The organism is Novacetimonas sp. GS1 (assembly GCF_036686925.1).
GTDB lineage: Bacteria > Pseudomonadota > Alphaproteobacteria > Acetobacterales > Acetobacteraceae > Novacetimonas > Novacetimonas hansenii.
The window spans coordinates 2,370,001-2,485,343 of sequence record NZ_VSZP01000001.1 but is presented as its reverse complement, the minus strand read 5'-3'; the positions used below and the strand labels follow the sequence as shown (position 1 = coordinate 2,485,343).

The following is a 115,343-nucleotide window of genomic DNA, read 5'->3' as shown; positions in this document are numbered from 1 at the left end:
CTTATTCCCGGCGCAGGCATGAAATATTCTGTGTCTGGAATAATAAAAACCGTGCATTTGAAAGCGCCTTGATTTATGTAAGGCCCACGGCTGAACTTTTCTGCCACGGTAAAGCTACTATGTGTCCAATCGGCACTGTTCGGTTTCTCCGCAAATGAAGGGTTTTAATCCATGCAAGGTCGCATGGCTGCCGGGTTATATAGGAGTCCTGTCATGGCTACAGGCACAGTTAAATGGTTCAACGCCCAAAAGGGTTTTGGCTTTCTTGAGGCGGATGACGGTACAGCAGACGTTTTCGTCCATATTAGCGCCGTGGAGCGCGCAGGCCTGCATGGTCTGAACGAAGGTCAGAAAGTGTCCTACGAACTGGAAACAGGTCGTAATGGCAAGACGTCGGCAGCAAACCTGCAGGTTGTCTGATTGCCATGGGAAAAAGGGGTGCTCTGGCGCCCCTTTTTTGTGCCTGTTGTAATAATATATAAGTAGTGTTTAATAAGCACAGATTTGATGCAGATGTGCTTGCTGTCAAGTTTTCTATTGGTACTATCCTCCTGATACATACTGGCTGTGATGTTGGTGTCTTACGTTTTTTTTGGGGCAAGACATCCGATCTGGAAGCCCTGAATTGGCGTGTATGCGATATCTTTGTGTATCGTGTCGTTCCTATCGTAATCGACAGATTATTTCAGGGTATTGTAAAATTTATTCGAAAATATCTGTTGCTTGCCAAGGGGTAAGTAGATCGTTTGCCGAAATCCGCATAAGCGTGATTTCCCTTATGGTGATATATTTTATGTGGGGCAGGAATACCTTGGATAAAATAGTATATCCGGTCGGTTCCTGCTGGTATTGGGAGGATCAGGCAACAGGCTGCCTGAATGAAGAAAATCAGTAAGCTATTAGGATTATAAATTACCTTCAATTATATGAAATTATTGCAAAAACAAGGTAATATATAAAATATTTTCTTATGAATTCCATTGTTTTCAAATCATCTTCATAGAGGTGCAGATACCGGCGAAGATGGCAGGGAAAAGTCCTGAATAAATAGAAAATGGTCTAAAACCCTCCTATTTCATATATTTATGCAGTATAAAAAATCAGGCATTCCATTTTGTAAAAAGCGATGCCCTGGAATGGTCCTTTCCCATTTAAAGGCGGGAGAAATGATCTCCCGCCTTGGCTGGGTCATTTTCCCTGCGGTTCGGCAGGGAGTGCCATTGGTGATGCAGGGACACGCAGTGCGCGCATGGCCATAGAACAGCCCAGCGTCACGACAATATTTATTACAAGTGCCAGCAGGCCAGTGGAGACGGCAACCGTCATCGTGCCCGTGCCAATCGTGTGTAGAGGTTTCAACCCGTCAAGCCAGCATAACCACAACCCAACAACCGACCCGATGACCCACCCCGCGATCAATGCGGGCGCAGGCATACGCAGTGGCAGCAATCCCAGTACCAGCGCCGGGAAAGTTTGCAGGATTATCACTCCGCCCAGAAGCTGCAGGTCGATTGCAAATTTGGCGTTCAGGAACAGGACACACAGCAATGCGCCTACCTTGATGCCAAAGCCTGCCATCCGTGCCCCTGCAACCGAATTCTTATGACCGGTCAGGATATTGTGCATAATCAGGTTGGCTGCGCCGATCGCCATGACTGATGCGGGTACCAGTGCCCCGATGGCGATGGCGGCAAAGCAGAACCCTGCAAACCATGACGGGAAGATCGCAAGGAAAAGCTGCGGCACAACCTGAGAGGATGAGGAGGTCACGATACCCGCCGCATGTGCCATCAGGCCAAGCATGGCGATCAGGCCCAGCACAATTGTATAGATCGGCAGGAAGACAGCGTTCTGCCGGATGGTATCGGCGGATTTTGCTGCAAGGATACCGGTCAGTGTGTGGGGATATAAGAATGCGGCAAAGGCGGAAGAAAGGGCCAGCGATGCGTAAGGAATGACCTGAGATGATGATAGCGGTTGCCCGTTTGTTGTTGCAGGCAGGTGCTGCGCCGCAACAGAAAACATGTGTCCATATCCGCCCAGATACATCGGCACGATCGTAACTGCGGCAAGGACCGCGATATAGATCATGACATCTTTGATGAATGCCGTCAGGGCGGGCGCATGCAGACCCCCAAGCCATGTATAGGCTGCAAGAGAGACAAAGGCGAAGACCAATGGCAGGGTGCCGGAAAAACCCAGCGCCTCGATTACGGTGCGGATGCCGATCAATTGCAGCGCGATGTAAGGCAGGACTGCGACCAGGCCGCTCAGGGCGATGGCAAGTTCCAGAGTGCGGCTGTTGAAACGTGCACGCACCACATCTGCCGCCGTGGAATGGCCGCCATTACGCGCGATCGTCCACAGTCGTGGCATGACGGCGAAAATGAACGGATAGACGATGATGGTATAAGGCAGGGCGAAAAAGCCATAGGCCCCGGTTGAATAGACAAGGGCAGGAACGGCGATGACCGTATAGGCGGTATAGAAATCCCCCCCGACCAGGAACCATGTGATCCATGGGCCAAATGCGCGACCACCAAGGCCCCATTCATCGTTTCCCCCCGTGGTGGGACGTGTCCGCCCCCGTTGCAGCAGTGGGCGCCACAGGCGCACGGTCGTGCCGAGCACGATGGTGGCGACGAAAAAGAAGATGAAAACGCCAATTCCGGCCGCGCCGGGTAAGGGTGTCGTATTCATGAGCGTTTCCCCGTTTTCCATGCGCACCAGATCAGCACCGAGGTGACGGGCACCCATGCCAGTTGATACCAGTAAAAAAATGGGAAACCGAACAGAACCGGGTCCGTTCGGTTATATAGTGGAACCCATAACAGGCCCACGAAAGGGAGGAGAAGCAAACAGGCTTGTTTCATGCTGACCGTCTTTTTTGTTTTTAGTGGCCGTGCAAAAACATCTGAAAAATGCTTATGGATGTCAAGTATTAATGTTTATATTTAAGTAATTATAATAAAATTACGATATAAATTGTGCGTCGCACAATGTCTGCATTACATTGGGATATGAAAAAATACAGGCTCAGATACGGCTTTCCCATCCACTGCCTAGCGCGACATGCAGGTCAACCGTCCGGTGGAGCCAGTCAATATGGGCACATAATTCAGTATCCTCAGCCCGCAGGGCGGACTGCTCTGTTTCCAGAACGTTCAGAAGATCTGAAATCCCGGCCTCGTAAAGTCTGCGGCTGCGCAGGTTGGCAAGACGGCTTTGCAATGCCGCCTGATGCAGCAGGTGTACATGGGTTTTCTTGCCATTCCATGCGACGATGGCGTCCTCTACCTCCCGCAGGGCGGTCAGGATCTGCTGATGGTAATGCAGTCGCCCTGCTTCGGCGATGGCCTGTGCCGACCTTACCCGTGCCTGCTGCTGTCCCCCATGCCCAAGAGGCAGTGATGTCATGGCAAGCGCCTGCCACGCCTGCGCCCCGGCCGCAAACAGTTGTGAAACGGTGGAGGCGTTGGGTGTATATGTCAGCGGGATCACGATATTCGGATACATACCAGCCACCTCGGTCCCGATATCATCTGTTGCCTGGGCATAGATCCGTTCCGCCCGGCGTATGTCGGGCCGATGTCGCAGCAGGCGGACCGGCAATGTCCGTGGGGCAGGCGGCACGCGTGGCAATGGCACGGTGGTGGTCAGTTCCGCGCGCAATGTGCCCGGAATACGCCCGACCAGGATTTCCAGTGTATGTATGCTCTGGCTGATCGTCTTGCACAGCGCCGCGCGTTGTGACTGTTGTGTGTGGAGCAGCGATGCCGTCTGTGCGACATGCAGCGTATTGCCCACCCCGGCTTGTTGAAGGCGTATGGCGCGGTCATATAGATGTCCGGCCGTGACGATATGCTGATTGATGATGTCCAGGCGGTGTTGCGTGCCCCGTAATGTCATATAGTTGCGTGCCACCTCCGCAAGCACAGTCAGCATGATGGCGTGCCGGTTTTCCTGTGCCTGTTCAACGGCCCGGTCGCGGGCATCAACCTGGTGGCGTATGCGTCCAAACAGGTCGATCTGCCAGCTTGCTCCAAATCCGTAAGACAGCAAAGAGGCGTGTGGATCACGCGGCAGGTCATCCACATGCGGCATGGAATTCGACAGGCTTGTCGATTTCATCAGGTCGCCATTAAGGCTGCTGAAATCAATCTGGGGATACCATTGTGATGCCTCAATATCACGCAGCGCATGGGCAATCAGGACACGTTGCGCCGTGGCGCGGATATCGTGATTGTAATCAAAGGCAAGCGAGACCAGGCGATCAAGGATGGGATCATGGAACTGTTGCCACCACTGGACCAGTTCCTGTGGACGGAAATCCGGGTCGCGGGCGTCATCTTCGTGATAATGCGCGGGTAGGAAAGCGTGTTCCGGGTGATAGTGGGGACCAACGGAACATGCACCAAGCAGGGTTGTCATGACAAAGGCAAGAAGCAGGGGCGCAAAGAAGGCGCGATTCCAGAATTTTATTTTCCCTGCACTGAAACTTTCCATAAAAAAGTTATATACGGGAATATATTTCCTGTCTTTTTCTGGTTTATGTCAAATATTTGTCTGATTTTATCCTGTTGTGTTTGATTTATGACAAAATGTGCCCATGAATGAAAAAAGTTAAAGATGGTCATGAAATCTCTGGTGACGGAGTCATGCGTAAAATATCAAGGAGTGTCGCCTTTTTGGATTGGGGCGACACATCAGGAAATTTATTGTAAATCAAATTATTGTTTTCAATAGACACTTACAGGTTTGCGATTACTTTCAGGCCGACGAGTGCTGCGTTAGGGATGTGGCGGGTTTCACCTGGATGGATCATGTATTCAAACTCAGGTTGGATCAGGACGCCGGGTGCGGCGTCGATTGCGTAATAGGCCTCGATGATATGCGAACTGGTCTGTGGTCCCCGCACGGCGGTGCCGAGGGAATAGCCAGCATTCTGGATCATGGTCTGGCCTTCTTCCTTGCGATGGCTGACATGATACCATGAATACATGATGCCCAGCCGGTCCGTCATGCGTGACGGGATGACCGCCGCGAATGACAGGCCGCCATATGCTTCATCCGCAATGGATGTCACATGCGGGGTATTATGGATATATCCCGCCATCAGGTATCCACCTGCCATCTGGTTGCGCCCACCCCGGCGATAGATCATCTGGTCGCCTTCAAACCAGAACATATCCATCGGGGCAGAACGTTGCCGCCCGGCCTGGGCACGCAGGGCGGCAGGCAGGCTGACACCGATCTGATCGGGATAACGTGTGGTGTCGTGGGCATAACCCAGGACATAATGTCCCGGCAGGCGGTTGCGTGTCAGGAATGGCTGCCACGTGAATTCGACCGGCAGCATCAGGCCGGTCGCGGGTTCGCTGCCCCATGCCCAGCCGCTGGGATTGCTGGCGAGGGGACTGACCTCATATGCGCCAAACTGGATTGCTGTATCGCGTGTGGGGCGCAGGCGCAGGCGTGACCCCCAGGTGGCCTTGGGATAGACGCTGAAGCCTGGATCGAGTTTCAGGGCGACAGGGGCGGAACATGTCACCATGAATGAACACAGTAATGGCGAAGTTGCGAACACATGTGTCAGCGCCATACGTCCGAACGTGATGTCGAGGTGATTGTTCAGCAGCTTTTTTTCCGCATAGAAATCAACCAGATGTGCGACCATATGTCCCGACAGGCCGTAAACCTCCTGCAGGTTGACGTAATATTCCCCCACCCGGTCATGGCTGACGGCACGGCCGGCGCGTTCCATGACCAATGTGTGGACTGACCATCCCGTCAGGTTCGCCATCTTTTCAAGGTCGAAGTTGACCTGCCCGGTCAATTCATGGACATAACTCATTCCACGCTGCACACCGCCATCAATGACGCCCATAGCCTCCCCCTTGTAGGTAAAAGCAAAGCTGACACCGTGGTTAAGCAGTGTGGACCTCACTCCCTTGAGTTGCGGGACAAGGTGGCCGGTGCCTGCCGTTGGGACATAATAAGGATCTTCGAGGTCGGTATCACGCAACGCATCAAGCGAGGCCGGAAGCATGCCGGAAGGCCCTTCATGATGGCTGAGCGCATCAAGTTCGATCTTATGGAACGATGTCTTGTCCCCTGGACTGCTGATGGGGGCCACGCTGAGGGGGGCAAGCCCTGCCGTGGGGATCAGTGGCACCCCGCTTGGGGGAATCGGGGTGTTGGGCGGGCGCTGGATGCTGCGTGGGGTGGGGCCGTACTCCTCGGCATTTTCATGCTTTGGTGGTATGGTCGTTGTGATTGGCGCGCGTGATACCGTGGTGTCTGTAATTGGCTGTGACTGTGCGGGATGCGGCAGGGCAATTCCCGCAACTGTTGCCAGGATGGAACATATGAACGCAGGCAGCGCACAGGGCGACCGCGCGCCCGTGCGAAAGATGTACGGTGTCTTTTGCATGACCATGACAGTTCTTTTTTTTATTATTGTCAGGTTTTATAAGGGATTATGTATGTCCCATATCGCCCCCATTATGCGGGGGCGTGTCATGGTGCGAATACTGCGTTCTCCTTGTTTATTCCAGACGGGGTCTGCCCGGATTGGGTGGGGCAGGACGCAGGGGGGCTGCCCGCGTGGGGCGTGGGAAGGTCCGGGAACTGCAATGAGATGTCAGGCATAGTATTGTTTTTCTTTTTTTATGATTGGATGGGATCGTATCAAAAAAAACACCCCAGTCAAATAAATTAAATATCCTATAAGTTTTTTGCAATGCACAAAAAATATCCCCATGACTTGGGGTATGCTCTGAAAAGACTCTTTTTTGGAAGTAAATGGATAAAGCATCAGGTTTTACTTCAGATGCTTGCAGATGGCATGACGATCACCTGAACAGGTCGTGTCGCAACTGTTGCGCGCATGATGGGTTAGCCCGGATAAGGCATGACTTGCAAGGCAGGGAATTGTGATGGCCAATCCGCTTAATCCACGTTTGCGCGAAGGTTCTCCTTATCCCCGTGGGGCGACATGGGATGGGAAAGGCGTCAATTTTGCCCTCTTTTCCGCCCATGCCCATAAGGTGGAACTCTGTCTGTTTGATGAACATGGGGAAAAGGAAGTCGAACGGATTACCCTGCCGGAATATACCGACCAGATCTTTCATGGCTGGGTCGCTGATGTGCGCCCGGGACAGTTTTATGGGTATCGCGTGTATGGGCCGTACGAGCCGGACGTGGGGCATCGCTTCAACCCGAACAAGTTGCTGCTCGATCCATATGCACGTGCGCATCTGGGGGATCTGAAATGGGATGAGGCGCTTTTTGGTTATACAATCGGGCATCGTGATGCGGACCTTAGTTTCGATACCCGCGACAGTGCCCCCTTTGTTCCGAAATGTGTGGTCATAGATCCGAATTTCGACTGGCGTGGACAATCGGGACGCAATCCGCTTCCATGGGACCAGACGGTTATTTATGAAGCCCATGTCAAGGGATATACGAAAAAGCATCCACTTGTTCCCGAGGGGCTGCGCGGGACCTATGCCGCGATGGCGGTGCGTGAGGTGCTGGAATATATAAAATCCCTTGGCGTAACGTCAGTCGAGCTTTTGCCCGTACACAGTTTCATCAGTGACGATCATCTCCTGAAGAAAGGGTTGTGCAATTACTGGGGGTACAACACCATAGGTTTTTTTGCACCTGATCCCCGATATGCATCTGACCGTGCGCAATCCTTGCGGGAGTTCAAGGAAATGGTCTCGCAGATTCATGATGCCGGGTTGGAGGTCATACTTGATGTCGTCTACAACCACACTGCCGAAGGTAACGAACTTGGCCCGACATTATCGTTCCGGGGGATCGACAATGTTTCGTATTACCGCCTCGTTACAGATCGGCCACGATATTATGTGAATGATACGGGCACGGGAAATACCGTCAACCTGTCGCACCGGCGTGTCATACAGATGGTGACAGACAGCCTGCGTTATTGGGCTGATGAAATGCATGTCGATGGTTTTCGCTTTGACCTTGGGACCATATTGGCGCGTGAACCCAATGGTTTTGACAATCAGTCCGGTTTTCTCAAATCCTGTTCACAGGACCCGACGCTGGAGACGGTCAAGATGATTGCCGAACCATGGGATTGTGGCCCCGGCGGATACCAGGTGGGGGCGTTCCCGCCCGGCTGGGCCGAATGGAACGACCGGTTTCGCGATGATGTCCGCGAATACTGGAAAGGTACGCAATTGGCAAGCCGTCTGTCCCCGCGCCTTCTTGGCAGCCCGGACCTGTTTGACCATCAGGGGCGCAAGCCATGGTCGTGCGTCAATTTCATTACGGCCCATGACGGGTTCACGCTTAATGACTGCGTTTCGTACAATGACAAGCATAACGATGCAAACGCAGAGGAGAACCGCGACGGTTCATCGGACAATAATTCCAGCAATTATGGCGTGGAAGGCCCCACGTCCGATCCGCAGATCCTTGGCATTAGGGAACGCCAGATGCGCAACATGCTGGCGACCCTGCTGTTGTCACAGGGAACGCCGATGCTTCTGGCGGGCGATGAATTCGGACGCACACAGCAGGGGAACAATAATGCCTATTGTCAGGATAACGATATTTCGTGGGTGGACTGGTCGCTTCTGGACCGTAACGGGGCGCTTGTACGGTTTGTTTCGTATCTTGCCGCATTGCGCAGGCGGTTTCCCATCCTGCGGCGTGGGCGGTTTCTGACAGAAGCCTATAACAGCGAACTGGATATAAAGGAGCTGACATGGGTTAATGCATCGGGCAATGAAATGGTCGTTGCTGACTGGGATGTGACACGCTGCCTTGGCCTGATGCTGGATGGACGGGCACGCAGGACCGGGCTCATGAAGCGCGGGGAAGATGCGACCCTGCTGCTGGTGTTCAATTCATGGCATGAAGATGTGCAGTTCGTTCTGCCATCCGTATCGGAACAGCACTGGCGCGTGTTGCTGGATACGCATGTGACGCAGCCGGAGGAAGACAAGGAACCGGTCTTTACAGCTGGTGCTTCCTATTGCGTGGTGGCGCGTTCGGTTCTGCTGTTTGAACTTGTGTAAATTCATTTCAGAAAACGGAATGTATGTCGTGGTTATTCTTCTGAAAATGTAAATATTCAGATGGTTCTGTCACCTTCATGCTGGAAAAACAGCGTGCCCAGTGGGGGCAGCGACACCGTAACGGAACAGGCATGCCCATGCGCGGCATCGGGACATGCCTGTATGGCGCCGTAATTCCCCATATTCGAACCGCCATACAGGCTGGCATCGGTATTGAGGATTTCCCGCCATGTTCCCGCATGTGGTACGCCAATACGGTATCCATGACGGGGCACGGGGGTCATGTTGCACACGATCATGACCATGGGGCCATGTGCTGCCTGGCGCGCCCATGCAAAGACCGAGTTTTCGCGGTCATCGCCGATCAGCCACACGAACCCTTCGGGGCGGCTGTCCCATAAATGAAGCGCAGGACAGGTGCGGTACAGGTGGTTGAGGTCCTGGACAAGGCGGCGGACACCATTTCCTTCGGGCGTTTCCATTTGCTGCCATGCAAGCTGTGCTGCGTGGTTCCATTCCTCCTGCTGCGCCAGTTCGCCCCCCATGAACAGCAGTTTCTTACCCGGATGGCCCCACATGAATGCAAGATATGCGCGCAGGTTGGCATGTTTTTGCCATGTATTACCGGGCATACGCCGCAGGAGGGAGCCTTTGCCATGTACGACTTCGTCATGGGAAAGGGGAAGGATGAAATGTTCCGAAAACCCATAAAGCAGCCCGAACGTCATTTCATTATGATGATAACGCCGGTACATCGGGTCATGTCCCATATAATCCAGTGTATCGTGCATCCACCCCATGTTCCATTTGAAGGTAAAGCCAAGGCCGCCCTCGCTTACCGCGCGTGTGACGCCCGGCCATTGGGTTGATTCCTCTGCAATCGTGATCGCCCCGGGGCAACGCACGGCGATTGTTGCGTTCAGGTGACGTAGAAAAGCAATGGTTTCAAGGTTTTCACGCCCGCCGTAAATATTGGGTACCCATGCGCCGGGGCTACGGCTGTAATCGCGATACAGCATGGAGGCCACGGCATCCACACGCAGGGCGTCGATATGATACTGGCGCAGCCAGAACAGGGCGCTGGCGATCAGGAAGCCACTGACTTCGCGCCGCCCGTTGTTATAGATCAGCGTATTCCAGTCAGGATGATATCCTTCGCGTGGGTCCGCATGTTCATAAAGGGCGCTGCCATCAAAGCGTGCCAGTCCATGCGGGTCTGTGGGAAAATGTGCAGGCACCCAGTCCAGGATGATGCCAACCCCCGCCATGTGGCAGGCATTGACGAACCGGGCGAAGTGATCAGGGGGACCAAACCGGGCGGATGGCGCGAACAGGCCAAGCGGCTGGTATCCCCATGATCCGCCAAAGGGATATTCCGCGATTGGCAACAGTTCGATATGGGTGAACCCCATTTCCAGCACATAGGGCAGTAATGTCAGGCGCAGTTCATCCCAGTTCACATGTCCTGCCTGTGTATGACGCCATGAACCTGCATGAACCTCGTAAATGCTGACAGGGGCTGCGATGTCCTGTCGTGCGCCGCGGGTGCGCATCCATGCGTCGTCCGACCAGTCGAAATCTATGGACGGCACAACGATGGAGGCCGTAGCAGGCGCGACTTCTGCGGCGAAAGCCAGCGGATCGGCCTTCAACGGCAGTAAGCGTCCCTGTGCGTCGCATATCTCGAACTTATAGGCTTCGCCCGCGCCGATCCGCGGGATGAACAGTTCCCATATCCCATGGTCATGGCGCAGCCGCATGGGATGGCGGCGACCGTCCCACATATTGAAATTTCCCACGACCGAGACATGGCGCGCATTGGGTGCCCAAACGGCAAAGCGCACGCCTGCGACGCCATCAATATCCATGACATGCGCGCCCAGAACGCGATACAGGTCCTGATGTTCGCCATGGGAAATCAGGTGAAGGTCGAAATCCCCCAAAAGCGGGCCAAAGGCATAGGCGTCCTCGGTCTCCTGCATGCCACTGTCCCATGCCACACGCAGGCGATAGGGGGTGCCGGTGGGAATATGGCCGATGAAGACGCCGCCGGGGTGGGCCTGTTCCATCGGCCATTGTGTCAGATGTGCGTGACGGCCCGTTGCGCGCGCGGGGGCGGCATTGATAAGTGTGACCGTCCGGGCGCCGGGCATGAAAACGCGGATGATGTCATCTCCATCGCCGCAATGTCGGCCGAGGAATGCAAAAGGATCATCCAGTCGCCCCGCCACCAGGGCCGCAAGCCTGCCGTCGGCATCATGCCCGGTGCAAAGGGTGGGAAGATGCTGCGTCATGGCCGTTTTTCCTGTGCCGCGGCAGGGGCGGGCGGTGTTGAGAGGAAACGGTGTACCGCCGCTATGGGCATGCCGATCCATGCCGGGCGGTTGCGGGCGCCTTATCGGCATGCCGGGTTCCCATAGGAAGCGGGGCAATCGGTCGATAGGCTCAGAACGGCGAAACCCGGCAAAAGAACCGGATGGGGCAGGGGAAATGCGATAACAAATCTGTGTGCATGCGCATGGGGTGTGCAGCAGGGAATGGCGCGATCCTATGTACGCACGTCCTTTTATGGTCCCGATACATCAGAAAAATTTCAGGTATCTTTCAAAAATCATGAGACCCGAAATCATGTGATTGTCCCTGTCAGGGGATCATGCGCAAAGAGACATCATCAGTCGATGGTGCCGTCCACCATGATAAAGGGTTCGCCGCGCGAACAGGTTTCGACACGTGCATGAATGCCATAGGTCTGTTGCAAAAGTTCGGGCGAAATGACCGTGCGGGTGGGGCCGGCGGCAATCAGGCGCCCATCGCGCATAACAATGGCGTCATCGGTCATGCGTGCGGCGATATTAAGGTCATGCAGCACGACCATCGTTACAAGACCCCGTGTGATGGTTGCCTGATGTATGATCTTCATGACCGAAAACTGGTGATGCAGGTCCAGCGCACTGAGCGGTTCATCAAGCAGCAGGGCATCGGGATGTCGTCCCATCGCCTGCGCCAGCCCTACAAGTTGCCTCTGCCCGCCGGACAGTTCGTCCATGTAGCGCATGGCGAGGTCTTCGATCCCGAAGGTGGCGAGTATTTCAAGGGCTTCGTCAATGATGTTTGTATCGGCCATCCCAGGCATGCCGTTGACGTGATGCGCGGCGATCAGGGATTCCAGAACCTGAAGGTGAACCGGAGCGGGCAGCGCCTGCGGCAGATAGATGCAATGGCGGGTGCGCTGCGCCAGCGGTATGCGCGACAGTTCCATACCGTTTAACGTAATGATCGCGGGTGATGGCACGATCCCCGCAACCGCGCGCAGGAATGTTGATTTCCCGCTGCCGTTCGGCCCAAGCAGGGCGCATACCCGGCCGCGTGGAAACAGGGCGGGATTGAGGTCATGCAGCACGGTACGGCGGGCGTAATTCACGCTGACGTGCCGCGCACGCAATCCGGTTTCGGTCATGACAAGCCCTGCCGGCGTAATACGATCGTCAGGAAAAAGGGAATCCCCACCAAGGCCGTGACAATGCCGGTGGGAATGATGACACCAGGGATGATGTTGCGCGCCGCGACGGAGGAAAGCGACATGATAAGGCACCCCACAAGCATGCTGCCCGGCAGGTAGAAACGATGATCCTCACCCAGCAGCCGGCGTGCGATATGCGGCGCGACCAGCCCGATGAAACCGATCGTCCCGACAAAGGAGACCGCCAGCGCGGACAGGATGCTGATACGCAGCAGGGCCGCGCGCCGTACGCGCGGGATATCAACCCCAAGGCTTGCCGCACGTTCTTCGCCCATGCGCAGTACAGTCAGCCGCCATGCCGCACGAAATGACAGCGGCGCGATCAGGATACATGCCGTGGCAAGGATGCCGATCTTGGGCCATGTTGCACGCGTCAGGCTGCCCATCGTCCAGAACACGAGATCCTGCAGTGCGTCTTCGCTGGCGATGAACTGCAGGAGGGAGACAAGGGCGTGAAACATGAACACCAGCGCGATGCCGAAAAGGACAACCGTTCCCGTGCCTGACCCACGCAGGCGCGACACAAGGTCGAGCAGGAATACCGACCCGATGGAGAAAAGGAACGCATCGGTGGAAATGATCCATGTTTCCGGCACGCCGGGGATATGCCATTGCAGGATGATCGCAAGTGACGCCCCGAACGCCGCTGCCGCGGATACGCCCAGCGTGAAGGGGCTGGCCAGCGGGTTGGCAAGGATAGTCTGCATTTCCGCCCCTGACAGGCCCAGGGCCGCGCCCACGCATATCGCCATCAGGGCATAAGGCAGGCGGATCTGCCAGACGATGACGTTTTCGCCCGCAGGGGCATCACCGGGATGCAGCAGGATATGCAGCAGCCGCGTGGGCGACAGTCCTGACGGGCCAAGTGCGAAATCCAGTGTCACGGAACATATGATCAGCCCCATGATCACCGCCATGACCATCATGCGCCGCCGTAGCAGCGCGCGATAAAGGATATGAATATCCCCCACGTCCATGCCGCGTTTCATGATGGGGGTGGGGGGGATGCTGTTCATGCGGTGGTGGCCTCAGGGCGTGATCCAGAATGTGCCTGTCTGGGGAACCGGCAGGAAATGTTCATAAAGCTCTTTTTGTGTCCGTTCAGGGTCGACATCCGCAAAAAGGTCAGGATGGAACCACTTCGCCATCACTTCCACCGCCAGAATATTGTAAGGGGAGTCATAGAAAGCGTGCCACAGGCCATAGGCATGACCATCGGTCACGGCCCGCAGGGTGGAGATGCCAGGACGGTCTTCCACCATCTTGAGCGAAGAGCGCGCAAGTTCGGGCGAAACATCGGCCCCCATACGCAGGCCGGGTCCCGCTGCCTTTGGCCCTTTGGTGCCATCGGCGATATAGATGTCGGGATCAGATGCAATCACTTTTTCCAGCGCGATATCCCCAATATAGCCGGGCAGGAGGGGGGCTGCGATATTGCGGCCGCCCGCGGCCTCGATAAAGGCGCCCATATTGCCTTTGCCCGCAGTGTGGCAGCAGCTTTCACGCATTGCCGCCAACATTTCGATAAAGACCTTCGGGCGTTGCTGCGCCGGGATGGTGGCGACTGTTCTGGTGATGCGTGTGAGGTGGGATTGATAAAAATCGGTATATTCCCGCGCTTCGGCTTCACGGTTCAGGACAGTGCCGAGGATGCGCATGGACGGTATGGTATCACGTAGGGGATCGGCCCGGAAATCTACGAACACCACAGGCACGTGCGCGGCCGTCAACTGGTTGACAAGTTCGCTGGAGGCGCCGGGACCGTGGCCGGAAACCGTCAGGATGGCAAGGTCGGGATGCAGGTCAAGCACCTTCTCAGGGCTGACGGTATCGGCCGTGGTCTTGCCGATCAGCGCGATCCTGGCGGCAGCAGGGAAACGCGCGACGTACTGGTCATAACTCTGCGTGTCCGCGCCACGGAATTCCCCTTGCCAGCCGACGATGCGATCGAACAGGTGTTCGCGTTCCAGTGGGGCAAGCGCATAGACCAGCCGCCCTTCGCCAAGGATGATCCGGTGTACGTCATGTGGAATTTCAACGGTCCGGCCCGCCATATCGGTGATGGTGGTGGCGTGCGCCTGCACGCCACACAGGCCGCCCAGCAAAGGCATGGCCGCGAGGAGAGCCGTCATCAGGCGCCTGCATCGATGGGAATTTCGTTTCATGCCGGTTTTCCTGCCTTGTGCTGTCCCGCAATCATCATATGCACGGGGATTTCATAGCCGGACGTGGTGATAATGATAATTGTTATCATTGTCAATTTGTGCAGGGTGATGACAGGGGGGAATGTCAGTGCCCCGATGGGGGAAGGTCGTTGTGGACATCATGCGATCATGAAAAATTTCTGGGAACAGTTGTCTGAAATATTCATGAAGTAGTTTTTTGGAGATGAATTTTTATAATGAATATTTTGTTCCATTTTTGTTTTTAAACCGGAAATTTTTTCTTTATCCGTGAATATTTTGAGATTTTATATCTCCAGAGTCCGTGCCTCTTGCGGTCGCGGGTTTCCCAGCATGTCCCTGTCATGCAGGTGCTGTCATACTATCCTGATCGGTATTTATTCCGGTTTTTACGTCGATGCTGCACATTGTAGATAGGGGCGGAATGCGCAACATGTGCGATCGGTGCGGAAGGTGAACGGCGATGGAAAGAATGATGGCATGAGGCAGGTTATACGTAATGCGGCCAGGGGGCTGGATCGGTATTTTGCCATCACGCGACGTGGTTCGACGCTGGGAACGGAAATCGTGGCCGGTGTGACAACCTTTGGTGCCGTGGCCTATATCATGGCGGTTAACCCGGCGATCCTGTCGATGGCGGGGCTGGACCATCATGACATGATCATGACGACCATCGTGGCTTCCATATGCGGGACGCTGTTGATGGCGCTGATGGCAAACCTGCCGATCGCGCTTGCCCCGGCGATGAGCAGCAATATCATCTTTGCGCAGGTCGTCGTAATGCATATGGGGATCAGCCCGGCGGTTGCCTTTGCGATGGTATTCCTCGGTGGGATCGTTTTCGTGCTGTTGGCGCTGACCTCCTGGCGTCAGAAAATCATCGATGGTTTTCCCGAACCGGTCGTATGTGGCATCCGTTGCGCCATTGGCGCGTTCATCGTGCGGATTGGCATGACAACCGGCGGTCTGGCTGTGCCCGCGCATGATGGTTTCGCCTTTGGCCTTCTGCGGGAACCATCTGTGGACCTTGCGCTGGGTGGGTTGGCGCTGGCGCTGGTGCTGTCATACCTGCGGGTGCCTGCGGCGATGTTGGTGTCGATTGTCGTGATAAGCTGTGCGGGCCTGTTTGTGCATGGACCTGACGGCAGGTTGCTGACGCGGCTTCCCGCGCATATGTCTGATTGGCCGCATTATCCCTATCACCTGCTGTTCGCGTTTGATTTCCATGGCTTTGTCGCGAATATCCTCGTCCTGTTTCCTGTTACCGTATATTTTTTCCTCAGTGATTTTTTCGATGCGACGGGAACGATGATGGCGGTGACCCAGCGCGCCACACAGGGGGCGGATGGTGCGCCCCTTCCGCTGGGGCGCAAGGCGTTTTGCGCCGACGGGGCCGCCAGTGTGATTGGTGCCAGTCTCGGGACCAGTACGGTTTCGGCCTATCTGGAATCCCTTGTGGGGGTAGAGGCAGGGGGCCGAACCGGACTGTGCGCCGTGGTCGTCGCGGTGCTGTTCGCGCTGTCGTCATTCTTCTGGCCGCTGATTACCGCCATTCCCGCTGTCGCTACCGCGCCGGTTCTGATTGTTGTCGGGGTGGGTATGTTATCCACGCTGGTGTCACCCCAGACACAGGCCCTTGATGACCTGACATCCCCGCTGCTGATGGTGGTGATTACCCTTATGACCGGGAATTTCATGCTCGCGCTGGCTTGTGGCCTGCTGCTTCACACCATCCTGATTGTGGGGCGGCGGCAATGGCGGCGGCTGACGCCCATGCTTGTGGGGCTGGATATCGTGTTTGTCATTTTCCTGTGTCTTGAAAGTGGTCTTCAGCGTTAGGAATCTGTTTGAAGTTCAATATGTTATTATGGATTTGTATCTAATAAGGATCCCTATATCAAAATCTGGCCCCGTCGATATTCAGGATTTCCCTTAATTCATAGATGCGGATGTTTCACTGAACGTCATGTCACAAGACGGGGGATGGGAATCAAACAGTAGGAGCTGGGAGCACAGCGCAATGGCGACGGATTGCACCTCTGCGTCCAGATGAAGTTGAGGATGAAGGCGGCCATAAGGCGGATAGACGCCTGTTTGTGAATGGCTGCCTCTGTATTTTACGCTCTGGTGTGCATTGGACGGAAGTGCCGGAGCAGTATGGCAAATGGGAGACCGTACATCGTCGCTTCAGCCGATAGTGTCATGACGGGGCTGGGGCAAGATTTTTGAGACGCTGATGTCTGATACGGTCATCATACAGACCCATCAGCAGGCAGCGAACGAAAAAGGCATCAGGCGCTGGAGCATTCCCGAGGAAGCCTGAAGGCCAAGGTGCATATGCGGGCCGATATGTGATCGGCCGGTCCCCATATCTTCCGGTTGTGTCCGCTCCTTTCCAACCATGGCCTGTGGCACGGATGACATGGATAGAGATCAGGGATGTATCATGGGATCAGAAGTCGTCTTCTGTCATGAAACCATGTGACAGCAGCAGGCGTGATGTCGCATGCCATGCTTCACGTGCGGCATCGTGATTGTTGCACATTTCCGCCTGTACCATCGCCCCGTCAAGCAGCATGCACAGCGTACGCCCCAGAGTGGTGGCGGTTTCGATCTCCATCCCGCCAGATTGCAGGAGCTGGCTGAACGCACTGCACATGCTGTCCTTCTGCGCCTGTAGCAACTGCGTGATTTCATCATGCCTGCGGCGGTATTCAGCGGCGGCATGCATGAACATGCATCCGTGGAAATCGTCGCTGTTGAACAGCGCGTCATACCAGTCAAAAATGGCCCGGATTTTCGCCAGTGGTGTTTTCTGCGCGTTGATCGCCTGTGCCAGTTCATCCTCAATATGGTGAATATGCGTGGCGATCGCTTCTGACACCAGCGTGTCCTTGGTGGGGAAATGGCGGAAAACCGTGGCCTTGGTTACGCCTGCATGGACCCGTATCGCATCCACGCTGACGGTCTGATAACCGATACGGTTGAACAGCCATTGCGCGGCGTGAAGTACCTTGGTGCGCTTTCCCTGGCGGGACCCATCGGAGTAAGCGGTGGTTGGCATGAACGGTTATGCCTCATGTCGATTTGGTGCATTACAAAGTCACCTTTATAAAGCATATTTCACAGGTTGGTAGTTCATTTTATGGTGTAGCGCCGAATTGTGATGGAGCTTTATGCCATCTGGTCCATCGTCCCGCGCAAAGAGGGGCGAATTCATATGGATGGGGGTAATTTATTTTACTTTCCGAACAAAATGGAGCGTGCCAGTAATGAAGCGCCGCCCATACCGCTGAGCCGGTTTTTTGTGGAGCCTGATCCCAGATCCCCAGAACGGAAAGATTTTTACCTGATGCTTCCCATCCTGCACCGCTCCCGTCGTTTCCTCCACAATGCCTGTAGTTCCATGGCGCTGCTTGCGGCGCTCTGCGCCCCGGCGCTTGCCGATACGCCGTCCGTTCCGCTGATGCCGCGTCCCCAGTCCGTATCCCTGTCGGGACAGGATGTCGCGATCGCGGGGGGCGTTCGCATCGAATGGGCTGGTACCCCTTCACCGATGCTGCGCCGCGCGGCAGCGCGTTTTTCCAGCCGCCTTGCCCAGGTCGCGGGGGCTCCCGCATCTGGTGGTGCGCCGGTTGTGCTGCATATTTCCAGCCGATCCGACCCCGCTTATCTAAGTGTGCAGGAACGTGAACATTATACCCTGAACGTTACAGCGCAGAACGGGATCCGCCTTGAGGCTGATGGCCCTGCTGGTGTGCTGCACGGGCTTGCGACGCTGTTGCAGCTTGTGGTGCGCACACCCCAGGGTCCGGTCATGCGCGAGGCCACGATCGACGATGCCCCGCGTTTCGCATGGCGTGGCATCATGATCGACGTGTCGCGTCACTTCATGTCGGTGGAGACGATCCAGCGGCAGCTTGATGCCATGGAACTGACAAAGCTCAATGTCCTGCACTGGCACCTGAGTGACGGGACCGGATTCCGGGTCGAAAGCCTGCGTTTCCCCCGCCTGCACCAGGTGGGAGGGCATAATCAGTATTATACGCAGGCACAGGTGCGCGCGATTGTGGCCTATGCTGCGGATCGTGGCATCCGCATCGTGCCGGAATTCGACGTGCCGGGGCATACGCTGTCGATCCTTGAGGCCTATCCCGAACTCGCGGCCCAGCATGTTCCGTCCGCCGAGGAACGTCAGTCCCCCTGTTCGATCACCATCAATACGGTCAAGACCAAGGCGATCTGTAACAAGGTCTATAATCTGAACAATGCGGCATTCGATCCGACCAAGCCGCAGACGCTGAAATTCGCCACCGAACTTTATGCGGAAATGGGCCGTCTGTTTCCCGACCGTTATTTCCATTCGGGTGGGGACGAAGTATCGCCCAAGCAGTGGAACGACAATCCTGCCATCCTCGCTTATATGAAACAGCATGGCTATGCCGATGCCCCTGCGCTACAGGCTGCGTTCACAGCGCAGGTGGAACGTGCCCTTGCACGGCAGGGCAAGATCATGATGGGCTGGGATGAAGTCAGCGAGGCCCCGATCCCCCGTGACGTGGTGGTCGAGACGTGGCGCGGTTCAAAATGGATCGGGTCGGCAACGCAGGCGGGGCATCCGGTTGTTGTGTCTTCTGGTTATTATCTTGACCTGCTCAATCCTTCGTCAGAGCATTACAAGGTCGATCCGTATGACCCCAGGGCTGTCGGGCTTTCGCCAGAGGAAGTTGCGCGCGCCCGGCCCAAGCAGGGACCGATGATCGACGCCTTTGCGCTGGACCCGGATGCAAAACCATTGGATGCCGCGCAACAGAAGCTGGTTCTGGGCGGGGAGGCCCCGTTGTGGAGCGAGATCGTTTCCGATGAAATGGTCGATGCACGTCTGTGGCCGCGCTCGGCCGCGATTGCCGAACGGTTCTGGTCTGATGCTTCGGTGCGTGATGTGGCGGATATGGAACGCCGCCTGCCTGTGATCCAGAACGAGCTTGAAGCAACGGGCCTGCAGGCCAGCGCGCATGAAAACGCGATGATCGCACGCCTGACACCGGGCAATGTCGGCCCGCTGACGGTGCTGACATCGGTGACAAATCCCGTGCGTAATTACGCCATGAACCGGCTGGCATCCCATAGTGGCGATGCCATGCTCAACGCCCCGGGGGCCATTGCCGCGCCGGACAGCTTTGCTGCGATGAAGTTCAACGATATGGCGGCGCGCTATGTCGCGGGTGAAAAGGAGCTTGCCGCTCCACTGAAGCAGATGCTGGATCTGTATCTGGCCAATGATGCCGGATATGCTGCCGTTGCCACAACGCCATTGTTGCAAGATGCCCGCCCCGTGTCGCAGCAGCTTGCGGCGGTGGCACGTGTCGGGCTGGAGGCGATCAGGAAGCATCGCAGCCATGGCCGCCACTGGCACACGCGCGTCAACAAGCTGCTTGCAACGCAGGATGCCACCTTTGCCGCCTGTGCAACGGCCGTTGCCTCCTACACGCATGAACTTCCGCCTTCGGGCCTTCTGATCGCCATCCTGCCTGGTGTGCATGCGTTGGTGAATCACGCCCATTGATCCAATAGTTCCAGGCCAGAAAAGGAAGGTTCCATGAAGCTGTCACGCAGGGACGTCATGGGGGGCGGGATCGCCCTGTGTGGGGGCGTATTTATGGGAATTCATGGCGCGATTGCGAAAAGCGACGTTTGTAGCAGTATGGTTTCCCATAACGTCGTGACCGGTTTCGAAGGGCTGCGCGCCGGTCATTATGAGGTCCTGCGCGGGCGCAAGGTGGGGTTGGTTGCCAATCCCACCAGCGTGGGCCGCAACCTGCACCATATTGCCGACATCATGCATGCCGATGGTGGGGTTGACCTTCAGGCCATATTCGGACCAGAGCACGGTTTCCGTGGTTCCGCCCCTGCCGGATCGTCAGAAGAAAAGGCCCGTGACCCGAATACCGGTGTCATGGTCTATGATATTTATGACGTCTCCGGCCCCCGGCTTGATGCGATCATCCGCAGTTCTGGTATTGATACGATGGTATTTGATATCCAGGATGTGGGGGCGCGCTTTTATACCTACATCTCCACCCTTTACGATACGATGGCGGCCTGTGCGCGGCTGGGTATCGATTATGTGGTGCTGGATCGGCCCAATCCCATTTCGGGTGTTCGTGTTGGTGGCCCGGTGCTTGACCCGCGCTTTGCTTCTTTTATCGGGCGGCAGGCCATCCCGATCCAGCATGGCATGACAGTCTGCGAACTTGCCAGCCTGTTTAACGCCTGTTTCATTCCCACCATATCCGGTCGGTCCGTAAGGCTGCGAAATATCACCATGACGGGTTGGACGCGAGACATGTTTTTTGACCAGACCGGCCTGCCATGGATTCCACCAAGCCCGAACATGCCAACGTTGCAGACAGCCATTGCATATCCCGGGACGTGCATGTTCGAGGGAACCAACCTGTCGGTTGGTCGGGGCACGGCAATGCCGTTTCTTTATCTTGGCGGGCCAAAGCTGGATGCGACGGCATGGCGTGACCGTATGGGGCAAAGCGGTCTGGCTGGTGTTGCTTTTCGTGAAGTCGCCTTTTCCCCCGCGGCTTTTGTGGATCAGGGGGGAATGGATCATGGGGTGCAGGTAATCATTACCGGGCGTGAACGGTTTGATGCCGTGCGGACGGGGCTGACGCTGCTTTCAACGCTGCGTAATCTGACGGGTGGGGTGCCATGGCGGGGGAAAGATGCACGGACATTCGACCTCATCATGGGTACAGATGCGGTGCGTCATCAACTGGATCAGGGTATGATGCCTGATGCGATTATTCAGTCATGGCAGCCAGGGTTGGTCCAGTTTATGGAAATACGGAAAAAATATATCCTGTATTCCTGAATATGGATCAAGGGATGCGCAGCATGATCGTCGGTATGCCGACAGACAAAAAAACGAAAACTTTTTGTGCGGATATTTGTCGGTTTTTTTGAACATGACCCATTGATGGGGCATGGGAAATGCGAGGCGTTGCTATAATTTTTTAAATTTTTATTCCAAAGACTTTCATGGAATATTTTCTAAGAGATTGTTTTCAAACGACTCATTGATAAAAAACAAGAAAAGTTTCTGGGTGCCGCCTTTTTTCAAAAAGGCGGCGTCTTCTGAAGCTTTTTGGAAAAAGATTCACCAAAAACCTTTGTGATTTCAGTATGTTATTGAGACTGTCTTTTCAAGAAACCTGTAAAGACTTTCATCATCTTGGTGGGGGGATGATACAGAATATTTGCCAAAAATTTGTTATTTTAATGGGGTGCTGACCCCAGCCGTTCAGGCTGTAAGCTGTTTTTCATTCACTGAAAAGAAACTGTCGGGTGGCGATCCCGGCTGCTCCCGTGGCCCAGTCGGTATGCTGGGTTTCCCGAAGGGTCAGGGTTGTTTCCCAATCGGGGCGGGGCATGACATTGGTTTCCATCGTCTGGCGCAGGACAGCACCGAACACGCCGTCGCGAAAGGGCTGGTCCAGCATGACGACCACCTGGCTGGGATCGAAAAGCTGTACAAGTTGTGCCACCGCCAGCCCCATCGCCCCGCCAGCGGTATGGAGGATACGCAGGGCGTCAGCATGTCCGTCACGCGCCAGCATCTCCAGCTCGGCTGGCGAACCAGGCAGGCCGCGTTGCTGTGCCATGGATCGTATGGCCTGAAGTGAGGAGACAGTGTCGAGGCATCCCCGCTTGCCACAACTGCATGGGCGTTCAGTTTCCCGCCCATCAGGCCAGAAAACGGTCGTGTGGGAAATTTCGCCCGCACCACCATGAAAACCGCGATGTAATTTCCCATCGACAATATGGGCACATCCGATGCCGCCATCACCCACGATGATCATGCTGAAATCCGGACAGTCACGCAGAATGCCAAACAGATGTTCGCCCTGCACCAGGGCGTTGGCGTCATTTTCTGCGAATACCGGCACTTTCAGCCGATCCTTGAGTGGTGTGACAATATCAACATTGCGCCATCCCAGCGCGGTGGAGCGCAGGCACATGCGCCGGTCACGTGCAACAAAACCCGGGATGGCGATACCAACACCACCCAGCGGTCCGGCCCTGTCGCCCGCCTGCACCAGCAATGCCTGTATGCCGCTGGCGATATGATCCACGCACAGGTCAGGATCGGACATGCGTGGCAAATCCATCTGGACCAGGATTTCACCATGCAGATCCGTCAACAGGATCTGGCCGGGGTCTGATTGCAGGGAAATGCCGGCAAAACAGGCCGAAACGGCATTCAGGCCCAAAAGGATGGCGGGGCGTCCCTGCCCGAAAACCAGTTCACGTTCAGACAGGATATTGCGATCCAGCAGTTCGCGCGTCAGGGTCGAAACCGTGGCCTTGCTCAGACCCGTAATATCCACCAACTGCGTCCGGCTTATATTGCCCATCATACTGATGGCGCGCAGTATCCGATATTGTCCTGACGTAAACATCTGCATCCTGCGCTGACTGTGCCCTATGGATTGTTTTTAATTGATACGAAGCCGGAAGACAATTAGTATAAAGGCCGAACTTAGTGAGTTAGCTGAATGATTCCGGACGTTTTTCTGCGGGCATGTCCTGCCATTGATGCCCTTTCCCCCCGTCAAAACCAGCCTGTCATACATAACCGCCAGGAGGAGGTCCGGTGATACTTTGCGCCGATATCGGTGGGTCCTATATTGATTTTGCCGAAGCCGACCACAGCCACGAACTGGCGCACCGGCAACGGCAGCCAACACCTACGTCCGATCTGGACGCATTTGTTTCCGTGCTGAACAGTATGGCGGCCTCATATCCGGCCGCCGTTCCGCTGCATATGGCGATTGCCGGTGTATGTGCGCCCGATACAGGGCGGACATTCACTGCCAATATCCCCTGTGTCAATGACGTTCCTCTGCGCGAACTCCTGACGCAGCGTCTGGGACGACGTGTGCTGGTGGTGAATGACGCGCACTGTTTCGCCCTTAGTGAGGCCATGCAGGGCGCGGGGAAGGGGCATGACATCGTTTTCGGGATCATCCTGGGGACAGGGGTCGGCGGTGGCCTGATCATACATGGCCGTCCCGTCATCGGCCGGGATGGCCTTGGTGGGGAATGGGGGCATGGTCCCTTTATCGCGCAGGATGCGGGGGGGGATGGTATTCCCTGTCTGCCGTGCCAGTGCGGGCAGAGCGGTTGTCTGGATACGATCGGTGGCGCGCGCGGTATCGAACGCCTGCATTATCACCTCAGCGGGAAAGAAATTCATGCCCGCGCCTTGCTTGCCGACTGGCTGTCGGGGGATGCATCCGCGCGCCGCACGGTGGATGTCTGGCTGGATCGTATGTCCGCCGGGCTGGCTATGGTCGCCAATGTAACTGGCGCTTCCATCATGCCGGTGGGGGGCGGATTGGCGCATCAGGTGGAACTGATCGGGGCGCTGGATCTCAAGGTAAGGTCGCGCATTCTGCGACAGCAGGACGCGGCGCTGGTTGTGCCGGGCTGCCTGCCTGCGGATTCCGGCCTGATCGGGGCGTCATGGCTGAAGGACTGAAGGAAAGGCTTTCCCGGATTGTCCGGAAACAGAATTAAAGGGGAAAGCTGCTTTTAATGTCGCCGTGACCAGGCAGTCGGATGAATTGTGACAAAAATGCTACGATCATATCGGCGTTGCAGATACGCTTGGGATCATAAATAAACTATATAAAACAGTATATTATAGGTGGTTTTGGTTATTACCGGGTAGTTTTTGCGCTCAGAACAACTCGAAAAATACCGCATCCACTTTGTTTTCATTCTAAAACTATCATTGGACGGTTGTCGAACTATTGCCTTGCTTTCGGAAGGTCTGCCATTATCCATTAACGGAACAAAACGTTTGTTTCGCCGAATTTTCCACCTGAATGCAGGGATTCACGTTCATGAACGTTTCGTATCGTAATCTATCCCTCTGTTGTACTGTTTTGGCGAGTTTGGTTGTCGTTCCTGCTTTTGGGCAGGGTGTGGCCACAACGCGCGAAGGGGGAGCGAACGCTTCGTTACGTTCTAAGGCAGGACATGCATCGACATCCGCGACGGCCAGGTCTGGCAAGACGGCTGCCATTGCAAGGGGCGCCGGCGCGCAGCCCCATTCCGATGTGGAACAGATCCATGTCACCAGCCACGGCATTACGACGTCCAACGGTGTGAACAACCTGACGCCCGGTGGCGGCCTGATGCCGCACCAGACCGCCGCGCGTTCACAAAGTGGCATCACCCGCGACTTTATTGCAAAACAGGCGCCAACAGCCAATATTTCGTCACTTGTTGCTGAACTTCCCGGTGTCAATTACTCCAGCCAGGACCCATTTGGCCTGACGGGTAACAACATGACCATGCGCGGCATGACGCAGGCGCAGATTGGTTATCTGTTCGAGGGCGCGCCAATGGCCGACCCGATCAATTACCAGCCCTATACCAGCATGATGGTGGATTCTGAAAACCTTGGTTCGGTGACTGTCTCTCAGGGGTCACCTGACATGGACGCGCCGTTGTACAACGCGGTGGGCGGGCAGATTTCTGCGCAGGAAATCAACCCTTCGCACCGACAGGGGGGATTTGTCGACCTTGCTGGCGGCACGCATAGCGCAAACAAGGAATTTATCCGTTATGAAACAGGGGATATCGGAAATACCGGTATCCGTGGTTTCGTTTCCTTCTCCCACACCAGCTATAATAACTGGCGTGGTCCGGGCGGCCTGTTCCGTTATCATATCGATTCGAAGTTTGTGAAGGAATGGGGGGATGGCAACAGCGTCTCTGCCATCTTCTCCTATAACCGCCAGCAGCAGACCTCGTGGCGTTCGCCCACCATGGCGCAGTGGAAGCAGTATGGCGACAGCTTCAACTATCATGGTGACTTTACGCAGAATGACCCGCTTTTCTATGGCCTGAACATTACGAACCTGAATGCGCAGACCATCATTTTGCCGTCGCACTTCACGTTGACGAAAAACCTCAAGCTGCATGTCACGCCGTATTATGAACATCAGTTCGGTCCGTCGAACGGCGGTGAAAGTATCCCGACCACGGGTGGGTATATGGGCACGCAGCAATATAGCGGCCTGGTCGGTGTCCCAACCGGTACCGGTTCGATCCTGACGGAAGGTATCGACCCATGGGACCAGAAGAGCGCGTCAATCAATACGTCCCTGGACTGGACAATGGGTCATAACAAGCTGTCGATCGGGTACTGGTATAACTATACCACCCATCAGGAGCTTTCGACCTTCAATGAAGTTTATGCCAACGGTTCCTATTCCAACAGTCCGCTTCGTGTTGCGGATACGGGGCGGATCCTGACCGGCTATGACCTGAATTTCAAGCAGCAGGTCAACACGCTGTTCATTGCCGATACGCTGAAGCTGCTGCATGACCGTCTGACGCTGAGTGCGGGTTTCCGTGCGGCGATGGTCAGCCGGACGGGCACCAACAATGTTCCGGGTGCTGATCCGTATTACAAGGCGGGCAATTATTTCGAGCCACTGCCGCAGTTCTCCGCCAGTTTCAAGATCACACCGCACGACCAGATCTATATCAATGGCACCACCGCCTTCCGTGCGCCTGCATCGGTGGAAGCATATAGCCAGATCTTCGACCCCAATTCGTCGCATGCGGTGGAACAGCCCGGATCGCTCAAGCCTGAATATTCCATTGGTGAGGAAATCGGCTTCCGCCATTCTGGTTTCTATAACGTTGCATTCTCGCTGTTTAACCTGAACATGACCAACCATCAGGTGACATCGATGAACTATATCCCCGGCACCAACCAGTTGATTTCCGAACCGATCAATATCGGTGGTCAGACGTCGCGCGGTGCGCAGATCGAATTCGGCCTGCGTCGCTGGCATCACATCAGCCCGTACCTGTCGGGGCAGTATCTGCACGCGACGATGGATAACAACTTCAATGCCGGTGGCGGAAACTACCTGCCCACGGCTGGCAAGGTCGCGGTTGAATCGCCCCGCTTCACGGGGGCCATCGGCCTGAACTATGACGATGGTCGCTTCTTCGGCAACTTCGCGCTGCGTTACGTCGATTCCCAGTACACGACCTTCATGGATGACCAGAAAATCCCCTCCTACATTACGTCGGATATCGCCCTAGGCTATCGTCTGAAGAAGCTTGGCCCGGCCAAGGCACCGCAGATCCAGCTTAACATCATGAATATAGGCGATAATCATTACTTGTCCGGTGGGTCGAGCTTCACCACCAATGCCCATGCGACCCATACGGTTGCCGGGAATCTTTATGGAAGTAATGGTGTGGCGAAAACATCTTCACCCGTCTATCTTGTGGGTGGCGCATTCGCCGCGATGGTTTCTATATCGGCTGGTTTCTGATAACTGCCTGGCGTGGTGGCGGTGGTCCTTTTCGGGCCACCGTTGTTGCGTTCGGGCCAAGGAGGCTTCTTTGTCCGCACCACATCCCGAAAGTCCGGCTGGCGCATATGGTTGGCGACCGATCATCATCATTGCATGCCTGTTTTTCATTATCGGGTTCGTGACGTGGCTTAATGGCCCCCTCATCACCTTTGTTCAGGTGGCATTCAATCTGAGTACCGTCAGTGCATTCCTTGTGCCGATGTGTTTTTACCTGTCCTATCTCATCTTCCCCCTGCCTGCGACGTTGCTGGCGCAGAGGACGGGCTTGCGCAGTGGGCTTGTGGTGGCTCTGGTCATCATGGCCGTGGGTATCGCGATTTTTGGCGAATGTGTCAGCATGCGATGGTATCCCGGCGCATTGTCCGGGCTGTTTGTCATTGGGGCCGGGTTGTCGTTGTTACAGATCACGATCAATCCCTATGTGACATTGCTGGGCCCCACGCAGAAGGCGGCACAGCGCATCGCGATCATGGGGGTCGCGAACAAACTGGCGGGGATTGTGGCCCCGATCGTGCTGGCCATGCTTGTCATGCGCAATATCAATGACATCGCCTCGCGGGTGAAGGCGGCCCCGGATGCCACAACGCGCGATCATATCCTGGATCAGTTCGCCCATGCCGTGCAGGTGCCCTATCTTGCGATGGCGGTCATATTGCTGGTGACGGCGGTGGGGCTTGCACGTTCTTCTTTGCCCGAAATCGACATTTCAGGGGCAGGGCAGGGCACGGGTTCCGATGATGATGGGCAGGACACCCGCCGGGGGCCGACCTATCTGTGGCTCGGTGTCCTGTGCATGTTCGTGTATGTCGGGACCGAAGTCATGGCGGGCGACGCCATCGGGGCCTATGGCGCAAGTCTGGGCCTGCCGCTGGACCAGACGAAGTTTCTTACGTCGCTGACGCTCGCGGCGATGATGGGTGGATACATACTGGGCATGTTCCTTGTCCCGCGCGTATTTTCCCAGGAACGCTACCTGGGGTTGTCGGCACTTTGCGGGTTGGTGCTGTGTGTGTTGACATGGCTGACGCAGGGATATGTCTCGGTCATGTGTGTCGCGTTATTCGGTTTTGCAAATTCCATGATCCTGCCGTCATTGTTTCCAATCGTCATCCGTGATGTGGAAGAGCGTGGAGCACAGGCGACGGCGCTTCTGGTCATGGCGTTTTCAGGGGGGGCGGTGCTGCCCCAGCTTTTTGTACAGTTCATGCCGGTAATGGGGGTGCAAAGTGCGTTTGTCGCGCTTATGGCGCCTGCATATGGCCTGATCGTGCTGTATAATGTGTTGATACACAGGCGGAACCGGGCGCGCCCGGTGCCGGTGATGATGGTTGAATCATGATCCCATATCACGGGTTGTATATTTATCCGTGGGATATCGAGGATCAGGACGACCTGCCTGGTTTCGCCGCCGGGTTGCGTGCGCTTGGCATCAATAGGTTATGCATGGCCACGGCATACCATACGGGGAAATTCCTGCGTCCCCACGGCAAGCATGGGCGTGTGGTTTTCCCGCAGGACGGGGCGGTGTACCTGCCCACCGATGCACGCAGGTATGGGAATATCCAGCCTGTCGTGGCAGCGCACATGCCGGGCATGGATGCGGTGCGGACGCTGCGTGAACATGGTCTGGCGCTTTCGGCGTGGACTGTCCTGTTCCATAATACCGCCCTTGGCACGCGCCACCCGCAGGCGGCGTGCCAGAATGCATTTGGCGACCGTTATCCCTACAGCCTATGTCCATCGAACGCGGATGTGCGTGCCTATGGCATCGCCCTGTGCCGTGATATTGCCGACCATCCCCATATCGACGATATTATTTTGGAAACACCGGGATGGCAGCCATCCCATCATGGTTTCCATCACGAAATGAGCCTGCTGGCTTCGAACCCATGGGCTGACACCTTGCTTGGGCTGTGCTTTTGCGACGCCTGCATGGATGGTGCAGCCCGTAAGGGTGTGGATATAGCAGGAGTGCGTACGCGTGTGCGCGGGCATATCTCCGCCTATCTGGCGCGCCGGTGCGATGGCACCGCAGCCGAAGGCGAGGACAGGTTGATGCATGCCATCGTCCATGATGATGGATTGCGTGACGTCCTGCGCTGGCGTTGTCAGCAGGTGACATCGTTGGTGGCGGATATCCGCGACGCCGTCCGGTCGGACGTGACGGTGCATGTCATCCCCTCGGTCCAGGCCAATCCGGTCCGGGCGTGGGTCGAAGGCAGTGACCTGGCTGCCCTGTCGGGTGTTTGCGACGGGTTGGAAGTCTGCCTGTACGGGCGCGACACACAGGCCCTGTTGGCGCGTTTCGAGGATATCCGGGACATTGTTCCCGCTGATCGGTCCCTTCGCGCTGTCCTGCGTCCGGCCCCGTGCGATTTCACCGATGCCGGGCCCTTCGTTGCGCAGGTGGATGAGCTGTCACGCCGTGGTGTGCGCGATTTTGCATTTTACAATTTCGGTCATTTGCGCCGGGAAAACCTCAACTGGATACATCAGGCGCTGTCTGTCTCTCCTGTCCCCCGATGAGGCGGGACAGATGATGTCAGTGCGCTGGGAATGGAGAATATCATGAAGGTTGTCATCTGTCCGACTGCTGAACGCGCGACCGCGCTGACGGCGCGTGTCATTGAACAGGCGTTGCGTCAGAAGCCGGATATCGCGCTCGGTCTGGCGACGGGACGTACGATGGAGGCTGTTTATGCCCATCTTGTACAGGCCCATCAGAACAGCGGACTGGATTTCGCGGCCTGCCGGACTTTCAACCTTGACGAATATGTTGGCATCGCGCCGGATTCAGCGCATTCATACCGCACTTATATGAATGCGCACCTGTTTTCCCGCGTCAATATCGCGCTGGAGGCAACGCATGTGCCCGATGGGGCGGCGACAGACCTTGATGCGCGGTGCGTGGCATATGAACAGGCCATCCGTGCAAGCGGCGGTGTGGGGCTGCAACTTCTCGGGCTTGGGGAAAATGGCCATATCGGGTTTAACGAGCCATTTTCCGCCTTTACGTCGCGCACGCGTGTCGTCACGCTGGACCCCGCGACGCGGCGGCAGAACGTGGGCATGTTTGACGGAGACCTCGAACAGGTTCCCTATCATGCCGTGACGATGGGGGTCGGTACGATCCTTGATGCCCATCGCAACGTCATGGTCGTAACCGGCGCGGCCAAGGCATCAATGCTGGCGCGTGTGATCGAAGGGGCCATGAGTGCATGTATCAGTGCGACGGCCCTGCAGATGCATGCGGATTGCCTGGTGATCGTGGACGAGGCGGCGGCAGGTGCGCTGTCATGTCGTCCATATCTTGAACACCTGATGCAGCATGACCCCGAACTCAAGGCGCTGCTGTCCTGATGGGGCAGGGCCTTATGGTATGGTATTCTGACAGGACGGCATGACGTGATGGATGATGCAATTCTTGCGGTTGATGGCGGGGGTACCAGGACACGCGCCGTTGTCGTCGCGCGTGACGGGCATGTCCTGGTGCAGCGGCATACCGGGGGCAGCAATCCGTATGACAAGGTTGACTGGGCGGAGACACTGACGCACCTGCTGTGTGACATCAGTCCCGTCCCCCTGCGCACGGCGATGATCGGCCTTGCTGGATACAGCGCGCAGCGTCCGTCTTCGCGTATGCAGGAAGAGGTCATCCGCACCGCCCTTGGGCCGGCTGTGGCGATCACCATGTGTTCGGATGTGGAAATCGCCTGTATCGGCGCCTTTGCCGACGGCCCGGGCATCCTTGCACTGGCGGGAACAGGGTCGGTCATCTGGGCGGATGACCGCCGCAACACGCCGTTGCGGATCGGGGGGTGGGGCTACATGCTCGGTGATGAAGGCAGTGGATACTGGATTGGCTCTGTCGCGCTGGGGCGCGTGGTGCATTTCCTTGACACCCGCCATCGGGAAGAGGCCGCGTTCGCCACCCGCATCCTTGAGGCGCTCGGCCTGCCGATAGATCCTGATGCGGCTGGAGAGGCCCTTTTGGAATGGCAGCGTGTGCAGGACCATCCCCGTTCCGCGATTGCGGCGCTGGCGCATGAGGTGAACCGCCTTGCCGACGGAGGCAGTGCCGAGGCGGTGCAGATCCTCAGGCAGGCGGCGGGTTTCCTGTCATCGCAGGTGATGACGGCGCGCGAACGCCTGGGGCAGCCTCTGCCATGGAGCCATAGTGGCAGCGTGTTCCTGAGCCGGACCGTCATCGACACCGTCAGTCACCATGTGGGGGAGGCCCCGCAGGCCCCGCAGTTTTCCGCCCTCGGCGGTGGGGCGATGCGCGCTGCACGCCTTGCAGGGTGGGATGTCGATGGGCCATGGCTTGCGCGGCTGCGTGCAGGGCTGTTGCGTGATTGACCGGTGCGGGGTCAAAATGAATGATGGATGTGATTTATGATCGGACCTAACCCATGAACATCAGTGGCCAGCTTGTCCTTGAGGATCGTATTGTCAGCGCGTCGATGTCCTTTGACGACCTGATCGGCGATATTACCCCGCAGGCCAGTGCGCCTGACCGTTATATCCTGCCCGGTTTTGTCGATGGTCACGTGCATGGTGGCGATGGCGCGGATACGATGGATGGGGTGGATGCCATCCACCATATGTCGCGCTTTCACCTGTCGCACGGCACCACGACCATCCTGCCCACCACGATTACGCGTCCGTGGGCGGATGTCATGGAGGCCCTGCGGGCGGTGGCAGAGGTCTGGCGCAGCGGGATTCCCGATGGTCCGCAGGTCCATGGCGCGCACCTTGAAGGGCCATTCGTCAGCCCCCATCGCCTTGGCGCACAGCCGCCGTTCACAATCGCCCCGGACCCGGTGCATGTGGACGAAGCCCTGGCCACAGGTGTGGTGCGGGTTGTAACCCTTGCCCCGGAACTCGACCATGCGCAGACCGCTATGGAAACATTCGCACGTGCGGGTGTGCGCGTAAGCCTTGGGCATACGGTGACGGATTACGAAGGGGCTGACCGCGCAATCTGCCGTATCTGCGCCGCGGGTGGCGTGGCTGGGGCGACGCACCTGTTCAATGCCATGGCCCCGATTGAAAGTCGGCGTCCCGGCCCGGTGACAGCCCTGATGTGTAGTGACGTTGCCTATGCCGAGATGATTTTTGACACCCATCATGTTCATCCTGCGACCTTTCGTCTGGCGCACCGTGTCATGGGGTCACGCCTGCTGTTCGTGACCGACGCCATGCGCGGTACCGGGGGGGGCGATGGGATAAGCCAGCTTGGCGGACAGACCGTGCATATCAAGGATGGTGTGGCGCGGCTGGATAACGGGTCCCTGGCGGGCAGTGTCCTGACGCTGGACGCGGCGCTGCGCAATGCGGTCGATGCGGGGAAATCCCTGCCCGAAGCAGCGGCACTCGTCAGTACCAATGCCGCGCGATACCTTGGTCTGGATGATCGTGGTCGCCTGTCGGCGGGATGCCGTGCGGATTTCGTTGTCATGAACAGCGCATTGCAGGTTGAGGAAGTCTGGGTCGGCGGACGACGCCTGCGCTGATCATGGGCTGGCGGGGTATTCCAGGGGGCGGGGCATTGGGTTTTTCACGTATGCTGGGCGCCGGGTTTGTCTTAGCACTTCTGGTCGCGCCGCAGGTGGCGTCCTGCAGCCCGGCACTGATGCCCATGCCGGCGTCCTATGTGGCGGGTTCCGGTGCCATTGCGCTGACCGGGCGGATGGAGGTTACATGGCTGGGCCTGCGTTCCGCATTGCTGGATCGGGTGGTGGGACGGTTTGAAAAACGCCTTGATACGTTGTCGGGGCGCACATATGCGCCGGAATATGGTCCCGTCACGGCATTGCGGCTTTCTATCGACTGCATGGCGGACGATACGCGCATGCTGTCGGTGGATATGCATGAGCATTATCGCCTGCAGGTGGATACGGATGGTGTCCGGCTGACGGCAGATGGGCCGGCAGGTGTGATGCGTGGCCTTGCGACGCTTCTGCAACTGGTGGACCATACGGCAGATGGCCCCGTGCTTGATGCCGCCGTGATTGAGGACCGACCGCGTTTTGCATGGCGCGGTATCCTGATTGATGTCAGCCGCCATTTCATGACGCCTGCGACGCTGGAGCGTCAGATGGACGCCATGGAGCTTGCAAAGCTCAATGTCCTGCACCTGCATCTGTCTGATGGGCAGTCGTTTCGCGTTGAGAGCCGCCGCTATCCACGGTTGCAAAAGGTCGCGGCGCGGGGGGAATATTATACCCAAAAACAGATCCGCGCCCTTGTGGCCTATGCGGCGGAGCGCGCGATCCGCATTGTGCCCGAATTCGACACGCCGGGTCATTCCTTTGCCCTGCTGACGGCATATCCCCGTTATGCAGCGCAGCCCCCCGATGCGATGGACCCGCGTCAGGTCTATGTCGATGCGTTTGATCCGACACTGCCGGGAACCTATGATTTTATACGACATCTGTATCATGAGATGTCGCGCCTGTTTCCCGATGTCTATTTCCATGCGGGTGGGGATGAGGTGCGGGGATGGCAATGGACGCAAAACCCCCGTATCGCCGCCTCTATGAAGGCGCATGGTTATGCCGATCCCAAGGCGTTGCAGGCCGCGTTCACCACGCGTATCGCGCGGTTTTTGGAACATGATGGCAAGGTCATGATGGGCTGGGACGAGGTGAGCGAGGCACCCGTACCGCAAGGCGTTATGGTGGAGGCATGGCGTGGCCAGAAATATGCCGCCGCCGCTGCATCGGCGGGGCATCCTGTTGTGGTGTCTGCTGGCTATTACCTCGACCTGTTGCAGCCTGCGGCGCAACATTACCGCGTGGACCCGACGGATACCCTTTCCGACATGCAGAAGGCGCATGTGGTCGGGGCAGAGGCCGCATTATGGACGGAAACCGTGACGGATGAGATGCTTGATGCGCGGTTATGGCCACGCCTTGCCGCAATTTCCGAACGTTTCTGGTCCCCGCAGGACATATGTGATCCTGACAGCATGTCTGCCCGCCTGCCCGCGATCCAGGCCGAATTGCAGGTGCTGGGTAATCAGGCCCAGTCGAATACATACCGCATGGCCGCGCGACTGGCACCCGCCGATCCGCAATCGCTGCTGACGTTATTGTCGGTGACAAGCCCGGTGCGCAATTATGCCCGCAATCATCAGGCATGGCAGTATCTGCATAAGGTTCCGATCATGGAACAGCATTTCGATACCCCTGCCGATATTGCCGCACCGGACAGCTTTGCCGCGCAGGCATTCAATCGTGACGTGCAGATATATCTTTCGGGCCAGTCGGCGTTGAAGCCCGACCTTCGCGCGCGGCTTATCGCATGGCGTGACAATGATGTGGCGATCATCCGGCTGGCGGCGCAATATCCGGTATTACAGCCCCTGTTGCCGGTATCGGCCGAACTGGCCGCGCTGGCACGTGCTGGCCTTGGGGGGCTGGATGGCGGTGGCCATAGCTGGCGGGATGCCGCGCGTCATGCGCTTGCAACGGCGCATCAGCAGATCGAAGCATCCGCCACGACAAAGGCGGCGCATACCATGGCACAACCACCTGCTGATCTGGTGCAGGATATCGTTCCTGGTATCGAGGCCCTTATGATGTCGGGTCGGAAGATCTGAGTTCGACCACGAAATCATACATGTCCGCGCGATAGGCGGAATATGTAACCTCCAGCACGCGACCATCGGCAAGAAACGCGCGCCGTTCGATCTGCAGGATGGCTGCTGGCTGTTTCAGGTGCAGCCACAATGCCTCCTGCGGTGTCGCCAGTCCGGCCCGCAGGCGTTGCAGAGCGCGTACCGCCATAAGCCCCCGTGCCCGCAGGACGGCATAAAATGAATCCTGTACCAGATAGGGATCAGGCAGGTCGCGTGCCGTTACAATGGCGGTTTCAACGGCCATGGGTTCATTATTGGCGGTGCGGATGCGTTTGAGGCGGATGATACGCGTGCCGGGCGCCACGCCAAGCGCCATGGCCTCGTCCGGTCCAGCCATGGCATGCTGCCGGTCCAGCCAGTGTGACCCTGGGGTAAAACCACGGGCCCGCATGTCCTGTGAAAAGCCGCTTAGTTCCGAAAGCGGTTGGCTGAAACGTCCCGACACGAACGTACCGGCCCCCGTTTTCTGAACCACGAGTCCTTCATGCACCAGCTTTGCCATGGCCTTGCGCACGGTGACGCGTGACACCCCGGTCATGCTGGCCAACTCACGTTCCGCCGGGATGGCATCGCCACGGCGCAACTGGCTGCTTTCGATCATATGGCGCAACCGCGCCTCCAACTGGAGGTAGAGCGGCATGTGGCTGGAGGGATCAAGCCGTAGTGATTCCTCAAACCGTGCGTGATGCTCCACCCGGTTCAACCTTTCTGATTGCCTGTGGCGTCCAGCTCTGCCTGGATCGTACGCAGGTTGCCGTCATGTGTTGCAAGCAGGGGATCAATCCGGTCCGCCGCGATTCCCCAGCGCAGCATGACCGCACGTTTGACGTTAAAGCCCGTGGCCTCCAGCGCGGCGATGGCCTGTTCATGTGTGCTGGTGGTTAAATTGCGCACCATGCGACAGGCACGCTGGCGCAGTTTTTCATTCACGACACGCATGTCGACCATCTGCCCGCGATAGGCATGGCCCATGCGGATCATCAGCGTGGTGGAAATCAGGTTAAGGGTGGTTTTCTGCGCGGTCCCGGCCTTGAGACGTGTGGAGCCGGAGATGACTTCCGGTCCCGTCACGATCGCAATGCCGATGTCCGCAGCGTTCAGCAACAGGCATGATGGATTGCATGCAATGCCGATTGTCAGGCTGCCGGCGGCGCGTGCGGTGGCGATTGCGGCGCAGGTGTAAGGGGTGGAACCACTTGCCGCGATGCCCACAACCACGTCATTCGGGCCGGGGTCATGTGCCAGGATTTCCGCACGGGCGACATCCTCGCGGTCTTCGGCCCCTTCCGCCGCCTGGTAAATCGCATCATTCCCACCCGCCAGCAGCAGGACCAGACGCTCTGGCTCCCATCCGAAGGTCGGCAGCAGTTCAACCCCGTCCTGCATGCCGATCCGGCCCGATGTGCCCGCGCCAACATAAAACAGGCGTCCCCCCGCCAACAGGCGGGGCAGGGCCGCGTTGACCGCACGTTCCAGTTCCGGGACAGCGGCACGAACGGCAGCAACCGCACTCATCTGCGCCTCCACCAGCGCATCAAGGACCGATGACACAGGCCACAGGTCAACATCCGCATAGCGGGGGTCCTGTCCTTCGGTCAGTATGGGAAGGGCGGGGGCGGGGGATGGGGTCATGGATGCACTGTCTCCGGCGGCAGGGGGATGAAGGTCAGGCCCGGGGAATGGAAAGGGCGATGGCGGCGGCGGTTGCGACATCGTGGCGCAGCCTGATGACATTGCCGCGTCCATCAGGGTGGACGCGGTTGGTCAGGATCAGGACATAGGTATCGCTGTCGGGATCAAGCCAAAGGGACGTGCCGGTAAAGCCGGTATGTCCGAAGGAATTCATGGGAAAGCGGTCCCCGCGTGGGGAGGAATAATGTGTCGAGATGTCCCAGCCCAGCCCGCGCAGGTCCGTCTGGCCCTGTGGTTGCTGTGGCGTGGTCATCATCACCAGTGTGCGCGTCTGTAACGGGAATGCCGATGGCCTGCCCGCGCGCCTGTCCAGTAGCGCCTGCGCATATACACACATGTCATCCGCCGTGGAAAACAGGCCCGCATGCCCGGCGACCCCACCCATGCGCCGGGCAGAGGGATCATGTACCTGCCCGCGCAGCATGTGTCCGTCATCATCGAACTGTGTTGGTGCAATCTGCGCACGCCATGTTTCCGGCGGCAAGAAGCGTGACATGCGCATGCCAAGCGGTGCCAGGATATAACGCGTGGCATAGGTGTCGAGTGTCATGCCCGACAGCTTCTCCACAAGGAAACCCAACGTGATGAAGTTGATGTCGCTATAGACGAACCGGCTGCCCGGTGGATGGTCCGGCACGGTATTCATCGTCAGCCGGAAGGCCGCGTCGCGACCATGCCATTTGTCAGTCAGGCCAAGATCGGGTTGCAGCCCGGAATAATGGGTCAGCAGGTGGCGGATCGTAATGCCGGATTTTCCCGCAGCCGCGAAGTGCGGCAGATAGCGACAGACGGGATCATCAAGGTCAAAACGTCCCTGTTCCCACAACTGCATGACGCACGGCGCCGTTATGACCGCCTTGGTCAGGGACGCCATGTCGAACACGGTATCCCACGTCATGGTTTCGGCCACAGGCGCAATGGCGCGTTGCCCACGTACTGATCGGTAAACGACCTTGCCTGCATGCCCGATGGCGCAGACAACGCCGGGGGTCGCGTGTGTGGCGACGGCCTGTTCAAGCAGGTGGTCAATTTCCGCCATGTTTCGTGTCGTACGCTGTCCGTGGCTGGTGCGCGCACATGCGCCGAGTGTGGCTGCTGCCGTGGCAAGCAGCAGGGCATGGCGGCGGCGCAGATGTCGCGTGGCAGGGAGTGCGTGCATGGTGCAGGGGGTCCGCTGGTGAATGGGCATGGCAAGATCTGATACAGGAATAATACCATTATGAAATGGCAATAACAATGACATTTCGTCATCATTCACGTGGATGATTCGTATCACCCATGCGCTGACATGATCGTGAAAGAAGGTTTGTGAGGCGTCAGGAATGTTTTTGTCGGAATTTTATCGTTTTGGTCGTGAAAATATTTTGTTTCGGGGATCTGATGATTTTTGGCTTTGATATGGTATTTCTTTGGTAATAGAATCCGTGTGTCTGAAATGATGGAATTGGCATGTCTCCCGTCGATCTCTCGATTATCTGCATTTATTGCCTGACGCTGCCGTTCATTGCATTTTTCCTGTCCGGACGGCAGGACTCAGTCTCTGCCTATGTGGGTGGGGGGCATGACCTGCCATGGTGGGTCATCTGCCTGTCGCTGGTGGCGACGGAAACCTCCACCCTGACGGTGATCAGCATTCCCGGTATCGCCTATGGGAACGGGCTGGTCTTTGTCGGGCTTGCGATGGGGTATGTCATCGGGCGCGCACTGGTCGCATGGCTGTTTCTGCCGCATTATTTCTCCGGGCAGTTCAGCAGCGTCTATCAGTATCTGGGGCAGCGTTTCGGAACGGCAATGGAACGCACGGTTTCCATCACGTTCCTGCTGATGCGTGTTCTGGCCGAAGGGATAAGGATGTTCGCGGGAATGTTGCCGGTTGCGGCCATCCTGACGGCCATGCAGTTTCCCTTGCCACATGTGGTGGTGATGCTGATAATCGTCGGGCTGACCCTGTTCTATACGCTTTTTGGGGGGCTGCGCGCCGTGGTCTGGTCCGATGCGATCCAGCTTGCGGTTTATGTCACCGGGGCCGCGGCCTGTGTCTTCTTGCTGTTTCATCACCAGGCGGCGCAGCAGACGCATATGCTGGTGCATTCGGCACGCTTCCATCTGTTCCAGAAATCCAGCCTGTTTTTCCTTAATCCTTATACACCGCTTGCTGCCATTGTTGGCGGGGCCATCATGTCCATGGCGTCGCATGGCACCGACCAGTTGATGGTGCAGCGCATTCTGGCCGCGCGAAACCTGCCTGATGCGCGCAAGGCCCTGATTGGCAGCGGGTTTATGGTGGGGGGGCTGTTTGCATTGCTGTCGCTGGTGGGCGTTCTGTTATGGGCGCGAAATGGCGGCCGCTCCCTGGCGGAGGTGGGGTTGGGGTCATCGGACGAACTGTTTCCCGATTTCATTGTCCATGGCCTGCCGCATGGGCTTGCCGGATTATTGATTGCAGGATTGCTGAGCGCGACCATGGGGTCGTTGTCGGCCACGCTTAATTCCATGACCAGTGCGACCTTGCTTGATTTTTCCGCATTCTGTGCATGGATGACACGACACCTGCATGTGCGCCCGCTGGCGTTTGCGCGGCTGGTCACGCTGGTGTGGGCTGCGATCCTTGTGCTGGCGGCGTTGGGATTTTCACACAGCCATGGGCCTGCCGTCGTGTTTGGCCTGTCGGTGGCCGCCTGTTCCTATGGCGCAATGCTGGGCGCATTCGTGTTTGCCATGTTTGTTGCCGGGGCGGATGTACGTGATGTCCTGCCTGCGTTCCTGCTGACCCTGGTGGTGGTGTGCTGTGTCATGATGTTCGTTCATCCCTATGGCCATGTCATCGCCTTTTCATGGCTGGTGCCATTCGGGGTGGTGCTGATGTTCGTCTTTGGCATGGTGTCGCGCCAGATCCGACGTTTCCATGCATGAATGCCATGTGATGACACAGATGTGACCGTAATAAGGGGCAGGGGGCGTGCTGTCACGTTTGTGAAGGGCGGCAGTCGCTCTATCCCTTTATTCTTTGGCAGTGTGGCCTTTATTAATGTTCGCCCGAAGGAAACGTCCATGTCCGCATGGATGTAAGAATAAAGAAGCGGACCCAATATATGGCCAAAATCAAGGTAAAAAATCCCGTCGTTGAAATGGACGGGGATGAAATGACCCGCATCATCTGGCATTTCATCAAGGATCGGCTGATACTGCCTTATCTGGACATCGACCTGAAGTATTTCGACCTGGGGATTGTCCATCGTGACGAAACGGATGACCGGGTCACGGTTGAGGCTGCCGAGGCTGTCCGCAAATACGGCGTGGGTGTCAAATGCGCCACCATCACCCCGGACGAGGACCGGGTTAAGGAATTCGGCCTTAAGAAGATGTGGCGTTCGCCCAATGGCACGATCCGCAATATCCTTGATGGTACGATTTTCCGCGAACCCATCATCTGTGCCAATGTGCCGCGTCTGGTGCCGCACTGGACCAAGCCGATCGTCATCGGCCGCCATGCCTATGGCGATATCTATCGTGCGGCTGAAACCCGTATTCCGGGACCGGGCAAGGTCACGCTGCGTTACCAGCCCGCTGACGGCGGGGAGGAGCAGGTGCTTGACGTGCATGACTTCAAGGGGCCGGGCGTGGCGCTGGGTATGCATAATACCCGTGCATCCATCGAAGGGTTTGCCCGCGCCTCGCTCTCTTACGGACGCGACCGTCGGCTTCCGGTCTGCCTGTCCACCAAGAACACGATCCTCAAGGCCTATGACGGGATGTTCAAGGACGTGTTCCAGGAGGTTTATGACCGCGAATTCAAGGCGGAATTCGAAAAGCTGGGCCTGACCTACGAACATCGCCTGATTGACGACATGGTGGCCTGTGCCCTGAAATGGCAGGGTGGGTATGTCTGGGCATGCAAGAACTATGACGGTGACGTGGAGAGTGATATTGTGGCACAGGGCTTCGGCAGCCTTGGCCTGATGACTTCCGTGCTGCTTAACCCCACCGGTGATGTGGTGGAGGCCGAAGCCGCCCATGGCACAGTGACCCGTCACTTCCGTGAACACCAGAAGGGACGCCCCACCAGCACCAACCCCATCGCCTCCATCTTCGCATGGACGCGTGGGCTGGCCTATCGCGGGCGCTTTGACGATACCCCTGATGTCATTCACTTTGCCGAGGCGTTGGAACGTGTCTGCATTGAAACAGTGGAAGGTGGCGAGATGACCAAGGATCTCGCCCTACTGGTCGGAAACGGGACGAAATGGCTCGATACGCAGCCCTTCCTTGATGTCCTTGATGCACGCCTGCGCAAGAAACTGGGCTGACGCATATCTTCAGGGGGCCTTTATGCAGGCCCTTGCCATGGCTGATGTTTCAGGAACGCCGTCACCTCTTCCGGGTGGCGGCGTTCGTGATTATGCGCATGCTCATCCCATCAGAACCGGGAGGGGCCGGAGGAGCGGATCACTTCATGCGACACTGTTCGCAAGGGCGTGTTTGGGGAAGGTGCGGAAAAAGCGGTTTTACCCATTGATATTGAGAATTGTTCTCATATATGGTGATGCGGACTCGCGGCAATGAATGGGTGTTTCATGTTTGTTTGTTCGTGCAACATGCTGACGGATACAGATATAGATATCGCTGTAAGCAATGGGGCCACCCACCCGCGGGAGGTTTATGCGGCAAAAGGATGCAAGGCGCAGTGCGGGAACTGTGTTCCCGGGGTTCTGTGCCTGCTGCGCCGGGCATTGCGCCAGGCGGCACATGAACGGCAGGGAGCAGTGCTCAACCTGGCGGGGACTGGGGGTGGGTTTTCCGCTGGCATGACAGCCATGCCGCAGGAATTGCCCGGATAGGATATCGCCAGACAGGATACCGTCGGACAGGATATCGTCGGATAGAGGGGGGCATCGCCATGCACCAGCCACCCTCGCGGGGTGGCTGGCACAGGCGGTGGCTTATGCTTTCTGCGGCAGCTTACTCTTTTTCGGCTGAAGCGGAGTTGAGCTGGATATAGCGTTCAATTCCGATCATCTTGATCAGGTCGAACTGACGGTCGAGGAAGTCTTCGTGTTCTTCTTCATTGTCGAGGATCTTGAGGAACAGGTCGCGTGAGACGTAGTCGCGCACGCTTTCGCAATAGGCGATGGCTTCACGCAGGTCCGCGATCGCCTTTTCCTCCAGCTTCATGTCGCACTTCAGGATTTCCTCGACATTCTGGCCGATGAGAACCTGATTGTAACGCTGCACGTTGGGCAGGCCACCAAGGAACAGGATGCGTTCAATCAGCCAGTCGGCATGACGCATTTCCTCAATCGATTCCTCATATTCCTTTTTGCCCAGCAGGGTGACGCCCCAGTGGTTGAGGGTACGGGCATGCAGGAAATACTGGTTGATGGCCGTCAGTTCGTTGGTGAGCTGGATGTTGAGATGTTCAATGACCTTGGGATCGCGGATCATGCCTGTTGTCCTTGTCGTGTGGTGGAGTGATCATGAAGGAATGCCCGCGCGGGGCATGGCGTTTCATGACAGGGGCGGCGCCAAGCCTGTCGTCCCCCTCTTCCGGATAGGGCGTATCACCGATATCGCCCAAGGGGAAGGGTTTGCTCAAGTAGAAAGGTCCATGGCAGGCATGTGAATGCAAAATATTGAAATAAACATGCTGCAATGCAACACAACCCGGCGGATCATCTTTCATGTTGCCGATCATTTGCGATATATTCGCATTATTAATGTTTCATGATTGCCATGATGCGAAAATATCTATTGCTGAAACCTTTAAACTCGCATAATTTTTCCATCTGGCCCTACTAAAAACAACAATATGAAAAAATATGGTGCCGTGCCATTGCATTCCTTGCGCCAGAACAGGATGCAGGGCGTGATACCATCGCAAGTGGGAACGAGCAGACATGACGAAGTGGGTATACAGTTTCGGAAACGGCCTTAACGAGGGTCGCGCGGAGATGCGCAACCTCCTGGGCGGAAAAGGCGCGAATCTGGCGGAAATGGCGTCGATCGGCCTGCCGGTCCCGCCGGGCTTCACCATAACGACGGAAGTCTGCTCGGCGTTTTATGACAACGGGCGCAAATATCCTGACGACCTGCATGCCCAGGTCGGTGCGGCGATGCAGCGGATCGAGGAGGCCATGGGCCTGCGTTTTGGCGATGCCGACGCCCCGCTCCTTGTTTCCGTCCGGTCTGGCGCGCGGGTATCCATGCCGGGGATGATGGACACCGTACTCAATCTCGGCCTGAATGACACGACCGTGGAAGGGTTGGCCCGCTCTTCGGGCGATGAACGTTTTGCATGGGACAGCTATCGCCGTTTCGTGCAGATGTACGGTTCCGTCGTCATGGGCGTCGCCCATCACCATTTCGAGGACGTGCTCGACCAGTTCAAGCGGACGCTGGGTGTGGTGGATGATACCGCCATTTCCGCCACGCAATGGCGCGAAGTCGTGAAGGCGTATCACGAGATCATCAGCGAACATACCGGGCAGGAATTTCCCTCCGACCCGCAGGCGCAGTTGTGGGGCGCGATCGGGGCCGTGTTTGGTTCATGGATGAACCCGCGCGCCAATACCTATCGTAAGCTGCATGATATCCCGGCCTCATGGGGGACGGCGGTTAACGTGCAATCGATGGTATTTGGCAATATGGGCGATGACTGCGCAACCGGCGTATGTTTCACGCGCGATCCCTCCACCGGTGAAGACGTGTTCTATGGCGAATACCTCGTCAATGCGCAGGGCGAGGACGTGGTGGCCGGGATTCGCACCCCGCAACCGATGTCGCGCGCACGGGCGGAGGAAGGGCAGAATCCGATGGAAACGGTGCTGCCCGATGCCTATGCCGAATTGTTGCGGGTGCGCTCCTTGCTGGAGGGGCATTACCATGACATGCAGGACATCGAATTTACGGTGCAGCGCAACGTGCTGTATCTGCTACAGACACGCAATGGCAAGCGCACGGCGGCAGCGGCGCTGAAAATTGCCATCGACATGGCGCGTGAAGGGCTGATTTCCAAGGAAGACGCCATCTGCCGCGTGCCAGCGACGTCACTGGATCAGTTACTGCATCCCGCCCTTGATCCCAAGGCGGAGCGTGTGCAGCTTACCCGTGGGCTGCCTGCGTCGCCGGGTGCGGCCTCTGGCGCGGTCGTGTTCACGGCGGAGGAATGCGAGGCCCGCGCCGCCCGTGGCGAGGATGTCATTCTGGTGCGTGTCGAAACCTCGCCCGAGGACGTGCATGGCATGCACGCCGCGCGTGGTGTGCTGACGGCACGTGGTGGCATGACGTCGCACGCGGCCGTGGTTGCCCGTGGTATGGGGCGCGTATGTGTCGCCGGTGCCGGCAGCGTGCATATCGATTACACCACGATGGTCATGACGATCGACGGCCATTCCATCGCGGAAGGGGAATGGATCACGCTCGATGGCAGCACGGGGGCAGTCTATCTCGGGCGTGTCGCGACCATCCCCCCCATCCTGTCAGATGATTTCAACACGTTGATGGGCTGGGCCGATGCCACCCGGCGCCTTGGTGTGCGTGCAAATGCCGAAACTCCTGATGATGCGAAGACCGCGCGTCGTTTCGGGGCGGAAGGGATCGGGCTGGCCCGCACGGAACACATGTTCTTTGGCCCCGACCGCATCGGTCTTGTGCGCCAGATGATCATCGCGGATGACGAGGCCGTGCGGCAGCGTGCGATCAATGCACTTCTGACGTTCCAGCGCGATGATTTCGTCAGCATCTTCCGCATCATGGCCGGCCTGCCGGTAACGGTGCGCCTGCTTGATCCTCCCCTGCACGAGTTCTTGCCGCACGCGGAGGGGGAAATCGCGGAAGTGGCCACGGCTCTGGGCCGGACGGTTGAGGAAATCCGTGCCCGTTGTGCTTCCCTGGCTGAAGCGAACCCGATGCTGGGTCATCGCGGGTGCCGTCTGGGCCTGACGAACCCGGAGATCTATGCAATGCAGGTCCGTGCCCTCATAGAGGCCGCGTTGCAGGTTTCTGACGAGACGGGCAAGGGCATCGTGCCTGAAATCATGATCCCGCTGGTCGCGACCAAGGCGGAACTGGAGGTCGCGCGACGGGCGGCGGAGGCGGAAATCATCTCCGTGCTGCAAGAACGTGGCGCCTCCCTTGATTACCGTATCGGCACGATGATCGAACTGCCCCGTGCCGCGATCCAGGCAGGCGAAATCGCACATCATGCGGATTTCTTCTCCTTCGGCACCAATGATCTGACACAGACGACCTTTGGCCTGTCGCGTGATGATGCGGGTTCGTTCCTGCCGTTCTATGTCGATCATGGGCTGTTGCCCAAGGATCCGTTTGTGTCCATCGATCGTGATGGTGTGGGGGCCCTGGTGCGTATGGGTGTGGAGCGTGGGCGTGCCACGCATCCGGGCCTGAAGCTGGGGATCTGTGGCGAACATGGGGGAGACCCGGATTCGATCGCGTTCTTTGAGGCGGTCGGGCTGGATTATGTCTCGTGCTCGCCCTTCCGTGTGCCGGTGGCCCGTCTTGCCGCGGCGCAGGCGGCACTGGCCCATCGCAAGGAAAATGCGGCAGCGTAAAAGCGCGGAGGCAGGCGGTGCCGTCATTATGGCGGCGGCACCGCACTGTATAGAGGCATATGAATAGTCAGCCGATTGTCCTGCATCTGGTGTCGGAGGCTACGGGCCAGACACTCGAAGCGGTTGTGCGTGCCTGTGGTGCGCAGTTTCGGGATTCGTCCTTTATCCAGCGCAACTGGAATCTTGTCCGTTCCCAGATACAGGTCGGGCGTGTTCTGGCGGGGATCGCGGCGGAACCTGGCCCCGTCCTTTCCTCTCTTACGACGCCAAGCCTGCGAGAAGCCCTGCGGACGGGATGTCGCAGCATGGGCGTGCAGGTGGAAAATATCCTCGACAGTACTATATATTTTCTGGAACGCGAAACCGGGACACGTGCGGAACGCCATCCCGGCGGTCAGTATGTCATGGATGATGAATACCGACGGCGGATTGACGCGATGCAATATGTCATCGGTCATGATGACGGGCAGCGGGTCAAATCCCTCGAAGATGCGGATGTGGTACTGGTGGGGGTTTCGCGAACATCGAAAACCCCGACCTGTTTTTATCTTGCCAATCGTGGGGTGCGCGCGGCGAATGTTCCGCTGGTGCAGGGGGTGGCGCTTCCCGATGGATTGCTGGAATACAGGGGAACGGTGGTCGGACTGATGATCGACCCGCATACGCTGGTGGAAATCCGTAGGTCGCGTGTGGGGATGATGCTGCCGGGGCGTAAGTTCGCCCGACGCCGGGTGTCAGATGAATCCATGCGCCCATATGTTGACCCGACACGCGTACAGGAAGAATTGGTCTGGGCGCGGCGGTTATGTGCCCAGCATGGCTGGCCGGTCATTAACGTGACGCATCGTTCGGTGGAAGAAACCGCAGCGGCGATCATCGACATGATGTCGCATCCCCCGTTGCGCCGGATGACAAATCCCGTGGATGCAGAGCGCACAGGCGACATTCGCGGAAATTCCTGAAATCGCGCAGGGTATCTGCAATCATTCCTGATAATACAGGGATGTATACAGGCGTGTCGTTTTATTCGGGCGGCATTCCTGTTTTCAAAGATCGCGTATTTACAAAAGCATTTACGGGATTCGTCGATGTATCTTTTGAATGAAAGTAATCGACCAGTCGCATTATTTTATCACGAATATGTGATGATAAGAAGGGCATCCTCCCTGCGATCACGGGTGGCGCGGGTTACGGGCGTAAATGAAGAATTTGAAGTTATTTACTGAAACATAGATAAAACTAGTATCTTTTTTTTCTCTTTCGCACGCTTGGGACGGATGTTATGACGTCCATATGCGGATGACTTTACATACTGATTACGCCTTGCGGACATTATTTTATGTGGGACTGCATACAGACCGCAGGGTCTCGATACGCGAAGTCGCGAATGCATACGGCATTTCTGAAAATCACCTCGTCAAGGTCATACATAAACTTGGGCGTGGTGGCTTCATTCAGACGATGCGTGGACGCGGCGGCGGATTAACACTGGCACGTGCGGCGGATGAAATCCGAATTGGTGATGTTGTTCGCTATACCGAAGAAGATATGAACCTTGTCGCGTGTGAACCCACGACTGTTGATGGCCGTTCCTGCGTTCTGGCGCGACATTGCCGCCTGCGTGGATTACTGGGTCAGGCAATCGACGCGTTCATGATGGTGCTGGACGGGGCCACGCTGGGCAGTTTGCTGACCGATGAGGACTGCGTCGTTCTGCGGCAGATTTTCGCCATTACACAGGTTGTGGATACAGAAAAACCTGATCATATGGCGCAATAGTATTTTATGGCATGTATTTTATTAATGATAATATAAAAAATCATAAATATGAAAATTTCAGAGCATATTTTATAAATAAAATATATGAATGTGTTTTTTTAAATTTTGATATCAATAACCGTCAGAAGTCGTTTAAAAATTTACAGAAGTCACATCAATGTATAATAAAGAATATTAGAGATTTTTTTTGTTATTCACCTACTGGGATCATAAAAATTTCTTGAGAGTATTTTTCAAATATATTGGGAAATACTCTACTTATTAAAAATAATGGTAAATAATAAAAACCCATCACCTGTCGATGGGGTGATTCCAAATCATTTCTTAAATTCAACGTGATTTCAGGTGATTTTTCTAACGTCATACCCACGGCGGCCATGTTCTTGCGATTTGCATAATAGCCCATGGGCAGGCTTTGTGTTATCGGTCGTGTTTCCTTAATGTTCTGGGGGGGGCGGAACATGGCGCAACGGGCAGGCAGCGCGGATATGCCGCTGCATGGGGGACGGGTGCCCCAATGGCTGGGACAGCGTATGGCCCGTCTTGGCGGTATTATCGCGCAGGCCATCATCCATCATTACGGACGTGATGAATTCCTTCGGCGCCTTGCCCATCCCTTCTGGTTTCAGTCCTTTGGCGCGGTCATCGGCATGGACTGGCATTCCTCTGGCATTACGACAAGTGTGATTGGTGCGCTCAAGCGGGGGCTGGCTCCAGTATCGCATGAACTTGGGCTGCATGTCTGTGGCGGCAGGGGGCGGCATTCGCGCCGTACGCCCGATGAACTGTTGCTGGTGGGCGAACGGACCGGCGGGGATGCCGCTGCGTGGGTACGGGCCAGCCGGCTGGTTGCAAAGGTGGACAGCGCGGCTGTGCAGGACGGGTTTGACCTGTATCTGCATGGCTTCATCGTTACGGATGATGGAAACTGGACCGTCGTGCAGCAGGGTATGAACGGCACGCACCGCCTTGCACGGCGTTATCACTGGCTGTCAGAAGGATTACGCAGTTTCGTGGAGGCGCCGCATGCTGCCATAGAAGGACGGCGGCAGGGACAGATCGTCAATCTGACGGATCATCGCGCCGCGTCTTCGCGTTTGGGGCAACTCGAACTGCTTGGCAATCTGGGGCCGGATCGCATTGTGGACGAAGTCGCGCGTCTGCGTGGGACGGCAACGCCGGGCAGCATGGATATGCCATTCCTGCCTCATCTGCTGATGCCCGCTCATCATGACGTGCGACCGGCCGATGTTGTCCTGCGTCGCCTGCATGGCGCGCTGGCCGCGGCGGCACAATGCGGACCACAGGATTTTGCCGAACTGCTGTTGGTGCCCGGTGTCGGCGCACGCACCGTGCTGTCACTGGCGCAGGTGGCGGAGGTTGTGCATGGCGCGCCCTGCCGTTTTTCGGACCCGGCACGCTTTTCCCTTGCCCATGGGGGGAAAGATCGCGAACCCTATCCTGTGCCGGTTGCAGTTTATGACCGCACGATTTCGGTCATGAAAGCGGCGGTCGCTGCGGCAAAGCTGGGGAATGAAGAGCGTCTTGACGCCATCCGCCGCCTTGACCGGCAGGCCCGGCGCCTTGAACGTCATGCTACCGGCCCGTCGCTGCCGCAATTCATCGCGGGTGAACGTCATCGCTCCCACGCATATGGCGGGCGTTCCGTTTTCGGCCATGAGCCCCCACCGACATTGGGGATGGAGTGCGGAGGATGAACGCCCCTGTCACCGCACGTCGGTGCGCATGGGTGGGCAACAATGCGTTGCTGGCCACCTATCATGACGAGGAATGGGGACAGCCCGTACATGATGGACGCGCCCTGTGGGAGGGGCTGATGCTGGAGGGATTCCAGGCGGGCCTGTCGTGGGTCACGGTCCTGAAACGGCGTGAGGGTTTCCGCCGTGCCTTTGCCGGTTTTGATCCCGTACGTGTCGCGGCGTTCGATGAAGGCGACATCGCCCGCCTGATGGCTGATCCGGGCATCATTCGCGCACGGCGCAAGATCGAGGCCACGATTGGCAATGCCCGTGCCCTGTTGCGCATGCACGAACAGGGCGAGGATTTTGCGACATTCGCATGGAGCATGACGCCTGACGGCCCTGTCCATAACCGTACAGGACAGGTACAGGCGCAATCCCCCCTGTCCCAGGCGATGTCGGCAGCCCTGCGCGCGCGCGGGTTCCGTTTTGTCGGACCGGTTATCGTCTATGCCTGGATGCAGGCGATGGGGATGATCGTGGATCATGACCCCGGATGCATCCATTATCCAGACATGGCGCCGCCCGAATACGCGGCCCGAAGGAATTCGCGCGCCCGGGGATAGTCATCGGACCACTGGATCGGGCCATTGCGGTCAAGGAAAGCGGGGATATCCACGATGATCTGCTCGGCTTGCTCCATGCAGGCAAGGGCCTCCATCCGTCGTGGCGACAGGGTGGTCAGGGCTTGCCCCGCGCCAGACCTGGTGCAGATATTGTGCAAGGTGCGTGCGGTTGCCAATGGATCGCGCGTCAGCGTTTCGAAAGCCCCCAATGCCGCAAGTAATTGCTGACGTTCAGGCAGCGATATATCGGCACGATCCGCCAGCCGATGCAGGCGTTCCACCAGTCGTCCCAGTGAAATTGCCGCAAGTGCCGCATCGACGTAAAGGTTCGTTACCTCCGCAGGGGCGCAGAATGACAGCCGCATGGCAAGGCGTGCGACTTTTTGCAGTTGCAGGTGTTCCCAGACGATCCACTGCCCCTGAAAGGAAGCCCGTGCAAGTGCGAGGCTGCGGACACTGCGGGAAAGTGACGCCACCAGCCGTGCCCCGTCCAGCCGATGGTTTGGTGGGAGGATGACGCGGAACGACAGGACCAGCATACAGCACCCCATCAGGATCGCCACCCATTCGTTCATGAGTGGGATGTCATTGTAATGGATCGGGTTATTGACCTGCAGCATGATTGTGGAAAACACGGAATACCCGAATGCGGCGATCCCCAGACGGGGATTGAACTGCAACCATATGCCCGGCAGCAGGAACAGGCCAAGGCTGAGGCATAACAGGGGATAGCCATCAATCCGGGGCAGTATGAACAGGTGGCACAGCAACCCCGCCGGCACGCCAAGTGCGGTCCCACTGGCCAGAAGCCCTGATGCCCGTGATGCGGATGGTGCGGTGGACAGCAGGCTGGAGGCTGCGACGACATACAGCATCATCATCGGCCCCCCCGTCCAGTGCAGGACATACCATGCAAGGCCAGCCAGCAGGGTTGTCAGTGCGCCTCGTGCGCCATTGCGCAGGGCTGTTGGCCACTCCATATAAGGTCGCAGGCGCAGGCTGCGGTCATTGCCCCCGCGATGGGCAAGGTCGCACAGCGCATGTTCCAGTCGCGACAGAAGATCACGCGCATCATCAAGGAAAAGCAGTTGCCGGGGGGAAGGGCTGTGTTCCGCCTGTTCCAGCAGGGCTTCGCGCGTGTTGGCGATATGCCGGCAGGCAGGCGGGCACCCTTCGGACAGGGGTACATTCTCCATCGTCTGAAGCAACGTGCGCATCAGTTCCGCGATCCGCCCGTCGGCCGGGGGGGCGTCCTGTGACGCCGATACGGGAACGGCCCCCAAGGCAATGACGGCATGGGGATGATATGACGCAACAATGCCCGACAGGCGTGCAAGCCCTGCGCGGATTTCGCGGTGGCGGACGCTGATGTCGTAATTGTCCGTTGCGGCATATTCCACCGCATCGGACAGGCTGGCGATCCGCGCGAGCATGCCTGCGCGCTGTGCATGGAATGCGCCATCCGTCGTGGTGCTCGCCCCCCCGTCATGGCGTGACAGGACATAACGGATGGTATCGCAGAACACGGTGCGGATCTGTTCCAGCAGCGGGTCGGAGCGACGGGGGGAGGTAACCAGAAAGACCGCCGCCGTGGTCACGATGCCAACCACCACGGCGGACAGGCGTGACAGCGCGCTGAGGAAGATGCCATCGGGATCGCCAAAGGCGGGGGCCGCGATGATGACGATGGTATATCCCGTCAACACGGCGGCATAGGCGCGGAAAAGCCGCAGGAAAGTGGCCGCCATGCATGCCAGCCCCACCGTGACTGACAATCCCATGATGTAAAGGATGGGCGACTGTACAAAGGTTGCCATCAGCGCGACGCTGATGATCGCGCCCAGGACCGTCCCGATCATGCGCCAGATGCTTTTGGATACCAGCGCGCCAACCGTCGGGTTGGCGACAATCATGACGGTGGTGACGGAACTCATCGGGGACTGCAACTGGAAACTGAAGGCCAGAAACAGTGCGATGCTCATGGACACCAGTACGCGTGCGCTGAATGCCGCCGTGGCCATGAAGGATCGCCATTGCCCATCGTTGCGAAAGATGTCGTACAGGCGTGACAGGTATTTTACCAACGCGCGCCCCCATGCCGGATGCGGCAAGGGCGACCGGGAAATAGGGGGGGCGCGATGGACCGGGACATAAAGGAAGGGGACATGGACAGTCATCCGCTGGGAAGAGCCACATTAGTTTCATAACAATGATTGCCATGTCAATGTTATGTGTGCATTGGAAATGCCTGCGCCGGGCGTGCGGGGATGCCGTGCAGAATTCCGGCACCCCGGCCACCTTCCTTCATGATATCGAAGGCCCACCACGACAGATACGTTGGAGCATCATGTCAGTACGTTCCCCCATGCCCGATCTCGAAGGAAGCGGTTTTCAGGACATGCGCATAACGTTCCTGATGATGCGCCTGTCCAATACGTGGCGCCTTGTGCTTGATCGTGCCATCCGCCCCGAGGGGATGAGCATGGCGATGATGCGTCCACTGGCCTATCTGATGATGATGCCCGATGGTGTATCGCAGCGTGACCTGGCGCAGGCGATGAATACCGACAGTTCCGCGCTGGTGCGCGTGCTTGACCTGCTGGAGAAGGAAGGACTGGTCGAACGCCGTCCCGATCCGGTGGACCGGCGCGTCAAGAGCCTGTTCCTGACCCCTGGTGGCAAGCACAGATGCGCGCGCCTGCATGAAATCTGTGCCGAATTGGAGGGGCGCCTGCTGTGTGACATTCCCACCGACATGATGGGGCAGACGGTGCACGCGCTTTCGCGGATCTTGCGTTACGCGGAAATGCTGTCGCAGGAGGAGAACGAGCCCACATCCTGCACCAGTCTGCCGCGGGGTAAGCCATCGGAAAGGGGGGGCTGATGCCCGTGTTGTCATCTGCGGCAGGGATGATATTTCCCCATGGATCATCGCGGAACACGTTAAGGGCCCGGTTGTGGGATCGCCTGTGGGCGTTAATCGATTTGAATATGTAATCGGCTGTTGCCCGATCCCTGTTATACACTGTAATGGCCGTTATAACGTTGTTGCCCGTACTGGTGGTGTCAGGGCAGGTCGCGCGTAAAAGATTGATGGGAGCAGGATATTTGTCGCGTCTTTGCACGAAGAATCCGCGCGTATGCACCGGTGTGTGCGCGTGAATACCCGTGACCTGCTGATTGGTGCCGGGCTTGCCATCATGATTGCTGGTGGCGGGGCGGCGTGGTTCTATATCGCGCATCGCGATGTACTCCCGATGGGCATTGCGCGGGCGAACGGGCGGCTGGAACTTGCCCGTATCGACATCGCGGCGAAATATCCCGGTCGTGTCACCGAACTTGCGTTTTCCGAAGGAGATGATGTCACCGCGGGGCAGGTCCTCGCGCGTGAGGACGATGCAGAGGCCCGGGCGCAGCTTGCTGCGGCAAACGCGCAGGTACTCCAGGCGCATGAGATGATGCAGCGCGCGCAGGCCGAACGCATCGCACAGCAGGCAGCAACCCATCTGGCACAGCTTGAACTTGACCATGTGCATGTAATGGCGCGCCAGCACCTTGTCTCTGATATGGAGGTGCAGCAGCGGCAGGCGGAGTACGACGCCCATGATGCGGCGTTACAGGCGGCAGGCCATGCAGTGGCGGCGGCAGACGCGGCCATGCAGGCCGCGCAGGCACAGGCCGATCGCGCCGGGACGGTCGTTGGTGACATGGTCCTGCATGCCCCGGTATCCGGGCGCATTGAATATCGCATCGTGGAAAAAGGAGCCGTGGTGCCCGGTGGGGGCCGTATTGGCGCCATGCTGGACCCGTCTGACATGTATCTTACGGTTTTTTACCCGGCAGGGGTCGCAGGGGGGCTGCATGTGGGCGACCAGGCGCGCATCGTGCTTGATGCGCTGCACCGGCAGGTCATCCCCGCCAGGGTTTCCTTTGTTGCACCCGAAGCGCAGTTTACACCGAAATATGTTGAAACGACGACTGAACGTGAAAAGCTGGTCTATCGCGTGAAACTTCAGGTCTCGCCGGAAACGGCACGGCAATATGGGACGATGCTGAAATCCGGCATGACGGGTGATGGCTATGTCCGTGCCGATCCCACCATACGGTGGCCCGACAGCCTGTTTCTTGCCAATGCGAAGTGACCATGGGCGCGGGCACGCAACATGACACGGGAATTGTCATCAGGGGGCTGTCGCATCGCTATGGCGCGGTAAAGGCGCTCGATGACATCTCGCTCTCCCTTCCGGCGGGCACGACCATTGGCCTTGTGGGACCAGATGGGGTGGGCAAATCCACCTTGCTGGGCCTGATCGCGGGGGTTCGCCGCATGCAGGCGGGGCGGATCGAGGTGCTGGGTACCGACATGGCCGGGCGTGCGCAGCGCGAAGCCTTTTTGCCGCGTGTCGCATTCATGCCGCAAGGGTTGGGTCGCAACCTGTACCCGACCCTGTCGGTATGGGAAAATGTTGATTTCTTTGCCCGTCTGTTCGGCCTTGCAGCGCAGGAGCGCGAGGAGCGCATCACCCGCCTGCTGGAGGCGACGGGTCTTGCCCCGTTTCCCGACCGTCCGGCAGGTCATCTGTCGGGGGGCATGAAGCAGAAGGTCAGCCTGTGCTGTGCGCTGGTGCATGACCCGGACCTGCTGATCCTGGACGAGCCCACGACCGGTGTGGACCCGCTGTCGCGCCAGCAGTTCTGGACGCTGGTGAACCAGTTGCGTGGCGAACGTCCCACCATGACGGTCCTGGTCTCCACCGCGTATATGGAGGAGGCGGAGCATTTCGCCTATCTCGTCGCGATGGATGCGGGGCACGTGCTGATTGCGGACCAGACGGCCAACGTGCTGGCGCGAACGCACACCACATCGCTGGAGGCGGCGTATATTTCCCTCCTGCCTGCGGAAAAACGCGCCAATGCCACCGGTTTTTCCATCCCGCCCTATCATGATCCCGGCACGGCCCCCGCCATCATGGCGCAGAACCTGACCAAGCGGTTCGGTGATTTTGTCGCAGTGGATAATGTCAGCTTCCGCATCGGGCGGGGGGAGATATTCGGCTTCCTCGGCTCCAATGGCTGTGGCAAGTCCACGACCATGAAGATGCTGACCGGCCTGCTTGACGCCAGTAGCGGGACGGCGGAACTGTTCGGTCGTGCCATCACACCTGGCGATATGTCCACGCGCATGCGCATTGGTTACATGTCGCAGTCATTTTCGCTGTATGAGGAACTGAGCGTCCGGCAGAACCTGCGGCTTCAGGCGCGGCTTTATCGGATCCCTGCGCGCGATGCGACGCGGCGTGTGACGCAGGCATTGTCGGATTTCGAACTTGATGGCGTGGCCGATGTCCGTCCATCCGCCCTGCCGTTGGGTATTCGCCAGCGCCTTCAGCTTGCTGCGGCGTGTATCAATAATCCTGAAATCCTGATCCTTGACGAACCGACCTCCGGCGTGGACCCGGCGGCGCGTGACATGTTCTGGCGGCATCTGATCAAACTGTCACGGCAGGATCATGTCACGATCTTCGTTTCCACACACTTCATGAACGAGGCTGCACGCTGCGACCGGATTTCGCTGATGCATCGTGGCCGTGTGCTGGCGGTGGGCACCCCTGCGGAACTGGTCCACAGGCGCGGGGCAACAGATCTGGAGGCGGCGTTCATTGCCTACCTCAAGGAAGCGGAGGCCGAACCTGCCGGGACACCTGCGGCCGTCGCGCCGTCGCATCACGGGCATGCGTGGAAATGGCGGGGATGGCGTGGCGGGACGTGGCTGCCACGTGCATGGGCCTTTGCCCGGCGCGAGGCGGTGGAACTGCTGCGGGACCGTATGCGCCTGACCTTTGCCATCATCGGTCCGGTCGTGCTGCTGCTGATTGCCGCGTCGAGCATTTCCTTCGACGTTAATGGCGTATCCTTTACCGTGTGCGATCATGACCGTACCAGCATCAGCCATGACCTGATCGACAGTTTCCGTGGGTCGCCTTATTTCGTCGAAGCCGCACCATCCGAAGATCCGGCACGGATGGACCGTGCCCTGCATGACGGGCGTGCACAGCTGGGGCTGGATATCCCGCCCGGCTTTGCACGGGATATGGAGGCGGGGCGCCGTCCTGCCATTGGTGTGGTCATCGACGGTGCGGTGCCGTTCCTTGCGGCTGATGTGCGGGCCTATGTCGAAGGGGTGCTGGCGCAGTACGCGATGACGCTGGGGCGTGAACTGCCGCAGGCGGTGCGCGTGCCCGTCGTGCTGGAACCACGCTTTATCTATAATCAGGAATTCCGCAGTATCTATGCCATGACACCGGGGATGGTCATGCTGGCGCTGATCCTTATTCCCACGATGCTGACCGCACTTGGGGTCGTGCGGGAAAAGGAAATCGGCTCCATCGTCAATCTCTATGCCTCGCCCGCCACAGTGGGGCAGTATCTGGTGGGCAAACAGGCCCCGTATGTTGCGCTGGCGACATGCAGTTATGTCGTGCTGGTGGTGCTGTCGGTTCTTGTGCTGGGTGTCCCGCTTAAGGGATCGTTCATCGCACTTAGTATCGGGGCCCTTTTGTTCATACTTGGCGCCACAGGACTGGGGATGCTGATCTCCACCTTTGTCAATTCGCAGGTTGCGGCCATTTTTGGCACGGCCATCATCTGCCTGATCCCGGCGGTGAATTTCTCTGGCATGTTATATCCATCCTCCACCCTGACGGGGCTGAGCCGCCTTGTCGGGTTCGGGTTTCCGGCCGCATGGTTTCAGTTGATCAGCCTTGGCAGCTTTACCAAGGGCATGGGCGTTTTTGCCTTTATGCGGATGTATGCGGCGCTGGCGGGATTTGCCGCGTTCTACATGCTTGGCGCGCGCCTGCTGCTGAAGAAGCAGGAAGCATAGCCCCCGATGGGACGCTGGATCATCAATGTCGGCCTGCTGTGCGGCAAGGAGTTCCGCAGCCTGTTCAATGATGTCATCCTGCTCGGGCTGATTGTCTTTGCCTTTACGGCCGGGGTGTTGCTGGTGGCGAACGGGGTGCGTACCGATGTCTCCAACGCCACCATCGCCTTTGTGGATGAGGACCATTCCGCCCTGTCGCGTCGTCTGCATGATGCGGTGCTGTCACCTTATTTCAAGCCACCAGCCCTGATCGCGCGGGAGGATGCGTCGCGTCTGATGGACCGGGGCGATTATATCTTCGTCGTCGATATCCCCCCCCGGTTCGAGGCTGATGTGCTGGCGGGGCGCGCGCCTGCGGTGCAGATTCTGGTGGACGCCACGGCGATGACGCAGGCGGGGCTTGGCACGACGTATCTTGACGGAATTTTCATGGGAGAGGTCGAATCCGTCCTGCATTCGGCCCATCTGTCCGATGTCATCCCGTTTCGGGCTGAAAGCCGCATCCGCTTTAACCCCAACGGGGAATCGCAGTGGTTCACATCCGTGATGCAGATCGTGACGAACATTACCATCCTGTCGATCATTCTGGTGGGGGCGGCGGTCATCCGTGAGCGTGAGCATGGCACGATCGAACATCTTCTGGTCATGCCTGTTTCCGCCAGCGAGATTGCGATTTCCAAGATCGCGACCAACGGGTTCGTGATCTTTGTCGCCACCATGCTGTCATTATGGCTGGTGGTGCATGTATGGCTTGGCGTGCCGCTGGCGGGATCGGTTCCGCTGTTTGCAGGATGCGCGCTGATCTATCTGTTCTCGGTGACGTCGCTTGGGATCATGTTGGCGACAGTGGCGCCGACGATGCCGCAGTTCGGGCTGCTGGCGGTGCCGGTCTATGCCGTGGCCTATCTTTTGTCGGGGGCGGCGACGCCGGTGGAAAACATGCCCACCGTGATCCGCATGATCGTGCGGTTCCTGCCCACGACACAGTTCGTGAACCTGTCGCAGGCCATTCTTTATCGCGGCGCGGGGCTGGGGACGATTGCTGTCCCATTGCTGACGATCGTGGTGACGGGGGTGGTCTTCCTGTTCTGTGCGCTCATGCGCTTCCGCTCCATGCTGGCAAGGCAGGGATAATGAAAAAGAGACTTTCGCGTAACATCAGCCTTGTGGCCGGGCTTGTGGTTACGGCGATGGCCGGTGGATGTTCGCCGTTCCATACCGCCGTGCCCTTATCGCGTGTGACACCCCCGTCGCATTTCGTGCAGGCCCCGGCCGGAACCGACCCGGCGACGGACCTTACGACATGGTGGCGATCATGGAATGACCCGGCCCTGACCCGGATGGTGGAGGCGGCACTTGCCGCAAATCCAGACATCCGTATTGCCCGTGACAATGTACTGCAGGCGCGTGCGGCGCATGTGATCGCGCGTTCGGCGCTGTATCCCACGGTCGGGGCGACAGGGAACATTGGCGGTGGCGGGATGAGCTGGCGCAATCCTGCCGCCCTGTCACAGATGTCCGACGGCGACCCGGCCAATGATGGCCATCTGGCAGGGATCGGGGCATCGTGGGAACCGGACCTGTTCGGTGGTCGCCATGCCGACAGCCGGGCCGCACGTGCGTTGATGTTGGGACAGCAGGCTGCATATCATGGCATGCAGATGCTGGTTGCGGCGGATGTGGCGGAAAACTATCTCCGGGCGCAGGGGATACAGCGTCAGATCGACCTGCTTGATCGCAGTCTTGGTATATTGCAACGCCTGCGCACCTATACTCAGGCGCGTTTTGCGGCGGGGCAGGCGGTTTCGGCCGACATGCGCGCCGTGGATGAAAAACTGTCGCTTCAGCAGGCGCAACGTCCGTTGTTGGTGGCGGAATATGACCTGCATCGGCGCAGGCTTGCGATCCTGTCAGGCCAGGCGCCTGAAAGTGCGCCCTCACTGCCGTCGCCAGGCGCGTTCTTTGTGCCAGCCGCCCCCGTGGGGGAGATGCCCGACAGCGTGCTGGCCCGACGTCCCGATGTGCTGGCACGACGTGACGAGGTGGACGCGGCGCTGCAACGGCTCAAAAGCGCCAAGACAGACCTGTTGCCCCGTTTCGGGCTGGAATTTTTCGGGGGGGACGGGCGATTGCGCTTTGACGGTATTCCCGGGCTTTCGGGTACCGGTGGCCTGATCGCGCTGACGACTTACCTGCCGATCTTTACTGCCGGGCGGGTGCATGCACGCATCCATGCCGCCCATGCCCGCCTGGATGCCGCCGTGGCCGGGTATGACCGCACCGTCCTCAATGCTCTGGCAGAAGTCGAAGATGCGTATGAGGCCCGCACCAGTGCCGATGCCCGTGGCCATGACCTTGCCATTGCCGTGTCACAGGCGGGAAGTAACGTGCGCGATGTGACAGGCCTGTATGAAGGGGGGCAGCGCATGATGCAGGACATCCTGCGTGCCCGCCTTGATGAACTTGATGCGCGTGAACAGGTTCTGCGTAATGAGGAGATGCAGACATTGGCGAGCATCCATCTGGCGCGGGCGCTGGGTGGGGGCTGGGCACACGATGTCGGCGACGCCGCGCCTTTATCGTCGCAAGGGCATGCCCGGCCACATGGGTAATGCGCGCCAGTCAGGGGAGGATGCTGGCGGATGCCGGTTTCACTGGCCTTCCTGACCGTCGGGGCCTCCATCGCCATGGCGGTGGTCCTGATCCAGCGATGCAGGCTGCATCCGTTCATCGCCCTGTTCGTGACGTCGCTGTTCCTTGGCCTGTGCGCCGGCATGTCGCCCACGCATGTGATCGCTGCCTTTGAAAATGGGGCGGGGCAGGTTCTGGGGCAGGTCGCGTCGGTCATCGCGCTTGGTGCGATGTTGGGAAAGATGCTGGAGGTTTCAGGTGGAGCGGACCAGATTGCACTGACGGTCGTGCGTCTGTCGGGGCGGCGGCACATGGCATGGGCCATGATGGTGATCGGGCTGCTGGTCGGGATTTCTGTCTTCTTTACGGTCGGTTTTGTCGTTCTTGTCCCCCTGGCGATGTCGGTTGCGCGGCGGACCGGGTTGCCGATGCTGCGCGTGGCGCTGCCGATGACGGCAGCCCTGTCGGTGGTGCAGGGGCTGGTCCCGCCGCATCCCGGGGCAATGTTCGCGCTTGCGGCCTATCATGCGGATATCGGTCATCTGATCATGCTGGGTATTGCACTAAGCATTCCCATCGCCATCATATCCGGCCCGCTTTATGCAGCATTCATCGTTCCACGTCTGGCGGCCAACCCACATGATGCGGTTGCGGTCGCACCATCGCCCGCCCGGCGGTCCATGCCATCGTTTGCTGTCACGCTGCTGACGATGGTGGCGCCTGTCGCGCTGATGATGGGGGGATCCGTCGCGCGATTGGCCTGCGCACCGGGCAGTATATCGGGCACGGTCCTGCGTTTCGCCGGAGATGCCAATGTGGGGTTGGTGCTTTCGGTTATCCTGTCTTTCTATACCCTTGGCCTGCGGCAGGGGATGTCACGGCAGGAGATACTGCGGCTGAGTAATGACAGCCTTGGGCCACTGGCGTCATTGTTTCTGATGATTGGTGCAGGCGGCGGGTTCGGTCAGGAACTGATGGATAGCAGCCTGTCCACCACCATCACGACGGCTGCGATCGGGATGCATATTCCCGTCCTGCTGCTGGCGTGGCTGATGGCGGCGGCTCTGCGCCTTGCGGTGGGGTCGGCTACGGTTGCAATGGGGACCACCGCGGGTGTCGTCGGGCCGATGCTGTTGCATGGGCAGGGCGTGTCGCCAGAACTGATGGTCATCGTCACCGGCGCGGGGGCGGTGATGTTCGGACCATTGAATGATTCGGGCTTCTGGCAGGTCAAGGAGGCACTGGGCCTGAGCGTGCCGCAAACAATTGCCACGTGGTCGGTGATTGAAACGCTGATCGGGGTGAGCGGGCTGGTCCTGTGTGGCGTACTGTCGTGGGTCGGGCTGGGATAGGGGGGCTTTTTTTGAAACAGGTGGTGTTCCTGGCCTCTGGACGCCCTTGGATACAGATTTACCCGAATGCCTGTGCTATTGCCGCGATTGCTGGTTCAGGGAACCGGCGGCCGGACCTGGCCTGCCGGTTCCCGAAGGTTTCAGCGTCCGTACCGTACGAGGCCCAGATCCTCGAACGGGATTTCCGGCATGCGCCCGGACATGATATCCGCCAGCACACGGCCCGACCCGCAGGCCATGGTCCAGCCCAGCGTCCCATGGCCGGTATTGAGGAACAGGTTATCATAACGCGTGCGACCGATGATGGGCGTGCCATCGGGCGTCATGGGGCGCAGGCCCGTCCAGAATGTGGCATCCGACAGGTTGTTGCCACCGGGGAACAGGTCCGTCAGGGAATGTTCCAGCGTTTCGCGCCGGGGTTTGCGCAGGCGTGTGCTGAACCCGGCCAGTTCGGCTGTCCCGCCCACACGGGTCCGGTTGCCAAGGCGGGTGATCCCGATCTTGAACGTTTCATCCATCACCGTGGAAACCGGCGCGCGCGCCTCGTTAATGATCGGGGTGGTGATGGAGTAGCCCTTGACGGGATAGATCGGCAGGTCCAGTCCCAGCGCGCGCACCATCGCGGGCGAATAACTGCCCAGTGACAGGACATAGGAATCCGCGCTCAGCAGGCCGCGGCTGGTCTGTACACCGGTGATTTTCCCGCCCTCGTTATGCAGGGCACGGATTTTCGTATCATACAGGAACGTCACCCCGGCCTTTTGCGCCATGGCGGCAAGGTTCTGCGTGAATTTGAACGCGTCTCCCGTTTCATCCCCCGGCAGGCGCAAGCCCCCGACGATCTTGTCGCGTGCGCTGACCAGTCCAGGTTCCGCCGCGATACATCCGGCGGCGTCAAGCACTTCATACCCTACGTTATACTGTTCCAGCACACGGATATCGCCTGCGGCGGCATCCACCTGTTTTTGCGTGCGGAAAACCTGCAACGTACCCTGCTGGCGATCGTCATAGGTGATGCCGGTGCTTGAACGCAGGTCGCGCATGACATCGCGGCTATATTCCGCAAGGCGCACCATCCGCCCCTTGTTACGATCATAGGCGGCGGTCGTGCAGTTTTCGAGCATCTGCACCATCCACGACCACAGGTGCGGGTCCGGCATTGGCCAGAACACGAACGGGCGATATTTCATCAGCAGCCACTTGACGGATTTCAGCGGCACGCCCGGCCCAGCCCATGGGGCGGAATAACCGGGGGAGACCTGTCCCGCATTGGCGAAACTGGTTTCCAGACCGGCGGCGGGCTGACGGTCCACGACCGTCACCTCATGCCCCGCCTGCGCCAGATACCACGCCGATGTAACGCCGACGACACCGCTGCCCAGAACGATGATTTTCATTGCGCTTGTGCTTTCGTGCAAAGGTAGGATTAAGGAAAAATATCAGCCCCCGGCCACATAGGCCCGGTGATAGCGATGGCCGAGCGATGTCAGGATCTCATAACCGATCGTGCCTGCGGCACGTGCTGCCGCATCGACATCATAATGCGGCCCAAGCAGGTCCACTGCCATGTCCGGACCCAGTTGCCCCACCGGGACGTCGGTGATGTCGATGGTGATCGAATCCATGGAAATACGGCCCAGGATCGGCAGGCGCGTCGCCCCGAACCATGCGGCGCCATGGTGTGCGCCCTGCCGCAGGCAGCCATCGGCATAGCCCGCCCCGATTGTTGCGATCCGGCGCGGGCCGGATGCACGATAGGTCAGGCCATATCCCACACCGTCACCGGCCACGATGTCACGGACCTGCAGGATACGTGCGCTAAGCCGGACGACCGGGCGCAGGGGATTGGCGGTGGCCTCGTTCGGGGCGATACCATACAGTGCCGCACCGGGACGGACCATGTCGAAATGATAGTCTGGACCAAGGAAAATGCCCGAGGACGCCGAAAGCGCCAGCGGGGCGGCAGGTAGCATGGCCGCCATTTCCAACAGGCGCGCGCGTTGTTGCGCGTTGGCCGGATTTTGCGGTGTATCCGCACAGGCAAGGTGGCTGATGACCAGATCCGGACGGATCCCCGCCAGCAGGCCGGCATCATCGGCGATGGCGCGTACATCCGCCATCGACAGGCCAAAACGCGACATGCCTGTATCAAGCTGTATGACGGCAGGCAGCACCCTGTCCAGACGCCGCGCCAGCGCACGCCAGCCCGCGACCTGCCCGGCGGAGTTGAGGACAGGCGTCAGGTCGTGTGCGGTGAATTCCTCTTCCGTATCCGGCAGGGGGCCATGCAGGACGAAAATCCGCGTCGCGGGAGTGACATGACGACGCAGGGCGATCCCTTCTTCAAGGTGCGCGACATAGAAATGATCCGCGCCCGCGCGCTGCAATGCCGGGGCCACCTGCGCCAGGCCCAGCCCGTAGGCATCGGCCTTGACCACGGCGGCGCAGATCGTGGTGGGGCTGACCCTGTCGCGCACAAGGCGGTAATTGGCCGCAATTGCATCAAGGTCGATCCGCAGGGTCGCGCCAGCACGATGACGTGGCCAGTGCGAGGAAGCTGTGGTGGAAGGGGAAGGCGACACGGGCACGGATTCCGGCACAGTGGAAGGCATGAAAAATCCTATGCCGGATCAAAACGAAATGTCCTGCCATTCAATGGCAGAATATGCCAAGATATCGTCATGTTACGCACATAAATGCGAAGAATGGCGGAATATTGTATCATGATCGTGGACCGTGTGAATGATTCCATCCTGCGTCATCTCTCCCATGATGGACGGATGACGAACGCGGACCTTGCGCAGAAGGTCGGGCTGTCGCCCTCGGCATGCCTGCGGCGGGTCAAATTATTGGAAAAGCAGGGCATCATCTGCGGTTATCGTGCCATGATCGACGAACGTTCGGTCCATGGCATGACCACCGTGATCGTGCATATCACACTGGAACGCCAGACCGATGAATGTCAGCGCCGGTTCGAGGCAAGGGTGCGCGATTGTCCTGATGTGCGCGAATGCTACCTGATGACCGGGGATGCGGACTATCTCCTGCGGGTGGAGGTGCGTGACACCGCCGATTATGAACGTATCCATAAAGAGGAGCTGTCACGCATGCCCGGCGTTGCCCGTATCCAGAGCAATTTCGCCATTCGCACTGTCATTCGCAAACCATCATGAAAAAACGTCGGGCCGGATGACAGGAATGTCACCCGGCCAGATATGTTCCTGATATGTCAGGGTATCAGGGGATATGCAGGATGTCTTCGTGGTCGGTGACCTGTCCCGCTGTTGCCTGTTGTGCCGTGGTGGCAGCGTAACGGGGAATGAACGGACGCACCAGGAACTGATAGGCACCAGCCCCGATCACCCCGCCACACAGGGGGCCGACGATCGGGACCCACCAGAAATTGTCTGGTCCCGGCAGGGCGGAATATTTCCACCCGCTGAGGAAACAGAACAGGCGCGGCCCGAAATCACGGGCGGGGTTGATGGCCCATCCCTCCAGATAGCCCGCGCAGGCGCCGATGGATGCGACAAGCAATCCGATGATCAGCGCGCTGGAGTTTGCTTGCGGGGCCTGCGTGTTATATTCGCACGTCACGGCAAAGATGCCGAACAGCAGCAGTGCCGTCAGGATGACTTCATCCGCGAATGCGTGCATGGGGGTTACGAATTCCCCCGGATGGGTAAAGAATACACCTGCCGCCCCGCCATCAATCGCACGATCAAGGTGATGTGCCAGATTGTAATGGTCGATGACCGGTTGATACAGCGTATAGACAAGAATCGCCCCGATCAGGCCCCCCATGACCTGCGCCACGCAGTAGGGAAGCACTTTTTTCCATGGAAAGCCGCGATACAGCGCAAGAGAGATGGAAACCGCCGGATTGGCGTGGGTGCCTGATACGCTGCCGGTGATATAGATGGCAATGGTAACGCCAAGCCCCCAGACGATACAGACCCCCCAATATGACAGTTTATAGGGGCTGGGGTCATATAACGTGTACATGGCGGCAACGGAATCGCCGATCAGGACGATAATCATGACGGCGAGACATTCGGAGATCAGTTCCCCGAAGAATTGTCGGTTTGTGAACATCGGACCTACTTTGTTCTTTTATTATTCGGTCAATGGGAAACGGTCGGCATGGACCGCTGTCACGTGATCTTTGTGATCTATCATGTTCTTAAACGAACATATGAACCTTAAAAATGATTATTTTTGGTTCATAAGGAAATGTGATGAAAAATATTATATAATTTTTTATGAAACGCTGAATACATGCCCTTAACATGTTCTTATAAAGTATTTTGTGCATTGCAGCATTATATTGTGACATATGGGCGAATGCGCGGAATCGCGCATTCTTACCTGATGAAAAATGTCCATCTGCCTGATTTCTGCCAGAATAAGGTTTATATAGAATGGTTTTTATGGAATCCTTCACTTGATGTAGATCAATGAAATAAGTGCGGGACTGATGTTGATAACCCCTAAATGTTCGTTTACGAACATGGCAGGAGGAATTACGCACATGCTGTCCATGGATGAAACGTCCCAGGCATCGTCCGGGATGCCGCGCGATAACGGCACGACTGTTGATATGCTGATCGTGGGGGGAGGGATCAACGGTGCAGGCATCGCGCGCGATGCCGTCGGCCGTGGTGCCTCCGTCCTGCTGGTGGAGCAGGATGACTTTGCAAGTCATACCTCGTCCGCCAGCACAAAGCTGATTCACGGCGGCCTGCGTTATCTGGAATATTATGAATTCCGTCTGGTGCGCGAGGCCCTGATCGAACGTGAGCGGTTGCTGCGCATTGCGCCGCATATTATCTGGCCGATGCGTTTCATCCTGCCCCATACGCCACAGGCGCGACCGGCATGGATGCTGCGGGTCGGGCTGTTCCTGTACGACCATCTTGCGGGGAGGCAGATGACCCTGCCGAAGTCGAAATCTATCGACTTCACCACCAACCCGGTCGGCGCGCCGTTGAATGGCACATGTGTCAAAGGGTTTTCCTATTCCGATGGCTGGGTGCAGGACAGCCGCCTTGTGGTGCTCAATGCCATGGATGCCGCGGCGCGTGGGGCCGACATACGCACCCGCACCCGCATGCTTGGCGCGCGTCGCGTCGATGGCCTGTGGGAAGTGGAGATAGAGAACACCCGTGACGGCACGCGCGAAACCGTGCGTGCGCGCATTCTGGTCAATGCCGGTGGCCCATGGGTGAGCGAGATCCTGCGCGAGCGCGCCTGCATCCAGACCGATAAGCAGGTACGTCTTGTCAAGGGCAGTCACATCGTCGTGCCGCGCATATTTGAGGGCGACCAGGCCTATATCCTGCAGAACCCGGACAAGCGCATCGTATTCGCCATCCCGTACGAGCAGAAATTTACCCTGATCGGCACCACTGATGTTCCATGGACACAGGCACCGGGCAAGGTCGAGATCTCGGGCGAGGAAATCAGCTATCTGTGCGAAAGCGTCAGCCGCTATTTCAAGACGCCTGTGACACCCGCCGACGTGGTCTGGAGCTATGCCGGTGTGCGGCCGCTTTATGACGATGCTTCAAAAAATGCGTCGGCTGTGACACGTGATTATGTACTTGATATCGACGCCGCCAATGGGCAGGCCCCGTTGCTGTCGATCTTTGGGGGCAAGATCACGACCTATCGCCGCCTTGCCGAACATGCGATCGAAAAGCTGCGTCCTTTCCTGCCTGTCCTTTCGGCGTCCGGGTGGACGGCGGACCGGGTCCTGCCGGGCGGGGATCTTGGCGAAGGCGGGTTCGAAGGGGCGCTGGCGCGCTTTGCACGGGCGGCCCCGTTCCTGGATGCCAACCAGCACTGGCGCCTTGTGCGCAACTATGGATCGCGGGCGACGGACATCGTGGGCGATGCGAAATCGGCGGCGGATATGGGCGAAAGCTTCGGCGGTGGCCTGACTGCGCGTGAAATTGATTACCTCATGACGCACGAGCGCGCCGAAACTGGGGACGATATCCTGTGGCGCCGTTCGCGCATGGGTCTGCATGTCACGGATGAGGACGCTGCCCGCCTTGATGCCTATGTGCAGAAAAAGCTTCTGGCGCGTTGACATCCTTCATTGCGGCCTGACGTTGCCGCACTTTGCGATATCTGCATCCCGATGGGACAGGAGACGACAATGAACAAGAAGAACAAGATTCTCGCCATTGACCAGGGCACGACATCGACACGCAGCATCGTGTTCAATCGTGAAATTGCGGCACTTGCCACGGCGCGGGTGGAATTTCAGCAGCATTACCCGGACCATGGCTGGGTAGAACATGATCCCATCGAGATATGGAGCAACGTCGTATCTACCGCGCGTGAGGCGATGGAACAGGTTGGCGGCGCGGAACAGATCGCGGCCATCGGGATCACGAACCAGCGCGAGACCATTGTCGTATGGGACCGCAAGACGGGCGAGCCGGTCCACCGTGCAATCGTGTGGCAGGACCGCCGGACGACGGCCCAGTGCGCGCGCATGCGCCAGGAGGGGCATGAGGCATTGGTGCGTGAACGGACGGGCCTGCTGCTTGATCCCTATTTTTCGGCGACCAAGCTTGCCTGGATTCTTGATAACGTCCCTGACGCCCGCCGCCGTGCAGAGGCCGGAGAGCTTGCGTGTGGCACCATCGACAGCTTCCTTCTGTGGCGGCTGACGGGGGGGAAGGTACACGCAACCGACATCACCAACGCCTCGCGGACATTGCTGTGCAATATCCATACCGGTGCGTGGGATGATGACCTGCTGAACCTGTTCCATATCCCGCGCGCGATCCTGCCGCGTATCCAGGGTAACAGCGAACCATTCGGCGAAACCGATCCCGCCCTGTTTGGCCACCCGATCATGGTGGCGGGGATGGCCGGGGACCAGAACGCGGCGCTGGTGGGGCAGGCATGTTTTGAACCGGGTATGGTCAAGGCCACATATGGCACGGGCTGCTTTGCGCTGCTTAATACTGGTGAGCGTCCGGTCATGTCGCACAACCGCATGCTGACGACCATCGGCTATCGTATCGGTGAGACCACCACCTATGCCCTCGAAGGGTCAATTTTTGTTGCAGGTGCCGCGATCCGCTGGCTGCGTGACGGGCTGAACCTCATCACCCATGCGTCACAGACGGATGATATGGCGACCCGCGTTCCACACAGCCATGGTGTTTATATGGTGCCGGGGTTCGTGGGCCTGGGCGCGCCGCACTGGGACCCGGATGCGCGCGGCCTGATCTGCGGGCTGACGCTGGATGCCACGGCGGCGCATATTGCGCGCGCGGCGCTGGAATCGGTGGCGTACCAGACGCTCGATCTGGTCGGGGCCATGTTCGAGGATGGTGGCGGGAAACTGAGCGCGCTGCGTGTTGATGGCGGGATGTCCGTCAATGACTGGTTCTGTCAGTTCCTTGCCGATATGCTCCAGACCCCGGTGGAGCGTCCCCGGCAGGTGGAAACCACCGCATTGGGTGCGGCATTCCTTGCGGGACTTGCCGTTGGGGTGTGGGATAGTATTCCTGAATTGGCCGGAACCTGGACACAGGGCCGCCTGTTTGAACCGGGGATGCCCGCCGATCAGCGCGATGTACTGGTTCAGGGGTGGCATCAGGCTGTGAAACGCACCTTGACCAGCACGGTCGCCGCTTGAGCGATCATAAGAAAATCATACAGGAAGGACTGTTTTAATGACCGTCACGCCAACCCACTATCAGGTCACCGACCGAAATCTTGCCCTTGAACTGGTGCGCGTGACGGAGGCGGCGGCTGTCGCGGCCTCTGCGTGGACCGGGCGCGGAAAGAAGAACGAGGCCGATGGCGCGGCGGTGGAGGCGATGCGACGCGCCTTTGACACAGTCGCCATCAACGGGACCGTCGTCATTGGCGAGGGCGAAATGGACGAGGCCCCGATGCTGTTCATCGGCGAGCGTGTAGGCGCGGGTGGTCCTGCGATGGACATCGCCGTGGACCCGCTGGAGGGGACCAACCTTTGCGCCAAGAACCTGCCCAACGCACTGACGGTGGTGGCGCTGGCGGAAGAGGGGCATTTCCTTCACGCGCCAGACATCTATATGGACAAGATTGTGGTGGGGCCGAACCTGCCGGAAAATGTCGTTGACCTTGATGCAAGTGTCGAAGCCAACCTCAAGGCCCTTGCCGCAGCCAAAGGCAAGGACATCCGTGAACTGATGCTGTGTACGCTGGATCGTCCCCGGCATGAGGACATTATCGGGCGGGCACGTTCGATGGGCGCACGCGTGACGCTGCTCAGCGATGGTGACGTGGCAGCCGCCATTGCCGCATGTCTTGAGAATAACGAGGTCGATATCTATCTCGGCTCAGGCGGGGCGCCCGAAGGTGTGCTGGCCGCTGCTGCCGTGCGGTGTGTGCATGGGCAGATGCAGGGGCGTCTTCTGTTTGAGGATGACACCCAGCTTGAACGTGCAAAGAAGATGAATCCCGGTGCGGACCCGTCGCGCAAGCTCGACCTGACGGACATTGCCAGTGGCGATGTGCTGTTTTCGGCAACCGGTGTTACGGGCGGCACGTTGCTGCGCGGGATTTCGCAGAACAACGGATGGACCATTACCCATTCGCTGGTCATGCGTTCAAAATCGGGAACTCTTCGCTTTGTCGAGGGGCATCACGATTTTTCCACCAAAACCTGGCGATAAAAAAACAAGAACAAAGAAAGGCTGGTTCGATCATGGCACATTCCGCACGTCCTTCCCTGCCTCCTGGGGTGGTTACGGGTGAAAACTATCGCAAGCTGGTCGCGACATGCTGTAGCGAGGGATATGCCCTGCCTGCGGTCAATGTTGTGGGCACCGACAGCATCAATGCCGTGCTGGAGGCCGCCGCCCGCAACCGTTCCGACGTCATTATCCAGATGTCGAACGGTGGCGCGCGTTTTTATGCGGGCGAGGGGATGAAGGACCAGCATCGCGCCCGTGTTCTGGGCGCGGTGGCTGCGGCGCGGCATGTGCATACGCTTGCGGCGGCATATGGGGTGTGCGTGATCCTGCATACCGATCATGCCGATCGCAAGCTTCTGCCGTGGGTGTCAGACCTGATCGACGAGAGTGAGGCCGCCGTCCATGCAACCGGGCAGCCGCTGTTTTCGTCGCACATGATCGATCTTTCGGCCGAGCCATTGGACGATAATATCGCTGAATGCGCCAGATTCCTGCGCCGCATGGCCCCGCTTGGGATCGGCCTTGAAATCGAACTTGGCGTTACCGGGGGCGAGGAAGATGGTATCGGGCATGACCTTGATGACGGTGCGGACAATGCCCATCTTTATACCCAACCGGCCGATGTGCTGCGTGCGTATAACGAGCTTTCGCCGCTTGGGTTTGTCACGATCGCCGCGTCCTTTGGCAATGTGCATGGCGTGTATGCGCCGGGCAATGTGAAACTGCGTCCTGAAATCCTGCTGCATTCACAACAGGCCGTGTCAGAGGCGACGGGGCAGGGGGAGCGTCCGCTCGCACTTGTCTTCCATGGTGGTTCCGGCTCCGAACAGCGCCAGATTGCCGAGGCGGTGTCCTATGGCGTGTTCAAGATGAACATCGACACGGACATCCAGTTTGCCTTTGCCGAAGGTGTCGGGGGATATGTGCTGGAAAACCCTGAGGCATTCCGTCACCAGATATCGCCTTCCACCGGCAAGCCACTGAAAAAGGTCTATGACCCGCGTAAGTGGCTGCGTGTTGGTGAAAACAGCATCGTCTCCCGCCTTGATCAGACATTCGCAGATCTTGGGGCGACAGGCCGGACGGTTGCATCTTCCTGATCTGATGGTGTGATTTCAGTGTGATTTCAGGGGCCGGGGCGCGGGAGATATGTTCCGATGATCCGGCCCGCTGTTTTGCATGTTCCTGAATTGCTATAGATTACGATGACACCGCTCCTGTGCTTTGGGATCGGTAAAGAATGGCAAGAGCGGGATCGACGACGTATGGCCAGCGTATCGGCGGAAGAACGGCATCGCGAGATCATGGAACTCGTGCGCCTTCAGGGGTATGTCTCCAACGAAGACCTTGCCCAACGTCTGAATGTGGCGGTCCAGACCATCCGTCGTGATGTCAATGCCCTGGCGCGGCAGGGATTGGTGGCCCGTCACCATGGTGGGGCGGGGCTTGCGTCCTCGGTTGAAAATATTGCCTATGCCGAACGGCAGGTCCTGAATCGCAACGCCAAGGAAGCGATAGGACAGATCGCGGCACGCGCCATTCCCGACAATTCCTCCCTGTTCATCAGTATCGGCACCACGACCGAGGCATTCGCACGGGCATTGCGCCAGCACAGGTCACTGCGGGTTATCACCAATAACCTGCATGTCGCCTCCACCCTGTCTTCACGCACTGATTTTCAGGTGATTGTCACCGGTGGGCAGGTGCGGTTTTCCGATGGGGGCATTACGGGCTCAACGGCCAGTTCCTCCATTGACCAGTATCGGACCGATTTTGCGGTGATCGGTATCAGCGGGATTGAGGAAGACGGTACGCTGCTGGATTTCGATGCGGATGAGATCAATATCGCGCAGGCGATGATGCGTAACGCGCGCAAGGTGTTTCTGCTGGCCGATCAAGGCAAGTTCGGGCGTCGCCCGATGGGGCGGTTGGGGCACCTGTCAAACATCCATGGATTTTTTACAGATCGTCCCCCATCGGCACGTATCCGGCAGGTTCTGCAGGACAATAAGGTACAATTGCATGTCGCGCAGGAGGCTGGCTCAAAACCGGATTGATGCCATAAGGGGGGCACTGCTTGCAGGAGGGGATTTTTCGGTGCGTCCGGCCGTAAAGGCGGGCGTTTTTACGTGCTGGAATGTAAATATTATCGCACATTATTATGATAGTTTTATGGGTATCTGATGATGGCCCGCATGGAATGGGAGCGTATTGAACGGGTTTGCAGTGAGAGAGTCTGGAGGTGCCATTTCCAAAATGGCAACATTTTGAAAAGCCTTACCTACTAGAGATTGTTTGAAAACAACTCGTTGATAAAAAACAAGAAAAGTTTTTGGGTGCCGCCTTTTTCCAAAAAGGCGGCGTCTTCTGAAGCTTTTTGGAAAAAGCTTCACCAAAAAACCTTTATAATTTCAGTATGTTATCGATCATGACTTTTCAAACTGTCTTTTATGATTGACAGCGGATTGTCTAAATGCGTCCGCGATCCGGTCGGTGGGGGCCGGGGTTATGCACGTTCTGCCATCATGCGAATTCGGTTCAGCATGCGCCGCCGGATCAGGCCGCTGACAGGGCGTATGGCGTACCAGTAAGGGGCAAAACGACGACGTGAGGCGTGGGTAGGGCAATCGACACGCGTTTGTGTCACGACCCTGTTATAGGGATGGTCGGGGCACGTTCTGATGTGAAATCCCATGGCCAGCCGGCATATCCCAGTATGGTCGCATGCGGCAAAGGCTTCGGGCGACGGGATGGGGACAAGGCCATAATCGGCTTCCCAGAATGCGCCCATAAGGGCAAAGACAATCTCCACGTTGCCCTCTTGGCCCACGACAGTGAAATCATCAAGATCGAGCATCCGTCCGCCCCGCGTCCCCATCAGCCGGGCGGGCAGTTCGCGCATCCCTATTGCAATGCGCACCAGCGGGTCATGCCCGGCGCGATAGGCGCGGATGCTTTCCATGATATGTGCAGGCGATGCGCGGATTACGATATGGTGCGTTTCCATGAACTGGTAACGCGGCAGGATTATGTCCAGAAGGCCCGTCTGCGCTGTGTCCATTTCTGTTAGGGGCCTTCCTGTCCCGTTATTGTCGTGGCGTATCATCATGCCAGTTGCCATGCACTGATGTCCTGCATGGTTTTGAATAAAGATATTGTGCATATTGTTCCGGGGGCCTCATGCCGATCCATGCTGCGTGTCTGACGGGCGCGAACCGGCGCGCCGTTTTTTGATTTTGGTCACGGATAATGGGGTATAACGTGGGCCAGCCCCGGGGCAGGGCATTGTCCATGGTGTGTTTTTCACCACAGGACATGGCGGATGTGTGCCCGATGAACCGGGGGATGGATGAGGCGGCGCGCGTCATATTGGCGGGTGGCTGGTCGTGCGAACGGGTTGGAGCAGAGTGAGATGGCGCAGAAGTTTCGGATCGTGATTGTTGGTGGCGGGGTCGCCGGGCTTGCACTGGCCACCCGCCTTGGCAAATCGGTCGGGAAATCCGGGCGCGCGGAAATTACACTGGTGGACAAAAGTTTTGCCCATGTGTGGAAGCCGATGCTGCATTGCTTCGCCGCAGGCACGGCCGCCAACGAGAATGACCGGATCAGCTTCATGTCACAGGCGAGCCGTCATCATTTCGATTTCTGGCCCGGCGAGATTTCCGGCATGGACCGACGGGCCAGGACCATCACCCTTGCCCCGGTGATTGATCCGAATGGGGAGACGGTGCTTGATGAACGTACCCTTGACTATGACGCGGTCATCCTGTCGATCGGCAGCCGCGCCAATGATTTCGGCACGCCAGGTGTGGCCGAACATTGCATGTTCATTGATAACCTGGTCGATGCCAATGGTTTCAATGACCGGTTTCGCACGGAACTGCTCAAGGCGTTTGCCTATCACCGCGAACTTGATATCGCCATTGTGGGGGGCGGTGCGACCGGCACGCAGCTTGCCGCTGAGTTGCACAAGGCGCTGGGCCTTGCGGCACTGTACAGCTTTGGACAGAAGCCGCCCGAACTGAAGATCACTTTGCTGGAAGCCGGTCCACGTATCCTGCCAGCCTTCCCCGAGGCCGTGTCCGAGGCGGCCATGAAACAGCTTGAGGCCATTGGCGTGGTGGTGAAAACCTCTGCCATGGTCAGTGGGGCGGATGAGAATGGGTTCATGCTCAAGGACGGTAGCCATGTCCCCGCGACATTGCGTGTCTGGGCAGCGGGGGTGAAGGCGCCCGATGTGACACGGAAATTCGGTGATATCAGGCTGTCGCGCTCTGGACAGTTGGAGGTGCGCCCGACCCTTCAGGTGACGGGGGATGACAATGTCTTCGCGATGGGGGACTGTGCCTTCATCGCGGAAAAGCCCGTGGCCCCCACCGCGCAGGCCGCCCGTCAGCAGGCCCACCATCTGGCGCGTCACCTGCCTGCGTGGATCGCCGGGCGTCCGCTGCCACCATTCGTGTTCAGTAACAAGGGCGCGGTCGTGGCGCTGGGGGATTACAATGGGTGGGGCACATTCCCCGGTGGAACCGTTTTTGGCGGAGGGTGGTTGCATGGGCTATCCGCGCGTCTGGTGCATCTGATGCTGTATCGCCAGCACCAGTTTGAACTTTACGGGCCGTTCCGTGGCATGGTCTCCTGCCTTGTGGACTGGCTTGATGTATTTGTCCGTCCTGCGGTCCGGCTCGACTGATTATGGGGGCGCGCACTGGCGCGTATGACCCTGTTGCGTGCGGGGATTTTGGGATATGAAGCAGGTCATGTCTTCTTTTCCACCACTGCCGCGGCATTCCCTTGTGGAACAGGCCATTGCCTTCATGCGTGAACGCGTGGCGCAGGGGGCATGGGCCTTGGGGGAGCGTATCCCCAAGGAAACCGAACTGGCACACTTGTTGCAGGTTGGGCGCAATACCGTGCGCGAAGCCGTGCGCGTCCTGTCCCATGCGGGCATGCTGGAGGTGCGGCAGGGGGATGGCACCTATGTAAGGTCCCGCACCGATCCTGCTGATGTCATCCATCGTATCAGCCGCTCCGGCCTGCGGGACCATTTCGAACTGCGTGTGGTGCTGGAGGCGGAGGCCGCCCGCCTTGCGGCCCTGCGCCGGACCGAACGTGACCTTGACCTTCTGGAAAAGCTGCTGTTGGCCCGGGGGGAGAAATCTCCCGATATGGATATGGAGGCATTTGTCGCGCGCGATACGGCCTTTCACCTTGCGATCGCGCAGGCGTCGCATAATACGGCGCTGAGTGAGCTTTACCGTTATTTTGTATCGGAAGTGCGTCGCGGCACCCATACCGCTGTGGTGGAACCAACTTTGCCGGAACCTGATCTTGCGGCGCATCAGCGTATTTTTGATGCAATCCGCAATCAGGATGCGTCCGGGGCGGAACATGCCGCCCGTGCCGCCGTGGAAGGGTTGATTACCGCAATGTCCTGACCCTGGCGAGAGATTCCAGAATAATCATCGTCAGGAAACGGGGAGGATGTTGGGGCGGGCGTTTGCCAACAACCCTGAAAAACATGGTGTCATTCAAAAAATGGCACTAATTCCATCATGTTCCTGAGACAGCATGTGCATGTTCGTTCGGTCAGGTCAGTGCATCGGGGCAGTGTGAGGTATGGTCGCGGCCTGCAACAGGTCATGCACGCGTGCCACGACCCCAGCCCATGCACCGGGGCGGGACTGACGCACGATCCGCAGATGGGGGGTACCACTGGCTGTCCTCCTGTCCTGACTGCCATCGCCAGCAATTGTCATACCGATCCATCATGATGACGGGCCGGCCCAGTGCCCCCGCCAGATGCACGATGGAGGTATCGACCGACACGACGATATCAAGGTTCATGATGATCGCGGCGGTATCATCCATGTCGCGTACGTCATCCATGGGGTCATAAAGCTGCATGCCATCGGGAATGTCGGTCATCTGCCGGGCATGCTGCCCCCGCTGCAGGTTGACAAGGTAAAGTCCGGGAATCGTTGACAGGCAGGCCAGTTGCACAAGGTTCATCGAACGCTTGCGGTCGATGGCCTGCGCCTGCGCCACACCCGGCCGGCTTGCGCCGCCCCAGACCAGCCCGACGCGCAGGCCGGGACGGGGGGGCATGTAATCCGCCCATGCCAGTACCTTGTGCGCGTCGGCCTGCAGATAGGGAACGGGCGCGCCGATAATATCGGATGTCTGCGCCAGAACGCGTGGCAGGCTGCCGAAGGGACAGTGCCAGTCATGGGCGGGAACTGGGCGCAGCGGGTCGATCACCCGTTCCACCCCATAGATGCGTGCGGCAAGTGGCAGGATTTCGCGCGGAACCTGCAATGTTACACGCGCGCCACGACGGATCAATGCTGGGACAAAGCGCAGATACATCAGCATGTCGCCCAAACCCGCCTCTGACAGGATCAGGATCCGCTGTCCCGTCAGCTTGCCATCCTGCTTCAGGGTCGGCAGCAGGCGTTCGGGCGGATATTTTAAACGACCGGGTATGCGCAGGCGCCATTCATATTCGGGCCATCCGTCCGCATGGCGCCCCGCCTTAAGCAGGGTCATGGCATGATTGAGGTGGATATGCGGATCATCTGGCCGCAGTGCGAGCGCCTGCGCATGGTGATGCAGGGCCTCGTCCACCTTGTTGTCGATCGTCAGGATATGCGCCAGGTTGGCATGCGTCATGGCGCTTTGCGGATGGTAGGTCAGAAGATGGCGCAGCAGGGCCTGCGCCTTGTGTGCTTCTCCCGTTTCGTTTTGCGTTACCGCCAGAAGATTCCCCGTTCGCAGGGCGGAAGGATGGCGGCGGCATCCCTCGAGCAGGACTTCTATCGCTTCTTCCGTGCGGGCATGCAGTAGCAGGAATTCCCCAAGCAGGTCATACAGGCGGATATCATTGGGGGTCTGCCGCAAGGTGGCATGCAGGGTGGTTTCAATTTCCTCCAGCCGCGAATGGCGCAGCAGCAGTATCATCATGTCCTGTGCGGGATGGCGGGCCGTCGGATTGTCCTGTGCCAGTCGACACAGCATCCGTGCCGCGCGGGCACTGCGGCCGCAGCCCGCAAGGGCATGGGCGAGGATGATATCCGCCCGCCTGTCATCGCACAGGGGTTCGACAATGGCCCGTGCCTGTGCGAACCCGCCGTTTTCCAGATGCTGCATGGCCTGCCGCAACCGTTCTGTCCGGGCGGTATCGTGCTGGTGTGTCTCTGTCTGCCCTGTCCTTGCCATGTTTGTCGCGTCCGCCTGCGGTAACGTGGATCAGGCGTTCGCGCCGGATGGGGATGCATCTGCGGCAGGGGGGAGCAGTTTGCCGGGGTTGAGGATGTTTTGCGGGTCGAGGGCGTGCTTGATTGCGCGCATGACCTGCAGGGCATTTTCCCCATGTTCGGCCGCCATGAATTCCAGCTTGCCCGTGCCGATGCCATGTTCCCCACTGCATGAACCCTGCAGCGCCAGCGCACGACGTACGATTTTGCGGTCCAGTTCCATGGCGCGTTCATAACCGCCGGGTCCGGGGGGAACCATGATGATGGTATGGAAATTGCCATCGCCCACATGCCCGACAATCGGTGCAGCCAGTCCCGATGCCTCGATATCTGCCTTGACGCCGGTGATCAGCTCCGTCAGGGCCGAAATGGGGACGATGGCATCGGTTGCGATGCCATCATGGCCGGGATGGGCCGCAAGTGCCGCCCAATAGGCACCGTGTCGTGCCTTCCACAGGCGGGTGCGTTCTTCCTGACTGGTGCTCCAGACGAAACCAAGGCCGTTATTGTCGGCAGCGATCGCCTCCACCATTTCCACCTGTTCGCGCACGGCCTCCGGCGATCCCTGGAATTCAAAGAACAGGGTGGTGATCGGGCGGTAGTCCTCCAGCTTGGAATAGGCGATGCAGGCTTTCATCTGCGCATCATCAAGCAGTTCGATGCGCCCGATCGGCACACCTACCTGTATGGTGGAAACCGCAGTGCGCACTGCATCGGCAAGGTTTTCGAACTGGCATGTCGCGGCGGCGATGGTTTCGGGGATACCATGCAGGCGCAACTGCACCTCGGTAATGATGCCCAGCGTCCCTTCGGACCCAATGAACAGGCCTGTCAGGTCATAACCGGTGGATGATTTGCGTACCCGACCACCCGTATCGACAATGCGCCCATCAGGCATGACAACGCGCAGCCCCATGACATTTTCACGCATGGTGCCGTAACGTACCGCCGCCGTGCCCGATGCGCGCGTGGCGCACATGCCGCCGAATGTGGCCTCTCCCCCCGGATCAACGGGAAAGAACAGGCCCATGTCGCGCAGGTGGGCATTAAGTGATTGCCGTGTCACGCCAGCTTCTACCCGGCAGTCAAGGTCGTCGGCATTGACGCCGATGACACGCGTCATGCGTGACAGGTCAAGGCTGATGGCGTCAGCGCCGGGGGTGACGTGTCCTTCCAGGGATGTGCCGCCACCGAATGCCACCACGGGCACCATATGTTCATGACATGTGCGCAGGACCAGCGCCACATCAGCCGTGCTTTCAGCAAAAATGACCAATGCGGGCAGGCGGGCATGCTTCCAGCCCTCGCCATGGCTGTGCTGTTCACGGATCGAGTCGTTGGTCGTGACCCGCTCGCCCAGTTGCTGGTGCAGGATGCGGGCAACCCCGGCGATCGCGGGGGGAAGGGAAGAGAACATGAGCGGCAGTCCCATCAGGCAGTAATCCTTCCTTTTGGGTTATCCGTATATCCGTTTTACTGCAAGATCAGTGCGGGCCCGACGTTTCACGACCGGTCGCGTCCACCGTCATGCCAAAATACTGTTCGATCAGGACGATATTGCGCAGGTTTGCCTTATAAACGGTATCGACCAGATCACCGAGGACCGGCACGAAATCGGCCAGAAGTTCAACCGCGACATTCCCCACCATCCGTGTGAGGATACGGCTTGGCACCCCCAGTCGCCGCGCCTCCCATATGATGTACAGCGATGGGATCGCCATAACCATCGTCCCTGCGACCGGTAATAACCCGATCAGTGTATCCAGCCCCCAGCGCAAGCGCGTACCGGGCAGGACGAAAGCCGCGTCCAACAATGTTGCCAGACGACGTAACCGCAGGATGCAACGCCGGATTTCCGTGCTGTCGAGGGGCTGAGGCCCCGTAAACTGGGATGAGGATGCGGTATGTGCCATGCCCGGTCATATGGGGTGGGGGGAGGGGCGGCACAATACCATCATGTCAATGAGGTTTAGCCATCGGGCAGCGCCCCGCTTGCGCCGGCGGCCTTATCCCCGCAGGTGACGGGGGGAACCCGACCCGTTTTGACTGGTCTGTCGGTCGATATGTGGATGCGGAGCCATGACCCGGAAATTCAACACGTTGGACGAATTCATACAGTATCTGCGCGAGCGTGTGGAACCGAATATTGCCCGCGCCGTGCAGAATGGGGCGGAACTGATTACAACCGAAACCAGGGTGCAGGTCGGCTAATATCCGGACGGACTGGAAAGCGGCCTGCCCAGGCACCATTGGCTGATAGCACTATTGATGACCATATCCGCAAGGGCTTTTCCCCGATGCCATGGCGACGATTGAAGCTGCTTTGGCGCAGGCCGGTGTGGTGTTGGTATCGCACGCAAGCGATTGGCGGCCCGGCGCAGGTTGCACTATTCGTCCACGTCGGCCGGGCCGCGCAATGCAGTCAGGCACGGCCGGACCTGATGGTAGGCACGATCGCAGGCGATGTCACGTTGAGATTGTCCGGGTCATTCACCCAATCCAGCCAATTCACAATTGGTGCCCTAACCACGGCCCCGACTGTCGGCATCCCGGTCGCGCGCTCAGCAGCTTAGCCTGTCGGCCACTCTGTCTTCCCTGCCTGACGTGGAGATGTCCCGGCAGGTTGGTTGCAAGACAGCGATATTCACGCAGAATGACGACGGCTGGTACCAGGGGGCGGCACGGCTGATTGCTGACCGAGAGGTCTTGCGGGAACGCGGGAACGCGGGATGGAGCTGGTTGAGAGTTGGGTGCGAGACAGTGCATCCCGCGCGCGTTGGTCGCGCCGTTTGTAGGTGGACGGCAGCCCCACAGGAACATGCAGCGAAAATAGTGGCACGGATTATTTGGCATGGATCAATGCGTGCTAAAGTGGCCTGATCCGTATCGGGCTGTATCGAAATACACCCATCAACCTGCTGCTAAAAATTCTTTATTTTCGGGGCGTTATGACCGAAGCAAATGGTGGGCGCAACAGGGATTGAACCTGTGACCCCTACCATGTCAAGGTAGTGCTCTACCGCTGAGCTATGCGCCCATTTGCTTCGGTGAGAAGGCTTCTAACTGTCACCGGGGTTTCGTGCAACCCCCTTTTTCAGAAAAAATCACATTGACCAGCTCTTGGTCGCCTGTCCCTATGTCCGACATGCCATTTCTTCGCGTCCTCCTGTTCAGACACCACGTTTTATGTGTGTTCCCATGCCGTTAACCACGTTGCCGCCGTATGAGGTCATTCCCCCAGGTGCATCGATTTCGCCACTGGTGGTGGCCTCTGCGCATTCGGGGCGGGATTATACGGATCGCTTTCTCAAACAATCCCGTCTGTCGCCTGCGGCCCTGCGACGGAGTGAGGATTGTTTCGTGGAGGAGTTGTTACACTCTGCGCCATTATATGGGGCGCCCCTGCTGCATGCCCATTTCCCACGTGCCTATTGCGATGCCAACCGGGAGCCATGGGAACTGGACCCCAGCATGTTTCGCGATGCGTTGCCGGATTGGTGCAATACCTCCAGTAAAAAGGTGCAGGCAGGTTTTGGTACCATTGCCCGCCTGGTTGGGAATAGCGGGCCGATTTATTGCCATTCCCTGGATTTTGAAGAAGCGGAACGTCGTATCCGTGAGTGCTGGTATCCTTACCATGCAGCACTTCTTCATTTGATTGAGGCCAGCGTAGCACGGCATGGCCTGTGCATTTTGCTGGATGGGCATTCGATGCCGCGGCAGGGGGGGCGTGACAGTGCCGATTTCATTCTGGGGAACGCATGGGGTACATCATGCGCGCCTGAAATCACCGCTATGGTTGAAAAAATCTTGACGGAGCATGGATATCGCGTGGCACGGAACATGCCGTTTGCCGGTGGATACGTGACACGGCATTATGGCAGGCCACGCAGGGGCGTTCATGCCCTGCAGATGGAGATCAGCCGCCATCTATATATGGATGAACGCACGTTGGAACGCCATGACGGTTTTCCTGTCGTGCAGCAGGTCTTGTCACGTGTCATGGCGGAACTGTCAGGTCTGGCCCACCATATGGCACGCCAGACCTGACAGGTTATGTTGACAGACAGTCGCGGTGGGGTTTCAGGCTTTTGCCGGCACTTCACCCTGCGGGGTCTGTGCGTTGACGGCGACAGGAAGCAGATGGGCCAGAACCGGCAGGATCGTGCTGGCGGGCAGGCCGGTATGATCCACCATTGCCTGCACCTGCTGGCTGCTGAGCAGCGAACGCAGTTCGTCGGTGGAAATCGGCAGGTTTTCACCAGTACCGATCCAGGAGCGTACCTTGTCGGTCAGGCCGGCCTTCTGCGCCTGATCCATCAGGGAAGAAATTGTATCGGGGGTCAGCAACTGTGCCAGATAGGTATGCACCTGCTCTGCCAATCCCGAACTGGCTGCCAGGTTGGTCAGCTTTCCCATTACGTCGTCGAAAATGCCACTCATGATCATGTTCCTGAAATTTGCCTGATGTCACCAACATAAGCGATCTTGGACAATTATAAAAAAAATATATAAGCCCACGCAAAAAAAAAGCGGTGCATATGCACCGCTTGAGTTTAGGGAGGAAACGTCCAAGAAGCAGTTGCCAAGGCAAATCTGCTTCCCGGATTTATGATGTCCCTCACGCTTATGTGTCAAGGAGAAAGATCGGCACCAGCGTCATTCTGTCTGACGCGGCGTGCCATATACAGGTGATAGGACAATATCGTCTTGGCATCGGTCCGGCCAATGTGGGGCAGGTCCGCCAAAGGCAGGACATGCAGGTGTATGTTTTCATGCTCACCCGGCAGTCCGGTATGCCGTCCGTCCAGCGTGCGCACGACATCAGTGGGGACCGTTATGTCCGCGCAATAAAGTGCTATGGCTTCATCCGTCCCGCCGGGGGAAAGCCATACGGTATCAAGCAGCACAAGGTCTTCCTGCCTGACCTTCAGATCCGTCCCGACTTCTTCGGACAGTTCACGCAGGGCCGTGCTGATGAACTCTCCGCCATCCAGCATGCCCGCAGGTAATGCCAGAAGGTCGGGCCGGGCGATGGGAATGCGTGCTTCACGCGTCAGGACCGTAAGCGGCGCGGTCCCCGGACAGTGCAGGACCAGCAGGACCGAAACCGAATCTCCGCGTAACAGGGCTGCGCCCGGTACGGGTTTTCCGTCGTGGCGGGCATCCGCAACGGCCATGATGAACCCGACGCGCGGGCCAAACATGATGACATCATGTACATCAATGCGGCGGACATCGAAACGCGCCACCAGCCCGTCGCGCCAGCGTACGAAATGGGGCGCCGATCGCACGGCGTCGTGTACCCCCAAGGGAACCGCAGGGGAAAAATGGACCAGATCCGTATCTGACATATCGCGCACTCCCGTCCCTGATGACACAGGAATATATCCTGGGGGACAAAAGCCCATCATCACAGATGCAGGGCACCCATGATGGTAACGGTGCGATCATATCCATCCCGTGCGGTATCGGGAAACAGCCGCGCCGGTCAGTTGAAACGATAAAAGCCCCCGAAGATGGCGCCGGTGTAAAAAGGCGCACCTTCGGGAGCTTTTATGTTTCCATACCAACGGGGTGTTTTAATAAACAGTCCGTTGCCGTTTTATCGCGCGGGGGCTTCTGGTATGCCCGTTAACGCAGGATGCCGGTATGGCCGATGGAATAGCGTCCTGGCTGCGGCCAGACCGTCAGGCCATGCGGTTCCTGGCCAACCGCAACCTTGCGCACTGCGCCGGTCGTGGTGTCAAAGGCATAGACAACATCGTCAAACCGTCCGGACAGCCACAGCGTCTTTCCATCAGCACTGACATTGCCCATGTCCGGGCTGCCGCCACCGGGAATGGGCCACTGGCTGACCACTTTTTCGGTGGCGAAGCTGATGACCGATACGCCACCGGCCTTGCCATGCGGGGGGCCATGGATCTTGTGCGATCCACGGTTGGCCACATACATCATCGTCCCGTCCCTGCTGGGATACAGGCCATGCGTGCCGATTCCTGTCGGGATGAAGCCTGTTTCACGGAACGTGTCGCCATCAATGATGAACACCCCGTCCGCATGCATGTCCGCAACATAGAATGTATGCCCGTTCGGGCCGGTCAGGACATCTTGCGGCATGCCACCGCTTGACAGCTTGAGATATCCCATCACCGTGTGGTTGACGGTATCCACTTTCGCCAGATAGCCACCGAACTCACACGTAAAGATGGCATAGCGTCCGTCAATCGAGAAATCGGCATGGTTGACGCCCTTGCATTGTGGCACCTCCACCGATGTCTGTAACTGCATGGTGTGGGGATCGCGGAAATCGAGGCGTTCGCGTGCCTCGGCCACCGTTATGGCCGACTTGCCATCGGGCGTGAAATACATGTTGTACGGGTCATCGACCGCGACCTCCGGCCCCGGCAGGGTGGTGCGCGGGTTGATGGGGGTCAGGCTGCCGTTGGTCGTGCCTTCGGCATTGTTTGTCACCCACAGGGTGCGCAGATCCCACGACGGCACGACATGTTGCGGGCTTTTGCCCACGGGGAAGCGGTTGACGACCTTGTAGGTCTGCGGATCAATGACATAGACATTGTTCGACCGAAGGTTGGGAACATATATCCGTGCCGGGTCCTGCGCCACTTCTGGTGCGATATGGGCGGGTGTCGTTTCGGTATAGATATTTCGCGGGTCCACGACCGGCGGCATGCCGGGAATGGTCTGTACCACCTGTTGCGCCCGTGCCCCGGACGATCCCGCACATCCCAGGGCCGCCATGCACAGCCCCGACATCAGAAACAGTTTTTTTACGCTCATGCGATCCAATCTCCTGGCGCCCCTATAGCACGCGGCAAAAATCTGGCAATCACGGAGAAATCGGACCATTTTGGTCGGTCTGGAGCGCCCTGACGGCTGCTGTGACCTGCATGTCCGTCCCCACCTGTCCCAGCGCTGCGCTTGCGGGGCGGGGGTCGCCGCCATAGACACCCTGCGACGGACCGGGAAGGGCGGCATGATGCAGGGCGTCCTGGCGCACCATATCCGGCTGTACCGCCAGCATCAGCGACGTATCGCTGAGATCGGCATGCGTGCCCACATCCGCCCCCAACCCCCGCCTGCGCAGGTAATCGGCATAGCTTCCCGCCACGACATCATAATATGCGCCCAGATAAACCACATGCGCGCCCGTGCCTGCCCACCTGCGGTTCAGCACCTGTGCCACGGTCCTGAGATCCTTTTGGTATCCCCCATGATCGCCCAGCAGGACGATGCGTCGGAACCCCTGCACACGCAGGCTTTCGGCCGCTCCCGTGACCAGTTCGCGAAAGACGGCGGGCGGGATGCTCAGCGTTCCGGCAAAGCGCATGTGCGACGTGCGGGGTGACGTGCCGCCTTCGGGCACATATGCGATGGTGGGCGCCACCAGCATGTGGCCCACCTCGTGCGCGATGCGCTGTGACAGCACGGTGGCGCGGACATTATGCTTGCCCACCGCGATGAAGGGGCCACTCTGCTCCGTCCCGCCCACGGGAATGATGACGCTGGTCCATCCCTGGGCAAGGGCATCGCGGATTTCCGTCCATGTCAGGTGTTCAAACACCACGTCACGCGGCGCGGTGGCATGCGCCCTGTCAGGGAGCAGGGTCATCCCCCCCATGAGTGTACACGCACAGGCCATCGTGCGGCCCCATTTCAACATCCGTCGCATCGCGCCTTCATCCCGCCCCAGAGCCGCGGAATGCCCGCGCCGGAACCATCTGGCGGACATCCCGTTATGTTACCGGATATTTTACCCGGACCTGCCATGACTGGCGCGTCGGTATAAAGGAGAAGCGGCCATGAATGCCAGTGCCAGCCCACACCCATCACATGCCACGACAGGACAGGGGGGAGAGACCCACCAGACGGCGGATGATGCCGGCACGCCCACCATGACCACCCAGCAGGGCGTTCCCGTATCCGACGATCAGAATACCCTGCGCAACGGTCCCGATGGCCCGGCTTTGATGGAAGATTTCCATTTCCGGGAAAAAATCTTCCATTTCGACCATGAACGCATTCCCGAACGTGTCGTCCATGCCCGTGGGTATGGCGCGCATGGCTATTTCGAACTGACCGATTCCCTTGCCGATGTGTGCCATGCCGATATTTTTCAGCATGTGGGCGAAAAGACCCCGGCCTTCGTGCGTTTTTCCACCGTGGCAGGCGCCAAGGGATCGTCCGACACGGTGCGCGATGTACGCGGCTTTGCGGTGAAGCTTTATACCCGGCAGGGGAACTGGGATATCGTTGGCAACAACATGCCGGTTTTTTTCATACAGGACGCGATGAAATTCCCCGATTTCGTCCATGCCGCCAAGGAGGCGCCTGACCGTGCCTTTCCACAGGCACAGACCGCGCATGACAATTTCTGGGATTTCGTCTCCCTCTCGCCCGAGGCCACGCATATGGTCTGCTGGGCAATGTCCGACCGTGCGATCCCGCGCTCCTTTCGCTTTATGGAGGGGTTTGGCGTTCATACGTTTCGCCTGATCGACGCCCAGGGACGCTCGACCTATGTCAAGTTCCACTGGAAACCCCGTCAGGGCCTGCAATCCATTGTCTGGAACGAGGCGCTGAAGCTGAACGGTGCTGATCCCGATTTTCATCGACGTGACCTGTGGAACGCCATCAATGCCGGGGATTATCCCGAATGGGAACTTGGCGTGCAGTTGTTCGATGATGAATTCGCGGATAAATTTGCGTTCGATATTCTCGACGCGACGAAGCTGATCCCCGAGGAACTGGTGCCCGTGCGTCGTGTCGGGCGGCTGGTGCTCAATCGTGTGGTGGACAATTTCTTTGCAGAGACGGAGCAGGTTGCCTTTTGCACCCAGAATATCGTGCCGGGCATTGATTTTACCAATGATCCCCTGTTGCAGGGGCGTAACTTTTCCTATCTCGACACGCAAACCAAGCGTCTGGGTGGTCCCAATTTCACGCATATCCCCATAAATGCGCCCAAATGCCCGTTCCATAATTTCCAGCAGGACGGGCACATGGCGATGCACAACCCAAAGGGGCGCGTGAACTATGAACCCAATTCATGGTCACAGCCACATGGCGGCGCACGTGAAAACCCCATCACCGGGTTCCGCTCCTTTGCACAGGAACAGTCGGGGGCGAAAGTGCGCCAGCGCTCTGCCGCGTTTGGTGACCATTACAGTCAGGCGCGCCAGTTTTATATCAGCCAGACCCCGGTCGAGCAGACCCATATGAAGGACGCGTTCGTCTTTGAACTGAGCAAGGTTGAAACGCCTGCCATCCGCGTGCGCATGTTGGCGCACCTGCGCAATGTGGATGAAACACTTGCCCATGGCGTGGCGGACGGGCTTGGTATTTCTCCCTTGCCCGCTGCGGCCAAGCCTTTCCTGCCCGTGCGTACGGACCTGCCGGCTTCCGATGCGCTGAGTATCCTGAAAAATGGCCCCGGCAGCTTTCACGGGCGCAAGCTCGGGATCGTGGTGAGCGAAGGTACGGATGCGGACCTGCTGTCTGCCGTGCTTGAAGCTGCCCATAATGTGGGCGCGGAAACCGAACTTGTCGGTCCGCGCATCGGCAATATCTGCAACGACCGTGGCAAGGTGCTGCCGGTCATGCAGAAGATCAATGGCGGGCCGTCGGTGCTGTATGATGCTGTGGTCCTCCTTCCTTCCGCACAGGGAAGCAAGCTTCTGCTGGGCGAGGCGACGATGCGTGATTTCATTTCCGATGCCTATGCCCATGCCAAATTCATTGGATATGGGGCAGATGCCGAACCGCTGCTGGATGCTGCCGGTGTCACGGCCCCTGCGCGTGATGATGGTGTCATCCGCCTGGGCAGTGGGGGTGATGCCGCATCGTTTGTAAAAGCCTGCGGTGCGCTGCGTTTCTGGCCGCGTGAACAATACATCCACGCCGTATGATATTCGTGCCCCCATCCTTCTTTTTTGCCTCTCGACCCTTGATACATGTGCGGGAGGGAGACAATGAAAAAGAAGGACGGAGGAAACGGCATGGACGAAAAACCAACCATCACCATACATTACTGCACGCGCTGTAACTGGCTGTTGCGTGCGGGATGGATGGCGCAGGAACTGCTTTCCTCCTTTGGCGAGGATCTGGGCGCGGTCAGTCTGGTGCCCGGCAGTGGTGGCCGGTTTGAGATCCATGTCGGCCCGCATATGATATGGGAACGCAAACGCGATGGTGGCTTTCCTGGCCCCAAGGAACTGAAGCAGCGGGTACGTGATATCATAGCACCCGAACGCGACCTTGGTCATACCGACCGTTAAGAGAGTGTTTGAAAACACATCATTGATAAAAAAGAAAAGTTTTTGGGTGCCGCCTTTCGATCAAAAAAGCGGCGTCTTCTGAAGCTTTTTAGAAAAAGCTTCACCAAAAACCTTTATTATTTCAGTATGTTATATCTCCTGACTATTTCAAATAGCCTCTAAGATACACCGCACATAGGTGCAAAGATCAAAACGAGGCAGCCCAACGCAGCCGCAGGCTTTTGCGGACAGGGGCGTCGTAGCTTCCTGTTATTGTTGTCACGTAAGTTATTTATATTGTTGATATATAATAGGTTCCCGCTGAAGCGCATGCTGTCCTCATGCCTCGTCATGGGAGGAGAAGGCCCAGTCAGGATCAAGGGCTGAATCCGGTCGGATATTTGGGGGATCACCAGCATGGCCCCCACAGGGGCATAATGTTTCCCGCAGTTGGAAGCATTGATGCATGAGCGTGGCGGCAACATCTGGTGCGTCGCTATTTACGGGGTCCGGGGGGTGCGCGATAAGGGCGCTCCGGCTTTTCGCTCTCTTTACGTTATCTGGGGCCCCATGATCCGTCTCGACACCATCAGCAAGCATAATGGCCATCGCGTGATTTTCATCGATGCTTCGGCCGCCCTCCAGAAAGGGGAGAAAGTCGGGCTTGTCGGGCCTAACGGGGCAGGTAAGACAACATTGTTTCGCCTGATTACAGGGCAGGAAGAACCTGACGAAGGGCAGATCCTGATCGAACGTGGCCTCACTGTGGGTTTTTTCAATCAGGATGTGGGGGAGATGGCAGGCCGCAGCGCGGTTGCAGAGGTGATGGACGGTGCCGGCCCTGTGGCAGCCATCGGAGCCGAACTGTCCCAACTTGAATCCGCCATGGCGGACCCGGACCGCTTTGATGAACTGGACATCATTCTTGAACGGTTTGGCGAAGTACAGAGCCGTTTTGAGGAATTGGGCGGCTATGCCCTGGAAGGGCGTGCGCGCGAAGTCCTGCACGGGCTGGGATTCAGTCAGGAAATGATGGATGGCGATGTCGGCCGCCTGTCGGGGGGATGGAAGATGCGCGTGGCGCTGGCGCGCATCTTGCTGATGAAACCGGATGTTATGCTGCTTGATGAACCGAGCAACCATCTCGACCTCGAAAGTCTGATCTGGCTGGAGCAGTTTCTGGCCGGTTATGACGGTGCCCTGCTGATGACTTCGCACGACCGTGCCTTCATGAACAGGATCATCAACAAGGTGATCGAGATTGATGGTGGTGTATTGTCAAGTTTTTCCGGCGATTATGAGTTCTATGAACAACAGCGCGCCCTGAACGAAAAGCAGCAGCAGGCACAGTTCGAACGCCAGCAGGCCATGCTTGCCAAGGAAGTCGCCTTTATCGAGCGTTTCAAGGCGCGGGCCTCCCACGCTGCGCAGGTGCAGAGCCGGGTCAAGAAACTGGACAAAATTGATCGGATAGAGCCCCCGAAACGCCGTCAGACACTTGCCTTTACCTTCCCGCCTGCCCCCCGTTCCGGCGATGCGGTCGTCAACCTGCGCGGTGTGGACAAGGCCTATGGCAGCCGGGTGATCTACCATGATCTTGACCTGTTGATCCGCCGCCAGGAACGCTGCTGTGTGCTGGGTATCAACGGGGCGGGTAAATCGACCCTGTTGAAACTGGTCACTGGTACTATTGAACCGGACGCAGGAACCGTCACCCTTGGCGGTAGTGTCAAGATGGGATATTTCGCGCAGCATGCCATGGATCTGCTGGATGGCAATCTGACGATTTTTGAAACCCTGAACAATGCCTTCCCACTTGCTTCCCAAGGGGTGCTCAGGTCACTGGCGGGCAGTTTTGGCTTCTCTGGCGACGATATCGACAAGCTGTGTCGTGTTCTGTCCGGTGGGGAAAAAGCACGTCTTGTTCTGGCCATGATGTTGTTTGACCCACCGAATTTCTTGGTGCTGGACGAACCGACCAATCACCTTGATCTTGCCACCAAGGAAATGTTGATCACGGCCCTGGCCGATTATGACGGCACGATGCTTTTCGTCTCCCATGACCGTCATTTTCTGGCAGCACTTTCCAACCGTGTCCTGGAACTTACACCAGAAGGCCTTCATCGTTATGACGGGGGTTACACGGAATATGTTGCCCGAACCGGTCGTGAAGCACCGGGCCTGCATGAATGATGGCGGCGTCATGATCGGCGGGCTGTCAGGTTTGTCAGCCGGCCGGTTGCGACAGGCGATGGTGTGCGACAGCCATGGGTAAGCAGGACGGGTATGCACAGATAAAATCGGGTTTTCCCTTACGATGGGAAAAGGGCGATGATAGTCCTGCATGACCGATAGGGTATGGATTACCAGTGCCTGACCCACTGAAAACCGTGGGATCAGGATATATAAAGAGATGGAGTGGGGCATTGCTACAGAAACTTCGGGAGATCAATCATGATCGTACGCTTCTGGTGAATGCGGGGGTGTGTTTCTGCGTGATTGCCATGCTTGGCCTGGGCAACCTGTTTTGCAGTTTCGTACTGCATACCGATATGTCGTACCTGATGCCATGGCTGCTGGTGGGGGTGATATCCTATTTCTTTTTGCCGAGCCTGATTCTTTGGATCGCAACTGGACATCCATCCTGACAATTAAACTAAGGTGTCGGGAATTACGTGACAGATCGCAATAGCGATATCATGCTGTCCTCACTGGGTATGCAGCATGTGTCAGATGTTTCGGGGCGCAGAGGATAAATCGTAATTAACGGCTTTGGCGGGGACAGGTAACGCGGTGAGTATGGTGAAACACGGCATAGTTGTCATGATTTTTCCATATGCCGTAACCGACGTCGCAAGGGTTCATCAACAAATCGCATCACACCATATGCAAATATTGTCAGAGATGTCACGCTCAGCCCGATAATGAATGCGGTCATGCCGTAACCAATGGTATGATGCTGGTAAAAATTCATGAAAATCCATAAGGCGACATAATGCGTCATGTACAGTGGATAAGATAAGCGGCCAAGAAAAGAACACAACTTCTCCGTAACGCCGGACACATGTATTCCCGCACCCATCATGATGAGTAATGGATAAAATACAAAAACGACCAATTCTTCTGCAAGCCATTCATGCGAGAAGAAAGGCATTACAAACGTCAGCACAAGCAATGCACCGATGGCATAGAAATGTAGGTTATTTTTCCATATGAGGTGGTAACGATAAATGAAAAGACCTGCCAGGAATGAAAAGCTGACACGCGCGGCACCAGTCCAGAAGCCATTTGTATCCCATCCGTTATAAATCCATCCATCACGATAGCCACAAATGCCCAGCCACAGAGCTGCGATGCAGAGAAGAACGCCAAGTGCAGGCCGGGCGACACGCCACAAAACAAGCGCATATACGATACTGGCGATATATTCCCAGAACAAAGACCATTCTGGTGCATTGAGGCCAAAGAGATTGTGCGTGCGTTCTACCATCGTGGGATAGGGCACAACCAGAAGTGTTGTTAAAAAAAGCATGGCGATGCGCCCGACACCATAAGAAGCAGGCACCGGCATGAAAGGATCAAACAGAAAAGCCAGAAGGCCAAGAATCGCACCGAACACAACCATGGGATGAAGCCGGATCAGGCGATGGCGAACAAAACGTATGAAACCAAGAGTTCGTATCCTGTCATCATAAGCGTAGCCCATGACAAATCCTGACAGGCAGAAGAAAAAATCAACAGCCAGGAAGCCATGTCCAATAAAATTCTTTGTATAGTCCAGGATAGCCATTTCCATAAAGTGGAAGATGACGACGGAAATGGCTGCCAAACCGCGAAGGCCGTCGAGAGCAACAAAATGCTTGCGGTGTTCGACTTCTGTTATCGCCTCGGCATCGGATTGAGACATGAGAGTCCTTTGACATTTTATCGTCAGGTCATAAGGCGGCAATATATTTCGATTTTTTAACGAAATTCAAGCTTATTACAGCTTACCCCCGCGTGATCGCATCCGCCATGCTGATCGTAGGGCCAGAGCCCGCCAGGCGTCGATACAACCTGCGCGGGATCGAATAGCCATGGCAATGATGAATGGGAAAGAGCAGGGGAGTGTCTGGCAGTGTCCGTCTGCTAACGAAGTGCAATAAGGATAATTTTATAAATATTTTCAGTGAATTAATTTGGGTTTTGAGTATTTTTTCAAGTGATGTCATCCAAAATGATGCATTGATCAGCGATCTGTTTGTTGGGTGCTTGAGTGCATTTCCTGCGCCCATCCGGATTATGTCAGAAGGTCTGACGCGTATGGTGTTGACGCTATGTGCCGCCGGATATTCCACGGGCGCGAGTTTGAGCGGCAGGGGGGGGGCAGAGCATCAGTGTTACTGAAGCCCATGGCATGAAAAGGTGTCTTGGGACAAAGGCTCCGTACCGCAGGCTGTGTCCGTGGGGATCATCATCACCATGGTCATCGAAGCGGTTTACCTGCATGCCTGTCACCATGTTTTTTACAAGGGCAACGTTTTGGTGGTTTGTCATATGTTTTGTGGGCTGTATGCAAGGGACATAAAAGAAATGCATATGCAGCCTTGCTTTTTGAAGGTAGAGAATTTTATAAAGCGGGTTATCAAGTCAACGGTCCCGTGCGAACGGGTGAAAAGGGAATGCTGTGCAACTCCGGCTGGGGAAGTCGCCCCGGGGGTTCAGTCAGCAACTGTCCCCGCAACTGTAGGCGGCGAATGTTACAACCATGCTACCATCTGGTGGCAGCCACTGACTTCGGTTGGGAAGGCGGATGTGACGTGATGACCCGTAAGTCAGGAGACCTGCCGTTGAGTTCAGATTGTCGCCGGGCGGGCTGAGCCGGAGGCGGGTCAAGGTCTCATGTATTTTCTTCTGTAATGCCGTGTCATGGCGATGTGCAGGTCGGTTTCCCGGTCGGGGGCTGGCGGCATCTGGAATTGTTGCTTTTTTTACCAACACTGCCACCTGACAGGCTCCTTTTCATGATCTATTTCCGCTCCCCCTGCGTTTCGCGGCGCAGGGTCCGTGCATTTTTTGTCAATTGCACTCTGGCAAGCAGCGTTGCCGCATATTCACATGCCTATGCTCAGGCCCCCCAGACCCAGATTGAGGAAGACCGCGCCCGGCTGGGCAATTCCACACCATTGGTGGAACAGATTGACCCCGCGACCGTGCGTGATTCACAACGCGCGCAGGCTGATGCGCAGGAAAAGGCTGCCGGGGATGACAGGCTCGACACCAGCGGCAATCTGCTGGGCGATATGTGGGGGGCACGATCATGGTTGTACAGGCATGGTGTCACTTTTGATATTCAGGAGGTTGATGAAGTCTGGGGCAATGGCACAGGCGGCACGCCGTCGTCCAATGATGGTGCATCAGGTTCGGGCACCGGTCCGGCCTATGACGGTGTGACCATGCCGACGTTAAGCATTGATACTGAAAAGCTGTTTGGCCTGAAGGGCGGATTGTTCAATGTCAGTGCGTTGCAGACACGCGGGCGTTCAATCTCGCAGGATCATCTTGCCAATTTCAATCCCATCAGTGGCTTCGAGGCTGATCGCTCCACCCGCCTGTTTGAATTATGGTACCAGCAATCCTTTTTGAATGGGAAACTGGATGTAAAGATCGGTCAGCAGGATCTTGATACTGAATTCCTGATCAGTGATTATGCATCTCTTTACCTGAATTCAAACTTTGGCTGGCCGATGGCGCCTTCGGTCAACCTGTATGGCGGTGGTCCGTCATGGCCACTATCCTCGCCTGCCGTTCGCGTCCGTTACCGGCCAAGCGAGAAGTTCACCTTCATGTTCGCGGCTGCCGATGATAATCCGCCAGGTAACCGTACCAATTCCTTTGCCATACAGAATGGCGGTAACGGCGCGGATCCGACAAATCAGGTCACTAATGATGGCAGCGGGACACAGTTCAACATGGGCACAGGCGCCCTGCTGATTACTGAATTGCAATACGCACTGAACCCACAGCCGGCTGATATGTCGAATGTAACCAAGGATCCGGGCTTGCCGGGTGTGTACAAGTTGGGTGGGTATTATGATACCGCAAAATTCCCCGATTATCGCTATAACAACATGGGCAAGCCTCTTGGTGGCGCTGATGACAGCACCGGGATTCCGCGCTGGGACCGCGGGGACTGGATGGTCTACGGCATCATTGACCAGATGATCTGGCGTCCGTCACTGACCTCGGCCCGGTCGGTCGGGGTGTTTGTGCGTGCCACGGGCAATGGTGGCGATCGTAACCTGATCAGCTTTGCAATGGATGCAGGCTTCAACCTGAAGGCCCCATTCCGTGGCCGTGCCAATGACACACTCGGGCTGGGCTGGGGGATTGGCCGCGCCAGTTCGGGGGAGCGTCAGTTCGACCGCAATGTGGCACAGACTGGTACTTACAGCCCGGTGCAAGGGAATGAAAATCATCTCGAACTGACCTATCAGGCGCAGGTAACTCCCTGGCTGGTTATGCAGCCGGATTTTCAATATGTATGGCATCCTTCGGGCGGGGTGCGTGATTATGGTGTCTCCTATAACCGTCATGTTGGTAACGAGGCCATTTTCGGCCTGCATGGCAGCATTACATTCTGATTTATGATGATAGATGCTTATATATGAAGATTATAGGAAATTAAGAATCAGGTGCGTGGCATGCCTCAAGCGGCATGGTCTTTTTTAAGTCCATGTCACGACAGGATGTTTCTTGCCATGTCGTGCGACTGCGTCGTGTTCAGGGGATATCCTGAATGCCGGGAAATATAATCCAAAATGATAATGATCGTGACAGGGTATCACAAAATTGAATCCTGCTTGACAAGCATTGTTCATCAGATCAGAACAGGTGCGACGGTTCCTTCTGCCGGAGGGATTAAAAGGGAACGAAGTGCGGAATTACCATCCAATGCTTCGGCTGTCCCCGCAACTGTAAGCGGTATGTCTTTGCATTACCGGATGTAACGGTCCGGGCCACTGAAAACCACGGTTTTCGGGAAGGTTATGCATGATGCCAAGCCGCAAGCCAGGAGACCTGCCGTCCTTAGTGGTTGCGACCGGGAACTGTTGGGCGGGGCGTCCTGGCGGTGTGGTGTTACGGGGTTTCGCACGGATCGAAACCTGGGGTGGCAGCACGCTCTCGTGGCAACGATGATGTGACCGCGAGACCTGGATTCTATGATATTTTTTCGTAATCTTCTGATTGCCTCGACCATGTTCGTTACAATACGGGGCGGCATCGCGTATGCTGATGATCTGGGCGGGCAGGTAAAACCGCCAGCAACCGGTTATGTCGTGCAGGATAAGAAATCCCGGGTTGTCATTTCACCCGGAGGGGACGGGATTCCAGAACTTATCAGTGTCAGTGCCGCGCGGCGGCCGACTGCCGTTGATGATATCGGCACCAGCATGACCATCATCACCGAAAAACAGATCCAGACACAGCAGCGACGCAGCCTGACGGATATCCTGACGCGCCAGCCGGGCCTGAATGTGGTACAGACGGGTGGCCCTGGGGGGGCGTCCTCTATTTTCATGCGGGGCAATAATGCGAATGAGGTCAAGGTCCGTCTTGATGGCATGGATATCAATGATGGCAGTTCGGCATCAGGCGCGTTTGATGCGGGGCAGTTCGTGACTGATGGTATGGGGCGCATCGAAATCCTGCGTGGTCCGCAAAGCGGCCTTTACGGTGCGGATGCCATGGCGGGCGTGATCGACATCACCACGGCGCAGGGGGAAGGACGATTCAGACCATTCGTCCGTGTCGAAGGGGGCGGATACGGTACTTTCAACCAGACTTTTGGCGCGCGCGGCAGCAAGGGGCGTTTTCATTACAATGTTGAACTTTCCCATTACCGTATGGATGGGTTCAACAATATCCCTGCCTATATTGAACGGTATTACGGCGCCGACCGACAACAGCGACACGAGGGCAACCGCAATGACAACCGGGGGGCCAATATCCGGCTGGGATATGACATTACCCATAATTTTGACCTTGGCCTGACTGCACGCCTTATACAGAATAATAACCATTCCTATTCATTATATGACCTGCAAAGCGAGAACGCTTATGGGGACAGGGGTGTGCGGGAACAGAACAGCCAGAATGAGGCCATCTTGCGAGGAACGGCGCATCTGGTTTCCTTTCATGGCATGTTCGATCAGGTACTTGGCCTTGGATACATGACCAATCGCAACCGCTGGACAGAGGCAGGCACCAGTGATGGTAGCCCCATAAATCCCGATCCTGATTATTACCGTTCCAGCCGGTTGAAAGTGGATTGGCACGGAACATTCAATTTAAAAAAATATGGACAGTTCTTGATCGGGGCGGAACATTTCCACGATACGTTCAATACCAGCCATACCGCCGCCAGCATGTGGGACAGCGGATATAATACATCCGCCAGCATGGATACGACCGCGGGTTATGGACAGTATCAGGGGAATTGGAACCATATTCTGTATGGTGCGGCCAATATTCGTTATGATGCCAACTCACGTTATGGCAACCATGTGACGTGGCGTGTTGCCCCTGCGATCCATGTGCCGGGAACCGGCACCATTATCAAGGCCAGCGCCGGTTCGGGTTTTCATGGCCCATCGCTATATCAGCTATTTGCCAATCAGGTGGGCGCCGGATATTCGGAAAAAGGCAATCAGAACCTGAAAGCCGAGCAGTTGATCGGTTATGATGCGGGGGTGGAGCAGAAATTGCTGCACGATCATCTGAATTTTGGGGCAACATGGTACGACAACAGGGTCCGGAACCTGATCCAGTCTTCCGTATCAGTGGATTCATCGTATAATTATACCTATTCCTATGCCAATGTTGCCAAGGCCCGGATGTATGGTGTGGAAGCTTTCCTGAACTGGAAGGCATTGAATACCCTGGAATTCAATCTGAGCTATACTTGGACACATGCCCGCGATGCAACGGACGGCGCCGAGCTTCAGCGCCGTCCCCAGCACAAGTTCAATTTCAATACGACATGGACACCAATCCGCGACCTGACATTTTCGGGCAATATCCTGTATACCAGTGCCTGGCGCGATGTGCCGGTCATCGGCGGGGCGACATGCAGCGTTTGCGCCAGGGGGCATGGATATTTCACCATTGATGTGGCTGCCAATTATAAGGTCAACCGCTATGTTTCCGTTTATGCCCGTGCGGACAACCTGTTGAACCGCCAGTTCGAGGACCCGATTGGCTATCTGCAGCCCGGTCGTGCCGGTTATGGTGGTTTCATGCTGAATTATTGACATGAAAAGGATGCTTGCGGGATTTGTCGCCGGGATGCTTGCCTGTGTCCCGATGGCGGCACGGGCGCAGCCTGTGGCGCGTGTGGTGTCGCTCAACCTTTGCACGGACCAGTTGCTGCTGTTATTGGCCGCACCGGGACAGGTCGTGGGGATTACACCACTGGCGCGCGACTGCTGGAACGCGGTATTGTGCGCGCAGGCCGCGCGCGTGCCAGTGATGCGGCCCACCTCGGAAAATGTCGTGGCCGCCCATCCCGATGTCGTGCTGGGTGGTGTCTATACAGCGACGTTGGCCATGCAGGCTGCACGGGAAAGCGGGGCGAAGGTCATTACCCTGCCACCAGCAAAATCACTGACGGATATCGCCTCACAGATCATGATCGTGGCGAGTGCGATTGGTGTGCCCGAACGTGGGCGTGAACTGGCTGGCGCCTTTGCGCTGCGCCTTGCCTCCTTTCCATCGGGACGGTCTGCCACCGATCCCACGGCTGCGGTCTATGCCGCCAACGGGTTCGTAACCCATGCGGGTTCGTTGCCTGATGATGTCCTTGCCCATGCGGGCCTGCGTAATTATGCAACCGTCATGGGGCATGAAGGGTCTTCACGCTTTCCTATGGAGGTGCTGATCGCGCATCCGCCCGACCTGCTGGTCCTCGACCGTTCGGGACGGGGGCGTTCCCTTGCACAATCAATGCTTGACCATCCTGCATTGCGGCAGGCCTTTGCCGGTGCGCATCATCTCGACCTGCCAGCGCGCCTGTGGCTATGTGGCCTGCCACAGACACTGGATGCAGTGGCGATGCTGCGTGCTGCCCGCGGTCATCTTGGAATCCTACAGTGAAACAGTTCGGGCATGGAACCCTGTTGCTCAATACGCTGCTGCTGCTTGGGGTGGTGGGCCTGTTCGGGGCGTCGTTGATGTGGGGGGAAACCAGCATCATGTTTTCGCATGCACTGGCGGACCTGATGGCGGGGCGACATACGGCCGGTGCGATCATCGTGGCGCAACTGCGTCTGCCGCGCACCCTGTTGGCCATTATGGTGGGTGGCACACTGGGCCTGTCGGGTGCGGTCCTGCAGGGATATCTGCGAAACCCGCTGGCGGACCCCGGTATTCTGGGCGTATCGGGTGGGGCGGCACTTGGTGCGGTATGCGTGTTTTATACCGGCCTCATGCAGCTTTCCATTGCGGCCCTGCCGCTTGGTGGCCTGACGGGGGCCCTGTGCGCGGCTGCCGTGCTGATGGGGGTGGTGGGGCGTGGCGGGACACTGGTGCTTTTACTGGCGGGGGCGGCACTCAGCAGTTTTACCGCCGCGCTGACGGCGCTGGTGCTGAACCTTGTCCCCAGTCCGTATGCATCCTTTGAAATCATGCATTGGCTTATGGGGTCACTGACTGACCGGACCTTTACCCATGTCTGGATCTGCCTGCCCGGTGTGGTGTGTGGCACGCTGTTTATGCTGTCCTGCGCACGTGCGCTCGATGCGCTGGCGCTGGGTACGGATGTGGCGGAAAGCCTTGGGTTCCGGCTTCATGCTCCATGGGGGATACAGACGCGCGTCGTGCTTGGCGCGGCTCTTGCCGTTGGGGCGTGTGTGGCGGTTTCCGGTGCGATTGGCTTTGTGGGGTTGGTGGTGCCGCATCTGTTGCGCCCGTTGACGGGGCACCAGCCTTCACGCCTGCTTGTGCCGTCCTTTCTGGGGGGCGGACTGTTGCTTCTGGCGGCGGATATGGTTGTGCGCCTGGTGGCAAGCGGGCCTGAACTACAGCTTGGCGTATTGACGGCATTGGTTGGTGCGCCGGTTTTTTTCGCCCGTGTCATCATCCTTAAAAGGAGCAGCCCATGAGCTTGCTTCATGCGTGCGGCGTCTCGCTCAGACGGGGGGAACGGGCTGTCGTTTCCGCCGCTGCCCTGACCCTGGAACGGGGGCGGGTTGTGGGCCTGATCGGACCGAACGGGGCGGGGAAAAGCACGTTCATGCGTATGCTTGCGGGGTTACAGACCCCCGATTGTGGGGAGATCCAGCTTCTTGGGCGTGACATGGGGCAGATCCCCCCCGCAATGAGGGCAAGGCAACTGGCCTTTATCCCGCAAGATGGTGGAATGCCGCCGCCGATGCCCGTCCGTAATCTGGTGGCACTTGGGCGCCTGCCACATGGACAGGCCAACATGCATGCGATAGGGCATCCTGCGGTGCAACGTGCGCTGGAGGCAACAGGCCTGCTGGACCTGTCTGCCCGTCCGGCCTGTCATCTTTCGGGTGGAGAGCGGGCGCGTATGAACCTCGCGCGTGCGCTGGCGACCGATACGTCTGTTGTTGTGGCGGATGAACCGATTGCCGCCCTTGACCCTGCCCATGCCCTGTCCATGATGCAGCTTTTCCGTGAACAGGCCGCACAAGGTAAGGGGATTGTCGTTGTGTTGCATGATCTGGTGCTGGCGACGCGGTTTTGCGATGAACTTGTGCTGATGGATGATGGCTCCATCATTCGACATGGCCCTGCAACACAGGTGCTGGATGATGATATCATGCATGCAGTGTACGGGGTAACGGTCAGGCGGATCGGGGATGCTGTCATTCCGTGGGAACTCCGTCGATAAGGCATCTTGATGTAATCCGGGCTGTTTTTGTACGAATCCGTTATTTCCCCGGATTATTGTTTGCAAAAACCTTTCAGGACATTTGCGGGGCAGGGACTGATCTGCGAATGCATTTCGAAAAAATCTTCAGGATATCTTGCATCTGGCGGAAAAATGCAGGCACTATCAACTTCTATCAAGTCGATGGTCCCGTGCGAGCGGGCTAACAGGGAACGCCGTCATGCTCCGGCCGGGTCATAAGCCCGGGAGCCAAGTCGGAGGCTGCTCCCGCAACTGTAGGCGGTATGTCGCCGGTTCATTTACCCCCATGGGGTAGGTCACTGTTTCCACGATCAAGGGAATGGGAAGGCAGGAACCGGCAGGCCATGATCCGTGAGCCAGGAGACCTGCCATCGTCATTTGCCAAGCCGTCGGACGGGATGTGCCGAAGGCGGGAGAAGCCTATGCCCATCAGGCAGGAAGCCACGTGCCATGGCGATATGGCAGGTAACGCATCCACGCGTTGCAGTTTTATGAAAATCATACGAAAAATAACGTCTTTTCTGACTGCGCCACCCCAGGTCCCGTGTGGCCGATATTGTGGGAGGCATTGAAGCGAGTATGGCACGGATTATATCGGACATAACCGCGCCGGTGCGGATGCCGCGTCTGCCCCATGATATCCGGCGTGTGCGGAGTAACCCTGATTTCTGGTATCCCGTTGCCTGGTCGCGTGAACTGCGTCGGGGCAGGGCGATCGGGGTACGTTATGCAGGGCAGCCGATTGTCGTGGTCAGGCCAGAGGCCGGTGCGATCTTTGCGCTTGATGATGTCTGTCCCCATCGTCAGGTTCCTCTGAGCAAAGGAGATGTATGTGGGGATTTTGTGCGCTGTGCATATCATGGGCTGAAATATAGCCGACGTGGACAGTGTTTTTCACCGGATATGAAAATCGAAGATGATCTGCCCCGACTGCGCACATGGGCCTGTCAGGAAAAGGACGGGCTGATTTTTGTTTTCATGGGACCGATGGAAAAGTCCGATAGTGTGCCTCTGCCGGATATTCCACGTGTGCGCGATCCGCATTATCGGACGCGTCGTTTTGGAAAAATTGTGAAATGCCATTACAGTTTCATGCATGAAAACCTGATGGACATGAACCATCAGGTCCTGCACAGCCGTCTGGTCGGAAGTATGAAACCCCGGTTCCTGGGCATGGAACGTGGTCATGATTTTGTGGAGGCGCGCTATACCTTTGCGCGTATGGCCGGCAAGCAACCCCTGAGTGAAGCCCTGATTTATGGGCAGCGTCGGAAAGAAGGGCGCAATTTTGCCTATCGCGATGTCATGACCATCCGTACGCAATATCCATATCAGGCATTGCGGATCGAGACGCAGGGCGTTGAGGAACCGGTCATGGACCTGTGGATTGCGTATGTGCCGCAGGATCGCGAGGAACAAACCAACCGTGTCTTTGGACTGTTGTCCATACGCCGGTTGAAGGTTCCGTTCATACTGGATCTGGCATGGCCGTTGCTGGTTGCCTTTACGGAACGTGTCTTTGCTGAGGATCGCGAAATTGTCGAACTTGAACAGCGGGCATGGCAGGAGCAGGGCGGTGATCGGAATCAGGAAGTTTTTCCGGTTATCATGGCCTTGCGCCAACTGCTTGTCCAAAATGGGATAAGTGCGCAAACAGCCTGAAATCAGGAACCAGGGTCTGGTGCAGCTTTTCCCCCAGGACTTCAGGGGGGGCTGCCATTTGAAAGGCGCGCGTCCGCCAGACCCTTTGTCGGGTTTTATGAATGGGTTATTTCCTGACGTTCTCTAAGATAGATTTTAATATGCCGGGTCGGGCTGATCGTGACATGTTTTGTCATGATTTATCCGCCATGGAATGGAATTGCGGCATGACCCATAATTCGGCAAAAGCAGATCCTGCCCCGTTGGGGTTGATGGGGTTTGGCATGACCACTGTCCTGCTTAACCTGCATAATTCAGGCATCGTTCCCATGGGGGGAGCTATTCTTGCAATGGGATTGGTGTTCGGCGGGGCGACGCAGTTTGTCGCCGGCCTGCTGGAATACGGAAACAGAAATACATTTGGCATGACGGCCTTCATGTCTTATGGCGCTTTCTGGCTGTCCCTCGTTGTGTTGCTGTTCTTGCCGCACTGGGGATTGGTGGCACCCTCATCACCTGCCTTGATGGGCAGCTACCTGCTGATGTGGGGCCTGTTTACTGCCATTATGACGATTGGCACGCTGCGTGCCTCGCGCATGCATCAGGTGGTGTTTTCCAGCCTGACAGTATTGTTTCTGCTGCTCGGCCTTGCCGAAATCCTTGAGCAGCCCATGTTGACGGTTATTGCCGGATATGAAGGATTATTTTGCGGGTTCAGCGCCATTTATCTGGCGGCAGTGGAATTGCTCGCAGCACAACCGGGACACGTCGCAGCTCCTGTTGCAGTTATGGTGCCGCCTGCCGAGGTTGCAGCCTGATATTGCGGTTCCGCAAACCTGTTATGGGGCAGCACATGCCCGATGATGCCCCATGACTGAATATAACCGCCCTTCGGGGCGGTTTTTTTTTGGATATGCCGCTATATCAAGGGGCTGACGGTTACGCGTATATATGTGCTTGATCGCGCGTATCCTGCGGCGCCATGGGCATAAAAACGCGCAGATGCCCGGGGATAAGTTCTCCTGAAACGGCCAAGCCTATGGCATAATATATAATTCTGGCACCCCGCAGGTATTTTGCGCATATGCGTGGCCCGTATGCAGGGGGCGAAACACGTTCCCTATGTCCCAATGCAAGGATATGGATTGTAATGCGCCTTATTGTTTTTGGTTTGCCCCTGCTGATCGTGATCCTGAACTGGCTGTGGCCTTTGCCTCTACCTTTTGGGGTGAAAATGCTTGCGGCTGCACTGGTGGTCGTGGCGGCACTTTATCACTACTGGTCCCGGCTTTCCTCGGGCTCAGTCTTTGCACCGGAATTTCCCCGTCCTTTTGTTATTCTGTTCAATTGGGCCTTCGGGGCGCTTCTCTTCCTTACGCTATTGCAGGTCGTGCTTGATTTTGGTGCGCTGGCTGTTGCGTTGGTAACATGGCAGCCGGTTTATATTCCTGTCGGTGCGCGGGCGGCGGTGGGGGGAATTGCCGGTGGGCTTGCTGCGATTGGTGTGGCCAATGCGATAAGGGTGCCACCGGTCAGGGACGTGACTGTCACCATTCCCGGCCTCTCGCCCTTGTTTGACGGATATCGGCTGCTTCAGTTGACCGACATGCATATCAGTCGGCTGTTTCCTGCAAGTTGGGCTGCATCGGTTGTGGAGCGCGCCAATGCGACCGGTGCGGACATGATTGTCGTGACCGGAGATTTTATTGATGGATCGGTCGCCATGCGCTGTGCTGATGTGGCGCCGCTTGCACGACTTCATGCGCCGGATGGCGTTCTGGCAATACCGGGCAACCATGAATATTTCTTCGATTATGATGACTGGATGCACCACCTGTCGGAATTGGGGTTTCATATGCTGCTTAACCGGCATGTGGTTATCACAAGGGAAGGGGCCGAACTGGTATGCGCTGGTGTGACTGACCGCTCGGCACCAGGGCATGGGCAGGCTGGTCCGGATCTGGTTGCTGCCCTTGCAGGTTCTCCCGCTGGTGCGCCGGTTGTGCTGCTTGATCACCAACCTGGTGATGCACATACCGCTTCCAAGCTGGGCGTTGCCCTTCAACTGTCGGGGCATACGCATGGCGGGATGATTTTCGGCCTTGATCGCCTTGTTGCACGTGGGAATAGCGGTTTTGTGTCTGGGCGTTATGATCTGGGTGGTATGACGCTGTATGTCAGTAATGGTACCGGATTGTGGCCGGGATTTGCGCTGCGGCTTGGCAGGCCATCTGAAATTACCCTTTTCCATCTGCGGGCGGATAATGCGTAAATCTCTTTGATATGATGGGGATGGTGGTCTGCTCGTTGTAAAGGCGCATCGGGAGGGCGAAGGGATCATGCTGTGCCGGATGTATTTGGACGGCCCTGACAGTCGGATCACCAGCGCCGCAAGCGCATTCCCCGCAGATCATCCAGAGTGATGATGGCAGGCCGCTGCTCTTTTTCGAGAGGCTGAAAAGCCCCTCAGCATTGGAGAGCTTGTAAAATCCGTCTTTTGGCTTTGCACGCGCGGATCGCGGTATCCGTCGGCATGAATACCCCATCGTATCTGTCCTTCGGCGGCTTTCCATGCCGTCGTATGTCAGATCAGAAGGCGATAAAACGGCAGACATCCCGAGGGATCGTTAACTGCTGTCACTGTATGTCAGGGGAAATTGGCGGAGGGGATGGGATTCGAACCCACGGAACGAGTTACCCCGTTCAGCGATTTAGCAAACCGCCGCCTTCAGCCTCTCGGCCACCCCTCCGCCGGGGAAAAGCGTATATTTCTACACGGCGTTTGCAGCGCTGCTTGTAGCTGGTTCCGGCAGCGCCGTCAAACGTTCAAATGAAAAAAATATCCAGTTTTTACAAAACCTTTTTCAGCGCCTCGTTCACGAGGGCCGGATTGGCCTTTCCGGCCATGGCTTTCATCACCTGTCCGACGAAGAATCCGAACAAACGATCCTTGCCACTGCGGTATTCTGCCACCTTGTCAGCGTGCTTGGTCATGATGTCGGCAACCACCGTATCAATGGCCCCCGTATCCGTGACCTGCTTCAGGCCCTTGCGTTCGACAATATCAGCGGCGCTGTCACCGGTCTCCAGCATATCTTCGAAGACTTCCTTGGCGATCTTGCCGTTGATCGTGCCGTCTGCGACAAGGTCCAGCATACCGCCAAGTGCCTGCGCTGAAATCGGGCTGTCGCTGATATGGCGACTGCTCTTGTTCAATGCCGCGAACAGGTCCCCTGTAACCCAGTTGGCCACCAATCGCCCATCACGACCACGGGCCACGGTTTCATAATAATCCGCGATCGCCTGCTCCGCCACCAGGACATTGGCATCGTAATGTGGGATTTTATATTCTTTTTCAAAGCGGTCGCGCTTGTCATCGGGCAGCTCCGGCAGGCCCTTTTCCAAATTACGCACCCATTCTTCCCCGATCACGAGCGGAAGCAGGTCCGGATCGGGGAAGTAGCGGTAATCGTGGGCGTCTTCTTTGCTGCGCAGGGATCGGGTCTCGTTACGTGACGGGTCGAACAGGCGCGTTTCCTGATCGACACTGCCGCCTGCTTCCCATATCTCCACCTGCCGCGCGGCTTCGACCTCGATGGCATGCATGACATACCGGATCGAATTGACGTTCTTGATTTCGCATCGTGTGCGGAAGGGTTCATCCTTCTTGCGTACGGAAACGTTGACGTCCGCACGCATGGAGCCTTCCTCCATGTTGCCATCACAGGTGCCAAGATAGCGCAGGATCATGCGCAACTTGCGCAGGTAGGCACCAGCTTCCTCGGGGGAGCGGATGTCAGGTTCGCTGACGATTTCCATCAGCGCCACCCCCGCGCGGTTCAGGTCGATGAAGGATCGGGTCGGGTCCTGGTCATGCATCGACTTGCCGGCATCTTGTTCCAGATGCAGGCGTGTGATCCCGATATGGCGCACTGTCCCATCGGACAGTTCGATTTCCACCGTGCCTTCCCCCACGATGGGGTGGGTGAACTGGCTGATCTGGTAGCCGGTGGGCAGATCGGCGTAGAAATAGTTTTTCCGGTCAAAACGGCTTTGCAGGTTGATGCGCGCCTTCAGGCCCAGGCCCGTGCGCACGGCCTGCGCCACGCATTCGCGGTTGATGACGGGTAACATGCCGGGAAAACCCGCATCAACCAGGCTGACATGGGTGTTCGCATCACCACCATAGGTGGCCGACGCCCCGGAAAACAGCTTCGACTTGCTGATGACCTGCGCGTGGACCTCCAGGCCCACGACGATTTCCCACGTCCCGGTCTTGCCTTCGATCAGGTAGGACATCACACGCCCTCCGCACGGATGGTGGGACGATGCGTGAACGCCGCGGCCCGTTCCAGCGCATGGCCCGCCGCCAGAACGCTTTTTTCATCAAAGGGGCGGCCGATCAGTTGCAGCCCCAGCGGCAGCTTGCGCTCACTCAGCCCGACCGGTAGCGACATGGCGGGCATGCCGGCCATGCTGGCGGGAACGGTGAACACATCATTCAGGTACATCTGGACCGGATCGTCCGTCTTTTCGCCTTGCGCAAAGGCCGGGGAAGGGGCAGTCGGTGTCAACAAGACGTCAACCTTCTCAAAGGCTTCGGTGAAATCACGACGGATCAGGGAACGGACCTTCTGCGCCTTGAGGTAATAGGCGTCATAATAGCCCGCAGACAGGACATAGGTCCCGACCATGATGCGGCGGCGGACTTCGGCGCCGAAGCCTTCGCGCCGGGTCTTTTCGTACATTTCATCGAGTGTCGGCGCCGCAACCCGGCGTCCGAAGCGCACACCGTCATACCGGGCCAGGTTGGACGAACATTCCGCAGGGGCGACGATATAATAGGTCGCAAGCCCGTATTTGGTGTGTGGCAGGGACACATCGACAATTTCACAGCCCGCATCACGCAGCCATTCAATCCCCTGACGCCATGATGCCTCGATTTCTGCGGGCATTCCCTCCACCCGGTATTCGCGCGGAATGCCCACGCGCATGCCCTTGAGGCTGGTGGAGCAGGCAGCGCGATAGTCATCAAGCGGATGATCGACGCTGGTGCTGTCCTTGGGGTCGAACCCGGCCATGGATTGCAGCATGATTGCGCAATCTTCCACCGTGCGGGCCATCGGCCCGGCCTGGTCAAGCGAACTTGCGAACGCAATGGTGCCCCAGCGGCTGCACCGGCCATAGGTCGGCTTCAGCCCGACAATCCCGCAATAGGCGGCAGGCTGACGGATGGAGCCACCGGTATCCGTGCCCGTTGCGCCCATGGCAAGGCCCGCCGCGACAGCCGCAGCCGACCCGCCAGACGATCCGCCGGGCACAAGGGCGGTCTGTGCATCGCCTTCACGCTTCCATGGGTTTTCGACGGCGCCAAAAGCCGAGGTGATGTTGGCTGAACCCATGGCGAATTCGTCAAGGTTTGTCTTGCCCACGAACACTGCGCCATCACGCAGAAGGTTTGCCGTCACCGTGCTTTCATATGGCGGGACAAATTCTTCCAGCATCCGGCTTGCGGCGGTGGTGCGCACGCCATTGGTGCAGAACAGGTCCTTGATCCCCAGCGGGATACCCGTCAGGGCCGGGGCATCCTTGCTCGCCAGAAGGTCATCGGCACGCTTTGCCGCAACCAGTGCCTGTTCCGAGGTCACGGTAATGAAGGCGTTGAGCCGTCCATTAAGCCGCCCGATCGCATCGACATGCGCGCCAACCAGTTCGGATGCGGAAAATTCGCGCCGGCGCAACCCGTCATGCGCTGCGGCGATCGTCAGTTCTGTCAGCATTATTCAACCACCTTGGGCACGGTATAATAGGGGCCAGCCGTATCGGTGGCGTTCGACAGGACGGCATCGCGTATGTTCCCATCCGTCACGACGTCCTCGCGCATGCGCAGGACCGCGGTTTCGGTCCCGACCATGGGGGCGATACCATCGACATTGACCTCGTTGAGCTGTTCGATCCAGCCGAGGATGCCGTTCAGTTCCCCTGGCAGGGACTGCAGGTCGGATTCGTCAATACCAATCCGTGCCAGCCGGGCAATTCGGCGGACGGTCGCGGGATCAAGCGACATGAAGCAATAACTTTCCATCGTGACGGGGTAAGAATATCCTGCGCGCAGGAACGTCCAAGGATAATAGCCCCAGACCATGCCCCTGTTCAACATACCCGAATTGCGATTGGCCCTGCGGCCCGGACAACGCCTGATGGGGATCGATCCCGGTCAGAAAACGATCGGGATCGCGCTGTCCGATGTTTCGCTCATGCTGGCGTCGCCATGCACCACGGTGCGCAGGCGCAAGCTGTCCCTTGTCGCGGTGGAGATCGGGGAACTGGCACGGCGCCACGATGTCGGTGCGCTGGTGGGGGGGCTGCCGCTGTCACTTGATGGCAGCTTTGGCCCGGCGGCGCAGGCCGCGCGTGACTGGATGATGAACCTGTCGCAACAGGTCGGGTTGCCTGCGGCGATGTGGGACGAACGCCTGTCGTCCTCGGCGGTGAACCGCATGCTGATCCAGGATGTGGACATGACCCGACAGCGCCGTGAACAGGTGGTGGACAAGGTGGCGGCGGCCTATATCCTCCAGGCGGCACTCGATGCTTCGGCATGATGGTCGTGCGTGCGACCGCCATCCGCCGGATCGCCAAACAACGCCTGTAGCAGCACAAGCATCAGGAAAAGCGCCGCCAGCAGTCCGAACATCCGGCCAAAGACACGGAACGCGGCGATGATGAGCGCGATCAGCACGATGGTCAGCACGGCCCGCTGCGCCTGTCCATGCACGCCGATGGTGTCCATCATTGCGGCTAGGACGCCTTCGATCATCACAATTCCAGCGAGGATGAGGCCGACAAGACCAAACAGCATGTTGCCCAGAAGGCTGAGGATATGACTCATCGGTGGGCGACTTTCCGCTGTGAAGGAATGGTGGCAGGCGGCGCGGGGGCATAACGCGGGCGGGGGCATATGCGTTCGGGGGCTGCGAACACACGATGTTACGGAAAATTGCGCAGTCGCGGGTCGCCGCGCGACCTCTTGTCAGGACGAGGCCTCCGTGCTGATTAAGCCAGACAAAAGAGATTGTGAAGGGACTGACAGCGGATGAAGATTGCCGTCATCGGGGCAGGCTACGTGGGTCTGGTATCAGGCGCGTGCCTTGCTGATTTTGGCCATGAGGTCCGTTGCATCGACAGGGATCTGCGTCGTGTCGAGGGGCTGCGCGCCGGACGCATGCCCATATACGAACCCGGCCTTGCGGAACTGACGGCCGACAACGTGGCGGCGGGGCGGCTGTCCTTCGAACATGACCTGGCGGTCGGCATGAAGGACGCCGAAGTGATCTTCATCGCCGTTGGTACGCCGTCACGCCCGGAGGATGGGCATGCGGACCTTACCTTCGTCTATCAGGTCACGCGGGAGATCGCGCAGAACCTTGAGGGGTACGCGGTCATCGTCACGAAATCGACGGTCCCTGTCGGTACGAGTGATGAGGTGGAGCGCCTTGTGCGTTCGCTGCGTCCCGATGTGGAATTTTCCGTGGCATCCAATCCGGAATTCCTGCGCGAGGGGGCCGCGATCGGGGATTTCAAGATTCCCGATCGTATCGTCGTGGGCGTGGAGGATGAGCGTGCGAGGGAGGTTATGGCTGCGGTTTATCGTCCGCTGTTCCTTAATCAGGCACCGCTGCTGTTCACGGATCGCCGTACGTCGGAATTGACGAAATACGCAGCCAATGCATTCCTTGCGACCAAGATTACCTTTATCAACGAAATCGCCGATATCTGTGAAAAGACCGGCGCCAACGTGCAGGACGTTGCGCGTGGCATGGGGCTGGACAAGCGGATCGGGCCGAAATTCCTGCATGCGGGTCCGGGCTTTGGCGGGTCATGCTTTCCCAAGGATGTCAGGGCGCTGATCAAGACGGGGCAGGATTATGATGTCCCCAGCCGCATTGTGGAGGCGGTGGCCGATGTCAATGAACGGCGCAAGCGCAGGATGGGGCGCAGGATTGTCGCCGCCTGTGGCGGGGAAATCCGTGACCGCATCATCGCTGTGCTGGGCCTGACGTTCAAACCGCGTACCGACGACATGCGTGATGCCCCGTCCATTGCCATCATCCAGACCCTGCGTGATGCAGGGGGGGTGGTGCATGCGTTCGACCCCGCCGGGATGGAACATGCACGTGAGGTCATGGGCGATGTGACCTATTTCCAGGATCCTTATCAGGCGGTTGCCGGGGCGGATGCGGTGGCCATCGTGACGGAGTGGGAGTCCCTGCGCGCGCTGGACCTGAAAAAAATATACGGCCTGATGCGTACACCTGTCCTTGTGGACCTGCGCAATATCTATGGACCCGAGGAGGCCAAGGCCGCCGGTTTCACCTATATCGCGGTCGGGCGTGGGGACCTGCGGGAATAAGCCCTGCCCACCGCCGAAGGGAACGGCGGTGGGTATTTTCGCGCCTGTCTTCGGGATATGGTAATCGTATCCGTAATACAGTGCCGTCCTTGCCGAAATATCAGGAAACCATGATCCATGGGAAACACGTCGCGGGTTCAGTATGTTGCCACGGGGGTCTTCGTCTGCCTCGTCATCATGGCATCGCTGTATATCGAGCAGTCCTTTCTGGGGGCGTTCGTATGGGGCATCATCCTGTCGATTACGGCATTTCCCCTCTATCAGGTCCTGCGTCGGCGCGGATGCGGCAATATGGTGGCGTCACTGGTCATCAGCGTCGGGATATTTGCATTGCTGGCGGTTCCGCTGGTGGCCATGGTGGCAAAGGCGGTGGCGGACCTGCCGTCACTCTATGACTGGGCCAAATCGGCATCACAGACGGGAATCCCGGTTCCAAAGCAGGTGGCCGACCTTCCGGGTGGCAGTTCAAAGATCGCTCCCCTGTGGCAAAAATATCTGTCGGACCCGAACGAACTGCGCACCTGGCTGGGGTCTGTTTCGCATACATTTGCCACGGCTGATGGGAAAAACCTGACTCATCGCCTGATGGAGGTTGCCGAAACCTTCATGATTGCGGTCCTGTCCGTCTATTTCTTCTTGGTATCCGCTGAAAGCCTGATTGGCGATATCCGTGCGGTCGGCAAGAAATTCCTTGGCCGTCGTGCCACCGATGCCATCGACAATATCGTTAGTTCTGTGCGTGGAACGGTTGCAGGTCTTGTCCTGGTCGGGATGGGGGAAGGGGGCATCATCGGGATCGGCTATTTCATGGCGGGCACCCCGCATCCGGCACTGTTCATGCTGGTGACGGCCATTGTCAGCATCGTGCCGTTCTGCGGGCCTGTGATCCTTGCGCTGGCGGCTGCCACGACCTTTGCCGCAAGCGGGGGCGGGGCCGCGCTGATTGTCGGGCTTATCGGATGTATGGCCTATTTTTTCGGCGATCATTTCGTGCGTCCCAAGCTGATCAGCGGGAATACCAAAATTCCGTTTCTTGCTGTCCTGACCGCCATCCTGGGGGGGCTGCATGCCTGCGGTCTGCTGGGGCTGTTTATCGGGCCGGCCGTCATTGCGGTGGCATTTTCGCTATGGCGTTCGGCCGTGGCAGACAGTCGTGCCGATTGCGCCGCCTCCTGAACAGGGACATTTCGTATTCATTGCGTGGGGGTGAATATAGGAGGGTAACATCGCCTCCTTATGGTAGAATAGACCTGAAAAAGAGAGCCGGAATAATCCGCTGACCGGGATTGAAGGTTTTCGGGAGCGGGATATTTGGCAATATGATGCCTGGTGAGGTATTGTGAAAAATCTTCACCAGAAGAGCCCTGATGCCTCGCAGGGAGGGCTTGATTGCCTTTCCCGGCCATGTTCTGAGCGCGTGGCCATATTTTCTACTTTATTTTCCTGTGAATGGTGACACGGGGGCATGATGTGCATGCCTTGCATGTATGACTATGCCCGGTGGGGTCATCCTTTGGGGCTTTACCTGTAAAATTCGTCAAGGTTGGTAAATTGTACGATTCCAGAAAACAAGTTGTCATCATCACTGGCGGTTCATCTGGGATTGGTCGATGCACGGCCCGGCTGTTCGCTACCCATGGATGGAATGTCGGCATCATCGCCCGGGGGATGGCCGCGATGGAGGCAACGGCGCGGGATGTGCGTGCGCAGGGTGGGGATGTCGCCATTGCGGAAGCCGATGTGACGGATACTGTGGCGCTTGGCACGGCGGCGGATGGGATCATTGCGCAACTCGGTCCTGTGGATGTCTGGATCAATTGCGCGGGGACCGGCATTTATGGTCGTTTCGATGATGTGCGTGAAAATGAATTCCAGCGTGTGACCGATGTGACCTATCACGGCACGGTTAACGGGACGCGCATTGCATTGCGGCACATGCGCGCACGCGGACAGGGATCCATTGTCAATGTCTGTTCCGCCATTGCATTCCATGGTGTGCCGCTGCTGTCATCCTATGCTGGGGCAAAGGGGGCGGTGCGTGCCTTTACGCAGGCGATCCGTGGGGAGTTGCGCCTGGAAAAAAGCCATGTGCGCATATGCTCTGTTTTCCCCGCGGCGATGAATACGCCATTTTTCAGCCATGCGCTGAGCCATATGGGATGGCCCGCGCGCCCAGCCAAGCCGATCTATCAGCCGGAGGTGGCGGCCGAGGGGATCTGGCTGGCGTCGCGTGGCAACCATTCCGAACTTTTCATTACAGGCACGACCGAACTTTTTTCCTTGGCCACACGCTTCATGCCTGGTGTTATCGGCTGGTGTGTCAGTCAACTGGGTATGGAACGACAATTGACGCGTGACCAGCGTGCTGTCGAATTGTGTGAACCCACCTTGTTCCATCCATCCGATCGGGTGCGTGGGGGCAGGGGGCCATTCAATCATCAGGCGCGGGGATGGAGCCTGCAGGTCTGGATGCTGGGGATGCGTCTGAAAATCTTCGCACGGATAAAGCGGATATTGCGTATGAAGCCAGAAGGCTGATCCGTGTGGCTCCTTGCGGGTCGTATTTTTACTGTCGGGACTAAACGATTTTCCTTTCCGGGCGTTTGTGGGGGATAGCGTCATTTCAGGCAGGGAGGCACGACATGCGGGGCATGGTACTCAGTGCGCTGGGGTTCTTTTTTGCCGGGGGTATCGATACTGCCTATGCCGTGTCGGTATCGCGCCTTCCGGTCATGACGGCCCCGCCCGGGCAGGCGGTGCAAAATGTCCCACTACACATGCGCCCATGCGTGGGAACTGATGGGGTGCGCCCTGCGGTTGTCTCTGCGGGTTTGTGCATGCGCCACGGGGCAGTCTGAAATATCCCGCCGATAACAATGATAAAAGTTTCCATGGCAGGGCAACCCGCTGGATAACCGCCGCAGGATGATTGTCGCAGGGTGACTGTCACTATGTCGCCTGCGCGATCATGCGACGGTCTGCGGGGTGGGGGATTTCATGGCCTGCCACTGCGGGCATTTCGTGCTAGGCTGCTGTGATCTCCAAACGCAGCAAAGCCCCCTCGTGCAGCATGTCCTCCAGCCATCTCAACCGTCCGGGTCGCGATGACCCGTTGCCACCTTCCTTCATTTCCCACCGCAATCCCGCCGCTGACGGCAGTTATTGGCATGCATGGCGGGGCAGGGCGGGCGGTCTGCTTGCATTATGTTGCCTGATGGTCGGTGGACATGTGGCAGCCCACGCCGAAGATATGATCGATAATGTGCTGCCTGCGCATTGCGTGGCCCATGTCATGAATGTGCCGCTGATGTCACACAGTGGCAGCCCGGTCATTCCCGTGGTGATCAATGGCAAGTCCGGGGTGGCCTATGTCAGTTTCACGCAGGAAGATATCGGGGTGTTTGCCGTCCCCACGATGGATTATCCCATTGGCAAGACCTTCCAGATCCAGACCATTGCCGGGCAGAGCTATTCCTTTGCAACCACGATCAAATCCTTGCACATCGCACAGGGGGAAGCTGCGGATGTGCCGGCTATTGTGGTCGGGGACAGGCAGGAGATGATAGGCGACCAGCCTGTTCTGGGCATCATCGGCTATAGTGTCCTGAGCAATTATGATGTGCTGCTTGATTTCGTGACAAAGAGGATGGTTCTTTTCCGCATGTCGGAAACGGCGTCCTGCAACACGATGCCGCAATGGCTTGGGCCGGACGCCACGCCGGTTACGCTGCTGTCCAATGGCCGGGGGGTGCAGACCGGGGTGGAGCTGCAGGTCGGGGGCGTTCCCCTGCGGCTGGAGGTGGAGCCGGGGTCAAATGCGTCGGTCGTGCGGCAAAAGGATGCGCATGCCCTGGGACTGACCCATGCCACGCTGCATGCAGACCCGCATGTGCGTACCGTGGTTGGTCGCATTCTTGTCGGGCATCGGCACCATTTTGACAATGTGACGATCGGGGAATGGAAGGACCGGTCCCTTGATGTGAATGTAGAGAAGGCGAAATACAACCTTCTGGGCATGGATTTCCTGCGTAACAGGAAAGTTCTCATGGCCTTTCCTCAGGGCATGCTGTATCTGACGCCGCCTTCCGTCAGCAAGGACAAGGATCCCCGCATTCCCAGTGCGCTTGCCACGCACCTTGCGACCGCAACCGTTCATGAGGCGAGTGGAACCACCACGCAGTAGGGACATATTATGGACAAGACGCCGCCTTCCGACGACGTGACCATTCCCGATGGTGCGATGCCAGGTCTGCGCCATCATCCGGCGCGGGTTATGGCGTATTACGTCCGTCGCCACCTGTGGGCACATCTGCTGGTCCTGGGGATGGTCACACTTGCGATGGCGTGCGGCGTCAGTACGTCCTACATCATCCGGCATCTGGTCAATGCCATGGCGGCGTCCCCCCGCCCGGACATGATGGTGGTATGGTCCATGGTCGTGGCGTTCTGCGGGGTCATTTTCGTGGATGGCTGTGCATGGCGGGTGGCGGGCTGGATGGCGTCGGGCCTGTTTGTCGAGGTCGGGGGCGATATCCGTCGTGACCTGTTCCGTTACCTGACGGGGCATTCGGTCGCCTATTTCGCCGAACGTATGTCCGGTGCCCTGTCCGCCCGGATTTCCACGGCGGCGAATGCGGTTTTCAGCCTTGAAAACCTTACGGCATGGACCCTGCTGCCGTCCGGGTTGAATATCATCATGTCCATCGCAATGCTGATGACCGTCAGCCCATGGATGGCACTGTCGATCGTGGGCATGACAGTGGGGGCGGCCATCCTGATTTTCCTGCTGGGGACACGGGGGCGCGGCCTGCATCGGGATTATGCCGCGCAGGCTGCGGAAAATGATGGCGAGATGCTGGACATTGTCAATAACATGCCGTTGGTGCGTGCATATGGCATGACCGTGCGGGAGTGCCGGCGTATGGGCCAGCGTATCCGGCACGAGACGGGATTACATCGCCGTTCGCTACGCTATCTTGAAAAACTGCGGATGTTTCACGCCGGCCTGACGATGTTGATGACTGGTGGCCTGCTAATCTGGGTTGTGACGTTGTGGCATCTGCATCGCGCCACCATCGGTGATGTGGTCATGGTGACGACGCTGGGGTTTGTCATCCTTAACTGCACCCGTGACCTCGCTTTCGCCCTGGTGGAAGCGGTGCAGCATGTCTCCCGCCTGTCAGAAACACTGGAAAAGCTTCTGCTGGCGCATGAAACGTCAAGTCATCCCCCGCCGTCACGCAGCCTCCCGCAACGCGCGCATGGCCATGTCAGCATACGCGATGCATGCTTTTCCTATCCTGGTGGTAAACCGGTCCTGTCGCATTTCAACCTTGATATCCGTGCAGCCAGCCGGGTCGGGCTTGTAGGGCAGTCGGGGTCAGGGAAAAGTACCTTGCTGGCCCTGCTGCAACGGCAGCGTTTCCTGCAGGAGGGCCAGATCCTGATTGACGGGATCGACATTCTTGCACTTGATGAAGACAGTATGCGTGGCTGCATGGCGGTCGTCGCGCAGGAGGTCGCGCTTTTGCGTCGTAGCGTGCGCGACAACATCCGATACGGGTGTGACGGTGCCAGCAATGCAGAGGTCGCTGCTGCTGCTTCCGCTGCCGGATGCCTCGATTTTATCATGGCAATGCCGCAGAAGTTCGACACCATCGTGGGGGAACGGGGCGTCATGTTGTCGGGCGGTCAGCGTCAGCGCATTGCCATTGCACGCGCGTTTTTACGCAATGCCCCGATCCTTGTCCTTGACGAAGCGACAAGTGCCCTGGACAGCCAGAGTGAAAAGCATGTGCAGGATGCGCTTGATCGTCTGCAGGCGGGGCGCACGGTCATTGCCGTGGCCCATCGTCTGTCTACCTTGCAGGGGTTCGACAGGATCGTGGTGATGGACCACGGGCGGATTGTGCAGGACGGCAGTGTATCCGAACTTGAAAACATGCCTGGCCTGTATCGCGACGTCCTGATGCGGCAGGACAGCACGCTTTCGGTTCCATAATGGCAATACAGCCGTAAACGCCGTCAATGGGTGGCGGATGTGACCTGCGTCTGTGCCTTGAGCATTTGTCCCAGCGTGTCATGAATATCTTTTGGGGCAGGGTGGGGAAGGTGGAATGTCAGCCGTCCACCCGGCGGTATGCTGAAGGACAGGAACACTTCGCGCCGTGTCCTGTCGGTCGCCAGTTCCCATTGCGTGATTTCATAAACCGGGTTTGGCGTCCCACCGCCAATGGCCTGACTGTCGGCAGCCAGCTTGGAAAACAGGGGCAGGCAGTTGACCAGTTGTGCGGGCGGCACAGACAGATGCAGTTTTGCACCGTTGGCGTCCTCAACTTCCAAAATGACCTTGCTGCCATCGGGGGAAGGACGTCCCCCCAGTATTTTGGTGATGTTCAGGTCGCGGGGGATATCACTCATAAAAAACCTGCTTCTTCTTGGGGTAAAACCCAATCATATCCCATCCCCATCCGGCGATACAGGGGACGGGTCAGCAGGCAGGCCCGACCTTAGCGGAGGTGATATTGCGACAGCGCCACCTTGCAGGACAGACCTTCCCCACTCACATTGTCGCCCCGCGTCGGGTCCACTTTAAGGGTAAGACGCATCACCGCGGCGGAAAGATGGGCGCCGTTGGTATGGGCGGAAATTTTTATGTTGATGTTGTTGTTGTTTTCCATCACGGCCCAATGACCGCCGCGTGCCACGGTGGCTTCTGCCTTGACCGCCCAATAGGTGCCATTGAGGTCCGGCAGGCGTGTCAGGTTATAGACGGCCCCATCACCAAGGACATGTGAATAGCCGATGCCAACCGCGCCGCCGCCACGGATTCGCACGGGGTAGGAGTGCGTTCCATAAAACAGCCGCCCCTTACCCCATGTATACCCCCCTGCCACGGCAACAGATTGCACCGAGAAGCAAAGCCGGGCCATGGGCTGTCCCAATGCGTCATCGGCCCGAGCGGTCTGTGTGGTAACAAGGCCAGCCAGCAGGAGGGCCGGAATGCAGAGAGAGACTGGACGCACAATATGTTCCTGAAAAAACGGCGGCAGGGTGGCATTGGGCGGGATGG

At 57.9% G+C, this 115,343-nt stretch carries 92 protein-coding genes, 2 tRNA genes, 1 pseudogene and 3 riboswitches; of the genes and pseudogenes, 58 read left to right on the top strand and 37 right to left on the bottom strand.

The genetic code is table 11. From position 1 onward, the window contains the following. Positions 1 to 213 precede the first annotated feature (213 nt). The gene (locus tag FYB92_RS10965; RefSeq protein ID WP_003619363.1) at positions 214 to 420 is read left to right on the top strand and encodes a cold-shock protein; all 207 of its coding nucleotides are present in this window, start codon (positions 214 to 216) and stop codon (positions 418 to 420) included. Between the two features lie 768 nt (positions 421 to 1,188). On the opposite strand, the gene FYB92_RS10960 is transcribed toward FYB92_RS10965, so the two are convergent. The 4 genes from FYB92_RS10960 to FYB92_RS10945 form a co-directional block, all read right to left on the bottom strand. Continuing rightward, positions 1,189 to 2,700, bottom strand: a complete 1,512-nt coding sequence (locus tag FYB92_RS10960) for a sodium:solute symporter (RefSeq protein WP_062809958.1) — start codon at positions 2,698 to 2,700, stop codon at positions 1,189 to 1,191. After that, complete coding sequence (locus tag FYB92_RS10955) at positions 2,697 to 2,873, bottom strand: DUF3311 domain-containing protein (protein WP_075595412.1); 177 nt, start codon at positions 2,871 to 2,873, stop codon at positions 2,697 to 2,699. The genes FYB92_RS10960 and FYB92_RS10955 overlap by 4 nt, the downstream gene beginning before the upstream one ends. A gap of 163 nt (positions 2,874 to 3,036) precedes the next feature. Further along, positions 3,037 to 4,431 (bottom strand): efflux transporter outer membrane subunit, encoded by a 1,395-nt coding sequence (locus tag FYB92_RS10950; protein WP_175576188.1) that lies wholly within the window; start codon positions 4,429 to 4,431, stop codon positions 3,037 to 3,039. A gap of 319 nt (positions 4,432 to 4,750) precedes the next feature. After that, positions 4,751 to 6,439: a carbohydrate porin gene (locus FYB92_RS10945; RefSeq protein ID WP_332828642.1), complete on the bottom strand. Its 1,689-nt coding sequence runs from the start codon at positions 6,437 to 6,439 to the stop codon at positions 4,751 to 4,753. Between the two features lie 499 nt (positions 6,440 to 6,938). Here FYB92_RS10945 and glgX point away from each other — a divergent pair, with 499 nt between their 5' ends. Next, positions 6,939 to 9,059, top strand: coding sequence for a glycogen debranching protein GlgX (gene glgX / locus FYB92_RS10940; protein WP_332828641.1), 2,121 nt, complete (start codon positions 6,939 to 6,941; stop codon positions 9,057 to 9,059). 56 nt (positions 9,060 to 9,115) lie between these two features. On the opposite strand, the gene glgB is transcribed toward glgX, so the two are convergent. The 4 genes from glgB to FYB92_RS10920 form a co-directional block, all read right to left on the bottom strand. After that, a complete protein-coding gene (gene glgB / locus FYB92_RS10935) occupies positions 9,116 to 11,353 on the bottom strand; it encodes a 1,4-alpha-glucan branching protein GlgB (RefSeq protein ID WP_332828640.1) in 2,238 nt (745 codons plus the stop codon). 377 nt (positions 11,354 to 11,730) lie between these two features. Next, the gene (locus FYB92_RS10930) at positions 11,731 to 12,516 is read right to left on the bottom strand and encodes an ABC transporter ATP-binding protein (protein WP_003619373.1); all 786 of its coding nucleotides are present in this window, start codon (positions 12,514 to 12,516) and stop codon (positions 11,731 to 11,733) included. Continuing rightward, positions 12,513 to 13,568 (bottom strand): iron ABC transporter permease, encoded by a 1,056-nt coding sequence (locus FYB92_RS10925; protein ID WP_048858764.1) that lies wholly within the window; start codon positions 13,566 to 13,568, stop codon positions 12,513 to 12,515. The genes FYB92_RS10930 and FYB92_RS10925 overlap by 4 nt, the downstream gene beginning before the upstream one ends. A 39-nt stretch (positions 13,569 to 13,607) precedes the next feature. Continuing rightward, complete coding sequence (locus tag FYB92_RS10920) at positions 13,608 to 14,744, bottom strand: ABC transporter substrate-binding protein (protein WP_003619375.1); 1,137 nt, start codon at positions 14,742 to 14,744, stop codon at positions 13,608 to 13,610. A 498-nt stretch (positions 14,745 to 15,242) separates the two neighbouring features. On the opposite strand from FYB92_RS10920, the gene FYB92_RS10915 reads away from it, so the two are divergent. Both FYB92_RS10915 and FYB92_RS15495 read left to right on the top strand, forming a co-directional pair. Then, positions 15,243 to 16,601: an NCS2 family permease gene (locus FYB92_RS10915; RefSeq protein ID WP_062809226.1), complete on the top strand. Its 1,359-nt coding sequence runs from the start codon at positions 15,243 to 15,245 to the stop codon at positions 16,599 to 16,601. A 188-nt stretch (positions 16,602 to 16,789) separates the two neighbouring features. Then, positions 16,790 to 16,960, top strand: a pseudogene (locus FYB92_RS15495) (transposase); the annotation flags it as partial. A gap of 254 nt (positions 16,961 to 17,214) precedes the next feature. On the opposite strand, the gene FYB92_RS10910 reads toward FYB92_RS15495, so the two are convergent. Continuing rightward, positions 17,215 to 17,826 (bottom strand): TetR/AcrR family transcriptional regulator, encoded by a 612-nt coding sequence (locus FYB92_RS10910; RefSeq protein WP_003619384.1) that lies wholly within the window; start codon positions 17,824 to 17,826, stop codon positions 17,215 to 17,217. A 288-nt stretch (positions 17,827 to 18,114) separates the two neighbouring features. On the opposite strand from FYB92_RS10910, the gene FYB92_RS10905 reads away from it, so the two are divergent. Together FYB92_RS10905 and FYB92_RS10900 are read left to right on the top strand one after the other, a co-directional pair. Further along, positions 18,115 to 20,328, top strand: coding sequence for a family 20 glycosylhydrolase (locus FYB92_RS10905; RefSeq protein WP_332828639.1), 2,214 nt, complete (start codon positions 18,115 to 18,117; stop codon positions 20,326 to 20,328). Positions 20,329 to 20,361: 33 nt separating this feature from the next. After that, a complete protein-coding gene (locus tag FYB92_RS10900) occupies positions 20,362 to 21,645 on the top strand; it encodes a DUF1343 domain-containing protein (RefSeq protein WP_332828638.1) in 1,284 nt (427 codons plus the stop codon). 448 nt (positions 21,646 to 22,093) lie between these two features. On the opposite strand, the gene FYB92_RS10895 is transcribed toward FYB92_RS10900, so the two are convergent. After that, entirely contained in the window at positions 22,094 to 23,233 is a 1,140-nt protein-coding gene (locus tag FYB92_RS10895) for an ROK family transcriptional regulator (protein ID WP_332828637.1), read from the bottom strand. A gap of 194 nt (positions 23,234 to 23,427) precedes the next feature. Here FYB92_RS10895 and FYB92_RS10890 point away from each other — a divergent pair, with 194 nt between their 5' ends. The 8 genes from FYB92_RS10890 (at position 23,428) to FYB92_RS10855 (ending at position 34,790) form a co-directional block, all read left to right on the top strand. Then, complete coding sequence (locus FYB92_RS10890; RefSeq protein WP_003619388.1) at positions 23,428 to 24,315, top strand: ROK family protein; 888 nt, start codon at positions 23,428 to 23,430, stop codon at positions 24,313 to 24,315. A gap of 418 nt (positions 24,316 to 24,733) precedes the next feature. Continuing rightward, positions 24,734 to 27,142, top strand: a complete 2,409-nt coding sequence (locus FYB92_RS10885) for a TonB-dependent receptor domain-containing protein (protein ID WP_332828636.1) — start codon at positions 24,734 to 24,736, stop codon at positions 27,140 to 27,142. A gap of 70 nt (positions 27,143 to 27,212) precedes the next feature. Further along, positions 27,213 to 28,523 carry a glucose/galactose MFS transporter gene (gene gluP, locus FYB92_RS10880; protein WP_075631962.1) on the top strand — a complete coding sequence of 437 codons (1,311 nt, stop codon included), beginning with the start codon at positions 27,213 to 27,215 and terminating at the stop codon, positions 28,521 to 28,523. Then, positions 28,520 to 29,710 carry a hypothetical protein gene (locus tag FYB92_RS10875; protein ID WP_003619391.1) on the top strand — a complete coding sequence of 397 codons (1,191 nt, stop codon included), beginning with the start codon at positions 28,520 to 28,522 and terminating at the stop codon, positions 29,708 to 29,710. Before gluP ends, FYB92_RS10875 begins: the two co-directional genes overlap by 4 nt. Before the next feature lie 42 nt (positions 29,711 to 29,752). After that, positions 29,753 to 30,544: a glucosamine-6-phosphate deaminase gene (gene nagB, locus FYB92_RS10870; protein WP_040511862.1), complete on the top strand. Its 792-nt coding sequence runs from the start codon at positions 29,753 to 29,755 to the stop codon at positions 30,542 to 30,544. Positions 30,545 to 30,592: 48 nt separating this feature from the next. Continuing rightward, the gene (locus FYB92_RS10865; protein WP_332828635.1) at positions 30,593 to 31,543 is read left to right on the top strand and encodes a BadF/BadG/BcrA/BcrD ATPase family protein; all 951 of its coding nucleotides are present in this window, start codon (positions 30,593 to 30,595) and stop codon (positions 31,541 to 31,543) included. A gap of 53 nt (positions 31,544 to 31,596) precedes the next feature. Next, on the top strand, positions 31,597 to 32,700 hold the full coding sequence (gene nagA / locus FYB92_RS10860; RefSeq protein WP_075623953.1) for an N-acetylglucosamine-6-phosphate deacetylase: 1,104 nt from the start codon (positions 31,597 to 31,599) through the stop codon (positions 32,698 to 32,700). 35 nt (positions 32,701 to 32,735) lie between these two features. Continuing rightward, positions 32,736 to 34,790: a family 20 glycosylhydrolase gene (locus tag FYB92_RS10855; RefSeq protein ID WP_332828634.1), complete on the top strand. Its 2,055-nt coding sequence runs from the start codon at positions 32,736 to 32,738 to the stop codon at positions 34,788 to 34,790. On the opposite strand, the gene FYB92_RS10850 is transcribed toward FYB92_RS10855, so the two are convergent. The 3 genes from FYB92_RS10850 to FYB92_RS10840 are packed head-to-tail and all read right to left on the bottom strand — an operon-like array spanning position 34,765 to position 37,680. Further along, positions 34,765 to 35,523 (bottom strand): GntR family transcriptional regulator, encoded by a 759-nt coding sequence (locus FYB92_RS10850; RefSeq protein ID WP_231105589.1) that lies wholly within the window; start codon positions 35,521 to 35,523, stop codon positions 34,765 to 34,767. The two genes, FYB92_RS10855 and FYB92_RS10850, sit on opposite strands and share 26 nt — an antisense overlap. A 5-nt stretch (positions 35,524 to 35,528) precedes the next feature. After that, positions 35,529 to 36,461: an N-acetylmuramic acid 6-phosphate etherase gene (locus FYB92_RS10845; protein WP_075595373.1), complete on the bottom strand. Its 933-nt coding sequence runs from the start codon at positions 36,459 to 36,461 to the stop codon at positions 35,529 to 35,531. Between the two features lie 34 nt (positions 36,462 to 36,495). Further along, positions 36,496 to 37,680, bottom strand: a complete 1,185-nt coding sequence (locus FYB92_RS10840; RefSeq protein WP_332828633.1) for a serine hydrolase domain-containing protein — start codon at positions 37,678 to 37,680, stop codon at positions 36,496 to 36,498. A 290-nt stretch (positions 37,681 to 37,970) separates the two neighbouring features. On the opposite strand from FYB92_RS10840, the gene FYB92_RS10835 reads away from it, so the two are divergent. From FYB92_RS10835 to FYB92_RS10825, 3 genes are all read left to right on the top strand, one after another. Then, a complete protein-coding gene (locus tag FYB92_RS10835; protein WP_075631968.1) occupies positions 37,971 to 39,434 on the top strand; it encodes a sodium:solute symporter in 1,464 nt (487 codons plus the stop codon). Between the two features lie 179 nt (positions 39,435 to 39,613). After that, positions 39,614 to 40,828 (top strand): NADP-dependent isocitrate dehydrogenase, encoded by a 1,215-nt coding sequence (locus tag FYB92_RS10830; RefSeq protein WP_332828632.1) that lies wholly within the window; start codon positions 39,614 to 39,616, stop codon positions 40,826 to 40,828. A 267-nt stretch (positions 40,829 to 41,095) separates the two neighbouring features. Continuing rightward, positions 41,096 to 41,359, top strand: a complete 264-nt coding sequence (locus FYB92_RS10825; RefSeq protein ID WP_003619405.1) for a bacterioferritin-associated ferredoxin — start codon at positions 41,096 to 41,098, stop codon at positions 41,357 to 41,359. 121 nt (positions 41,360 to 41,480) lie between these two features. Here FYB92_RS10825 and bfr read toward each other — a convergent pair whose 3' ends face one another. Both bfr and FYB92_RS10815 read right to left on the bottom strand, forming a co-directional pair. Further along, positions 41,481 to 41,963, bottom strand: coding sequence for a bacterioferritin (gene bfr / locus FYB92_RS10820; protein WP_003619408.1), 483 nt, complete (start codon positions 41,961 to 41,963; stop codon positions 41,481 to 41,483). Continuing rightward, the gene (locus FYB92_RS10815) at positions 41,938 to 42,201 is read right to left on the bottom strand and encodes a hypothetical protein (protein WP_141312747.1); all 264 of its coding nucleotides are present in this window, start codon (positions 42,199 to 42,201) and stop codon (positions 41,938 to 41,940) included. The genes bfr and FYB92_RS10815 overlap by 26 nt, the downstream gene beginning before the upstream one ends. A 214-nt stretch (positions 42,202 to 42,415) precedes the next feature. Here FYB92_RS10815 and ppdK point away from each other — a divergent pair, with 214 nt between their 5' ends. The 3 genes from ppdK to FYB92_RS10800 all read left to right on the top strand — a co-directional run bounded on the left by ppdK (position 42,416) and on the right by FYB92_RS10800 (position 46,867). Continuing rightward, the gene (gene ppdK / locus FYB92_RS10810) at positions 42,416 to 45,088 is read left to right on the top strand and encodes a pyruvate, phosphate dikinase (RefSeq protein ID WP_048859212.1); all 2,673 of its coding nucleotides are present in this window, start codon (positions 42,416 to 42,418) and stop codon (positions 45,086 to 45,088) included. Positions 45,089 to 45,147: 59 nt separating this feature from the next. After that, positions 45,148 to 46,050 carry a pyruvate, water dikinase regulatory protein gene (locus FYB92_RS10805; RefSeq protein WP_075595376.1) on the top strand — a complete coding sequence of 301 codons (903 nt, stop codon included), beginning with the start codon at positions 45,148 to 45,150 and terminating at the stop codon, positions 46,048 to 46,050. A gap of 331 nt (positions 46,051 to 46,381) precedes the next feature. Continuing rightward, positions 46,382 to 46,867, top strand: coding sequence for an Rrf2 family transcriptional regulator (locus FYB92_RS10800; protein ID WP_247067802.1), 486 nt, complete (start codon positions 46,382 to 46,384; stop codon positions 46,865 to 46,867). A 190-nt stretch (positions 46,868 to 47,057) separates the two neighbouring features. Here the strand turns inward: FYB92_RS10800 and FYB92_RS10795 are convergent, their stop codons facing one another. Then, a complete protein-coding gene (locus FYB92_RS10795) occupies positions 47,058 to 47,330 on the bottom strand; it encodes a hypothetical protein (protein WP_332828631.1) in 273 nt (90 codons plus the stop codon). Here FYB92_RS10795 and FYB92_RS10790 point away from each other — a divergent pair. Together FYB92_RS10790 and FYB92_RS10785 are read left to right on the top strand one after the other, a co-directional pair. Next, positions 47,329 to 48,585: a DUF763 domain-containing protein gene (locus FYB92_RS10790; RefSeq protein WP_332828630.1), complete on the top strand. Its 1,257-nt coding sequence runs from the start codon at positions 47,329 to 47,331 to the stop codon at positions 48,583 to 48,585. The two genes, FYB92_RS10795 and FYB92_RS10790, sit on opposite strands and share 2 nt — an antisense overlap. Next, the gene (locus FYB92_RS10785) at positions 48,582 to 49,193 is read left to right on the top strand and encodes a DNA-3-methyladenine glycosylase I (RefSeq protein ID WP_075595377.1); all 612 of its coding nucleotides are present in this window, start codon (positions 48,582 to 48,584) and stop codon (positions 49,191 to 49,193) included. Before FYB92_RS10790 ends, FYB92_RS10785 begins: the two co-directional genes overlap by 4 nt. Here FYB92_RS10785 and FYB92_RS10780 read toward each other — a convergent pair. Then, positions 49,133 to 51,370 carry an FUSC family protein gene (locus tag FYB92_RS10780; RefSeq protein ID WP_117129666.1) on the bottom strand — a complete coding sequence of 746 codons (2,238 nt, stop codon included), beginning with the start codon at positions 51,368 to 51,370 and terminating at the stop codon, positions 49,133 to 49,135. The genes FYB92_RS10785 and FYB92_RS10780 overlap by 61 nt on opposite strands. A 170-nt stretch (positions 51,371 to 51,540) precedes the next feature. Here FYB92_RS10780 and FYB92_RS10775 point away from each other — a divergent pair, with 170 nt between their 5' ends. The 6 genes from FYB92_RS10775 to FYB92_RS10750 all read left to right on the top strand — a co-directional run bounded on the left by FYB92_RS10775 (position 51,541) and on the right by FYB92_RS10750 (position 60,059). Continuing rightward, positions 51,541 to 52,077 carry a MarR family winged helix-turn-helix transcriptional regulator gene (locus FYB92_RS10775; RefSeq protein ID WP_048859213.1) on the top strand — a complete coding sequence of 179 codons (537 nt, stop codon included), beginning with the start codon at positions 51,541 to 51,543 and terminating at the stop codon, positions 52,075 to 52,077. Between the two features lie 274 nt (positions 52,078 to 52,351). Then, positions 52,352 to 53,335: an HlyD family efflux transporter periplasmic adaptor subunit gene (locus FYB92_RS10770; RefSeq protein WP_332828629.1), complete on the top strand. Its 984-nt coding sequence runs from the start codon at positions 52,352 to 52,354 to the stop codon at positions 53,333 to 53,335. 2 nt (positions 53,336 to 53,337) lie between these two features. Next, entirely contained in the window at positions 53,338 to 56,076 is a 2,739-nt protein-coding gene (gene rbbA / locus FYB92_RS10765) for a ribosome-associated ATPase/putative transporter RbbA (RefSeq protein ID WP_332828628.1), read from the top strand. Positions 56,077 to 56,082: 6 nt separating this feature from the next. Further along, entirely contained in the window at positions 56,083 to 57,210 is a 1,128-nt protein-coding gene (locus tag FYB92_RS10760; protein ID WP_332828627.1) for an ABC transporter permease, read from the top strand. Beyond that, entirely contained in the window at positions 57,210 to 58,688 is a 1,479-nt protein-coding gene (locus FYB92_RS10755) for a TolC family protein (RefSeq protein ID WP_075631906.1), read from the top strand. Before FYB92_RS10760 ends, FYB92_RS10755 begins: the two co-directional genes overlap by 1 nt. Before the next feature lie 30 nt (positions 58,689 to 58,718). Beyond that, positions 58,719 to 60,059 (top strand): gluconate:H+ symporter, encoded by a 1,341-nt coding sequence (locus FYB92_RS10750; RefSeq protein ID WP_062809209.1) that lies wholly within the window; start codon positions 58,719 to 58,721, stop codon positions 60,057 to 60,059. A 140-nt stretch (positions 60,060 to 60,199) separates the two neighbouring features. Here the strand turns inward: FYB92_RS10750 and FYB92_RS10745 are convergent, their stop codons facing one another. Both FYB92_RS10745 and alr read right to left on the bottom strand, forming a co-directional pair. Next, positions 60,200 to 61,456, bottom strand: coding sequence for a D-amino acid dehydrogenase (locus tag FYB92_RS10745; protein WP_003619441.1), 1,257 nt, complete (start codon positions 61,454 to 61,456; stop codon positions 60,200 to 60,202). Positions 61,457 to 61,498: 42 nt separating this feature from the next. Next, positions 61,499 to 62,671 (bottom strand): alanine racemase, encoded by a 1,173-nt coding sequence (gene alr, locus FYB92_RS10740; protein ID WP_231105590.1) that lies wholly within the window; start codon positions 62,669 to 62,671, stop codon positions 61,499 to 61,501. Positions 62,672 to 62,782: 111 nt separating this feature from the next. Between alr and FYB92_RS10735 the strand changes: the two genes are divergently transcribed. After that, positions 62,783 to 63,232, top strand: a complete 450-nt coding sequence (locus FYB92_RS10735; protein ID WP_040511870.1) for an Lrp/AsnC family transcriptional regulator — start codon at positions 62,783 to 62,785, stop codon at positions 63,230 to 63,232. A 64-nt stretch (positions 63,233 to 63,296) separates the two neighbouring features. Here the strand turns inward: FYB92_RS10735 and FYB92_RS10730 are convergent, their stop codons facing one another. After that, the gene (locus FYB92_RS10730) at positions 63,297 to 64,154 is read right to left on the bottom strand and encodes an MIP/aquaporin family protein (protein ID WP_075595381.1); all 858 of its coding nucleotides are present in this window, start codon (positions 64,152 to 64,154) and stop codon (positions 63,297 to 63,299) included. A 436-nt stretch (positions 64,155 to 64,590) separates the two neighbouring features. Here FYB92_RS10730 and glpD point away from each other — a divergent pair, with 436 nt between their 5' ends. The 5 genes from glpD to FYB92_RS10705 all read left to right on the top strand — a co-directional run bounded on the left by glpD (position 64,591) and on the right by FYB92_RS10705 (position 70,824). Next, positions 64,591 to 66,153 (top strand): glycerol-3-phosphate dehydrogenase, encoded by a 1,563-nt coding sequence (gene glpD / locus FYB92_RS10725; RefSeq protein WP_408902359.1) that lies wholly within the window; start codon positions 64,591 to 64,593, stop codon positions 66,151 to 66,153. Between the two features lie 69 nt (positions 66,154 to 66,222). Further along, positions 66,223 to 67,722 carry a glycerol kinase GlpK gene (gene glpK / locus FYB92_RS10720; protein ID WP_003619450.1) on the top strand — a complete coding sequence of 500 codons (1,500 nt, stop codon included), beginning with the start codon at positions 66,223 to 66,225 and terminating at the stop codon, positions 67,720 to 67,722. A 37-nt stretch (positions 67,723 to 67,759) separates the two neighbouring features. Then, a complete protein-coding gene (gene glpX, locus FYB92_RS10715; RefSeq protein WP_003619452.1) occupies positions 67,760 to 68,746 on the top strand; it encodes a class II fructose-bisphosphatase in 987 nt (328 codons plus the stop codon). Positions 68,747 to 68,778: 32 nt separating this feature from the next. Next, complete coding sequence (gene fbaA / locus FYB92_RS10710; protein WP_003619454.1) at positions 68,779 to 69,867, top strand: class II fructose-bisphosphate aldolase; 1,089 nt, start codon at positions 68,779 to 68,781, stop codon at positions 69,865 to 69,867. Positions 69,868 to 70,032: 165 nt separating this feature from the next. Beyond that, entirely contained in the window at positions 70,033 to 70,824 is a 792-nt protein-coding gene (locus FYB92_RS10705) for a DeoR/GlpR family DNA-binding transcription regulator (protein WP_003619455.1), read from the top strand. Between the two features lie 449 nt (positions 70,825 to 71,273). Here the strand turns inward: FYB92_RS10705 and FYB92_RS10700 are convergent, their stop codons facing one another. Then, the gene (locus FYB92_RS10700) at positions 71,274 to 71,828 is read right to left on the bottom strand and encodes a hypothetical protein (RefSeq protein ID WP_332828626.1); all 555 of its coding nucleotides are present in this window, start codon (positions 71,826 to 71,828) and stop codon (positions 71,274 to 71,276) included. A gap of 351 nt (positions 71,829 to 72,179) precedes the next feature. Here FYB92_RS10700 and FYB92_RS10695 point away from each other — a divergent pair, with 351 nt between their 5' ends. Next, complete coding sequence (locus FYB92_RS10695) at positions 72,180 to 73,460, top strand: NAD(P)/FAD-dependent oxidoreductase (protein ID WP_003619461.1); 1,281 nt, start codon at positions 72,180 to 72,182, stop codon at positions 73,458 to 73,460. Positions 73,461 to 73,527: 67 nt separating this feature from the next. After that, positions 73,528 to 74,205, top strand: coding sequence for a FadR/GntR family transcriptional regulator (locus tag FYB92_RS10690; protein ID WP_040511872.1), 678 nt, complete (start codon positions 73,528 to 73,530; stop codon positions 74,203 to 74,205). 202 nt (positions 74,206 to 74,407) lie between these two features. Here the strand turns inward: FYB92_RS10690 and FYB92_RS10685 are convergent, their stop codons facing one another. The 3 genes from FYB92_RS10685 to FYB92_RS10675 all read right to left on the bottom strand — a co-directional run bounded on the left by FYB92_RS10685 (position 74,408) and on the right by FYB92_RS10675 (position 77,936). After that, the gene (locus tag FYB92_RS10685; RefSeq protein ID WP_332828625.1) at positions 74,408 to 75,985 is read right to left on the bottom strand and encodes a glycosyltransferase family 9 protein; all 1,578 of its coding nucleotides are present in this window, start codon (positions 75,983 to 75,985) and stop codon (positions 74,408 to 74,410) included. A 30-nt stretch (positions 75,986 to 76,015) separates the two neighbouring features. Beyond that, a complete protein-coding gene (locus FYB92_RS10680) occupies positions 76,016 to 77,440 on the bottom strand; it encodes an FAD-binding oxidoreductase (RefSeq protein ID WP_225578624.1) in 1,425 nt (474 codons plus the stop codon). Between the two features lie 67 nt (positions 77,441 to 77,507). Further along, positions 77,508 to 77,936, bottom strand: coding sequence for a DUF4112 domain-containing protein (locus tag FYB92_RS10675; RefSeq protein WP_192264396.1), 429 nt, complete (start codon positions 77,934 to 77,936; stop codon positions 77,508 to 77,510). Between the two features lie 166 nt (positions 77,937 to 78,102). On the opposite strand from FYB92_RS10675, the gene FYB92_RS10670 reads away from it, so the two are divergent. Next, positions 78,103 to 78,234, top strand: a complete 132-nt coding sequence (locus tag FYB92_RS10670) for a hypothetical protein (protein WP_332828624.1) — start codon at positions 78,103 to 78,105, stop codon at positions 78,232 to 78,234. 751 nt (positions 78,235 to 78,985) lie between these two features. Here the strand turns inward: FYB92_RS10670 and FYB92_RS10665 are convergent. Further along, positions 78,986 to 79,060 (bottom strand) — tRNA-Val (locus FYB92_RS10665). A 161-nt stretch (positions 79,061 to 79,221) separates the two neighbouring features. Between FYB92_RS10665 and FYB92_RS10660 the strand changes: the two genes are divergently transcribed. Further along, complete coding sequence (locus FYB92_RS10660) at positions 79,222 to 80,073, top strand: N-formylglutamate amidohydrolase (RefSeq protein ID WP_247066990.1); 852 nt, start codon at positions 79,222 to 79,224, stop codon at positions 80,071 to 80,073. Positions 80,074 to 80,106: 33 nt separating this feature from the next. Here FYB92_RS10660 and FYB92_RS10655 read toward each other — a convergent pair whose 3' ends face one another. From FYB92_RS10655 to FYB92_RS10640, 4 genes are all read right to left on the bottom strand, one after another. Further along, the gene (locus FYB92_RS10655) at positions 80,107 to 80,466 is read right to left on the bottom strand and encodes a YidB family protein (protein WP_040511875.1); all 360 of its coding nucleotides are present in this window, start codon (positions 80,464 to 80,466) and stop codon (positions 80,107 to 80,109) included. 191 nt (positions 80,467 to 80,657) lie between these two features. Continuing rightward, positions 80,658 to 81,377 (bottom strand): NUDIX domain-containing protein, encoded by a 720-nt coding sequence (locus FYB92_RS10650; protein ID WP_247066988.1) that lies wholly within the window; start codon positions 81,375 to 81,377, stop codon positions 80,658 to 80,660. A gap of 280 nt (positions 81,378 to 81,657) precedes the next feature. Then, entirely contained in the window at positions 81,658 to 82,785 is a 1,128-nt protein-coding gene (locus tag FYB92_RS10645; RefSeq protein WP_225578845.1) for a YncE family protein, read from the bottom strand. Positions 82,786 to 82,873: 88 nt separating this feature from the next. Further along, the gene (locus FYB92_RS10640; protein ID WP_332828623.1) at positions 82,874 to 83,656 is read right to left on the bottom strand and encodes a creatininase family protein; all 783 of its coding nucleotides are present in this window, start codon (positions 83,654 to 83,656) and stop codon (positions 82,874 to 82,876) included. Between the two features lie 7 nt (positions 83,657 to 83,663). Between FYB92_RS10640 and FYB92_RS10635 the strand changes: the two genes are divergently transcribed. From FYB92_RS10635 to FYB92_RS10615, 5 genes are all read left to right on the top strand, one after another. Then, the gene (locus FYB92_RS10635; RefSeq protein ID WP_332828622.1) at positions 83,664 to 83,816 is read left to right on the top strand and encodes a hypothetical protein; all 153 of its coding nucleotides are present in this window, start codon (positions 83,664 to 83,666) and stop codon (positions 83,814 to 83,816) included. A gap of 30 nt (positions 83,817 to 83,846) precedes the next feature. Beyond that, on the top strand, positions 83,847 to 85,952 hold the full coding sequence (locus tag FYB92_RS10630; protein ID WP_075623994.1) for a catalase: 2,106 nt from the start codon (positions 83,847 to 83,849) through the stop codon (positions 85,950 to 85,952). Between the two features lie 90 nt (positions 85,953 to 86,042). Continuing rightward, positions 86,043 to 86,321: a SelT/SelW/SelH family protein gene (locus FYB92_RS10625; protein WP_062809200.1), complete on the top strand. Its 279-nt coding sequence runs from the start codon at positions 86,043 to 86,045 to the stop codon at positions 86,319 to 86,321. A gap of 549 nt (positions 86,322 to 86,870) precedes the next feature. Beyond that, positions 86,871 to 88,493, top strand: coding sequence for an ABC-F family ATP-binding cassette domain-containing protein (locus FYB92_RS10620; protein ID WP_332828621.1), 1,623 nt, complete (start codon positions 86,871 to 86,873; stop codon positions 88,491 to 88,493). 233 nt (positions 88,494 to 88,726) lie between these two features. Continuing rightward, a complete protein-coding gene (locus FYB92_RS10615; protein WP_040510701.1) occupies positions 88,727 to 88,948 on the top strand; it encodes a hypothetical protein in 222 nt (73 codons plus the stop codon). A 173-nt stretch (positions 88,949 to 89,121) separates the two neighbouring features. Here FYB92_RS10615 and FYB92_RS10610 read toward each other — a convergent pair whose 3' ends face one another. Beyond that, complete coding sequence (locus tag FYB92_RS10610; RefSeq protein WP_332828620.1) at positions 89,122 to 90,207, bottom strand: acyltransferase; 1,086 nt, start codon at positions 90,205 to 90,207, stop codon at positions 89,122 to 89,124. A gap of 709 nt (positions 90,208 to 90,916) precedes the next feature. Beyond that, a riboswitch (cobalamin riboswitch) is annotated at positions 90,917 to 91,146 on the top strand. A 157-nt stretch (positions 91,147 to 91,303) separates the two neighbouring features. Between FYB92_RS10610 and FYB92_RS10605 the strand changes: the two genes are divergently transcribed. From FYB92_RS10605 to FYB92_RS10570, 8 genes are all read left to right on the top strand, one after another. Beyond that, a complete protein-coding gene (locus FYB92_RS10605; RefSeq protein WP_332828619.1) occupies positions 91,304 to 92,923 on the top strand; it encodes a carbohydrate porin in 1,620 nt (539 codons plus the stop codon). Between the two features lie 239 nt (positions 92,924 to 93,162). Beyond that, positions 93,163 to 93,382, top strand: a riboswitch (cobalamin riboswitch). Between the two features lie 120 nt (positions 93,383 to 93,502). Further along, on the top strand, positions 93,503 to 95,593 hold the full coding sequence (locus tag FYB92_RS10600; protein WP_332828618.1) for a TonB-dependent receptor domain-containing protein: 2,091 nt from the start codon (positions 93,503 to 93,505) through the stop codon (positions 95,591 to 95,593). A 1-nt stretch (position 95,594) separates the two neighbouring features. Further along, positions 95,595 to 96,434 (top strand): ABC transporter substrate-binding protein, encoded by an 840-nt coding sequence (locus FYB92_RS10595; protein ID WP_332828617.1) that lies wholly within the window; start codon positions 95,595 to 95,597, stop codon positions 96,432 to 96,434. A 20-nt stretch (positions 96,435 to 96,454) separates the two neighbouring features. Next, complete coding sequence (locus FYB92_RS10590) at positions 96,455 to 97,441, top strand: iron ABC transporter permease (protein ID WP_040511878.1); 987 nt, start codon at positions 96,455 to 96,457, stop codon at positions 97,439 to 97,441. Continuing rightward, positions 97,438 to 98,196, top strand: a complete 759-nt coding sequence (locus FYB92_RS10585) for an ABC transporter ATP-binding protein (RefSeq protein WP_332828616.1) — start codon at positions 97,438 to 97,440, stop codon at positions 98,194 to 98,196. The genes FYB92_RS10590 and FYB92_RS10585 overlap by 4 nt, the downstream gene beginning before the upstream one ends. Positions 98,197 to 98,363: 167 nt before the next feature. Then, positions 98,364 to 98,605, top strand: a riboswitch (cobalamin riboswitch). A 191-nt stretch (positions 98,606 to 98,796) separates the two neighbouring features. Beyond that, positions 98,797 to 99,879, top strand: a complete 1,083-nt coding sequence (locus tag FYB92_RS10580; RefSeq protein WP_332828615.1) for an aromatic ring-hydroxylating dioxygenase subunit alpha — start codon at positions 98,797 to 98,799, stop codon at positions 99,877 to 99,879. Between the two features lie 188 nt (positions 99,880 to 100,067). After that, positions 100,068 to 100,676 (top strand): acetate uptake transporter, encoded by a 609-nt coding sequence (locus FYB92_RS10575; RefSeq protein WP_003619504.1) that lies wholly within the window; start codon positions 100,068 to 100,070, stop codon positions 100,674 to 100,676. 332 nt (positions 100,677 to 101,008) lie between these two features. Further along, entirely contained in the window at positions 101,009 to 102,130 is a 1,122-nt protein-coding gene (locus FYB92_RS10570; RefSeq protein WP_075631895.1) for a metallophosphoesterase, read from the top strand. Positions 102,131 to 102,516: 386 nt separating this feature from the next. On the opposite strand, the gene FYB92_RS10565 is transcribed toward FYB92_RS10570, so the two are convergent. The 4 genes from FYB92_RS10565 to gatC form a co-directional block, all read right to left on the bottom strand. Beyond that, a tRNA-Ser gene (locus tag FYB92_RS10565) sits at positions 102,517 to 102,608 on the bottom strand. Between the two features lie 100 nt (positions 102,609 to 102,708). Further along, a complete protein-coding gene (gene gatB / locus FYB92_RS10560) occupies positions 102,709 to 104,157 on the bottom strand; it encodes an Asp-tRNA(Asn)/Glu-tRNA(Gln) amidotransferase subunit GatB (protein WP_332828614.1) in 1,449 nt (482 codons plus the stop codon). Next, entirely contained in the window at positions 104,157 to 105,638 is a 1,482-nt protein-coding gene (gene gatA, locus FYB92_RS10555; protein WP_062809190.1) for an Asp-tRNA(Asn)/Glu-tRNA(Gln) amidotransferase subunit GatA, read from the bottom strand. Before gatA ends, gatB begins: the two co-directional genes overlap by 1 nt. Further along, positions 105,638 to 105,925, bottom strand: coding sequence for an Asp-tRNA(Asn)/Glu-tRNA(Gln) amidotransferase subunit GatC (gene gatC, locus FYB92_RS10550; RefSeq protein WP_040511880.1), 288 nt, complete (start codon positions 105,923 to 105,925; stop codon positions 105,638 to 105,640). The genes gatA and gatC overlap by 1 nt, the downstream gene beginning before the upstream one ends. A gap of 76 nt (positions 105,926 to 106,001) precedes the next feature. Between gatC and ruvX the strand changes: the two genes are divergently transcribed. Then, on the top strand, positions 106,002 to 106,463 hold the full coding sequence (gene ruvX / locus FYB92_RS10545) for a Holliday junction resolvase RuvX (protein WP_332828613.1): 462 nt from the start codon (positions 106,002 to 106,004) through the stop codon (positions 106,461 to 106,463). On the opposite strand, the gene FYB92_RS10540 is transcribed toward ruvX, so the two are convergent. Continuing rightward, positions 106,427 to 106,750: a hypothetical protein gene (locus FYB92_RS10540; protein ID WP_062809189.1), complete on the bottom strand. Its 324-nt coding sequence runs from the start codon at positions 106,748 to 106,750 to the stop codon at positions 106,427 to 106,429. The two genes, ruvX and FYB92_RS10540, sit on opposite strands and share 37 nt — an antisense overlap. 204 nt (positions 106,751 to 106,954) lie before the next feature. Here FYB92_RS10540 and FYB92_RS10535 point away from each other — a divergent pair, with 204 nt between their 5' ends. From FYB92_RS10535 to FYB92_RS10510, 6 genes are all read left to right on the top strand, one after another. Next, positions 106,955 to 108,271 carry a UDP-glucose/GDP-mannose dehydrogenase family protein gene (locus FYB92_RS10535; RefSeq protein WP_003619519.1) on the top strand — a complete coding sequence of 439 codons (1,317 nt, stop codon included), beginning with the start codon at positions 106,955 to 106,957 and terminating at the stop codon, positions 108,269 to 108,271. A gap of 117 nt (positions 108,272 to 108,388) precedes the next feature. Continuing rightward, complete coding sequence (locus tag FYB92_RS10530; RefSeq protein ID WP_332828612.1) at positions 108,389 to 109,447, top strand: AI-2E family transporter; 1,059 nt, start codon at positions 108,389 to 108,391, stop codon at positions 109,445 to 109,447. Between the two features lie 375 nt (positions 109,448 to 109,822). After that, positions 109,823 to 110,809 (top strand): SDR family oxidoreductase, encoded by a 987-nt coding sequence (locus tag FYB92_RS10525; RefSeq protein WP_075595585.1) that lies wholly within the window; start codon positions 109,823 to 109,825, stop codon positions 110,807 to 110,809. A gap of 104 nt (positions 110,810 to 110,913) precedes the next feature. Continuing rightward, positions 110,914 to 111,129: a hypothetical protein gene (locus FYB92_RS10520; protein ID WP_332828611.1), complete on the top strand. Its 216-nt coding sequence runs from the start codon at positions 110,914 to 110,916 to the stop codon at positions 111,127 to 111,129. Positions 111,130 to 111,341: 212 nt separating this feature from the next. Next, complete coding sequence (locus FYB92_RS10515) at positions 111,342 to 112,454, top strand: retroviral-like aspartic protease family protein (RefSeq protein ID WP_332828610.1); 1,113 nt, start codon at positions 111,342 to 111,344, stop codon at positions 112,452 to 112,454. A gap of 9 nt (positions 112,455 to 112,463) precedes the next feature. Beyond that, positions 112,464 to 114,272: an ABC transporter ATP-binding protein gene (locus FYB92_RS10510; RefSeq protein ID WP_332828609.1), complete on the top strand. Its 1,809-nt coding sequence runs from the start codon at positions 112,464 to 112,466 to the stop codon at positions 114,270 to 114,272. A gap of 23 nt (positions 114,273 to 114,295) precedes the next feature. Here the strand turns inward: FYB92_RS10510 and FYB92_RS10505 are convergent, their stop codons facing one another. Then, positions 114,296 to 114,691, bottom strand: a complete 396-nt coding sequence (locus FYB92_RS10505; RefSeq protein ID WP_003619525.1) for a hypothetical protein — start codon at positions 114,689 to 114,691, stop codon at positions 114,296 to 114,298. Between the two features lie 89 nt (positions 114,692 to 114,780). Continuing rightward, positions 114,781 to 115,296 carry a hypothetical protein gene (locus FYB92_RS10500; protein WP_003619526.1) on the bottom strand — a complete coding sequence of 172 codons (516 nt, stop codon included), beginning with the start codon at positions 115,294 to 115,296 and terminating at the stop codon, positions 114,781 to 114,783. Positions 115,297 to 115,343 lie beyond the last annotated feature (47 nt).

Coding starts and splice junctions, on each gene's coding strand:
- FYB92_RS10965 (WP_003619363.1), top strand. CDS start 214: ATGGCTACAGGCACAGTTAAATGGTTCAACGCCCAAAAGGGTTTTGGC.
- FYB92_RS10960 (WP_062809958.1), bottom strand. CDS start 2,700: ATGAATACGACACCCTTACCCGGCGCGGCCGGAATTGGCGTTTTCATC.
- FYB92_RS10955 (WP_075595412.1), bottom strand. CDS start 2,873: ATGAAACAAGCCTGTTTGCTTCTCCTCCCTTTCGTGGGCCTGTTATGG.
- FYB92_RS10950 (WP_175576188.1), bottom strand. CDS start 4,431: ATGACAACCCTGCTTGGTGCATGTTCCGTTGGTCCCCACTATCACCCG.
- FYB92_RS10945 (WP_332828642.1), bottom strand. CDS start 6,439: ATGGTCATGCAAAAGACACCGTACATCTTTCGCACGGGCGCGCGGTCG.
- glgX (WP_332828641.1), top strand. CDS start 6,939: ATGGCCAATCCGCTTAATCCACGTTTGCGCGAAGGTTCTCCTTATCCC.
- glgB (WP_332828640.1), bottom strand. CDS start 11,353: ATGACGCAGCATCTTCCCACCCTTTGCACCGGGCATGATGCCGACGGC.
- FYB92_RS10930 (WP_003619373.1), bottom strand. CDS start 12,516: ATGACCGAAACCGGATTGCGTGCGCGGCACGTCAGCGTGAATTACGCC.
- FYB92_RS10925 (WP_048858764.1), bottom strand. CDS start 13,568: ATGAAACGCGGCATGGACGTGGGGGATATTCATATCCTTTATCGCGCG.
- FYB92_RS10920 (WP_003619375.1), bottom strand. CDS start 14,744: ATGAAACGAAATTCCCATCGATGCAGGCGCCTGATGACGGCTCTCCTC.
- FYB92_RS10915 (WP_062809226.1), top strand. CDS start 15,243: ATGAGGCAGGTTATACGTAATGCGGCCAGGGGGCTGGATCGGTATTTT.
- FYB92_RS10910 (WP_003619384.1), bottom strand. CDS start 17,826: ATGCCAACCACCGCTTACTCCGATGGGTCCCGCCAGGGAAAGCGCACC.
- FYB92_RS10905 (WP_332828639.1), top strand. CDS start 18,115: ATGCTTCCCATCCTGCACCGCTCCCGTCGTTTCCTCCACAATGCCTGT.
- FYB92_RS10900 (WP_332828638.1), top strand. CDS start 20,362: ATGAAGCTGTCACGCAGGGACGTCATGGGGGGCGGGATCGCCCTGTGT.
- FYB92_RS10895 (WP_332828637.1), bottom strand. CDS start 23,233: ATGTTTACGTCAGGACAATATCGGATACTGCGCGCCATCAGTATGATG.
- FYB92_RS10875 (WP_003619391.1), top strand. CDS start 28,520: ATGATCCCATATCACGGGTTGTATATTTATCCGTGGGATATCGAGGAT.
- nagB (WP_040511862.1), top strand. CDS start 29,753: ATGAAGGTTGTCATCTGTCCGACTGCTGAACGCGCGACCGCGCTGACG.
- FYB92_RS10865 (WP_332828635.1), top strand. CDS start 30,593: ATGGATGATGCAATTCTTGCGGTTGATGGCGGGGGTACCAGGACACGC.
- nagA (WP_075623953.1), top strand. CDS start 31,597: ATGAACATCAGTGGCCAGCTTGTCCTTGAGGATCGTATTGTCAGCGCG.
- FYB92_RS10845 (WP_075595373.1), bottom strand. CDS start 36,461: ATGACCCCATCCCCCGCCCCCGCCCTTCCCATACTGACCGAAGGACAG.
- FYB92_RS10840 (WP_332828633.1), bottom strand. CDS start 37,680: ATGCACGCACTCCCTGCCACGCGACATCTGCGCCGCCGCCATGCCCTG.
- FYB92_RS10835 (WP_075631968.1), top strand. CDS start 37,971: ATGTCTCCCGTCGATCTCTCGATTATCTGCATTTATTGCCTGACGCTG.
- FYB92_RS10830 (WP_332828632.1), top strand. CDS start 39,614: ATGGCCAAAATCAAGGTAAAAAATCCCGTCGTTGAAATGGACGGGGAT.
- FYB92_RS10825 (WP_003619405.1), top strand. CDS start 41,096: ATGTTTGTTTGTTCGTGCAACATGCTGACGGATACAGATATAGATATC.
- bfr (WP_003619408.1), bottom strand. CDS start 41,963: ATGATCCGCGATCCCAAGGTCATTGAACATCTCAACATCCAGCTCACC.
- FYB92_RS10815 (WP_141312747.1), bottom strand. CDS start 42,201: ATGAAAGATGATCCGCCGGGTTGTGTTGCATTGCAGCATGTTTATTTC.
- ppdK (WP_048859212.1), top strand. CDS start 42,416: ATGACGAAGTGGGTATACAGTTTCGGAAACGGCCTTAACGAGGGTCGC.
- FYB92_RS10805 (WP_075595376.1), top strand. CDS start 45,148: ATGAATAGTCAGCCGATTGTCCTGCATCTGGTGTCGGAGGCTACGGGC.
- FYB92_RS10800 (WP_247067802.1), top strand. CDS start 46,382: ATGCGGATGACTTTACATACTGATTACGCCTTGCGGACATTATTTTAT.
- FYB92_RS10790 (WP_332828630.1), top strand. CDS start 47,329: ATGGCGCAACGGGCAGGCAGCGCGGATATGCCGCTGCATGGGGGACGG.
- FYB92_RS10795 (WP_332828631.1), bottom strand. CDS start 47,330: ATGTTCCGCCCCCCCCAGAACATTAAGGAAACACGACCGATAACACAA.
- FYB92_RS10785 (WP_075595377.1), top strand. CDS start 48,582: ATGAACGCCCCTGTCACCGCACGTCGGTGCGCATGGGTGGGCAACAAT.
- FYB92_RS10780 (WP_117129666.1), bottom strand. CDS start 51,370: ATGACTGTCCATGTCCCCTTCCTTTATGTCCCGGTCCATCGCGCCCCC.
- FYB92_RS10775 (WP_048859213.1), top strand. CDS start 51,541: ATGTCAGTACGTTCCCCCATGCCCGATCTCGAAGGAAGCGGTTTTCAG.
- rbbA (WP_332828628.1), top strand. CDS start 53,338: ATGGGCGCGGGCACGCAACATGACACGGGAATTGTCATCAGGGGGCTG.
- FYB92_RS10760 (WP_332828627.1), top strand. CDS start 56,083: ATGGGACGCTGGATCATCAATGTCGGCCTGCTGTGCGGCAAGGAGTTC.
- FYB92_RS10755 (WP_075631906.1), top strand. CDS start 57,210: ATGAAAAAGAGACTTTCGCGTAACATCAGCCTTGTGGCCGGGCTTGTG.
- FYB92_RS10750 (WP_062809209.1), top strand. CDS start 58,719: ATGCCGGTTTCACTGGCCTTCCTGACCGTCGGGGCCTCCATCGCCATG.
- FYB92_RS10745 (WP_003619441.1), bottom strand. CDS start 61,456: ATGAAAATCATCGTTCTGGGCAGCGGTGTCGTCGGCGTTACATCGGCG.
- alr (WP_231105590.1), bottom strand. CDS start 62,671: ATGCCTTCCACTGTGCCGGAATCCGTGCCCGTGTCGCCTTCCCCTTCC.
- FYB92_RS10735 (WP_040511870.1), top strand. CDS start 62,783: ATGATCGTGGACCGTGTGAATGATTCCATCCTGCGTCATCTCTCCCAT.
- FYB92_RS10730 (WP_075595381.1), bottom strand. CDS start 64,154: ATGTTCACAAACCGACAATTCTTCGGGGAACTGATCTCCGAATGTCTC.
- glpD (WP_408902359.1), top strand. CDS start 64,591: ATGCTGTCCATGGATGAAACGTCCCAGGCATCGTCCGGGATGCCGCGC.
- glpK (WP_003619450.1), top strand. CDS start 66,223: ATGAACAAGAAGAACAAGATTCTCGCCATTGACCAGGGCACGACATCG.
- glpX (WP_003619452.1), top strand. CDS start 67,760: ATGACCGTCACGCCAACCCACTATCAGGTCACCGACCGAAATCTTGCC.
- fbaA (WP_003619454.1), top strand. CDS start 68,779: ATGGCACATTCCGCACGTCCTTCCCTGCCTCCTGGGGTGGTTACGGGT.
- FYB92_RS10705 (WP_003619455.1), top strand. CDS start 70,033: ATGGCCAGCGTATCGGCGGAAGAACGGCATCGCGAGATCATGGAACTC.
- FYB92_RS10700 (WP_332828626.1), bottom strand. CDS start 71,828: ATGGACACAGCGCAGACGGGCCTTCTGGACATAATCCTGCCGCGTTAC.
- FYB92_RS10695 (WP_003619461.1), top strand. CDS start 72,180: ATGGCGCAGAAGTTTCGGATCGTGATTGTTGGTGGCGGGGTCGCCGGG.
- FYB92_RS10690 (WP_040511872.1), top strand. CDS start 73,528: ATGTCTTCTTTTCCACCACTGCCGCGGCATTCCCTTGTGGAACAGGCC.
- FYB92_RS10685 (WP_332828625.1), bottom strand. CDS start 75,985: ATGGCAAGGACAGGGCAGACAGAGACACACCAGCACGATACCGCCCGG.
- FYB92_RS10680 (WP_225578624.1), bottom strand. CDS start 77,440: ATGTTCTCTTCCCTTCCCCCCGCGATCGCCGGGGTTGCCCGCATCCTG.
- FYB92_RS10675 (WP_192264396.1), bottom strand. CDS start 77,936: ATGGCACATACCGCATCCTCATCCCAGTTTACGGGGCCTCAGCCCCTC.
- FYB92_RS10670 (WP_332828624.1), top strand. CDS start 78,103: ATGACCCGGAAATTCAACACGTTGGACGAATTCATACAGTATCTGCGC.
- FYB92_RS10660 (WP_247066990.1), top strand. CDS start 79,222: ATGCCGTTAACCACGTTGCCGCCGTATGAGGTCATTCCCCCAGGTGCA.
- FYB92_RS10655 (WP_040511875.1), bottom strand. CDS start 80,466: ATGAGTGGCATTTTCGACGACGTAATGGGAAAGCTGACCAACCTGGCA.
- FYB92_RS10650 (WP_247066988.1), bottom strand. CDS start 81,377: ATGTCAGATACGGATCTGGTCCATTTTTCCCCTGCGGTTCCCTTGGGG.
- FYB92_RS10645 (WP_225578845.1), bottom strand. CDS start 82,785: ATGGCGGCCCTGGGATGTGCGGGATCGTCCGGGGCACGGGCGCAACAG.
- FYB92_RS10640 (WP_332828623.1), bottom strand. CDS start 83,656: ATGACCCTGCTCCCTGACAGGGCGCATGCCACCGCGCCGCGTGACGTG.
- FYB92_RS10635 (WP_332828622.1), top strand. CDS start 83,664: ATGAGTGTACACGCACAGGCCATCGTGCGGCCCCATTTCAACATCCGT.
- FYB92_RS10630 (WP_075623994.1), top strand. CDS start 83,847: ATGAATGCCAGTGCCAGCCCACACCCATCACATGCCACGACAGGACAG.
- FYB92_RS10625 (WP_062809200.1), top strand. CDS start 86,043: ATGGACGAAAAACCAACCATCACCATACATTACTGCACGCGCTGTAAC.
- FYB92_RS10620 (WP_332828621.1), top strand. CDS start 86,871: ATGATCCGTCTCGACACCATCAGCAAGCATAATGGCCATCGCGTGATT.
- FYB92_RS10610 (WP_332828620.1), bottom strand. CDS start 90,207: ATGTCTCAATCCGATGCCGAGGCGATAACAGAAGTCGAACACCGCAAG.
- FYB92_RS10605 (WP_332828619.1), top strand. CDS start 91,304: ATGATCTATTTCCGCTCCCCCTGCGTTTCGCGGCGCAGGGTCCGTGCA.
- FYB92_RS10600 (WP_332828618.1), top strand. CDS start 93,503: ATGATATTTTTTCGTAATCTTCTGATTGCCTCGACCATGTTCGTTACA.
- FYB92_RS10595 (WP_332828617.1), top strand. CDS start 95,595: ATGAAAAGGATGCTTGCGGGATTTGTCGCCGGGATGCTTGCCTGTGTC.
- FYB92_RS10585 (WP_332828616.1), top strand. CDS start 97,438: ATGAGCTTGCTTCATGCGTGCGGCGTCTCGCTCAGACGGGGGGAACGG.
- FYB92_RS10580 (WP_332828615.1), top strand. CDS start 98,797: ATGGCACGGATTATATCGGACATAACCGCGCCGGTGCGGATGCCGCGT.
- FYB92_RS10575 (WP_003619504.1), top strand. CDS start 100,068: ATGGAATGGAATTGCGGCATGACCCATAATTCGGCAAAAGCAGATCCT.
- FYB92_RS10570 (WP_075631895.1), top strand. CDS start 101,009: ATGCGCCTTATTGTTTTTGGTTTGCCCCTGCTGATCGTGATCCTGAAC.
- gatB (WP_332828614.1), bottom strand. CDS start 104,157: ATGTCCTACCTGATCGAAGGCAAGACCGGGACGTGGGAAATCGTCGTG.
- gatA (WP_062809190.1), bottom strand. CDS start 105,638: ATGCTGACAGAACTGACGATCGCCGCAGCGCATGACGGGTTGCGCCGG.
- gatC (WP_040511880.1), bottom strand. CDS start 105,925: ATGTCGCTTGATCCCGCGACCGTCCGCCGAATTGCCCGGCTGGCACGG.
- ruvX (WP_332828613.1), top strand. CDS start 106,002: ATGCCCCTGTTCAACATACCCGAATTGCGATTGGCCCTGCGGCCCGGA.
- FYB92_RS10540 (WP_062809189.1), bottom strand. CDS start 106,750: ATGAGTCATATCCTCAGCCTTCTGGGCAACATGCTGTTTGGTCTTGTC.
- FYB92_RS10535 (WP_003619519.1), top strand. CDS start 106,955: ATGAAGATTGCCGTCATCGGGGCAGGCTACGTGGGTCTGGTATCAGGC.
- FYB92_RS10530 (WP_332828612.1), top strand. CDS start 108,389: ATGGGAAACACGTCGCGGGTTCAGTATGTTGCCACGGGGGTCTTCGTC.
- FYB92_RS10520 (WP_332828611.1), top strand. CDS start 110,914: ATGCGGGGCATGGTACTCAGTGCGCTGGGGTTCTTTTTTGCCGGGGGT.
- FYB92_RS10515 (WP_332828610.1), top strand. CDS start 111,342: ATGTCCTCCAGCCATCTCAACCGTCCGGGTCGCGATGACCCGTTGCCA.
- FYB92_RS10510 (WP_332828609.1), top strand. CDS start 112,464: ATGGACAAGACGCCGCCTTCCGACGACGTGACCATTCCCGATGGTGCG.
- FYB92_RS10505 (WP_003619525.1), bottom strand. CDS start 114,691: ATGAGTGATATCCCCCGCGACCTGAACATCACCAAAATACTGGGGGGA.